At 60.2% G+C, this 114,421-nt stretch carries 107 protein-coding genes (1 of these 107 cut by a window edge); 34 read left to right on the top strand and 73 right to left on the bottom strand.

The genetic code is table 11. The annotated features are described in order from the left end of the window. On the top strand, positions 1-373 hold the 3' portion of the coding sequence (locus KW838_RS24860) for a LysR family transcriptional regulator (RefSeq protein ID WP_033047456.1). It extends 554 nt beyond the left edge of the window; the window shows 373 of its 927 coding nt (coding positions 555-927); its start codon lies off the left edge, out of view; it ends in the stop codon at positions 371-373. Here the strand turns inward: KW838_RS24860 and KW838_RS24855 are convergent. The 3 genes from KW838_RS24855 to KW838_RS24845 form a co-directional block, all read right to left on the bottom strand. Further along, the gene (locus KW838_RS24855; RefSeq protein ID WP_015093791.1) at positions 370-732 is read right to left on the bottom strand and encodes a diacylglycerol kinase; all 363 of its coding nucleotides are present in this window, start codon (positions 730-732) and stop codon (positions 370-372) included. The genes KW838_RS24860 and KW838_RS24855 overlap by 4 nt on opposite strands. 77 nt (positions 733-809) lie before the next feature. After that, a complete protein-coding gene (gene erdR, locus KW838_RS24850) occupies positions 810-1,460 on the bottom strand; it encodes a response regulator transcription factor ErdR (RefSeq protein WP_102699344.1) in 651 nt (216 codons plus the stop codon). Between the two features lie 218 nt (positions 1,461-1,678). Next, a complete protein-coding gene (locus KW838_RS24845; RefSeq protein WP_102699345.1) occupies positions 1,679-2,437 on the bottom strand; it encodes a tRNA-uridine aminocarboxypropyltransferase in 759 nt (252 codons plus the stop codon). Positions 2,438-2,625: 188 nt separating this feature from the next. Between KW838_RS24845 and KW838_RS24840 the strand changes: the two genes are divergently transcribed. Continuing rightward, positions 2,626-3,054 (top strand): PA3611 family quorum-sensing-regulated virulence factor, encoded by a 429-nt coding sequence (locus KW838_RS24840; protein WP_102699346.1) that lies wholly within the window; start codon positions 2,626-2,628, stop codon positions 3,052-3,054. On the opposite strand, the gene KW838_RS24835 is transcribed toward KW838_RS24840, so the two are convergent. Continuing rightward, the gene (locus KW838_RS24835) at positions 3,055-3,249 is read right to left on the bottom strand and encodes a hypothetical protein (protein WP_102699347.1); all 195 of its coding nucleotides are present in this window, start codon (positions 3,247-3,249) and stop codon (positions 3,055-3,057) included. Between the two features lie 480 nt (positions 3,250-3,729). On the opposite strand from KW838_RS24835, the gene KW838_RS24830 reads away from it, so the two are divergent. Continuing rightward, positions 3,730-4,848, top strand: coding sequence for a TIGR00730 family Rossman fold protein (locus KW838_RS24830; RefSeq protein ID WP_102699348.1), 1,119 nt, complete (start codon positions 3,730-3,732; stop codon positions 4,846-4,848). A 45-nt stretch (positions 4,849-4,893) separates the two neighbouring features. On the opposite strand, the gene recX is transcribed toward KW838_RS24830, so the two are convergent. From recX to KW838_RS24785, 9 genes are all read right to left on the bottom strand, one after another. Further along, entirely contained in the window at positions 4,894-5,361 is a 468-nt protein-coding gene (gene recX / locus KW838_RS24825) for a recombination regulator RecX (RefSeq protein WP_095965054.1), read from the bottom strand. A gap of 8 nt (positions 5,362-5,369) precedes the next feature. Continuing rightward, positions 5,370-6,428, bottom strand: coding sequence for a recombinase RecA (gene recA, locus KW838_RS24820; RefSeq protein WP_007971148.1), 1,059 nt, complete (start codon positions 6,426-6,428; stop codon positions 5,370-5,372). Positions 6,429-6,511: 83 nt separating this feature from the next. Next, positions 6,512-7,012, bottom strand: a complete 501-nt coding sequence (locus KW838_RS24815; RefSeq protein WP_007971146.1) for a CinA family protein — start codon at positions 7,010-7,012, stop codon at positions 6,512-6,514. Between the two features lie 78 nt (positions 7,013-7,090). Beyond that, entirely contained in the window at positions 7,091-7,630 is a 540-nt protein-coding gene (locus tag KW838_RS24810; protein ID WP_102699349.1) for a lysis system i-spanin subunit Rz, read from the bottom strand. Further along, on the bottom strand, positions 7,612-8,175 hold the full coding sequence (locus KW838_RS24805) for a glycoside hydrolase family 19 protein (RefSeq protein WP_218503837.1): 564 nt from the start codon (positions 8,173-8,175) through the stop codon (positions 7,612-7,614). Before KW838_RS24805 ends, KW838_RS24810 begins: the two co-directional genes overlap by 19 nt. Positions 8,176-8,198: 23 nt before the next feature. Beyond that, entirely contained in the window at positions 8,199-8,546 is a 348-nt protein-coding gene (locus KW838_RS24800) for a phage holin family protein (RefSeq protein WP_116583011.1), read from the bottom strand. Between the two features lie 123 nt (positions 8,547-8,669). Further along, complete coding sequence (locus KW838_RS24795) at positions 8,670-9,248, bottom strand: DUF642 domain-containing protein (protein WP_218503836.1); 579 nt, start codon at positions 9,246-9,248, stop codon at positions 8,670-8,672. Between the two features lie 10 nt (positions 9,249-9,258). After that, positions 9,259-9,447: a Com family DNA-binding transcriptional regulator gene (locus tag KW838_RS24790; protein ID WP_218503870.1), complete on the bottom strand. Its 189-nt coding sequence runs from the start codon at positions 9,445-9,447 to the stop codon at positions 9,259-9,261. A 407-nt stretch (positions 9,448-9,854) separates the two neighbouring features. After that, positions 9,855-10,589 (bottom strand): XRE family transcriptional regulator, encoded by a 735-nt coding sequence (locus tag KW838_RS24785; protein ID WP_102699411.1) that lies wholly within the window; start codon positions 10,587-10,589, stop codon positions 9,855-9,857. A 211-nt stretch (positions 10,590-10,800) separates the two neighbouring features. Here KW838_RS24785 and mutS point away from each other — a divergent pair, with 211 nt between their 5' ends. Next, on the top strand, positions 10,801-13,380 hold the full coding sequence (gene mutS, locus KW838_RS24780) for a DNA mismatch repair protein MutS (protein ID WP_218476639.1): 2,580 nt from the start codon (positions 10,801-10,803) through the stop codon (positions 13,378-13,380). A gap of 142 nt (positions 13,381-13,522) precedes the next feature. Then, complete coding sequence (gene fdxA, locus KW838_RS24775; protein WP_007970729.1) at positions 13,523-13,846, top strand: ferredoxin FdxA; 324 nt, start codon at positions 13,523-13,525, stop codon at positions 13,844-13,846. Between the two features lie 471 nt (positions 13,847-14,317). Here fdxA and rpoS read toward each other — a convergent pair whose 3' ends face one another. The 8 genes from rpoS to KW838_RS24735 form a co-directional block, all read right to left on the bottom strand. Then, positions 14,318-15,325, bottom strand: a complete 1,008-nt coding sequence (gene rpoS, locus KW838_RS24770) for an RNA polymerase sigma factor RpoS (RefSeq protein WP_007990225.1) — start codon at positions 15,323-15,325, stop codon at positions 14,318-14,320. Between the two features lie 104 nt (positions 15,326-15,429). Continuing rightward, positions 15,430-16,287, bottom strand: a complete 858-nt coding sequence (locus tag KW838_RS24765) for a peptidoglycan DD-metalloendopeptidase family protein (protein WP_218503835.1) — start codon at positions 16,285-16,287, stop codon at positions 15,430-15,432. Between the two features lie 211 nt (positions 16,288-16,498). Continuing rightward, on the bottom strand, positions 16,499-17,134 hold the full coding sequence (locus KW838_RS24760; protein WP_172435346.1) for a protein-L-isoaspartate(D-aspartate) O-methyltransferase: 636 nt from the start codon (positions 17,132-17,134) through the stop codon (positions 16,499-16,501). Positions 17,135-17,175: 41 nt separating this feature from the next. Then, positions 17,176-17,925, bottom strand: a complete 750-nt coding sequence (surE, locus tag KW838_RS24755; protein WP_102699366.1) for a 5'/3'-nucleotidase SurE — start codon at positions 17,923-17,925, stop codon at positions 17,176-17,178. Then, complete coding sequence (gene truD, locus KW838_RS24750) at positions 17,913-18,971, bottom strand: tRNA pseudouridine(13) synthase TruD (RefSeq protein ID WP_102699367.1); 1,059 nt, start codon at positions 18,969-18,971, stop codon at positions 17,913-17,915. The genes surE and truD overlap by 13 nt, the downstream gene beginning before the upstream one ends. Continuing rightward, positions 18,968-19,441, bottom strand: coding sequence for a 2-C-methyl-D-erythritol 2,4-cyclodiphosphate synthase (gene ispF, locus KW838_RS24745; RefSeq protein WP_007970721.1), 474 nt, complete (start codon positions 19,439-19,441; stop codon positions 18,968-18,970). The genes truD and ispF overlap by 4 nt, the downstream gene beginning before the upstream one ends. Before the next feature lie 43 nt (positions 19,442-19,484). After that, the gene (fghA, locus tag KW838_RS24740; RefSeq protein WP_218503834.1) at positions 19,485-20,330 is read right to left on the bottom strand and encodes an S-formylglutathione hydrolase; all 846 of its coding nucleotides are present in this window, start codon (positions 20,328-20,330) and stop codon (positions 19,485-19,487) included. An 8-nt stretch (positions 20,331-20,338) separates the two neighbouring features. Continuing rightward, positions 20,339-21,451, bottom strand: a complete 1,113-nt coding sequence (locus KW838_RS24735; RefSeq protein ID WP_218503833.1) for an S-(hydroxymethyl)glutathione dehydrogenase/class III alcohol dehydrogenase — start codon at positions 21,449-21,451, stop codon at positions 20,339-20,341. A 107-nt stretch (positions 21,452-21,558) separates the two neighbouring features. Here KW838_RS24735 and KW838_RS24730 point away from each other — a divergent pair, with 107 nt between their 5' ends. Next, on the top strand, positions 21,559-22,455 hold the full coding sequence (locus KW838_RS24730) for a LysR substrate-binding domain-containing protein (RefSeq protein ID WP_218503832.1): 897 nt from the start codon (positions 21,559-21,561) through the stop codon (positions 22,453-22,455). A 156-nt stretch (positions 22,456-22,611) separates the two neighbouring features. On the opposite strand, the gene ispD is transcribed toward KW838_RS24730, so the two are convergent. The 23 genes from ispD to rpsB all read right to left on the bottom strand — a co-directional run bounded on the left by ispD (position 22,612) and on the right by rpsB (position 48,728). Beyond that, entirely contained in the window at positions 22,612-23,319 is a 708-nt protein-coding gene (gene ispD, locus KW838_RS24725) for a 2-C-methyl-D-erythritol 4-phosphate cytidylyltransferase (protein ID WP_102699370.1), read from the bottom strand. Then, positions 23,316-23,594, bottom strand: coding sequence for a cell division protein FtsB (gene ftsB, locus KW838_RS24720; RefSeq protein WP_007970710.1), 279 nt, complete (start codon positions 23,592-23,594; stop codon positions 23,316-23,318). Before ftsB ends, ispD begins: the two co-directional genes overlap by 4 nt. Before the next feature lie 171 nt (positions 23,595-23,765). Then, on the bottom strand, positions 23,766-25,055 hold the full coding sequence (gene eno / locus KW838_RS24715) for a phosphopyruvate hydratase (protein WP_015093774.1): 1,290 nt from the start codon (positions 25,053-25,055) through the stop codon (positions 23,766-23,768). 156 nt (positions 25,056-25,211) lie between these two features. Further along, the gene (gene kdsA, locus KW838_RS24710) at positions 25,212-26,057 is read right to left on the bottom strand and encodes a 3-deoxy-8-phosphooctulonate synthase (RefSeq protein WP_015093773.1); all 846 of its coding nucleotides are present in this window, start codon (positions 26,055-26,057) and stop codon (positions 25,212-25,214) included. A 5-nt stretch (positions 26,058-26,062) separates the two neighbouring features. Further along, positions 26,063-27,694, bottom strand: coding sequence for a CTP synthase (locus KW838_RS24705; RefSeq protein ID WP_007996939.1), 1,632 nt, complete (start codon positions 27,692-27,694; stop codon positions 26,063-26,065). 274 nt (positions 27,695-27,968) lie between these two features. Next, positions 27,969-29,297: a tRNA lysidine(34) synthetase TilS gene (tilS, locus tag KW838_RS24700; RefSeq protein WP_218503831.1), complete on the bottom strand. Its 1,329-nt coding sequence runs from the start codon at positions 29,295-29,297 to the stop codon at positions 27,969-27,971. Between the two features lie 133 nt (positions 29,298-29,430). Then, positions 29,431-30,378 (bottom strand): acetyl-CoA carboxylase carboxyltransferase subunit alpha, encoded by a 948-nt coding sequence (locus KW838_RS24695; RefSeq protein ID WP_218503830.1) that lies wholly within the window; start codon positions 30,376-30,378, stop codon positions 29,431-29,433. A gap of 139 nt (positions 30,379-30,517) precedes the next feature. Further along, the gene (gene dnaE / locus KW838_RS24690; RefSeq protein WP_095965043.1) at positions 30,518-34,039 is read right to left on the bottom strand and encodes a DNA polymerase III subunit alpha; all 3,522 of its coding nucleotides are present in this window, start codon (positions 34,037-34,039) and stop codon (positions 30,518-30,520) included. A 77-nt stretch (positions 34,040-34,116) separates the two neighbouring features. After that, on the bottom strand, positions 34,117-34,743 hold the full coding sequence (gene rnhB / locus KW838_RS24685) for a ribonuclease HII (protein ID WP_007978371.1): 627 nt from the start codon (positions 34,741-34,743) through the stop codon (positions 34,117-34,119). An 11-nt stretch (positions 34,744-34,754) separates the two neighbouring features. Then, positions 34,755-35,885: a lipid-A-disaccharide synthase gene (gene lpxB / locus KW838_RS24680; protein WP_007978372.1), complete on the bottom strand. Its 1,131-nt coding sequence runs from the start codon at positions 35,883-35,885 to the stop codon at positions 34,755-34,757. Between the two features lie 2 nt (positions 35,886-35,887). Next, positions 35,888-36,664: an acyl-ACP--UDP-N-acetylglucosamine O-acyltransferase gene (gene lpxA, locus KW838_RS24675; protein WP_007978373.1), complete on the bottom strand. Its 777-nt coding sequence runs from the start codon at positions 36,662-36,664 to the stop codon at positions 35,888-35,890. Beyond that, positions 36,661-37,101, bottom strand: coding sequence for a 3-hydroxyacyl-ACP dehydratase FabZ (fabZ, locus tag KW838_RS24670; RefSeq protein ID WP_007978374.1), 441 nt, complete (start codon positions 37,099-37,101; stop codon positions 36,661-36,663). Before fabZ ends, lpxA begins: the two co-directional genes overlap by 4 nt. A 108-nt stretch (positions 37,102-37,209) precedes the next feature. Then, on the bottom strand, positions 37,210-38,265 hold the full coding sequence (lpxD, locus tag KW838_RS24665; protein WP_218503829.1) for a UDP-3-O-(3-hydroxymyristoyl)glucosamine N-acyltransferase: 1,056 nt from the start codon (positions 38,263-38,265) through the stop codon (positions 37,210-37,212). Positions 38,266-38,268: 3 nt separating this feature from the next. Then, the gene (locus tag KW838_RS24660; protein ID WP_015093768.1) at positions 38,269-38,772 is read right to left on the bottom strand and encodes an OmpH family outer membrane protein; all 504 of its coding nucleotides are present in this window, start codon (positions 38,770-38,772) and stop codon (positions 38,269-38,271) included. 42 nt (positions 38,773-38,814) lie between these two features. Continuing rightward, the gene (gene bamA / locus KW838_RS24655) at positions 38,815-41,190 is read right to left on the bottom strand and encodes an outer membrane protein assembly factor BamA (protein ID WP_015093767.1); all 2,376 of its coding nucleotides are present in this window, start codon (positions 41,188-41,190) and stop codon (positions 38,815-38,817) included. A gap of 72 nt (positions 41,191-41,262) precedes the next feature. Continuing rightward, positions 41,263-42,615, bottom strand: a complete 1,353-nt coding sequence (gene rseP / locus KW838_RS24650) for a sigma E protease regulator RseP (protein WP_102699377.1) — start codon at positions 42,613-42,615, stop codon at positions 41,263-41,265. A 53-nt stretch (positions 42,616-42,668) separates the two neighbouring features. After that, positions 42,669-43,859, bottom strand: a complete 1,191-nt coding sequence (gene ispC / locus KW838_RS24645; RefSeq protein ID WP_102699378.1) for a 1-deoxy-D-xylulose-5-phosphate reductoisomerase — start codon at positions 43,857-43,859, stop codon at positions 42,669-42,671. Next, positions 43,856-44,662 (bottom strand): phosphatidate cytidylyltransferase, encoded by an 807-nt coding sequence (locus tag KW838_RS24640; protein WP_218503828.1) that lies wholly within the window; start codon positions 44,660-44,662, stop codon positions 43,856-43,858. Before KW838_RS24640 ends, ispC begins: the two co-directional genes overlap by 4 nt. Further along, positions 44,662-45,417 (bottom strand): polyprenyl diphosphate synthase, encoded by a 756-nt coding sequence (gene uppS / locus KW838_RS24635; protein ID WP_102699380.1) that lies wholly within the window; start codon positions 45,415-45,417, stop codon positions 44,662-44,664. Before uppS ends, KW838_RS24640 begins: the two co-directional genes overlap by 1 nt. A gap of 13 nt (positions 45,418-45,430) precedes the next feature. Continuing rightward, the gene (gene frr / locus KW838_RS24630; RefSeq protein ID WP_007978385.1) at positions 45,431-45,988 is read right to left on the bottom strand and encodes a ribosome recycling factor; all 558 of its coding nucleotides are present in this window, start codon (positions 45,986-45,988) and stop codon (positions 45,431-45,433) included. Then, on the bottom strand, positions 45,985-46,728 hold the full coding sequence (gene pyrH, locus KW838_RS24625; RefSeq protein ID WP_003222124.1) for a UMP kinase: 744 nt from the start codon (positions 46,726-46,728) through the stop codon (positions 45,985-45,987). Before pyrH ends, frr begins: the two co-directional genes overlap by 4 nt. Before the next feature lie 209 nt (positions 46,729-46,937). Further along, positions 46,938-47,801, bottom strand: coding sequence for a translation elongation factor Ts (gene tsf / locus KW838_RS24620; RefSeq protein WP_095965037.1), 864 nt, complete (start codon positions 47,799-47,801; stop codon positions 46,938-46,940). Between the two features lie 189 nt (positions 47,802-47,990). After that, positions 47,991-48,728 carry a 30S ribosomal protein S2 gene (gene rpsB / locus KW838_RS24615; RefSeq protein WP_007978390.1) on the bottom strand — a complete coding sequence of 246 codons (738 nt, stop codon included), beginning with the start codon at positions 48,726-48,728 and terminating at the stop codon, positions 47,991-47,993. A 371-nt stretch (positions 48,729-49,099) separates the two neighbouring features. Between rpsB and map the strand changes: the two genes are divergently transcribed. The 3 genes from map to dapC all read left to right on the top strand — a co-directional run bounded on the left by map (position 49,100) and on the right by dapC (position 53,984). Beyond that, complete coding sequence (map, locus tag KW838_RS24610; RefSeq protein WP_102699381.1) at positions 49,100-49,882, top strand: type I methionyl aminopeptidase; 783 nt, start codon at positions 49,100-49,102, stop codon at positions 49,880-49,882. Positions 49,883-49,923: 41 nt separating this feature from the next. Further along, a complete protein-coding gene (locus KW838_RS24605; protein ID WP_218503827.1) occupies positions 49,924-52,626 on the top strand; it encodes a [protein-PII] uridylyltransferase in 2,703 nt (900 codons plus the stop codon). A gap of 158 nt (positions 52,627-52,784) precedes the next feature. Further along, positions 52,785-53,984: a succinyldiaminopimelate transaminase gene (gene dapC / locus KW838_RS24600; protein WP_102699383.1), complete on the top strand. Its 1,200-nt coding sequence runs from the start codon at positions 52,785-52,787 to the stop codon at positions 53,982-53,984. A 91-nt stretch (positions 53,985-54,075) separates the two neighbouring features. Here the strand turns inward: dapC and KW838_RS24595 are convergent, their stop codons facing one another. Then, the gene (locus KW838_RS24595) at positions 54,076-55,707 is read right to left on the bottom strand and encodes a Na+/H+ antiporter (RefSeq protein ID WP_218503826.1); all 1,632 of its coding nucleotides are present in this window, start codon (positions 55,705-55,707) and stop codon (positions 54,076-54,078) included. A 316-nt stretch (positions 55,708-56,023) separates the two neighbouring features. Between KW838_RS24595 and KW838_RS24590 the strand changes: the two genes are divergently transcribed. From KW838_RS24590 to KW838_RS24575, 4 genes are all read left to right on the top strand, one after another. Beyond that, complete coding sequence (locus KW838_RS24590) at positions 56,024-56,386, top strand: ArsC family reductase (protein WP_218503825.1); 363 nt, start codon at positions 56,024-56,026, stop codon at positions 56,384-56,386. A 32-nt stretch (positions 56,387-56,418) separates the two neighbouring features. Further along, positions 56,419-57,453, top strand: a complete 1,035-nt coding sequence (gene dapD, locus KW838_RS24585; RefSeq protein ID WP_015093756.1) for a 2,3,4,5-tetrahydropyridine-2,6-dicarboxylate N-succinyltransferase — start codon at positions 56,419-56,421, stop codon at positions 57,451-57,453. A 128-nt stretch (positions 57,454-57,581) separates the two neighbouring features. Next, a complete protein-coding gene (locus KW838_RS24580) occupies positions 57,582-58,787 on the top strand; it encodes an aminotransferase class V-fold PLP-dependent enzyme (RefSeq protein WP_218503824.1) in 1,206 nt (401 codons plus the stop codon). Next, complete coding sequence (locus tag KW838_RS24575; protein ID WP_218503823.1) at positions 58,784-59,188, top strand: SufE family protein; 405 nt, start codon at positions 58,784-58,786, stop codon at positions 59,186-59,188. Before KW838_RS24580 ends, KW838_RS24575 begins: the two co-directional genes overlap by 4 nt. A 118-nt stretch (positions 59,189-59,306) precedes the next feature. Here KW838_RS24575 and tcdA read toward each other — a convergent pair whose 3' ends face one another. Then, the gene (tcdA, locus tag KW838_RS24570; protein ID WP_218503822.1) at positions 59,307-60,125 is read right to left on the bottom strand and encodes a tRNA cyclic N6-threonylcarbamoyladenosine(37) synthase TcdA; all 819 of its coding nucleotides are present in this window, start codon (positions 60,123-60,125) and stop codon (positions 59,307-59,309) included. Between the two features lie 212 nt (positions 60,126-60,337). Here tcdA and KW838_RS24565 point away from each other — a divergent pair, with 212 nt between their 5' ends. The 4 genes from KW838_RS24565 (at position 60,338) to KW838_RS24550 (ending at position 65,587) form a co-directional block, all read left to right on the top strand. Continuing rightward, entirely contained in the window at positions 60,338-62,929 is a 2,592-nt protein-coding gene (locus KW838_RS24565) for a glycosyltransferase (protein ID WP_218503821.1), read from the top strand. A gap of 235 nt (positions 62,930-63,164) precedes the next feature. Next, entirely contained in the window at positions 63,165-64,316 is a 1,152-nt protein-coding gene (dapE, locus tag KW838_RS24560) for a succinyl-diaminopimelate desuccinylase (protein ID WP_218503820.1), read from the top strand. Beyond that, complete coding sequence (locus KW838_RS24555) at positions 64,316-65,125, top strand: putative RNA methyltransferase (protein ID WP_218503819.1); 810 nt, start codon at positions 64,316-64,318, stop codon at positions 65,123-65,125. Before dapE ends, KW838_RS24555 begins: the two co-directional genes overlap by 1 nt. Positions 65,126-65,209: 84 nt before the next feature. Next, positions 65,210-65,587 (top strand): hypothetical protein, encoded by a 378-nt coding sequence (locus KW838_RS24550; RefSeq protein ID WP_218503818.1) that lies wholly within the window; start codon positions 65,210-65,212, stop codon positions 65,585-65,587. A gap of 83 nt (positions 65,588-65,670) precedes the next feature. Here the strand turns inward: KW838_RS24550 and KW838_RS24545 are convergent, their stop codons facing one another. After that, complete coding sequence (locus KW838_RS24545; protein WP_007954750.1) at positions 65,671-65,880, bottom strand: cold shock domain-containing protein; 210 nt, start codon at positions 65,878-65,880, stop codon at positions 65,671-65,673. A gap of 236 nt (positions 65,881-66,116) precedes the next feature. Between KW838_RS24545 and plsB the strand changes: the two genes are divergently transcribed. The 4 genes from plsB (at position 66,117) to KW838_RS24525 (ending at position 70,340) form a co-directional block, all read left to right on the top strand. Continuing rightward, positions 66,117-68,609 carry a glycerol-3-phosphate 1-O-acyltransferase PlsB gene (gene plsB, locus KW838_RS24540; protein ID WP_218503817.1) on the top strand — a complete coding sequence of 831 codons (2,493 nt, stop codon included), beginning with the start codon at positions 66,117-66,119 and terminating at the stop codon, positions 68,607-68,609. 169 nt (positions 68,610-68,778) lie between these two features. Then, a complete protein-coding gene (locus KW838_RS24535; protein WP_218503816.1) occupies positions 68,779-69,123 on the top strand; it encodes a YbaY family lipoprotein in 345 nt (114 codons plus the stop codon). Between the two features lie 99 nt (positions 69,124-69,222). Further along, positions 69,223-69,621 carry a YbaY family lipoprotein gene (locus tag KW838_RS24530; protein ID WP_102699394.1) on the top strand — a complete coding sequence of 133 codons (399 nt, stop codon included), beginning with the start codon at positions 69,223-69,225 and terminating at the stop codon, positions 69,619-69,621. Between the two features lie 29 nt (positions 69,622-69,650). Next, positions 69,651-70,340 (top strand): DUF4197 domain-containing protein, encoded by a 690-nt coding sequence (locus KW838_RS24525; protein WP_102699395.1) that lies wholly within the window; start codon positions 69,651-69,653, stop codon positions 70,338-70,340. Positions 70,341-70,390: 50 nt separating this feature from the next. Here the strand turns inward: KW838_RS24525 and KW838_RS24520 are convergent, their stop codons facing one another. The 4 genes from KW838_RS24520 to KW838_RS24505 form a co-directional block, all read right to left on the bottom strand. Next, entirely contained in the window at positions 70,391-71,737 is a 1,347-nt protein-coding gene (locus KW838_RS24520; RefSeq protein ID WP_218503815.1) for a Fic family protein, read from the bottom strand. Between the two features lie 144 nt (positions 71,738-71,881). Beyond that, positions 71,882-72,163: a DUF6124 family protein gene (locus KW838_RS24515; protein WP_218503814.1), complete on the bottom strand. Its 282-nt coding sequence runs from the start codon at positions 72,161-72,163 to the stop codon at positions 71,882-71,884. 853 nt (positions 72,164-73,016) lie between these two features. Continuing rightward, positions 73,017-76,082, bottom strand: coding sequence for an efflux RND transporter permease subunit (locus KW838_RS24510; RefSeq protein WP_102699398.1), 3,066 nt, complete (start codon positions 76,080-76,082; stop codon positions 73,017-73,019). A gap of 6 nt (positions 76,083-76,088) precedes the next feature. Continuing rightward, complete coding sequence (locus tag KW838_RS24505; RefSeq protein ID WP_102699399.1) at positions 76,089-77,189, bottom strand: efflux RND transporter periplasmic adaptor subunit; 1,101 nt, start codon at positions 77,187-77,189, stop codon at positions 76,089-76,091. A 93-nt stretch (positions 77,190-77,282) separates the two neighbouring features. Here KW838_RS24505 and KW838_RS24500 point away from each other — a divergent pair, with 93 nt between their 5' ends. Continuing rightward, positions 77,283-77,921 (top strand): TetR/AcrR family transcriptional regulator, encoded by a 639-nt coding sequence (locus KW838_RS24500; RefSeq protein WP_102699400.1) that lies wholly within the window; start codon positions 77,283-77,285, stop codon positions 77,919-77,921. 138 nt (positions 77,922-78,059) lie between these two features. Here KW838_RS24500 and KW838_RS24495 read toward each other — a convergent pair whose 3' ends face one another. After that, positions 78,060-78,842: a class I SAM-dependent methyltransferase gene (locus KW838_RS24495; RefSeq protein WP_256358963.1), complete on the bottom strand. Its 783-nt coding sequence runs from the start codon at positions 78,840-78,842 to the stop codon at positions 78,060-78,062. A 93-nt stretch (positions 78,843-78,935) separates the two neighbouring features. Here KW838_RS24495 and KW838_RS24490 point away from each other — a divergent pair, with 93 nt between their 5' ends. Continuing rightward, positions 78,936-79,556 carry an energy transducer TonB gene (locus KW838_RS24490; RefSeq protein ID WP_102699401.1) on the top strand — a complete coding sequence of 207 codons (621 nt, stop codon included), beginning with the start codon at positions 78,936-78,938 and terminating at the stop codon, positions 79,554-79,556. 3 nt (positions 79,557-79,559) lie between these two features. Here the strand turns inward: KW838_RS24490 and KW838_RS24485 are convergent, their stop codons facing one another. From KW838_RS24485 to ppc, 6 genes are all read right to left on the bottom strand, one after another. Beyond that, positions 79,560-80,381: an isocitrate lyase/phosphoenolpyruvate mutase family protein gene (locus tag KW838_RS24485; RefSeq protein ID WP_218503813.1), complete on the bottom strand. Its 822-nt coding sequence runs from the start codon at positions 80,379-80,381 to the stop codon at positions 79,560-79,562. Positions 80,382-80,417: 36 nt separating this feature from the next. After that, complete coding sequence (locus KW838_RS24480) at positions 80,418-81,278, bottom strand: DUF72 domain-containing protein (protein ID WP_102699403.1); 861 nt, start codon at positions 81,276-81,278, stop codon at positions 80,418-80,420. Further along, positions 81,278-81,583 carry a hypothetical protein gene (locus KW838_RS24475; protein ID WP_218503812.1) on the bottom strand — a complete coding sequence of 102 codons (306 nt, stop codon included), beginning with the start codon at positions 81,581-81,583 and terminating at the stop codon, positions 81,278-81,280. The genes KW838_RS24480 and KW838_RS24475 overlap by 1 nt, the downstream gene beginning before the upstream one ends. Positions 81,584-81,800: 217 nt before the next feature. After that, a complete protein-coding gene (gene tsaB / locus KW838_RS24470) occupies positions 81,801-82,475 on the bottom strand; it encodes a tRNA (adenosine(37)-N6)-threonylcarbamoyltransferase complex dimerization subunit type 1 TsaB (RefSeq protein ID WP_218503811.1) in 675 nt (224 codons plus the stop codon). 94 nt (positions 82,476-82,569) lie between these two features. Next, complete coding sequence (gene adk / locus KW838_RS24465) at positions 82,570-83,217, bottom strand: adenylate kinase (RefSeq protein ID WP_218503810.1); 648 nt, start codon at positions 83,215-83,217, stop codon at positions 82,570-82,572. Positions 83,218-83,505: 288 nt separating this feature from the next. Then, on the bottom strand, positions 83,506-86,136 hold the full coding sequence (ppc, locus tag KW838_RS24460; RefSeq protein WP_218503809.1) for a phosphoenolpyruvate carboxylase: 2,631 nt from the start codon (positions 86,134-86,136) through the stop codon (positions 83,506-83,508). Positions 86,137-86,337: 201 nt separating this feature from the next. Here ppc and KW838_RS24455 point away from each other — a divergent pair, with 201 nt between their 5' ends. The 3 genes from KW838_RS24455 (at position 86,338) to KW838_RS24445 (ending at position 88,254) form a co-directional block, all read left to right on the top strand. Further along, positions 86,338-86,682 (top strand): pilin assembly protein, encoded by a 345-nt coding sequence (locus tag KW838_RS24455; RefSeq protein ID WP_102699406.1) that lies wholly within the window; start codon positions 86,338-86,340, stop codon positions 86,680-86,682. A gap of 315 nt (positions 86,683-86,997) precedes the next feature. Next, on the top strand, positions 86,998-87,411 hold the full coding sequence (locus KW838_RS24450; protein ID WP_218503808.1) for a DUF4398 domain-containing protein: 414 nt from the start codon (positions 86,998-87,000) through the stop codon (positions 87,409-87,411). A gap of 45 nt (positions 87,412-87,456) precedes the next feature. Beyond that, complete coding sequence (locus KW838_RS24445; protein WP_102699408.1) at positions 87,457-88,254, top strand: OmpA family protein; 798 nt, start codon at positions 87,457-87,459, stop codon at positions 88,252-88,254. Between the two features lie 140 nt (positions 88,255-88,394). On the opposite strand, the gene KW838_RS24440 is transcribed toward KW838_RS24445, so the two are convergent. From KW838_RS24440 to KW838_RS24370, 15 genes are all read right to left on the bottom strand, one after another. Beyond that, positions 88,395-88,724 (bottom strand): hypothetical protein, encoded by a 330-nt coding sequence (locus KW838_RS24440; protein WP_008051386.1) that lies wholly within the window; start codon positions 88,722-88,724, stop codon positions 88,395-88,397. Then, the gene (locus KW838_RS24435) at positions 88,721-89,635 is read right to left on the bottom strand and encodes an alpha/beta hydrolase (RefSeq protein WP_218503807.1); all 915 of its coding nucleotides are present in this window, start codon (positions 89,633-89,635) and stop codon (positions 88,721-88,723) included. Before KW838_RS24435 ends, KW838_RS24440 begins: the two co-directional genes overlap by 4 nt. A gap of 144 nt (positions 89,636-89,779) precedes the next feature. Beyond that, complete coding sequence (locus KW838_RS24430; RefSeq protein ID WP_007975033.1) at positions 89,780-91,057, bottom strand: flavohemoglobin expression-modulating QEGLA motif protein; 1,278 nt, start codon at positions 91,055-91,057, stop codon at positions 89,780-89,782. Between the two features lie 32 nt (positions 91,058-91,089). Further along, entirely contained in the window at positions 91,090-91,644 is a 555-nt protein-coding gene (locus KW838_RS24425) for a hypothetical protein (RefSeq protein ID WP_102699039.1), read from the bottom strand. 158 nt (positions 91,645-91,802) lie between these two features. Continuing rightward, complete coding sequence (locus KW838_RS24420; RefSeq protein WP_081500975.1) at positions 91,803-92,507, bottom strand: TetR/AcrR family transcriptional regulator; 705 nt, start codon at positions 92,505-92,507, stop codon at positions 91,803-91,805. A gap of 111 nt (positions 92,508-92,618) precedes the next feature. Further along, the gene (lysS, locus tag KW838_RS24415; RefSeq protein WP_033047908.1) at positions 92,619-94,121 is read right to left on the bottom strand and encodes a lysine--tRNA ligase; all 1,503 of its coding nucleotides are present in this window, start codon (positions 94,119-94,121) and stop codon (positions 92,619-92,621) included. Between the two features lie 95 nt (positions 94,122-94,216). Then, positions 94,217-95,312, bottom strand: a protein-coding gene (prfB, locus tag KW838_RS24410; protein WP_095965010.1) for a peptide chain release factor 2 whose coding sequence is annotated in 2 segments (ribosomal slippage) — positions 94,217-95,239 and positions 95,241-95,312 — 1,095 coding nt in all. Because the reading frame shifts where the segments join, the coding sequence is not laid out codon by codon here. A 207-nt stretch (positions 95,313-95,519) separates the two neighbouring features. Next, on the bottom strand, positions 95,520-96,521 hold the full coding sequence (locus KW838_RS24405; RefSeq protein WP_102699040.1) for a PleD family two-component system response regulator: 1,002 nt from the start codon (positions 96,519-96,521) through the stop codon (positions 95,520-95,522). Positions 96,522-96,569: 48 nt separating this feature from the next. Beyond that, positions 96,570-97,580: a chemotaxis response regulator protein-glutamate methylesterase gene (locus tag KW838_RS24400; protein ID WP_102699041.1), complete on the bottom strand. Its 1,011-nt coding sequence runs from the start codon at positions 97,578-97,580 to the stop codon at positions 96,570-96,572. Then, a complete protein-coding gene (locus KW838_RS24395; RefSeq protein ID WP_218503806.1) occupies positions 97,577-99,871 on the bottom strand; it encodes a hybrid sensor histidine kinase/response regulator in 2,295 nt (764 codons plus the stop codon). The genes KW838_RS24400 and KW838_RS24395 overlap by 4 nt, the downstream gene beginning before the upstream one ends. Beyond that, on the bottom strand, positions 99,868-100,548 hold the full coding sequence (locus KW838_RS24390) for a chemotaxis protein CheW (RefSeq protein WP_218503805.1): 681 nt from the start codon (positions 100,546-100,548) through the stop codon (positions 99,868-99,870). Before KW838_RS24390 ends, KW838_RS24395 begins: the two co-directional genes overlap by 4 nt. Then, positions 100,545-101,816, bottom strand: coding sequence for a protein-glutamate O-methyltransferase CheR (locus KW838_RS24385; protein WP_218503804.1), 1,272 nt, complete (start codon positions 101,814-101,816; stop codon positions 100,545-100,547). Before KW838_RS24385 ends, KW838_RS24390 begins: the two co-directional genes overlap by 4 nt. Continuing rightward, positions 101,813-102,349: a chemotaxis protein CheW gene (locus KW838_RS24380; protein ID WP_218503803.1), complete on the bottom strand. Its 537-nt coding sequence runs from the start codon at positions 102,347-102,349 to the stop codon at positions 101,813-101,815. The genes KW838_RS24385 and KW838_RS24380 overlap by 4 nt, the downstream gene beginning before the upstream one ends. Continuing rightward, positions 102,349-103,971 carry a methyl-accepting chemotaxis protein gene (locus KW838_RS24375; protein ID WP_218503802.1) on the bottom strand — a complete coding sequence of 541 codons (1,623 nt, stop codon included), beginning with the start codon at positions 103,969-103,971 and terminating at the stop codon, positions 102,349-102,351. Before KW838_RS24375 ends, KW838_RS24380 begins: the two co-directional genes overlap by 1 nt. 301 nt (positions 103,972-104,272) lie before the next feature. Then, positions 104,273-104,995 (bottom strand): tellurite resistance TerB family protein, encoded by a 723-nt coding sequence (locus tag KW838_RS24370; RefSeq protein ID WP_102699047.1) that lies wholly within the window; start codon positions 104,993-104,995, stop codon positions 104,273-104,275. Positions 104,996-105,086: 91 nt separating this feature from the next. On the opposite strand from KW838_RS24370, the gene KW838_RS24365 reads away from it, so the two are divergent. From KW838_RS24365 to KW838_RS24330, 8 genes are all read left to right on the top strand, one after another. Then, positions 105,087-105,647: a hypothetical protein gene (locus tag KW838_RS24365; protein WP_218503801.1), complete on the top strand. Its 561-nt coding sequence runs from the start codon at positions 105,087-105,089 to the stop codon at positions 105,645-105,647. 267 nt (positions 105,648-105,914) lie between these two features. Further along, positions 105,915-106,829, top strand: coding sequence for a LysR family transcriptional regulator (locus tag KW838_RS24360; RefSeq protein ID WP_007975056.1), 915 nt, complete (start codon positions 105,915-105,917; stop codon positions 106,827-106,829). A 102-nt stretch (positions 106,830-106,931) separates the two neighbouring features. Beyond that, a complete protein-coding gene (locus KW838_RS24355; RefSeq protein WP_081500976.1) occupies positions 106,932-108,419 on the top strand; it encodes a gamma-aminobutyraldehyde dehydrogenase in 1,488 nt (495 codons plus the stop codon). Between the two features lie 84 nt (positions 108,420-108,503). Continuing rightward, on the top strand, positions 108,504-109,655 hold the full coding sequence (gene ydcS, locus KW838_RS24350) for a putative ABC transporter substrate-binding protein YdcS (protein WP_102699049.1): 1,152 nt from the start codon (positions 108,504-108,506) through the stop codon (positions 109,653-109,655). Between the two features lie 216 nt (positions 109,656-109,871). Beyond that, positions 109,872-110,909 carry an ABC transporter ATP-binding protein gene (locus KW838_RS24345; protein ID WP_218503800.1) on the top strand — a complete coding sequence of 346 codons (1,038 nt, stop codon included), beginning with the start codon at positions 109,872-109,874 and terminating at the stop codon, positions 110,907-110,909. Between the two features lies 1 nt (position 110,910). Further along, the gene (locus tag KW838_RS24340) at positions 110,911-111,858 is read left to right on the top strand and encodes an ABC transporter permease (protein ID WP_015093713.1); all 948 of its coding nucleotides are present in this window, start codon (positions 110,911-110,913) and stop codon (positions 111,856-111,858) included. Next, on the top strand, positions 111,848-112,657 hold the full coding sequence (locus KW838_RS24335) for an ABC transporter permease (protein WP_102699051.1): 810 nt from the start codon (positions 111,848-111,850) through the stop codon (positions 112,655-112,657). The genes KW838_RS24340 and KW838_RS24335 overlap by 11 nt, the downstream gene beginning before the upstream one ends. Positions 112,658-112,817: 160 nt before the next feature. Then, entirely contained in the window at positions 112,818-114,242 is a 1,425-nt protein-coding gene (locus KW838_RS24330) for a gamma-aminobutyraldehyde dehydrogenase (RefSeq protein ID WP_218503799.1), read from the top strand. Positions 114,243-114,421: the final 179 nt, after the last annotated feature.

The following is a 114,421-nucleotide window of genomic DNA, read 5'->3' as shown; positions in this document are numbered from 1 at the left end:
GTTGAGCCACGAAGCGTGGATCTTGCGCGAGCAGGGTTCCGGCACACGGTTGACCTTCGATCAAGCCATGCGCCATCACCGTTCTTCCTTGAATATCCGTCTGGAGCTTGAGCACACCGAAGCGATCAAGCGCGCGGTGGAGTCAGGTTTGGGGATTGGCTGCATTTCCCGGCTGGCGTTGCGCGACGCATTCCGCCGCGGCAGCCTGGTGCCTGTCGAAACGCCGGATCTGGATCTGGCGCGACAGTTTTATTTCATCTGGCATAAACAGAAATATCAGACCTCGGCGATGCGCGAATTCCTCGACCTGTGCCGCGCCTTCACCGCCGGGGTTCAGCGCAGCGACGAGATCGTGCTGCCGACGATCGCTTAGAGCAGGATGACCGCCCACACCAGGGCAATCATGCTCAATGCCACGAACTGGGCGGCACTGCCCATGTCCTTGGCATTCTTGGATAGCGGGTGCCGTTCAAGGGAAATGCGGTCGATGGCCGCTTCCACCGCCGAATTGAGCAACTCGACGATCAACGCCAACAGGCAGACCGCGATCAGCAACGCCTGTTCGACCCGGCTGACATTCAGGAAGAACGACAAGGGAATCAGGATGACGTTGAGCAATACCAGTTGCCGAAAGGCGGCTTCGCCGGTGAAGGCTGCGCGCAGGCCGTCCAGCGAATAACCGGAGGCATTGAGGATTCGTTTCAGACCGGTCTGGCCTTTGAAAGGTGACATAGAGTGGGCAACTGACAAAAAAAGGAAGTGGGAAAGCTAGTTCAACCAAAGTCAAAAAAGCGTGAAGTAACCAACCTTTAATGGCTGGAAGTTGACTCAAGTTGTTGCAAGAGCAGCGCAGCCTGGGTCCGGGTCCGCACATTCAGTTTACGGAAAATCGCGGTCACGTGCGCCTTGATAGTCGCCTCGGAAACACTCAGCTCGTAGGCGATCTGCTTGTTCAGCAAGCCTTCGCAGACCATGGTCAGCACGCGGAACTGCTGCGGAGTCAGGCTGGCAAGGCCTTCGCTGGCCGCCTTGGCCTCTGCCGAAACGCTGACCGCTTCGAACGCCTGCGGTGGCCAGAACACATCGCCATCGAGGACCGCACGCACGGCTTTCTGGATCACACCCAAGTCGCTGGATTTGGGAATGAAGCCACTGGCGCCGAACTCACGGGACTTGACCATGATGGTCGGCTCTTCCTGGGCCGAGACCATGACCACCGGAATCTGCGGGTACTGACCGCGCAGCAGGACCAGCCCGGAAAAACCGTAGGCCCCCGGCATGTTCAGGTCCAGCAGTACCAGATCCCAGTCGGACTTTTCCGTCAGGCGGACTTCCAGTTCGGCAATGCTCGCTACCTCCACCAGACGGACATCCGGGCCAAGGCCCAGGGTCAACGCTTGATGCAAGGCACTACGAAACAGCGGATGGTCATCGGCAATCAGGATTTCGTATGTGGCCATTTTTCAAATGATCCTGTTTTTCATGAGACGCCCGATGCATTCGGACCTCGCCAAAGCACCTCAAGGCACAGCCATGGAGCTGCACTGACCAGGCAGTTTCAACGCAAGAAACGCCATTGCAAACGCTGGCCGCACCCTGATCGGCGCCAAGCATGCCCAGCGAAGCCGGGGTGGTCAAGCCGCATGCCCGGTACAGTTTATTGCAGTATGAGCGACAATCAGTCCACCAAAGGAGTGACCGACTGGACATAGGGCATCAACTCGGCATGCGCCGGGGTCGAAACGTTCATGTCCAACTGATGTTTGGCATCGAGGTAATGCTGGCTGAACACATCAAAGTAGGCATCCAGCGCCGAGGCTGCGTCGACATCGCCTGCAAGGTCGAGACACAGCGCCGCCACTTCCGCCGTACACAGATGCTCGCTGCGGGTCGAGCGGCGCAACCGGTAGCGCGAGAGTTTTTCGGGTAGCAGGCTGAGGATCGGCAATCGATCGAAATAGGGACTCTTGCGAAAGATCTTTCGCGCCTCGGTCCAGGTCGCGTCCAACAGAATAAACAACGGACGCTTCGTGCCATCGACATCCACGCTGTTTGTCACCCGCTCAGGCTCGACATATTCACCCGGAAACACCAGGTACGGCTGCCATTGCGGGTCGGACAACAGCGCCAGCAACTTCGGATCGACCTCCGTACGGGACCAGATGAAGGCGTGGTTGTCAGGGACCACGTCGGCGATCAGCCAACCGGTGTTGCTCGGCTTGAACACTTCCTTGTTGGTCATGATCAGGCACACGCCGGAACGGGTCGCGACCTGCGGACGCCATGCGCACAAGCAATGGCTCTCGATCACCCGGCAGTCACGGCAACGCGGCGCACGCCAGCCACGGGCCTGAATCGGCTTGATGCCCTCCTCCTCACGCTGATCGCGCAAGCGGGCTACGGCATTCAAGGCAAAGCGCGCGGGGGTAGGGCTCATAACGGGCAACGCCCACAGAGAAGGGAACTCGACACGAAACACACTCGACAGGGTAAAAAGTGCCAGCAGTTTACCAGACCGCCCGGCGCAAGCCTGTACCGTCCAGCCCGCCTCCCCTATAATTCGCCGCCACTGAACGCACAGTCACGTGACGGGTCAAAGCCCCATCACTGAACCAGGAGAGTTTCATGCTGCGCCTTATCGTTCCTACCGCGGCCGCGGCCATTTTGCTGGCGTCGTCCCTCAATGCCCAGGCTGCGTCCTTGAAAGACACGGAACTGAACAAAATGCTGCAAAACGTCGCCACCCAGAGCAGCGTCGGCACTCCTCGAGCGATCAACGAAGACATACTCGATCAAGGCTACACCGTTGAAGGCAAACAGCTGATCAACCACCTGAGCGTGCAGAGCAGCCACGCCGACAAGATGCGTGCAGACCCGAAGGCGGTGTACTTCCAGCTGGGCGCTTCTGTCTGCAGAAACGAAGGGTTTCGCAAGCTGATGGCCAAGGGCGCGATCATGCGTTACGACTTCACCGAGGTGAAGACCAACCGTCCGGTCGGCTCCGCCAGCTTCCAGGAATCGGATTGCCTGCAACCGGCCAAGAAGAAAAAGTAATCACCGGGAATTGGCGCGCCGCTGTTCATCTTCGGCGCGCAGTTCTGCCAGCAGCGCCTGCAAGTAATGCGAACGGCGTTCGCCGCCACGCAAACGGCGGCAGCACTCCTCTTCGAGGCTCAAATGATTGGCCTCGGCTGATGACTTCAACAATCGATACAGTTGCGTATCGACCTCCAGAATGACTCTGGCCATGGTTTCCCGCCTCCCTGCACTTCACTCATGTTTGAGCGATAAATCCTTGAACTGCATGTACCGTGCGTCCTGCCGTTGACGCAAAGTTGTCGTGTGGCACCTGTAACTTAGTAAATCAGAGTGCGGCACAGGCGACGCCTGTTCAGACGAGCGGTGAAACCACCTTGCAAATCGTCAATAAGCGGTTGCCAGCAAAGACGTTGTGGCGCAATGATCAATCAGCGCAAATCATTGTGAAGGTCTAGATTTCAGGTATCCACCTTCACTTTTTCAGGGCTGGAAAGGGGCTGGCCGTCGCTTGTCGTGTTGTGCGATTGTTTCTTTCATCCAAGGGAAAAACAGAACCTGTTTGGATGATCCGATGCCTTTCGGGTCAAGTAGATCGCCCAGGCATGGGCCTGGGCAGACAGCGACACATGAAGTGTCGTGGCACCGGCGTACGTTGTCGGGCCGAGGGTTCTGTGCAGAAGGAGAAGTTGAATGCCTTACCAACCGAATGACCTCCTGAGCCGTCATTTTGAAGAAAGCGGCCACGACCTCCTCAGCAAGGTCGAAGAACAACTCAAGCTGATTTCACCCAACAGCCCAAACATCCCGATCTACCGCGACATGATCCTGACCGTGCTGCGCATGGCCCAGGAAGACCACAACCGCTGGAATGCCAAAATCACCTTGCAAGCCCTGCGCGAACTGGAACAGGCCTTCCGCGTGCTCGAACAATTCAAGGGACGGCGCAAGGTCACTGTTTTCGGCTCGGCCCGTACCCCCATGGAACATCCGCTCTACAGGATGGCCCGGGAACTCGGCGCCGCTCTGGCGCGCTCGGAGATGATGGTCATTACCGGCGCCGGTGGCGGCATCATGGCCGCCGCCCACGAAGGAGCTGGCCTGACACACAGCCTGGGGTTCAACATCACCCTGCCCTTCGAGCAGCATGCCAACCCCACTGTCGACGGCACGACCAACCTGCTGCCCTTCCATTTCTTCTTCACCCGCAAGCTGTTCTTCGTCAAGGAAGCCGATGCCCTGGTGCTGTGCCCGGGCGGCTTTGGCACGCTGGATGAAGCCCTGGAAGTGCTGACGCTGATCCAGACCGGCAAGAGTCCATTGGTGCCCGTGGTGCTGCTCGATGCGCCGGGCGGTAAATTCTGGCAAGGCGCACTGGACTTCATTCACCAGCAACTGGAGGAAAACCATTACATCCTGCCCACTGACATGAAGCTGGTGAGACTGGTCTACAACGTCGAAGAAGCGGTAGAGCACATCAACCAGTTCTACAGCAACTTCCACTCCAGTCGCTGGCTCAAGCATCAGTTCCTGATTCGCATGAATCACTCACTCAACGACCAGGCACTCGAACATATGCAGGAGGCTTTCGCCGACCTGTGCCTGAGTGATCATTTCCATCAGCACACTTACAGCGGCGAGGAACACGACGAAGCCGAATTCAGCCATCTGGCGCGACTGGTCTTCAACTTCAACGCCCGCAATCATGGCCGCCTGCGCGAACTTGTGGACTACATCAACCTGCCGGAAAACTGGGCACAGTCGAAAACCCAGGCACAACAACGCACCCGGGAGCCGTCAAAGGTTACGTGAGGCATAAAAAAACGGCCCGCTATCGAAATAGCGGGCCGTTTCAGTTCAGTCGTCCATCCCTCGACCGCTGAACAGGCGGTTGATCATTTCCATGGAGTATCCCCGATACGCCAGGAATCGGCCTTGTTTGGCTCGCTCCCGGACATCTGCCGGCAATTGCCCGGAGAATTTACGTCGCCAGGTATCGGCCAACTGCTCCTGCCAGTCGATACCGCTCTCACGCAGGGCAAGTTCAATATCGGTGCGCTGCAGGCCGCGCTGGCTCAACTCTTCACGAATGCGTAAAGGGCCATAACCGGAACGGGCGCGGTAGGAAACAAAACTTTCGAGGTAACGGGTTTCAGACAACAACCCCTCTTCCGTCAACCGGTCGAGTGCTGTTTCGATCATTTCAGGGAGGGCGCCGCGCTGACGCAGTTTACGCGTCAGCTCGACTCGACCGTGCTCGCGTCGTGCGAGCAGGTCCATTGCGGTTCGCCGCACCGCGACGAGCGTATCGAGTACGGCGGTCATCGCTTCGATCAGATATCAGCGTCAACCAGGTCGTCTTCGGTCTCTTTGACCGCAGAAGCTTTGGCGTCTGCTACGGATGCCGGGGACAGGAGCTTGTCACGCAGTTGCTTCTCCAGCTTTGCCGCGACTTCCGGGTTGTCCGCCAGGAACTTGGCCGAGTTGGCCTTGCCCTGACCGATCTTGGTGCCTTCATAGGCATACCAGGCGCCGGACTTCTCGACGAAACCGTGCAGAACCCCCAGGTCGATCATCTCACCGTTGAGGTAGATGCCCTTACCGTAAAGAATCTGGAACTCGGCTTGACGGAACGGCGAAGCCACCTTGTTCTTCACGACCTTGACGCGGGTTTCGCTACCGACGACTTCATCACCTTCCTTCACCGCGCCGGTACGACGGATGTCCAGACGAACCGATGCGTAGAACTTCAGCGCGTTACCACCGGTGGTGGTTTCCGGGCTGCCGAACATCACACCGATTTTCATGCGGATCTGGTTGATGAAGATCACCAGGCAGTTGGCGTTCTTGATGTTACCGGTGATTTTACGCAGCGCCTGGGACATCAGGCGGGCTTGCAGGCCCACGTGCATGTCACCCATTTCGCCTTCGATTTCAGCCTTTGGCACCAGGGCGGCCACGGAGTCGACGATGATCACGTCAACCGCGTTGGAACGCACCAGCATGTCGGTGATTTCCAGGGCCTGCTCGCCGGTGTCCGGCTGGGAAACCAGCAGGTCGTCGACGTTGACACCCAGCTTGCCGGCGTACTCAGGGTCGAGGGCGTGTTCGGCGTCGACGAATGCGCAGGTCGCGCCGGCTTTTTGAGCCTGGGCGATCACCGACAAGGTCAGCGTGGTTTTACCGGAAGATTCAGGACCGTAGATTTCAACAATACGGCCTTTTGGCAGGCCGCCAATGCCGAGAGCGATGTCCAGACCCAGAGAGCCAGTGGAGATGGCCGGGATCGCCTGACGGTCCTGATCGCCCATACGCATTACGGCACCCTTGCCGAATTGACGTTCGATCTGACCCAGGGCCGCAGCCAAGGCTTTCTTCTTGTTGTCGTCCATTAAAGTCCTCACGTAATCAATAAGGCCTGACGGCCAACACCTGTATAAGTAGCCAGTATTATTCCACAGCGATTCCGGATCGCCTACCCCTGATTTGAGATTTCTGCCGCGGCATAGCGCAGCAGCCCCTCTAGCGCGGCCTTCACCGTTTGTCGGCGCACCTCGTCGCGGTCACCGGCGAAGTGTTGCAACTCGCTGAACACTCGCTCGCCCACGCCCCAGGCCAGCCAAACCGTCCCCACCGGCTTGCTCGGCGAACCGCCGTCCGGCCCGGCTACACCACTGACCGCCACGGAAAAATACGCGCGACTTTTCTCCTGCGCGCCCCTGGCCATCGCTTCGACCACTTCGCGACTGACCGCCCCCACCGTGGTGAACAACTCCACAGGAACATCCAGTTGCAGGTTCTTCTGCAGATTGGAATAGGTGACGTAACCGGCCTCGAACCACGCCGAGCTGCCCGGAATACGGGTGATCGCCTCGGCGATCCCGCCTCCGGTGCAGGACTCGGCCGTGGAAACGTGGGCATTGAGTATCTGCAATTGCCTGCCAAGGTCAGCGGCGAGCTGGGTAATTACTTTCACGGTCATCTCCTGATGGGCGGGATGGGTTAACCGTACACCAGCAGACCGCACTTGCAAGCGACAGGACCGATCAAAATGTTAGTGCGCAAGCGCTCTGACATAAGCCTGACAAGCCTGCAAGGCAATCAGTCCGCGGTCGCCGGCGTCGGTAATGGCGATAATTCGTTGAGCATGCGCCGGGTCAAGTCGGGCGCGTACGGCGCCATGATCCACGCCGCCGGGGCCGGAGGTGCCTGGCACTGCACGGTCGGGGGCAACATCGCCTGCATCGAGGAGGACTGACAGGCGCAGATCGGCAGTGGCAAGACGATCGCGCAGGCGATCCTGATCACGTTGAACATCGCTTAGCACTCGGTAATGTTTTTTTTCGCTGGTGGACAATTGCTGCTCCAGGGAGAGGCGCTTGTCCTGCTCCGCCTGCCTCTGGGTTTGAGCAACCAGGGTCAGTTGATTCAGCGTTTCATGGTGCAATCTGGCCTGTTCTTCCAGTCGCCCCGCATAGCGCCAATCCTGAATACGCCAGGCCAGCGCCGCCGAGCCGCCCACCAGCAGCATCATCAGCAAAACACCACTAACGGCCGTTTGGTAAGGCGCCGAAATCAAACCGAAGGCTGACATAACACTGCCCTCGCCCGCGCCCATAGCTGCAAGCGATCCTGCAGCCCATTCAAACCGCCGTTGATGCGGCGGGTGATGCTGTTGAACTGGTCGCGATCGGCCAATTCGTTCAGACCGTTTTGCGCCCAATACCACGCAGCGGATTCGGCAGCCCATTGCGGTTGCTCGAGCAGTTCAGGCGAGGCCAGCAGGCGATCGTCACCGAAGAGGCCGAGGCTGCATTGACGGTAGTTGTTGCGACCGGTGACCTGAATCAAACCGCGTCCGCGGTACTTCTGGCCGTCGAGGTCAGGTTCTGCGGTATTGCCCAGGCGTACAGCCAGGGCACCCGTATCGTACTGGCTCAGGTACTGATCGCTGCCCAACTCCCGCACGTACTGCAACTGCCCGGACTCATGACCGACTTGCGCGAGGAACGCAGCGATGCGCTTGGGTGTATTGATGCGGTGATTAGCCATGGCAATTTTGAGAGCGGAAATAAAAACGCCCGCTTGGGTGCGGGCGCCGGGCATGATTTTGAGAAGCTGCCGTTCAGTCAGCGACATGGTTTGACCTCTACTATTAATGATTATCTGTCGGAGCGGTTATCCTGCGGCGGTACATCGCCAACACCGATTCGCATGGCCGCCCAACGCTCATAAAGCCTGATGGCCACGTCGGCACCGGCCATCGCTGTCAGACATCCAAATGCACAGGCTGCCCAGATCGACATGCCAGCGGCGTACAACAGCATGATCGCCGAGACGCCGCAGATCATGCAGGCCCCGGAGCGCAGGGCCAGGCGCCGTAAGAGCGACCAGCCGCGGGCGCCTTCCTTGTCAGCGCGCCACATTTCGCCGGACACCCCGCCCAGCAAGGCGAGGACGATGACGAGCCAGATCGGAATGTCCAGCAACGCTTGATGCTCGTTTGTCATGTCACGCCTCCCGGGGTGATTGATGAATGCAGGGATTAAGCGAAGAGCGGCGCCCGGGACCCGGCGCCGCATGCAATCGCAACGTTGTCACCGCAGGTGCGGATGGAAAAACACCGCTGAAAATTACAGGGCCTCGACGACTACATTGTCGATGAAGGCGTAATTGCCATACGGGTTCTGCTCGTTAGAGAAGGCCAACGTCGTTTGAGGGGTGGTGGCGGTGAAATCGTAAGTGATGGTGCCCCATTCGATCGCAACACCTTGGGCAACCGGAGTATTGAAGCTGACGGTTTCCCCAGCCACCTTTACCTGAACAACACCCTCGCCAGCACGGCTGGCGTATCGCGAATTACCCGCACTGAAGGTCAATCGATACCTGGCCCCGACCACCGTGGCAAAGTTCTGCTGGATTCCCCCGCCATTGCGATAAACGTAATTCGCAAGGTCAACCATCGAAGTGCCGTCCGGACCTGTGGAACCGGCGATTGCAGCGGGCGTCAAGTACTCGACACCGGACAGAAATGTCGTCCAGCCAGTAATGAGGTTTGTTTGCGCTGTGGTATCAAGGACACAGGTAGTGCTGCAGCCAGGTTGTTCAAAGCTACCATTGACCAGGAGATTAGCCGCAACCGCACTACCTCCGGAACCAAGTAGCGCAGCGGTCAGCAAGAGCGGGGCAATGTGTTTTTTGATTTCGATCATGCGTGTTCACCTATTGAGAGGAATGATTGATCAAAGCTGTCGATACAGCTTCCGTGTCGCTCACAGGCGATCGCTCGAGGCTCAGGGCCTTCACATGATTCAATGTTCCGCATCGAGAACATTTGATCTGGAGTTCCGTGTAGTCGCCCGTCCGGGCAAGAAGTTTTTGGCAATGTCCACATCTGCAATCTCTCAACATCTGCTTTGCCTTTGAGTTTCTGTCGGGCCTTCGCGCCAGCCTTTCGGCGCAACCGGGGCGGTATGTGCCCACCTGGTTTTTTCCCGACCGCGGTCCCTGCCCGCCGGATAACTGCTTCTGGTGCTTTACGCTGCACACCCGGGTCAGTTGCCAACCCTCTGAACCGTTAAGGCCGGTTCATCGCTGCCTGTGTGGTGGAACTAAAGAGCTTCGTTTCGAGCTGCTTTGTCGAGCGGCTTGAGACAAAGAATATGCATGGATGCATATACAGTCAATGCACAAATGCATTTATTTATGCATTTGTTTTGCGTTAACGCATTAAAGCCCCAGTCACACAGGTCTTGACGAGCTTTTGGCAGGCGAAAAAAAACCCGCTCGTGAGCGGGTTCTATCGAGTAGAGCGGTTGCTAGCGGGCGTACATGCCCCACCAGAAGACATGACCGAGGATGACAATCTGCTCTTCCTGGATTTCCTGGAAGCTGTAGTCCTCGTCCGGATGTTCGTCGCGGTTGAAGCTGCGCAGGCGAATCCCGGTCGGCAGGCGATACAGCTGCTTCACCCGCAATTGGCCGTTGTGATTGATTGCATAAAGGTCGCCGTCAACGATATCGCCAATGCCGCACTTGCCAGCATTGACCCCGACCGTGGCGCCATCGCGCAGTACCGGCAGCATGCTGTTGCCCCGCACTGTCACGCACTTGGCCTGGTCGAACTGTACGCCGTTATGGCGCAGGCTACGTTTGCCGAAGCGCAGGCTAGAGCGCTCGCTTTCTTCGATGACGAATCTTCCCGATCCTGCGGCCAATTCAACCTCGCGAAGAAAGGGGACCGACACCTCGTCGTCATCGACAGGGGTATCGTCGTCCCACAGGCTTATATCCTTGAGTTCCGAATGCACAGGAGCGCGACCGGCATTGGCGGCGGGCACGACGTCCGCGCGACCCCGCAATTGGTCAGTGCTCACGGAGAAGTACTCGGCGATCTTCGAAATATGTTTATCCGAAGGATCGACGATCTTCCCGCTGAGAATGCGCGAGAGCGTGGATTGAGGCACGCCGGTACGACGGTGAAGCTCCGTGGGGGAGATCCCGTGCTGGTCGAGCAATGCTCTTAAGACAGTAGATACGTTGCGTTTGTGCATAACGCGCATAGTGCTGGTTATTTTCGCAGAAGACAAATGCCCAATTGCATGATCGATGCATAACCTGCTTTTTTGCATCGTAAAAGATGTCACCCGGCCGCGATGCCTGCGTCGGGCAGAGCGCCCATGGTAACCTTGCGCCCATCGCGGAAAAGCCCGGCCGTTGCCCCGCTTTTGCCCCACCTCTTTCAACGAGCTTCCTGACAATCCGATGAATAAAGCCGTCTCCGACCTGTCCTCCCACACCCCGATGATGCAGCAGTACTGGCGCCTGAAAAACCAGCACCCGGACCAGCTGATGTTCTACCGCATGGGCGACTTCTACGAGATCTTCTATGAAGACGCGAAGAAGGCCGCCAAGTTGCTGGACATCACCCTGACCGCCCGTGGGCAGTCGGCCGGGCAGGCGATTCCGATGTGCGGGATTCCTTACCACGCCGCCGAGGGTTACCTGGCGAAACTGGTGAAGCTTGGCGAGTCGGTGGTGATCTGCGAGCAGGTCGGTGACCCGGCCACCAGCAAAGGGCCCGTGGAGCGGCAGGTGGTGCGCATCATCACGCCGGGGACGGTGAGTGACGAGGCGCTGCTGGATGAGCGTCGGGACAACCTGATCGCTGCCGTTCTGGGTGATGAGCGTCTGTTCGGCCTGGCGGTGCTCGACATCACCAGTGGCAACTTCAGCGTGCTGGAAATCAAGGGCTGGGAAAACCTGCTGGCGGAGCTGGAGCGGGTCAACCCGGTGGAACTGCTGATCCCGGACGACTGGCCCAAGGATTTGCCGGCGGAAAAACGCCGTGGTGTGCGTCGTCGTGCGCCGTGGGATTTCGAGCGCGATTCGGCGCTCAAAAGCCTGTGCCAGCAATTCTCGACCCAGGACCTCAAAGGCTTTGGCTGCGAAAACCTGACCCTGGCCATCGGCGCCGCCGGTTGCCTGCTGGCCTACGCCAAGGAAACCCAGCGCACCGCCCTGCCCCATTTGCGCAGCTTGCGTCATGAACGCCTGGACGACACCGTGGTGCTCGATGGCGCCAGCCGTCGCAACTTGGAGCTCGACACCAACCTGGCCGGGGGCCGCGACAACACCCTGCAATCGGTGGTGGACCGTTGCCAGACCGCCATGGGCAGCCGCCTGCTGACCCGCTGGCTGAATCGCCCGTTACGCGATCTGACGGTGCTGTTGGCGCGTCAGACCTCGATCACGTGCCTGCTCGACGGTTACCGCTTCGAAAGACTGCAACCGCAGCTCAAGGAAATCGGCGACATCGAGCGGATTCTTGCGCGGATCGGCCTGCGCAATGCCCGCCCGCGCGACCTCGCCCGCTTGCGTGACGCCCTCGGCGCACTGCCCGAACTGCAAGTGGCGATGACAGAGCTCGAAGCCCCGCACCTGCAGCAACTCGCCAGCATCACCAGTACCTACCCGGAACTGGCGGCACTGCTGGAGAAGGCCATCATCGACAACCCGCCGGCGGTCATTCGGGACGGCGGCGTGCTGAAAACCGGCTACGACAGCGAACTCGACGAACTGCAGTCGCTCAGCGAAAACGCCGGACAATTCCTGATCGACCTCGAAGCACGGGAAAAGGCCCGCACCGGCCTGTCGCACCTGAAAGTCGGCTACAACCGCATTCACGGTTACTTCATCGAGTTGCCAAGCAAGCAGGCGGAGTCGGCACCGGCCGACTATATTCGCCGCCAGACGCTCAAAGGTGCCGAGCGTTTCATTACGCCGGAACTCAAGGCGTTCGAAGACAAGGCATTGTCAGCCAAGAGCCGCGCCCTGGCCCGCGAGAAGATGCTGTACGAAGCACTGCTCGAAGACCTGATCGCCCAGCTGCCACCCTTGCAGGACACCGCCGGTGCCTTGGCCGAACTGGACGTCTTGAGCAACCTGGCCGAGCGTGCACTGAACCTCGACCTGAACTGCCCGCGCTTCGTCAGCGAGCCGTGCATGCGCATCAGCCAGGGCCGCCATCCGGTGGTCGAGCAAGTGCTCACCACGCCGTTCGTGGCCAACGACCTGAGCCTGGACGACAACACCCGCATGCTGGTGATCACCGGCCCGAACATGGGCGGTAAATCCACCTACATGCGCCAGACCGCTCTGATTGTGCTGCTGGCGCATATCGGCAGCTTCGTGCCGGCGGCCAGTTGCGAATTGTCACTGGTCGACCGCATCTTCACCCGGATCGGTTCCAGCGATGACCTGGCCGGCGGGCGCTCGACCTTCATGGTGGAAATGAGCGAAACCGCGAACATTCTGCACAACGCCACCGAGCGCAGCCTGGTGTTGATGGACGAAGTCGGGCGCGGCACCAGCACCTTCGATGGCCTGTCGCTGGCCTGGGCGGCGGCCGAACGCCTGGCGCATCTGCGTGCCTACACGCTGTTCGCCACCCACTACTTCGAACTGACCGTCCTGCCGGAGGCCCAGCCGCTGGTGGCCAACGTGCACCTCAATGCCACCGAGCACAATGAACGCATCGTGTTCCTGCACCACGTGCTGCCCGGCCCGGCCAGCCAGAGTTATGGCCTGGCCGTGGCACAGCTGGCAGGCGTACCGACTGAAGTCATTACCCGCGCCCGCGAGCATTTGAGCCGCCTGGAAGACACCGCCCTGCCCCACGAGTCGCCAGCACCTGCCAAAGGTAAACCGGCGGCTCCACAGCAAAGCGATATGTTCGCCAGTCTGCCTCACCCGGTGCTGGATGACCTGGCCAAGCTCGATCTGGACGACATGACACCACGCCGTGCGCTCGAATTGCTCTATACACTAAAGACACGGATCTAACGCAGCGGCTTGCAAGCTGTTAGAATCTCGCGCGGTTTGGGATGCTGCTGGCTAATAGCCTGGCCAGCAGACTATCGCTCCCGAACCTGGCGACCCCTACGAGAAGGGGCGCAGCAAGCCGCGCCTGAGGAGAAAATTAGAAATGACCTTCGTCGTCACCGACAACTGCATCAAGTGCAAGTACACCGACTGCGTAGAAGTCTGTCCGGTGGACTGCTTTTACGAAGGCCCGAATTTCCTGGTGATTCACCCGGATGAGTGCATCGATTGCGCGCTGTGCGAACCTGAATGCCCTGCCGTGGCTATCTTCTCCGAAGATGAGGTTCCGGCCGGCATGGAGAACTTCATCGAGCTGAACGCTGAGTTGGCCGACATCTGGCCAAACATCACCGAACGCAAGGATCCAATGCCCGATTCCGCAGAATGGGATGGCAAGCCAGGCAAGATCGCAGACCTCGAACGCTGATTACCCCCGCGTTCGCGAAAAAGGCCCCACAAGGGCCTTTTTGCTTTTCTGCGGGCAAAAAAAGGGGCGGTTTGACCCGCCCACATTTTTTCCCTATTCCCTGTGTTCCCTTTCATCATCCTGATGAATCGCGTCCTGCGATTTCCCTACCCCTCATCCTTGAAGGACGTGTCTGTCCGTTGACACAACCTGAATACTAGAGCTTTTCACTCCCTGATCAATCGCCCCTTGGCGCGTAATCCAACTGTCACACGTCATTAATAATAAAAAATAGCCTTATAAATCAAAAAAATAAAAACGAAAGGCGTTCAACATGGACGATTGCCAGGGTGTAAAAATAACGAACACTTACGCAAGTGTAAGCCTGGGCTTACAGCACGAAACCGAAATCCCGAGGGGATCCGGTCTTCTGGCCTGGCAATAAAAAACCCCGAGCCAGTCGGGGTTTTTCATGCCATCGCAGTGAGTGCCTTATTGGAACAGCGACTCACTCGACAGACCATTTTTTTCCAGGATCTCGCGCAGTCGCTTCAAGCCTTCCACCTGAATCTGCCGGACCCGCTCACGGGTCAGGCCGATTTCCAGGCCGACGTCTTCAAGGGTGCTGCTTTCATGACCGCGCAGGCCGAAGCGGCGTACAACCACTTCGCGTTGCTTGTCGGTCAGTTCCGAGAGCCATTGATCGATGCTCTGGGACAGGTCGTCGTCCTGCAACAGTTCGCATGGATCGGTCGGGCGGTCGTCAGTCAGGGTGTCGAGCAGGGTTTTATCCGAATCCGGTCCCAGCGAGACGTCGACGGAGGAAACCCGCTCGTTAAGGCCGAGCATACGCTTGACCTCTCCCACCGGTTTTTCCAGCAGGTTGGCGATTTCTTCGGGTGAGGGTTCATGGTCGAGTTTTTGCGTCAGTTCCCGCGCAGCCCGCAGGTACACATTCAGCTCTTTGACCACATGGATCGGCAGCCGGATGGTCCGGGTCTGATTCATGATTGCGCGTTCGATGGTCTGGCGAATCCACCAGGTCGCGTAGGTCGAGAAGCGGAAGCCGCGTTCCGGATCGAACTTCTCCACCGCCCGGATCAAGCCGAGGTTGCCCTCTTCGATCAGGTCCAGTAGCGACAGCCCACGATTGACATAGCGTCGGGCGATTTTCACCACCAGTCGCAGGTTGCTTTCAATCATGCGCTTGCGCCCGGCCGGATCGCCACTTTGCGACAGGCGCGCAAAATGAACTTCTTCTTCGGGTGATAGCAGGGGAGAGAAACCAATTTCATTGAGATACAACTGCGTGGCATCGAGTGCCCGCGTGTAGTCAATGTACTTGTGTTGTTTCAACGATGCGGAGTGTTTGGATTTGGCACGAACGGAAGGTGGAGCCGCCCCTTCATCATTCGACATCGAATCCGTATCGATGCTGCTCTCCATCAGGAGAACCTCATCGTCGATGTCAAACTCCGGCACTTCTTTACTGAGAGCCATTGTTATAGTCCTTTGGTGAGTTCGACCTCAAGCTCAAGCGGCGCCTTTCTCCCTGGCAACGCTGGAGCCTGTCCCCTCTACGTGAGGAACAGGCTGGTAAGCGATCAACGACGTGGCAGGAATTGCAGCGGATCTACAGGTTTACCCTGGCGGCGAATCTCAAAATGCAGTTTCACCCGGTCTGTACCCGTTGACCCCATTTCGGCAATTGTCTGTCCGACCTTGACCTGCTGCCCCTCCCGAACCAACAGCCTGCGGTTATGTCCGTAGGCACTGACGTAGGTTTCACTGTGCTTGATGATCACTAATTCGCCGTAGCCCCTTAAGCCACTCCCGGCGTATACCACCGTCCCATCAGACGCAGCTAAAACAGGCTGTCCCAAATCTCCGGCGATATCAATTCCTTTATTCAAACTACCGTTTGAAGAGAATTTTCCAATCAGAATGCCATTAGATGGCCATCCCCAGCCGGTCGGGGCTGGTCCCGGAGGAGGCAACGGAGCGGGGGCAGGCTTGCTCGCGACGGACGGTACAACCGTCGTTGTGCTGGTGGTCGTACCGTTTGCCGAACGACGGATGACCGTGGTTTTACTCGACGACGAAGGTGTTGAACTGGACGAACTGACCACCGCCGTCGACGTTGAATCGTTACGACCATCAAAGCGAATCGTCTGACCCGGATGGATGGTGTAGGGCGCTGGAATATTGTTTCGGGCCGCAAGGGCCTTGTAGTCCCAGCCGTAACGGAAGGCAATGGAAAACAGGGTGTCCTTGGGACGCACCACGTATTGCCCGGTGGTCACGGCCGGACGCTGAGTCGCGGCATTGTTGCGATCCACGACACGAACATCACTGGATTTGTTGCTGGAACAACCGACCAGCAATGTGCTCAAGACAAGGCCAGTCACCAGGCGCTGAAAGCTCGTTTTACTCATACGCTGCGCAATGACTGTGAGACTCACCCGCCGCTCCCTCTGTGGTGGCTGAAAATGTGAAATACCGGAGTCCGGCATGAACTGTCGCAAGTATAACGGGCCGTGCACGCTTTACCTTTAATGTGGCGAATCGCTGTCGCGCACACGTTTGCTGCCTGAAGATGAATCCCGTTGAAGCAATCGCTGCCGCTGTAAGACAAAGGCAATCGAAGAGAATTCAGCGCGCCGAAACAAATGCTCAGGCCAATGGCCCATTGAGCAACGGCACGAAGCGCACAGCCCCCAGAACATGCCTGGAAAAACCTTGTTCCTCGCGGATGATCAGCATCAATTGCTGGACTTCGCCGGCCCCGACCGGGATCACCATTCGACCTCCGGGTGCCAACTGGTCAAGCAATGCCTGGGGCACGTCGGTCGCCACGGCGGTGACGATAATCCCGTTGTACGGCGCCAGTGCCGGCCAGCCTTCCCAACCATCGCCCCAGCGGAACACCACGTTGCGCAGGTTCAGTTCGACCAGACGCTCCTTTGCCCGATCCTGCAAAACCTTGATGCGCTCGACCGAGAACACACGCTCGACCAGTTGCGACAGCACAGCCGTCTGATAACCCGACCCGGTGCCGATTTCCAGCACCTTGTCGAGGGGACCGGCCTCCAGCAGCAGCTCGCTCATGCGCGCCACCATATAAGGCTGGGAGATGGTCTGGTTGTTGCCAATCGGCAGCGCGGTGTCTTCATAGGCACGGTGCGCCAGCGCTTCGTCGACGAACAGGTGGCGCGGGGTTCGGCGAATGACCTCCAGCACCCTGGCGTTGGAAATGCCTTCTTCGTACAGGCGCTGAATCAGCCGCTCCCGGGTTCGCTGGGAGGTCATGCCGATGCCGCGTCGCAGCATATCGTCTTGTTCGCGACCCATCAGCGCAGCCCCTCCAGCCAGCCGTCCAGACTTCTGAAGGCATCATTGAAGGTGCGATCCAGTTGCAGCGGCGTGATCGACACATAACCCTGCATCACTGCATGGAAATCGGTACCCGGTCCACCGTCCTCGGCATCCCCGGCCGCGGCGATCCAGTAACCGGACTTGCCCCGCGGATCTACCACCTTCATCGGTGCTGCGGCTCGGGCGCGATGCCCCAGGCGAGTCAACTGGATACCGCGGATACGGTCCAGCGGCAAATTGGGAATGTTCACATTCAGTACCGTTCGCGGTGGCAGATCCAGGTCAGCATGGGCTTCAACCAGTTTGCGCGCGAAATGGGCAGCTGTGGGAAGGTTCTCCACCTGGCGTGAGACCAGCGAAAAGGCAAACGAAGGGTGTTTCAGGAAACGCCCCTCAAGGGCCGCCGCCACCGTGCCGGAATACAGGACATCGTCCCCCAGGTTCGCGCCCAGGTTGATACCGGAAACCACCATGTCCGCTTCGCGCTCCAGCAGGCCGTTGAGGCCCAGGTGCACACAATCGGTTGGCGTGCCGTTGAGGCTGATAAAGCCGTTGGCCAGGGTTTGCGGGTGCAACGGACGATCGAGCGTCAGCGAACTGCTGGCGCCGCTCTTGTCCTGGTCCGGGGCGATAACCACGCACTCGGTGTAATCCGCCAGCGCAGCATAAAGCGCGGCGAGACCGGGTGCTGTTACCCCATCGTCGTTAGAAATCAGAATACGCATGGGCTGTCCGTCTGCCCCACCGGCACCAGATCAACAAGCTCTCGCACCAATACGGTGGCGAAGCATCCGGCCGGCAGGACGAATTCCAGTTGCAGAATGTCAGGTTCGGGATAATGCCACGTCAACCCGCCAATGGGCAGCCGCAGGATGCGACGTTCGTGGCTCATACCGGCGTTGATCAGCCAATCACGCAAATCCGCTTCGCGTGTGGCGATGGCCTGCTCCAGTTCATGGACAACCCCCGTGGCCGGCGAGTCACCTTCGCCCCACTGCGGACCGGTCGGGTGCAGATCGAGAATCGCCAGGCGCGGGTCGCTGCACTCGGCTTCGCCTGCCGGGAAAAAGCTGCGGCTGTCGGTGAACGCCAGCAGATCGCCCACCTGGGCACGCTGCCAGGTGCCGTCGGCGACACGTGCGGCCAATACCTGGTTGAACAGAAAACTGCGCGCCGTGGAGAGCAGCCGCGAGCGCACGTTGCGCTGCTCCGGCAAGGCCTTGCGCGCGGCCCAGGCACGAGCATCGACGACGTTGCCGCCGTCATGGCCGAAACGCTGGGCGCCGAAATAATTGGGGATGCCTTGTTTGGCGATCAGTTGCAGGCGCTCTTCAAGCGCTGGCTTGTCACCGGCGAATTGCGTCAGGCGCAAGGTGAAGCCGTTGGCCGAGTGCGCGCCACGTTGCAATTTGCGCTTGTGGCGGGCGGTCTTGAGGATCTTCAGCGTATCGTTTTCCGCGGCTGCCAGATCAGGATCGGCCTTGCCCGGCAGCTGCACGCTGAACCACTGGCGAGTCAACGCCTGACGGTCCTTGAGCCCGGCATAACTGACGGTACGCAACGGCACACCCGCAGCCTTGGCAATCCGTCGCGCCGCTTCTTCAGTATTCAGGCCGCGCTTTTCCACCCAGATCCACAGGTGTTCGCCTTCGCCACTGAGGGGAATGTCGAGGACTTCGTCGACCTGGAAATCTTCCGCGATCGCCTTCAGGACCGCCGTGCCGAGGGCCTCACCGTAAGCCCGCGGGCCGAGCAATTGCATTTCGTTCATGCGCGCAGCAACAAGGCAACAGAGTGCACGGCAATGCCTTCTTCGCGACCGACAAAGCCGAGCTTTTCGGTGGTGGTAGCTTTCACGTTCACTTGATCCAACTCTACTTGAAGATCCGCGGCAATCAGCGCGCGCATCGATTCGATATGCGGGGCCATTTTCGGCGCCTGGGCGACGATGGTGTTGTCGACGTTGCCGACTTTCCAGCCCTTGGCATGGACCAGCGCGACGACGTGACGCAACAGCGCACGGCTGTCGGCGCCCTTGAATTGCGGGTCGGTATCCGGGAAATGCTTGCCGATGTCGCCCAGCGCTGCGGCGCCGAGCAAGGCATCGCTCAAGGCGTGCAACAGGACGTCACCGTCAGAGTGGGCGAGCAGCCCGAAGCTGTGTGCAATGCGCACGCCGCCCAGAGTGATGAAATCGCCTTCAGCGAAACGGTGCACATCATAGCCGTGGCCAATACGCATAAAAAAACGCCCCGATTTTTGTCAGGGCGTGATTCTACCTGCATTAGCCAGCCAGAGCATGCGCGTGATGCCCCAAGTGCTCATCGATGAAACTGGCGATGAAGAAATAGCTGTGGTCATAGCCGGGCTGCAGGCGCAACGTCAGCGGATGACCGGCCAGTTTCGTCGCCTGTTGCAAGGCTTCAGGCTTGAGCTGGGTGGCGAGAAAATCGTCACGATCACCCTGATCGACCAGCAGCGGCAGCTTTTCATCGGCCTCGGCAATCAACGCGCAGGCATCCCATTCACGCCATTTCGACCGATCCTCTCCCAGATAGCGGGAGAAAGCTTTCTGCCCCCACGGACAATCCATCGGATTGTTGATGGGCGAGAACGCCGATACCGAACGATAACGCCCCGGGTTGCGCAAAGCACAGACCAGCGCGCCATGGCCGCCCATGGAATGTCCGCTGATGCCGCGTTTGTCCGACGCCGGGAAATGGGCTTCAACCAATGTCGGCAATTCCTGCACAACGTAGTCATGCATCCGATAGTGTCGCGACCAGGGTTCCTGCGTGGCATTCAGATAAAACCCGGCGCCGAGGCCAAAGTCCCAGGCCCCATCCGGATCGCCGGGCACATCAGGACCGCGAGGGCTGGTGTCCGGTGCGACGATGATCAGCCCCAATTCGGCGGCCATGCGCATGGCGCCGGCCTTCTGCATGAAGTTCTCGTCGGTGCAGGTCAGGCCGGACAACCAGTACAACACCGGCAGCTTGCCGCCCTGCTCCGCCTGCGGCGGCAAATAGACGGCGAACACCATGTCGCAGCCGAGCACTTGCGAGCGATGGCGATAGCGTTTGTGCCAGCCACCGAAGCTTTTCTGGCAGGAGATGTTTTCCAGGCTCATGACAGACCTCAGAAATGGATGACGGAGCGGATGCTTTTTCCTTCATGCATCAGGTCGAACGCCTTGTTGATATCTTCCAGGCCCATGGTGTGGGTGATGAAGGTATCCAGCGGAATCTCACCGGTCTCGGCCATTTCCACATAGCTTGGCAACTCTGTACGGCCACGCACACCGCCGAACGCCGAACCGCGCCAGACGCGGCCGGTGACCAGCTGGAACGGACGGGTGGAGATTTCCTGACCAGCACCGGCAACACCGATGATGACCGACTCGCCCCAACCCTTGTGGCAGCACTCCAGGGCCGCGCGCATCAGTTGCACGTTGCCGATGCACTCGAAGGAAAAGTCGACGCCGCCATCGGTCATGTCGACGATGACTTCCTGGATCGGACGATCGAAGTCCTTCGGGTTCACGCAATCGGTTGCACCCAGCTGCTTGGCGATTTCGAACTTCGCCGGGTTGATGTCGATGGCGATGATACGCGCAGCCTTGGCTTTGACCGCGCCAATCACAGCCGACAGACCGATGCCGCCGAGGCCGAAAATGGCCACGGTATCACCCGGTTTTACCTTGGCGGTGTTGAGCACGGCGCCGATACCGGTAGTGACACCGCAGCCCAGCAGGCAGACTTTTTCCAGTGGCGCTTCCTTGGCGATTTTCGCAACGGAAATCTCCGGAAGCACGGTGTACTCGGAGAAGGTCGAAGTACCCATGTAGTGGAAAATCGTTTCGCCCTTGTAGGAAAAACGCGAAGTGCCGTCCGGCATCAAGCCTTTGCCCTGGGTCGAACGAATCGCCTGGCAGAGGTTGGTCTTGCCCGACAGGCAGAATTTGCACTGGCGACATTCCGGGGTGTACAGCGGGATCACATGGTCGCCTACCGCCACGGAGGTCACACCCTCGCCGATGGCTTCAACGATCGCCCCGCCTTCGTGACCGAGGATCGACGGGAAGATGCCTTCCGGATCAGCGCCGGACAAGGTGTAGGCATCGGTATGGCAGACACCGGAGGCCACCACGCGCAGCAAGACTTCGCCGGCCTTGGGCATGGCGACATCGACTTCAACGATTTCGAGGGGTTTCTTGGCCTCGAAGGCAACGGCGGCGCGCGACTTGATCATGATGGCTCTCCAGTGAATAAAAACGAGACAGGGAGTGTAATACACGGCCCATCGATGAATAATCGACGCAAATGCAAAATATTATTGCCACACAGGGATAATCATCGATGTCCGAAAACCGCTGGGAAGGGATCGACGAGTTTGTCGCCGTTGCCGAGTGCAACCAGTTCACCGCTGCGGCGGAACGTCTGGGGGTTTCGTCCTCCCATATCAGTCGACAAATCGTACGCCTCGAAGAGCGCCTGCAAACCCGTTTGCTCTACCGCAGCACCCGCCGGGTCGCGCTGACCGAGGCCGGGCAAACGTTCCTGCAACATTGCCAACGCTTGCAGGACGGCCGCGAAGAGGCCCTGCGCGCGGTAGGCGACTTGACCAGCGAGCCCAAAGGCATGCTGCGCATGACGTGCGCCGTGGCTTACGGTGAACGCTTCATCGTGCCGCTGGTGACCCGTTTCATGGGGCTGTATCCGCAGCTGCGCATCGATATCGAATTGACCAACCGGCAACTCGACCTGGTACATGATGGTCTCGATCTGGCGATCCGCCTCGGGCGCTTGCAGGATTCACGGCTGGTTGCCACTCGCCTCGCGCCACGGCGCATGTTTCTCTGCGCATCACCCTCCTACCTTGAGCGCTACGGCCGACCGCACAGCCTGTCGGAACTCAGTCGCCACAACTGCCTTATCGGCAGTTCGGATCTCTGGCAACTGGAGCAGAACGGGCGGGAGTTTTCCCAGCGAGTCCAGGGAAATTGGCGCTGCAACAGTGGGCAAGCCGTACTGGACGCGGCGCTACAGGGCGTGGGGTTGTGTCAGTTGCCGGACTATTACGTGCTGGAGCATTTGAAGAGCGGCGCATTGATTTCGTTGCTGGAAGCGCATCAACCACCGAACACTGCGGTTTGGGCTCTTTATCCACAGCAGCGGCATTTGTCGCCGAAGGTGCGCAAGTTGGTGGATTTTTTGAAGGAGGGGTTGGCTGAAAGGCCGGAATACCGAAGCTAACTGGCGTGTCAACAAGATGCCGGTGCCCAGACTACTGCTATCGCGAGCAAGCTCGCTCCCACAGGGTTTGCTGGCGTTTACAAGATTTGTGTTCGACCCCGTCCACTGTGGGAGCGAGCTTGCTCGCGATTGGGGGCAGCACAAAACCAATGTCAATCAGTGACGATTGGCCCACCGCTGTCTCAACCACTCAAGATCTTCAGGACGCGTGACCTTGAGATTGTCAGACCGCCCTTCGATCAGGCGTGGTGCCGAACCGGCCCACTCCATGGCCGAAGCTTCGTCGGTAATAACGGCATCGGCCACCAGACTATCAGCCAACGCCCGATGCAATGCCCCAAGGCGAAACATCTGCGGCGTGTAGGCCTGCCAGATCACACTGCGATCCACGGTTTCGACGACGCGACCGTGCTTGTCGACCCGTTTGAGCGTATCCCGTGCCGGAACCGCCAGCAGTCCGCCGACAGGGTCGTCTGCCAGTTCAGCCAACAACTTGTCCAGGTCGTCACGACTGAGGTTCGGCCGCGCGGCATCGTGAACCAGTACCCAATCCTCATTATCAGCGCCCTGCGCATGCAGGTGCAGCAAGGCATTGAGCACCGATCCGGAACGTTCGGAACCGCCCTCGACCCGGACAATACGCGGGTCACTGGCACACGCCAGGTTCGGCCAATAAGGATCGTCGACAGCAAGACTGACCACCAGGCCTTTCAGGCAAGGGTGATCAAGGAAACAGCCGAGGCTGTGTTCGAGAATAGTGCGCCCGCCCAGTTGCAAGTATTGCTTGGGACGGTCCGCGGCCATACGGGCACCGACGCCCGCGGCAGGAATCACGGCCCAGAAGGCCGGTAACGTCTGGCTCATTGCGCCAACTGGTAAAGGGTTTCACCGTCCTTGACCATGCCCAACTCATGGCGAGCCCGTTCTTCAACGGTCTCCATGCCCTTTTTCAACTCACTGACTTCGGCGTCCATTACCCGATTGCGCTCCAGCAATGCCTGGTTCTCAGCTTGCTGATCCGCGATCTGCTGCGTCAACTCGGCCACTTGCGCCAGACTGCCGTTTCCCACCCACAGGCGGTACTGCAGGCCAGCCAGCAACAAAAGCAGAATGAGGAACAACCAATTGGGACTGCGCATCGAATATCAGGTATCCAGTGAAAAAAGACAGCCATGCCAAACGTGAAGCTTCTGATAGCACGAAGCCTGGAAGAACCAGGCTTGTGCTTATAAGCCATCAGATTAGTGGCAAAAACGTCGCTGTAGCGATTTTTCCGACACAATCCGGTGTCTTTTTTACCATGTACTGACTCAGCCGCGGAATTCGCCGCGACCGTTGTACTTGGCTTTGCCGTTCAACTGCTCTTCGATACGCAGCAGTTGGTTGTACTTGGAAACGCGGTCGGAACGGCACAGGGAGCCGGTCTTGATCTGGCCAGCCGAGGTGCCCACGGCCAGGTCGGCAATGGTCGAATCTTCGGTTTCGCCGGAGCGGTGCGAGATCACGGCGGTGTAGCCGGCAGCCTTGGCCATCTGGATGGCTTCCAGGGTTTCGGTCAGGGTGCCGATCTGGTTGAACTTGATCAGGATCGAGTTGGCGATCTTCTTGTCGATGCCTTCTTTCAGGATCTTGGTGTTGGTGACGAACAGGTCGTCGCCTACCAGCTGGGTCTTCTCGCCGATCTTGTCGGTGAGGATCTTCCAGCCAGCCCAGTCGGACTCGTCCAGGCCATCTTCGATGGAGATGATCGGGTAACGCTCGGTCAGGCCTTTGAGGTAGTCGGCGAAACCTTCGGCGGTGAACACCTGGCCTTCGCCGGACAGGTTGTACTTGCCGTCTTCGTAGAATTCGCTGGCCGCGCAGTCCAGGGCCAGGGTCACGTCGGTGCCCAGCTTGTAACCGGCGTTGGCCACGGCTTCGGAGATCACTTTCAAAGCGTCTTCGTTGGAAGCCAGGTTCGGCGCGAAACCACCTTCGTCACCGACGGCAGTGCTCAGGCCACGGGCCTTCAGCACGGCTTTGAGGTGGTGGAAAATCTCGGTGCCCATGCGCAGACCTTCCGAGAAAGACTTGGCGCCAACCGGCTGAACCATGAATTCCTGGATGTCGACGTTGTTATCGGCGTGCTCGCCGCCGTTGATGATGTTCATCATCGGAACCGGCATCGAGTAGACACCCGGGGTGCCGTTCAGGTTGGCGATGTGAGCGTACAGCGGCAGGTCCTGGTCCTGTGCGGCGGCCTTGGCGGCAGCCAGGGAAACGGCGAGGATCGCGTTGGCGCCCAGGGAACCTTTGTTTTCAGTACCGTCGAGCTTGATCATTGCCAGATCGAGCGCTTTCTGGTCGCTTGGGTCCATGCCTTTCAACAGGTCCTTGATCGGACCGTTGATGTTGGCTACGGCCTTCAGAACACCCTTGCCCAGGTAACGGCTCTTGTCGCCATCACGCAGCTCGAGCGCTTCACGCGAGCCAGTGGAAGCACCGGACGGCGCGCAGGCGCTGCCGATGATGCCGTTATCGAGAAGCACATCCGCTTCCACGGTGGGATTGCCACGGGAGTCGAGAACTTCACGACCTTTGATGTCGACGATTTTAGCCATTGTTGTAAACACTCCAAAGTTGACGAAAACGACGCAGCTGTAGGAAATCTTTGATCGTCGGCAAGTGAGGTGCAGCGGACAGTCTTGCAGACGACAAGGCTCAGGCCCGAGGGCCTGAGCGTTAAATCGTGCGGTACTTTACCGGAGAATTGAGGATTACGCGGTTTCTACCGTCGGAAAACTCTTCACCAGTTCGTCCAGGGCTTTGAGCTGGGCCAGGAATGGCTCCAGTTTGTCCAGGCGCAAGGCGCAAGGACCGTCACATTTGGCGTTGTCCGGATCCGGGTGGGCTTCCAGGAACAGGCCGGCCAGCGATTGGCTCATGCCGGCCTTCGCCAGGTCGGTGACCTGGGCGCGACGACCGCCGGCGGAATCGGAGCGACCGCCAGGCATTTGCAGCGCGTGGGTCACGTCGAAGAACACCGGGTATTCGAACTGCTTCATGATGCCGAAGCCGAGCATGTCGACGACCAGGTTGTTGTAGCCGAAGCTCGAACCACGCTCACAGAGAATCAACTGATCATTACCCGCTTCCACGCACTTGTTCAGGATGTGCTTCATTTCCTGAGGGGCGAGGAACTGGGCTTTCTTGATGTTGATCACGGCGCCCGTTTTGGCCATCGCGACCACGAGGTCGGTCTGGCGCGACAGGAAGGCCGGCAACTGGATGATGTCGCAGACTTCAGCGACGACCGCGGCCTGGTCAGGCTCGTGGACGTCGGTGATGATCGGCACGCCGAAGGCTTGCTTGATGTCCTGGAAGATGCGCATGCCTTCTTCCAGGCCAGGACCACGATAGGAGGTCACAGAAGACCGGTTGGCCTTGTCGAAACTGGCCTTGAACACGTAAGGGATACCGAGCTTTTCGGTGACCTTCACATACTCTTCGCAAACCTGCATGGCCATGTCACGGCTTTCCAGCACGTTCATGCCGCCGAACAGCACCATGGGTTTGTCGTTGGCAATCTCGATGTCGCCGACGCGGATGATCTTCTGTGCCATCGGGGTTACGCCTTCTTCTGGTGTTGAGCCAACGCTGCCTTGACGAAACCGCTGAACAGCGGATGACCGTCGCGTGGCGTCGAGGTGAACTCAGGGTGGAACTGGCAAGCGACGAACCATGGATGGTCCGGTGCTTCAACCACTTCAACCAGTGCGCCATCCCCGGAACGACCGGAGATTTTCAAACCGGCTTCCATGATTTGCGGCAGCAGGTTGTTGTTCACTTCGTAGCGATGACGGTGACGCTCGACGATCACGTCCTTGCCGTAGCAACCATGAACCAGGGAACCCGGCTCCAGCAGGCAATCCTGCGCGCCCAGGCGCATGGTGCCGCCCAGATCGGAAGCTTCGGTACGGATTTCGACCGCGCCGGTGGCATCTTCCCACTCGGTGATCAAGCCCACTACCGGGTGACCGCTTGCACGATCGAACTCGGTGGAGTTGGCGTCTTTCCAGCCCATCACGTTACGGGCGAACTCGATAACGGCCACTTGCATGCCCAGGCAGATACCCAGGTACGGAACCTTGTTTTCGCGAGCGTATTGAACGGCAGTGATCTTGCCTTCAACGCCACGCAGACCGAAGCCGCCCGGCACCAGGATCGCGTCGACGCCTTCGAGCAGCGCGGTGCCCTGGTTCTCGATGTCTTCGGAATCGATGTAGCGCAGGTTGACCTTGGTACGGTTGCTGATGCCGGCGTGACTCATCGCTTCGATCAGCGACTTGTAGGCGTCCAGCAGCTCCATGTACTTGCCGACCATGGCGATGGTGACTTCGTGCTCAGGGTTGAGCTTGGCGTCGACCACGGCTTCCCACTCGGACAGATCGGCACCGCCGCATTGCAGGCCGAAGCGCTCGACGACGAAATCGTCGAGGCCCTGGGAATGCAGGATGCCCGGGATCTTGTAGATGGTATCGGCGTCTTCCAGCGCGATCACCGCACGTTCTTCAACGTTGGTGAACTGCGCGATCTTGCGACGGGACGACACATCGATCGGGTGATCGGAGCGGCAGACCAGCACGTCTGGTTGCAGGCCGATGGAACGCAGTTCCTTGACCGAGTGCTGGGTTGGCTTGGTCTTGGTTTCACCGGCAGTGGCGATGTACGGCACCAGTGTCAGGTGCATCAGCATCGCGCGCTTGGCGCCGACTTCGAAACGCAGTTGGCGGATCGCCTCGAGGAACGGTTGCGACTCGATGTCACCCACGGTGCCACCGATCTCGACCATGGCCACGTCAGCGTCGCCGGCACCCTTGATGATGCGGCGCTTGATTTCGTCGGTGATGTGCGGGATCACCTGGATGGTTGCACCCAGGTAGTCACCACGGCGCTCTTTGCGCAGCACGTGTTCGTAGACACGGCCGGTGGTGAAGTTGTTGTTCTGGGTCATGGTCGTGCGGATGAACCGCTCGTAGTGGCCCAGGTCCAGGTCGGTCTCGGCGCCGTCGTGGGTGACGAACACTTCACCGTGCTGGAACGGGCTCATGGTGCCCGGGTCGACGTTGATGTACGGGTCCAGCTTCAGCATGGTGACCTTAAGTCCCCGCGCCTCCAGGATGGCCGCCAATGATGCCGATGCAATGCCTTTCCCCAATGAAGAAACAACACCGCCCGTGACGAATATGTAGCGCGTCATGAAAAACCCTAGAAGTCTGCGTTAAAGCGGTCCGAGCCGCCGGGGAAAGCGAAGGAAGGCCGAAGCCCCCGATCACCTGCATTAATCACAGTGCACCTTTCAAAAAAACCGCCGCGTTGGGACAGACCGGGAAATGAATCACCGGTTCGTTGCTCGCTACACATTTTTTGGAATCGCCCAGCAAAGACTGCTTGGTAATCGGCAACTCCTGCAATTCATGCGAATCCACAGAAGTTGTATCAAGAAGGGAGCGTAGTCTACCGGAAAGCCCCTTTCAGCTCAAACCTTGATCTTCGTTCAGTGGCTGCCAATGCAAATGCCAGTTACCGATCGCACCGCCATCGAGCCCGTTGAGGTTCGCTACCGCCAGCAATTGCCCGTCTTTGTAGAGCAGCGGCAATCTGCCGCGCACGAAGGACGGTACAGCGTTTTCATTGAGCAAACGTTTCAGATCCCGATGGCCACGACCTGGCAACGCCATGACCTCGCCCCCTTCACGATAGCGGATCTGTAAGGGGCCATCGGGGATTTGCCCGGTGAGCGACAGCGTGCCGTTGTCCGGGATTACCAGCGGTGAACGCGGGTCCTGCCACGTTCCGGCGACAGGCAGAGGGCGCAACCAGCGGCCCGACAGCCACCAGATCCGCCCGCCCGCCCGATGCAGCTCGCCATCGGCCAGCCGCCACACCGGGCAGGCATCGCCGCTGGCGTCGCGCAAATCCTCCCAACCCGACCAATGGTCAGTGTCCGGAAGACGGGTCAGCGGTTCGAGCCAATGACTCAGGGCATTGCGCTGCCGGGCAGCGGAGAGTTGCGCAATCGACGCCAGTTCAAGGGATCGCAAGCCCAGCCAGTCGAATTCACTGACGGAATTGGCCTCACGTAAATCCATTTCGGCCAGTTCTTCGAGCAACCCCTGTGCTTCAGCCAAATGCGCCGCGCTGCGAGCCATGGTCGCCACCGCTTGTGGCCAGCGCTGAACCAGCACGGGCAAGACTTGATGGCGCAGGTAGTTGCGCGAGAACTGCCGATCCTGGTTCGAGGGATCTTCGATCCAGCTCAAACCATGCGCACTGGCATAGCCCTCCAACTCAGTCCGCGTGACATCAAGCAGTGGCCGCAGCAGATGCCCCTTGCCCAACGAACGCTGACACGGCATCCCGGACAATCCGCGCACGCCCGCTCCGCGCAACAAACGAAACAGCAGGGTTTCCGCCTGATCGTCGCGGTGCTGGGCCGTCAGCAGCACGTCACCGGGCCCAGTCACTTCGGCGAACGTGTGATAACGCGCGTCTCTCGCCGCACGCTCCAGACTGGCACCGGGCTGCACCTGCACCCGAACGATCTGCAACGGGACGCCCAGCGCAGCGCACACAGAACGACAATGTTCCGGCCAAACATCGGCCACGGCTTGAAGACCGTGATGAACATGGATGGCGCTCAGCGCCGGCAGGGATTCGGTTGTTGCAAGATGCGCCAGCAGATGCAGCAGGACAGTGGAGTCCAGGCCGCCGGAGAAGGCGATGCGCCAGGTCGCAGCATTGCGCCACGGTTTCAGATTCAGCAAAAGCCTGGAAGGCAAATCAATCGCGGACTGACTCATATCTGCCTCTATGCACAAATCAAATGTGGGAGCGAGCTTGCTCGCGATAGCGGCCTAACATTCAACACATTCGTCGACTGTTACACCCTCATCGCGAGCAAGCTCGCTCCCACATGGGCACTGCGTGTTCGGCTTAGAGACCGTAGCTCATCAGACGATCGTAACGGCGCTTGAGCAGCGCGTCGTTGTCGAACTTCTTCAGCATCGCCAGTTGCGAGCTCAGCTCGGCGCGGATCGACGCAGCGGCAGTAGCCGGGTCACGGTGCGCGCCGCCCAATGGCTCGCCAATCACCTTGTCCACGATGCCCAGACCCTTGAGGCGCTCGGCGGTGATGCCCATCGCTTCTGCGGCATCCGGTGCCTTCTCGGCGGTTTTCCACAGAATCGAAGCGCAACCTTCCGGCGAAATCACCGCGTAGGTCGAGTATTGCAGCATGTTCAACTGGTCGCAGACACCGATTGCCAGTGCACCACCGGAACCACCCTCACCGATCACGGTGGCGATGATTGGGGTTTTCAGGCGCGCCATGACCCGCAGGTTCCAGGCAATCGCTTCGCTCTGGTTGCGCTCTTCAGCGTCGATGCCAGGGTAGGCGCCCGGGGTATCGATGAAGGTCAGGATCGGCATCTTGAAGCGTTCGGCCATTTCCATCAGGCGGCAAGCCTTGCGGTAGCCTTCCGGACGCGGCATGCCGAAGTTGCGGCGAACCTTCTCGCGCACTTCACGGCCCTTCTGGTGGCCGATGACCATGACCGGCTTGTCTTCCAGACGGGCGATGCCGCCAACGATGGCCGCGTCGTCGGAGAAGTGACGGTCACCGTGCAGTTCGTCGAACTCGGTGAAGATGTGTTCAATGTAGTCCAGGGTATACGGACGTTTCGGGTGACGCGCCAGGCGTGCGATCTGCCAGCTGGTCAGCTTGCCGAAAATGTCTTCGGTCAGCGTTTTGCTCTTGTCCTGCAGGCGGGAGATCTCATCGCCGATATTCAGCGAATTGTCATTACCGACCAAGCGCAACTCTTCGATCTTGGCTTGCAGGTCGGCGATCGGCTGTTCGAAATCTAGAAAATTCGGGTTCATAGGCGTCCGTCTTGGGTCGAGTCCCAAGGGATCTTGGGCCGGCCGGTTGTCTATTCGCGCCCTACCTTAAGGGACAGGCGCGTTGAGGTCGAGATTAAAAATTCAGGTCTGGGTCAGGGCAATCTGATAGCACTGACCGTCAACGGTATTGGAGGAAGACGTTGTCTCGCCCGAACTGGTCACGCAGGGCTTGAATCAACGCATCCGCCGGATCGATCCGCCAGCCCTCGCCGAACTGCAACAAGGCCTTCGCATCAGGGCTGGTGTAGTCCATGGTGATCGGGCACGCACCGCGGTGACGCTTCAATAGTTCGCCCAACCAGCGTAGCTGATCGCCCTTGAGATCCTTGGCATGCAACTTCAGGCGCAGGCTTTCGGCCAGGTTGGTGCGCGCATCCTCCATGCTCATCACCCGCTTGACCCGCAATTTCAGGCCACCGGAGAAGTCGTCATTGCTGACTTCGCCTTCGACCACCACCATCGCGTCGGTCTGCAACAGTGATTGCGCCGAATGGAACGCCTCGGAAAACAGCGAGGCCTCGATCCGTCCGGAGCGGTCGTCCAGGGTGATGAACCCCATCTTGTCGCCCTTTTTGTTCTTCATCACCCGCAAGGCGATGATCATCCCGGCAACGGTCTGGGTATCACGCGCCGGTTTCAGATCGATGATGCGCTGACGGGCGAAGCGACGGATTTCACCCTCGTACTCGTCAATCGGGTGACCGGTCAGGTACAGGCCGAGGGTATCTTTCTCGCCTTTGAGACGCTCCTTGAGGGTCAGTTCCTTGGCCTTGCGGTGATTGGCGTAGACGTCGGCGTCTTCTTCGACAAACAGACCGCCAAACAGGTCCGAGTGACCGCTGTCCTGGGTCCGCGCGGTCTGTTCGGCCGCCTTTATCGCTTCTTCCATGGCCGTCAGCAGTACCGCACGATTGCGGTCGATATTGGCCTGGTAGGCTTTCTGCTCATCGTGGAAGTACGGCCCGAGGCGATCCAGGGCACCGCTGCGGATCAAACCGTCGAGGGTGCGCTTGTTGATGCGCTTGAGGTCGACCCGGGCACAGAAATCGAACAGATCCTTGAACGGACCGGCCAGACGCGCTTCAGTGATGGCCTCGACCGGCCCCTCACCCACGCCCTTGATGGCCCCCAGGCCGTAGATGATCCGGCCTTCGTCGTTCACCGTGAACTTGAATTCGGAAGTGTTGACGTCCGGCGCATCGAGACGCAGCTTCATGGTCCGCACTTCTTCGATCAAGGTCACGACCTTGTCGGTGTTGTGCATATCCGCCGAGAGTACCGCGGCCATGAACGGCGCCGGGTAGTGCGCCTTCAGCCACGCGGTCTGGTACGACACCAGGCCATAAGCCGCGGAGTGCGACTTGTTGAAGCCGTAACCGGCGAATTTTTCTACCAGGTCAAAGATGTTGCCGGCGAGGTCGGCATCGATATTGTTGGTGGCGCAACCTTCAATGAAACCGCCCCGCTGCTTGGCCATTTCCTCGGGTTTTTTCTTACCCATGGCGCGACGCAGCATGTCCGCACCACCGAGGGTGTAGCCGGCCATGACCTGGGCAATCTGCATCACCTGTTCCTGATACAGGATGATGCCGTAGGTCGGTGCCAGTACGGGCTTGAGGCCTTCGTACTGATAGTCCGAGTGCGGATACGCCAGCTCGGCGCGACCGTGCTTGCGGTTGATGAAGTCGTCCACCATGCCCGATTGCAGCGGCCCCGGACGGAACAGGGCCACCAGTGCGATCAAGTCTTCCAGGCAGTCGGGCTTGAGCTTTTTGATCAGCTCCTTCATGCCCCGGGATTCAAGCTGGAACACCGCCGTGGTTTCGGCTTTTTGCAGCAAGGTGTAGGTCGGCTTGTCGTCCAGCGGGATGAACGCGATATCCAGCGGCGGCTCGTTGACCTTGGCGCGGTCGCGGTTGATGGTTTTCAGCGCCCAGTCGATGATCGTCAGGGTCCGCAAACCGAGGAAGTCGAACTTCACCAGACCAGCCGCTTCAACGTCGTCCTTGTCGAACTGGGTTACCAGGCCATCACCCGCCTCGTCGCAGTAGATCGGCGAGAAGTCGGTCAGCTTGGTTGGCGCGATAACCACACCACCAGCGTGCTTGCCGACGTTACGCACAACGCCTTCAAGCTTGCGGGCCATCTCCCAGATTTCCGCGGCTTCTTCATCGACCTTGATGAAGTCGCGCAGGATCTCTTCCTGCTCGTAGGCCTTTTCCAGGGTCATGCCGACTTCGAACGGGATCATCTTCGACAGACGGTCCGCCAGGCCATAGGACTTGCCCTGCACCCGCGCCACGTCGCGGACCACAGCCTTGGCCGCCATGGAACCGAAGGTGATGATCTGGCTTACCGCGTTGCGGCCGTACTTCTCGGCCACGTAGTCGATCACCCGATCGCGACCGTCCATGCAGAAGTCGACGTCGAAGTCGGGCATCGATACCCGTTCCGGATTGAGGAACCGTTCGAACAGCAGGTCATATTCCAGCGGGTCGAGGTCGGTGATCTTCTGCACATAGGCCACCAGCGATCCGGCACCCGACCCACGGCCGGGACCTACCGGCACGCCGTTGTTCTTGGCCCACTGGATAAAGTCCATCACGATCAGGAAGTAACCGGGGAAGCCCATCTGGATGATGATATCCAGCTCGAAATTCAGCCGGTCGACATAGACCTGACGCTTGGTTTCGTAGTCTTCGGTGGTGTCCTTGGGCAGCAGGACGGCAAGGCGCTCTTCCAGGCCATCGAAGGACACCTTGCGGAAGTACTCGTCGATGGTCATGCCATCAGGGATCGGGAAGTTGGGCAGGAAGTGCGTACCCAGCTTCACTTCGATGTTGCAACGCTTGGCGATCTCGACGGTGTTTTCCAGCGCTTCGGGAATGTCGCTGAACAGCTCGGCCATTTCCTCGGCGCTTTTAAGGTACTGCTGATCGCTGTAATTCTTCGAGCGCCGCGGATCGTCGAGGGCACGGCCCTCACCGATGCAGACGCGGGTTTCGTGGGCGGCGAAGTCTTCCTGCTTGATGAAACGCACGTCGTTGGTCGCCACCAGCGGCGCACCGAGCTTCTCGGCCAGGGCCACGGCGCCGTGCAACTGTTCTTCATCGTTAGGGCGATTGGTGCGCTGGATCTCCAGGTAGAAACGATCCGGAAACACGTCCATCCATTCGCGGGCCAGGGTTTCAGCTTCGGCGGGGTTGCCGCTGAGCATGGCCTGGCCGATCTCGCCTTCTTTGGCCGCCGACAACATGATCAAGCCGGCGCTGGCTTCAGCGACCCATTCGCGTTCGATGATGATTGCGCCATTGCGCTGCCCCTCGATAAAGCCGCGGGAAATCAGCTCGGTGAGGTTGCGATAGCCTTCGGCGTTCATCACCAGCAGGCTGATCCGGCTCAGCGGGTTGTCCGGATCCTTGTTCGACAGCCACAGGTCGGCGCCGCAGATCGGCTTGATCCCGGCACCCATGGCGTTTTTATAGAATTTGACCAGGGAACACATGTTGTTCTGGTCGGTGACCGCCACGGCAGGCATGTTCATGCCGACCAGGGTCTTGACCAGCGGCTTGATCCGCACCAGACCGTCGACCAGGGAGTATTCAGTGTGCAGGCGTAGGTGAACGAATGAAGCCGGCATAGTGATCCTGCGTTAAGTCATGAAAACAACAAGGCCCGGATTGTACCGGGCCTTGGTAAAAAAAATCAGCCTTGCGACTAACTCTCGATGAGACTTTCCCGCGCCTCGTAAGCCAGACGCACCGGAGCAAAGGAGCGCCGGTGAATCGGGGTCGGGCCGAGACGGGCGAGCGCTTCCAGATGAACGGGTGTCGGGTAGCCCTTGTGGCCACCGATGCCGTAGCCGGGGTAGATCAACTCGAACGCGGCCATTTCCCGATCGCGGCTGACCTTGGCCAGAATCGATGCGGCGGCGATGGCTGGAACCTTGCTATCGCCCTTCACCACTGCCTCGGAGCGCATCGGCAGTTTCGGGCAGCGGTTACCGTCGATCATCGCCAGCTTCGGCTGGATGTGCAGCCCGGCGACGGCGCGCTGCATGGCCAGCATGGTGGCGTGGAGGATGTTCAGTTCGTCGATTTCCTCGACTTCGGCGCGAGCGATGCACCAGCTCAGGGCTTTTTCGCAGATTTCGTCATAGAGCTTTTCGCGACGGGCTTCGGTGAGTTTCTTCGAGTCGTTCAGGCCGAGGATCGGGCGGTTCGGATCAAGAATCACCGCCGCTGTCACTACCGCGCCACAGAGCGGGCCACGACCGACTTCATCGACGCCGGCAACCAATTCTTCGACTTCAGCGACCAAGGTAAAGTCCAGCCCCATCTGCATGTTCGTTTTACTCATTCTACTTGGCCGATCAGCTTCAGCACTGCGTCCGCAGCCTGGTTGGAGGCATCCAGACGCAGGGTCCGGTGAATTTCATCAAAACCACGGGTCTGCTCTTCCCCACCCTCGATCAAGGGTGACAAGGTCTGGGCCAGCGCTTCGACCGTGGCATCGTCCTGCAACAACTCGGGCACCAACAGACGCTGAGCCAACAAATTCGGCAACGAAATATAGGGGCTTTTCACCATGCGCTTGAGTATCCAGAACGTCAGCGGCGCCAGGCGATAGGCGACCACCATCGGCCGCTTGTACAGCAATGCTTCAAGCGTCGCGGTACCGGAGGCAATCAACACCGCATCGCACGCTGCCAGGGCCAGATGCGACTGCCCATCGAGCAGGGTCAGTGGCAGATCGCGACCAGCCAACAGCTCTTCAAGCTGTGCGCGACGTTGCGCACTGGCGCAAGGCATGACAAACCGCACACCCGGGCGCAACGCCCGCAGGCGCTGCGCGGTATCGAGAAACAACGCACCTAGCCGGCCAACTTCACCGCCACGGCTGCCTGGCATCAACGCCACCAGCGGCCCGTCAGGCAAACCGAGCTCGGCCCGCGCAGCCGCGCGATCGGCTTCGAGTGGAATGGCATCGGCCAGGGTATGGCCGACGAACCGCACCGGCACGCCTTTCTCTTCATAAAATTTGGCTTCGAACGGGAACAGCGTGAGCATCAGGTCGCAGCCTTCGCGAATCTTCAGCACGCGTTTCTGCCGCCAGGCCCACACCGACGGACTGACGTAATGCACGGTCTTGATACCGGCCTGACGCAGTTTGAGTTCGATATTGAGGTTGAAGTCCGGCGCATCGATACCGATGAACACATCGGGCTTCGCGGCGATCAGGTCGGCGACCAGCTTCTTGCGCCGCGCCAGCAACTCGCGCAGCCGGCCCAGCACTTCCACCAGGCCCATGACGGACAGACGTTCCATCGGGAAATACGAGGTCAGGCCTTCAGCCTGCATCAATGGACCGCCAACACCTATGAATTCGACGGCCGGGTGACGAGCCTTGAGCGCACGCATGAGACCCGCGCCCAGAATGTCACCGGAAGCCTCTCCCGCTACCAGCGCAATACGCAGATTAGCCATGGTTAGCGGGTGATGCCGCGGGTCGAAGACTGGATGGAGTCACGGAACACCGCCACTTCCGGATACTGGGCGGACGGCTCTGCCAGTTCGGCGAGCGCCTGCTCCACGGTCAGGCCCTGGCGGTACACCACCTTGTAGGCACGACGCAGCGCGTGGATCGCATCTTCGCTGAACCCCCGACGGCGCATGCCCTCAAAGTTCATGCTGCGGGCTTCGGCGGGGTTGCCGAACACCGTGACGTACGCTGGAACATCCTTGCCGATCGCCGTGCCCATGCCGGAGAAGCTGTGGGCGCCAATGTGGCAATACTGGTGAACCAGGGTAAAACCGGAGAGGATCGCCCAGTCTTCCACATGCACATGGCCCGCCAGTGCGGTGTTGTTCACCAGGATGCAGTGGTTGCCAATCACGCTGTCGTGGCCGATGTGGGCATAGGCCATGATCAGGTTGTGATCGCCCAGGGTCGTTTCCGAACGATCCTGGATGGTGCCACGGTGGATCGTCACGCCTTCACGGATGACGTTGTGATCACCAATCACCAGGCGAGTTTCCTCGCCCTTGTACTTCAGGTCAGGCGTGTCCTCACCCACCGAGGAAAACTGGTAGATGCGATTGTGCTTGCCGATTCGGGTCGGGCCCTTGAGGATCACGTGCGGCCCGATGACTGTCCCCTCGCCGATTTCCACACCTGCGCCGACGATCGACCACGGGCCGACCTCGACGCCGTCAGCCAGAATGGCTGTCGGATCGATGATTGCACGAGGGTCAATCAAACTCATAGTTTGCGTTCCGCGCAGATGATTTCAGCGGAGCAGACCGGCTTGCCATCGACCGAAGCCTGGCATTCGAATTTCCAGATCTGACGCTTGCAGCTGATGAACTTGGCTTCAAGGATCAACTGATCGCCTGGCAGAACCGGCTGGCGGAAGCGCAGCTTGTCGGAACCGACGAAGTAATAGAGGGTGCCGTCGGCCGGTTTCACGTCGAGCATCTTGAAACCAAGGATCCCGGCAGCCTGAGCCATGGCTTCGATGATCAATACGCCCGGCATGATTGGATGCGCGGGGAAGTGGCCATTGAAGAACGGTTCGTTGATGCTGACATTCTTGTAGGCGCGAATGCGCTTGCCTTCAACATCCAGCTCCACTACCCGGTCCACCAGCAGGAACGGGTAACGGTGAGGCAGGTATTCGCGAATCTCGTTGATGTCCATCATTTCGGGGGGAAGCCTATGTAAAGATTGGGAGCGCGCGACTGACGCACGTTCCGCTAGCAAATCAAGGAGGCAGTCTAGCGGCTGTGCACACTTGATATGGAAATGGTATCAGCCATCTGATGAAGCATTACCGTCAGGGGTCACTTCCCCTACTTGCTTTTCCAGCTGTCGCAGGCGCCGCGCGATGTCATCGAGCTGACGGATGCGAGCCGCGCTTTTGCGCCATTCGGCTGCTGGCTGCATGGCCGTACCGGAAGAATAGGAACCCTTTTCGGTAATCGAGTGGGTCACCATGGTCATCCCGGTGATGAAAACGTTATCGCAAATTTCGATGTGCCCCACCAGCCCTACACCGCCAGCGAGCATGCAATGCTTGCCGATTTTGGTGCTGCCGGAAATCCCGACACAGGCCGCCATGGCGGTGTGATCACCGACCTGAACGTTGTGGGCGATCTGGATCTGGTTGTCGAGCTTCACACCATTACCGAGAATGGTATCGGCCAATGCGCCGCGATCGATAGCGGTATTCACGCCAATCTCGACATCATCACCGACCAGCACGCCACCGATCTGGGCAATTTTCTGCCAGACACCTTTCTCATTGGCAAAACCGAAGCCTTCGCCGCCGAGCACGGCACCTGACTGAATGACCACACGCTTGCCGATGCGCACGTCGTGGTACAGCGTGACCCGCGGGGCCAGCCAACCGCCTTCGCCGATTTCGCAACGGGCACCGATGAAGCAATGTGCACCGATGGTCACGCCGGCAGCAATACGTGCCGCGCTTTCGATCACCGCAAAGGCACCGATACTCGCAGCCGGGTCAACCACCGCGTCCTCGGCCACAACCGCTGTCGGGTGAATGCCGGCAGCCGCTTTCGGCTTTGGATCGAACAGGTGGGAAACACGCGCGTAGGCCAGATACGGATCAGGCACCACCAGTGCATTACCGGCAAAACCTTCGGTATCAGCAGCCTTCAGCAACAGTGCTGCGGCCCGGCTGTCCGCCAGGTACTTACGGTATTGAGGGTTTGCGAGAAAGCTCAACTGAGCTGGGCCAGCCTCCTGCAAGGTGGCTAGCCCAGTAATTTCTCTCTCCGGGTCGCCACGTAGCGTGGCGCCGAGGAACTCGGCCAATTGGCCGAGCTTAATGGTCACTGTCATGGATTACTTCAGCTGATTCATGCGCTCGATAACCTGGCGAGTGATGTCGTACTGAGGCTTGACATCAATCACTGCGCCACGCTCGAAGACCAGGTCAAAAGCACCTTTCTTGATGACTTCTTCCACAGCGCTGTCCAGTTTCGGCTTGAGCTGCTTCAGCATTTCACGGTCGGCAACGGCTTTGGCTTCGTTCAACTCCTTGGACTGGAACTGGAAGTCACGGGCCTTTTGCTTGAATTCAAGCTCCAGACGCTCGCGCTCGCCCTGCTGCATTTTGTCGCCACCGGCCATCAGGCGGTCCTGAATACCCTTGGCGCTGGTTTCCAGGGTCTTGAGCTTGGTCAACTGAGGACCGAACTTCTTCTCGGCATCCACGGCGTATTTCTTGGCCGCGTCGGACTCCAGCAGAGCCATCTGATAGTTCAGAACTGCAATTTTCATGTCGGCAAATGCCGGACCAGCGACCAGGACGCTGGCCAGGAGAACCAATTGAGTCAACTTACGCACGATGCACTCCTACAAAATTCATTGTTATCTTGGGTCAGACGCTTAGAACGTCTGGCCGAGGGAAAATTGGAACACTTGAGTCTCGGCGTCATCCGGTTTCTTGACCGGCATGGCCAATGCGAAACTCAAAGGACCCAGTGCAGTGACCCACGTCACACCTACACCAACAGAACTGGCCATATTGCTCAGGCTAATGTCGTTGCACTTGGTGTCGGACTTCGTGCCATCAGCGTTTGTGGTATCCGAGCACGACGAATCGAACACGTTACCCACATCCCAGAATACCGAGGTACGCAGGGAGCGTTGATCTTTGACGAACGGCAGCGGGAACAGAACCTCCACACCGCCCTGGATCAGGACGTTACCACCGAACGGCAGTGGATCCTGGTCCGGGTCGAACGCTGTACCAGGGTTCTTGCCGGTACTTGGCGTACTGCGAGGACCCAAGGTGCTGTCCTTGAAGCCGCGTACCGAGTTGAAACCACCAGCATAGTAGTTTTCATAGAATGGCAAGCCGTCGGTCGAACCGTAACCATCGCCATAACCCAGCTCGGTGTGCAGGCGCATGGTGTAGTTCTCGCTCAATGGCTGGAACAACTGGCCACGGTAGTCGAGCTTGAAGAACGACAGGTCGCTGCCTGGAATCGTGGATTCCAGCACCAGGCTCTGGGAGTGACCACGGGTAGCAAGCACGCCCTTGTTCAGGGTGGACTCGGACCAACCGGCCGAAGCCTTGAAGTTCAGGTACTTGTCGCCTTCCTTGTTAACGAAGTCGAAGATCTCGTCAACGGTGTAGACGCCGGTCTTGATTTCGTCTTGTTGCGCATTCAGGCCGAAGGTCAGACGCGAAGTCTCGCTGATTGGATAACCGACACTCACACCGGCACCCAGGCTGTCTACGGCGTAGCTGGCGACGTCAGTATCGAGGTCATCGTAGTCAGTCGTGCGGTAGAAGGCGTTGTAACCCAGGCTCACGCCGTCGGCGGTCCAGTAGGGGTCGACGAAACCGAAGTTATAGCGGGTCTGGTATTCGCTTTTGGTCAAGCCGACGCTGACCTTGTTACCGGTACCCAGGAAGTTGTTCTGGGTGATCGAACCACCGAGGATCAGGCCGGCACTCTGGGCGAAACCGACGCTGGCGGTAATCGAACCGGAGGCTTGCTCTTCAACGCTGTAGTTGACGTCCACCTGGTCATCGACACCCGGTACGGCCGGGGTTTCGACGTTGACTTCCTTGAAGAAGCCCAGGCGCTCCAGACGGGTCTTGGATTGATCGATCAGGTAGGTCGAAGCCCAGCCGCCTTCCATCTGACGCATTTCACGACGCAGCACTTCGTCTTCGGACTTGGTGTTGCCACGGAAGTTGATGCGGTTCACGTAGGCACGCTTGCCCGGATCGACCGCGAACAGGATGTCCACGGTGTGATCTTCATCGTGCGGTTGAGGCACGCCGTTGACGTTGGCGAAGGTGTAGCCTTCGTTACCCAGGCGACGGGTGATCAGCTCGGAGGTGGTGGTCATCAGCTTGCGCGAGAACACCTGGCCTTTCTGCACCAGCAACAGGGACTTGATCTGGTCTTCAGGGACTTTCAGATCACCGCTGAGCTTGACGTCACGAACAGTGTATTTTTCACCTTCGTTGACGTTGACGGTGATATAGACGTGTTTCTTGTCCGGCGTAATGGAAACCTGGGTCGAAGCGATATCCATGTTGATATAGCCACGGTCCAGGTAGTAGGAACGCAGACGCTCCAGGTCACCGGACAGTTTTTCACGGGCGTACTTGTCATCGTTCTTGAAGAACGACAACCAGTTGGTGGTCTTGAGTTCGAAAAGGTCGATCAGGTCTTCATCGGGGAAGACCGTGTTGCCCACCACGTTGATGTGCTGGATAGCCGCAACGGTACCTTCGTTGATGTTGACCTTCAGGCCAACGCGGTTACGCGGCTGCGGCACCACTTCGGTGTCGACGGTAGCCGAGTAGCGACCCTGGGCGACGTACTGGCGCTGCAGCTCGTTACGCACACCTTCAAGGGTGGCACGCTGGAAGATCTCGCCCTCGGCCAGACCGGATTGCTTGAGGCCTTTCATCAGGTCTTCGGTAGAGATCGCCTTGTTGCCTTCGATCTCGATACTGGCGACCGACGGGCGCTCGACTACCGTGATGACCAGGACGTTGCCATCGCGGCCCAGCTGGATATCTTGAAAGAAACCGGTTTTGAACAACGCACGAGTGGATTCCACCAGGCGACGATCATCCGCCTGTTCACCGACGTTCAACGGCAAAGCACCAAAGACGCTACCCGCGGAGACCCGCTGGAGGCCATTGACGCGAATATCAGAGATAGTGAAGGACTCGGCGTGAACTTCGGCGATCATCAATACGGTGAGAACCGCAGTTAGCAGCAGACGTTTCATGAAGTCCTTTCTTATTCCAACTGGCAATAAACAAACTGCCGCAAAATGCGGCAGATTCGCAATTCAGCGACGTTACAGACGACCCAGATCATTAACCAGAGCAAGCAACATCACTCCGATCACCAAACTGATGCCGATCTGTATCCCCCAACCTTGCACCCGATCCGACAAGGGACGACCACGCGCCCACTCGATCAGATAAAACAACAAATGCCCCCCATCCAGCACAGGAATGGGCAGCAAATTCAGAACCCCCAGGCTAATACTCAGATAAGCAAGGAAATTCAGGAAATCAGCAACACCCGACTGGGCCGAAGCGCCCGCCACTTTAGCAATGGTTATCGGTCCACTCAAGTTTTTTACCGAGAGCTCGCCGAACAACATTTTCTTCAGTGAATCGAGGGTCAGCACGCTCATGGTCCAGGTGCGCCGAGCCCCCTCGCCAATCGCTGCCAATGGTCCATAACTGACCTCGCGGATCATCTCCGGCGGCCAATCGACAGCCTTCACCCCTGCCCCCAGGTAGCCGCTGGGTGACTTGCTCTCGCCGCGAGCGGCAAGTGTCACCGGGACGTCGATTTGAGCACCGTCCCGCTCAACCCGAAGCATGATTTTGGTACCAGGATGCATACGGACGGTATCGACGACCTGTTGCCAGTCATCCAGCGTACGACCATCGAGCGCCAGCAACCGGTCACCGGTCTTCAGGCCGGCAGCCTGGGCCGGCCCCTTTGGATCGAGTTCGGCCAGAACAGGCGGCAATGCCGGGCGCCAAGGGCGAATCCCCAACGAATGAATGGGGTCGGGCTCGTCAGCCCCTTTGAGCCATTTATCCAGCGCAAGTTCACGTGGAGAGTCGGTCGTCGAGCCTTGCTCGCGAACCAATATCTGCAACGAGCCGCTTTCGCCCAGGCGGCGAACCAGTTGCAGATTCACCTCCGCCCAGCCGGAAGTCGCCTCACCATCGATGGCCACGATTTCCTGGCCGGGACTCAAACCCGCCTTGGCCGCGATGCTGCCGGACTCGACAGCCCCGATGACCGGACGCACCTGCTCGCTGCCGAGCATTGCCAATCCCCAGAAGAACACCAATGCCAGCAGGAAGTTGGCGATCGGCCCCGCCGCTACGATGGCAATGCGCTGACGAACGGATTTGCGATTGAAGGATTGACTGAGCTGATCGGGCGGCACTTCGCCTTCGCGCTCGTCGAGCATTTTCACGTAGCCGCCCAACGGGATGGCGGCAACGACAAATTCGGTGCCCTGCTTGTCGTGCCAGCGCAGCAAAGGCATGCCGAAGCCTACGGAGAAGCGCAGCACTTTGACCCCACAGCGACGCGCGACCCAGAAATGGCCGAACTCGTGGAAGGTAACCAGCACACCCAGAGCGACCAGGGTGCCGACAATCATATAGAGCGCGCTCATCTACTTTCTCCGCAATCCTATCCGCTGCTGCCTGGGTCGACTATCTGCAGCATTTACCGCCCGTGACGGCTCAACCATTGTCCGGCCAGCAATCGCGCTTTCGCGTCTGCCGTGAACACTGCCTCGAGATCATCCACTGCCACGACGGGCTCCAGACTCAGTACTTCCTCGATGATACTCGCGATTTCCGGGTAACGAACCCGCTCGTCGAGAAATGCCGCCACCGCCACTTCATTTGCCGCATTGAGCATGGCTGGCGCGCTATTACCCGCCTCGGCCGCCTGGCGAGCCAGGCGCAAACAAGGGAAACGCTCTTCATCGGGCGCCTGGAAGTCCAGCCGTGCAATGGCAAACAGATCCAGCGGCGCCACACCCGAGTCAATCCGCTCCGGCCAGGCCAGGGCATTGGCGATAGGCGTGCGCATGTCCGGATTACCCAACTGCGCCAGGACAGAACCATCGACGTAGTCGACGAGCGAATGAATCACGCTTTGCGGGTGAATCACTACCTCGACCTGGGATGGCTTGGCATCGAACAGCCAGCAGGCCTCGATCAGCTCAAGCCCCTTGTTCATCATACTGGCCGAGTCCACGGAGATCTTTCGCCCCATGGACCAATTCGGGTGAGCGCACGCCTGATCGGGAGAAACATGCGCCAGTTCAGCCAGTGGCGTCTGCCGGAACGGACCGCCGGAAGCCGTCAGCAAAATCCGGCGAACGCCGACCGCCTCGAGGCCACGGGCATAATCGTGCGGCATGCACTGGAAAATGGCGTTGTGCTCGCTATCGATCGGCAGCAATACCGAACCGCTCTTGCGCACCGCCTGCATGAACAGCGCGCCAGACATGACCAGCGCTTCTTTATTGGCCAGGAGGATCTTCTTGCCCGCCTCGACCGCCGCCAGCGTCGGGCGCAATCCCGCCGCACCGACGATGGCCGCCATGACCGTATCGACTTCCGGATCGGAAGCGACCTGACACAAACCTTCCTCACCCACCAGAACACGGGTTGGAAGACCCGCCGCGCGCAAATCATCCTGCAAGGTGCGGGCAGCCGCGACCTCGGGCACTACGGCAAATCGCGGGATATGGCGCACGCAGAGCGCCAGCAATTCACTCAAGCGAGTGAAGCCACTCAAGGCAAAGACCTGGTAACGATCAGGATGACGAGCGATGACGTCGAGCGTACTCAGGCCAATCGAACCGGTTGCCCCCAGAACGGTAATCTGTTGCGGGCGGCTCATGGGGCCGCCATCCACAACAGCACGGCGAACACCGGAATGGCCGCCGTCAGGCTGTCGATTCGATCCAGCACACCACCGTGACCCGGAAGCAGATTGCTGCTGTCCTTGATCCCCGACTGACGTTTGAACATGCTTTCAGTGAGGTCGCCCACCACCGAAATGAACACGATCAGCGCAGCACAGATCAGCCCTTTGAACAGCTGCGCCACCGTCCAGTCGCGCACCAGAGCAACGAGCGTGGTAATGACCAGGCTCAGCGCCAGACCACCGTACACGCCTTCCCAGCTTTTGCCCGGACTGACCTGCGGCGCGAGTTTACGCTTGCCGAAGGCACGACCGGAGAAGTAGGCACCGATATCGGCACCCCAGACCAGCACCATCACGGCCATGATCAGCCAGTTACCCAGCGGGTACTGCTTGATCTGCACCAGCCCCTGCCAGGCCGGCAGGAGAATCAACAGGCCGATCACCAGCCTGGTCGCCGCATTGGACCAATGCTCGCTCGAACGCGGATAAGTCAGCACCAGGTACGTCGCCACCGCCCACCACAGCACCGAAGCGCCCAATACCCAAGGCGCCAGCCCGGGCAGGATGCACATGACAAACAGCATCAAGGCGACCACAGCGGCAAAACCGACGCGGAACGCTTGACCGGCGAAACCCGCCAGACGCGCCCACTCCCATGCACCAAGGGTAACTACCAACCCGATGAACAGTGCAAAACCGGAACCTTCAAGCAGGAAAAACCCGCACAGGGCAATCGGCAGCAGGATCAGCGCGGTGATGATTCGTTGTTTAAGCATTAAACCCGGGCTCCAGCCTCGACCTGCTCGCTCGTTTTACCGAAGCGGCGCTGGCGGGAAGCGTAATCGGCCAGCGCATTGCGCATGGCATCGTGTTTGAAGTCCGGCCAGAACAGGTCGGAAAAATACAGCTCGGCATAGGCCAGCTGCCAGAGCAGGAAATTGCTGATGCGATGCTCGCCACCGGTACGGATACACAAGTCAGGCAACGGCAGATCACCTGTGGCCAGGCAGGTCTGCAGCAGATCAGGCGTAATGTCTTCCGGACGCAAATGTCCGGCCTGAACCTCTCGTGCCAGTCGTTGCGCCGCTTGCGCGATATCCCACTGACCGCCGTAATTGGCGGCGATCTGCAGGACAAAACGATTGGCGCCAGCCGTCATGGCCTCGGCTTCGCGCATGGCAGCCTGCAGCTCGGGATGAAAACGCGAGCGGTCACCAATGATGCGCAGGCTGATGTTGTTGTCGTTGAGGCGCTTGGCCTCACGACGCAGCGCCTTGAAGAACAGATCCATCAAGGCGCTGACCTCATCGGCCGGACGCTGCCAGTTCTCGCTGGAAAAGGCGAACAGGGTCAGCACCTCGACCTTGGCCTCGGCACAGACCTCAATGACCGCACGCACCGCATCCACGCCCGCTTTATGCCCGGCGACACCCGGCATAAAGCGTTTTTTCGCCCAGCGATTGTTACCATCCATGATGATCGCGACATGGCGCGGCACCGCGGACGGTGCAGTCTGCTTGGTCTTTTCCATGAAAACGCGACCCTTATACGGCCATCAGGTCTTTTTCTTTCTCCGCCAACTTAGCGTCGATTTCAGCTACGAACTTCTTGGTCAGATCGTCGATCTCGCCAGTGGCGCGACGCTCTTCGTCTTCGCTGATTTCCTTTTCCTTGACCAGATCCTTCAGCGAGCTGTTTGCATCGCGACGGATGTTGCGCACGGCAACACGGGCATCTTCCGCCACATCACGGGCCTGCTTGGTGAAACCGCGACGGGTTTCTTCGGTCAGGGCCGGCATGCTGATCAGCAGCAGCTCACCAAGGTTGGTCGGGTTCAGGTTCAGGCCTGCACTGCCGATTGCCTTGTCGACGGCGCCCAGCATGTTGCGCTCGAAGGCAACGACTTGCAGGGTACGGGCATCCTTGACAGTGATGTTGGCCACTTGCTTGATCGGGGTGTCGGAACCGTAGTACGGCACCATCACGCCTTCCAGGATGCTCGGGTGCGCTTGACCGGTACGAATGCGGCCGAAGTTGTGCGCCAGCGATTCCACGGACTTTTGCATGCGCTCTTTAGCGTCTTTCTTGATTTCGTTGATCATTGTTGGCCTTCCTCGATCAGGGTTCCTTCAGCGCCGCCATGCACGATGTTCAGCAGGGCGCCGGGCTTGTTCATGTTAAATACGCGTAGCGGCATCTTGTGGTCGCGGCACAGGCAAATGGCCGTCAGGTCCATCACACCCAGCTTGCGATCCAGCACTTCATCGTAAGTCAGATGATCGAACTTCTCGGCATGCGGGTCTTTGAACGGGTCAGCGGTGTAGACGCCGTCGACCTTGGTCGCCTTGAGCACGACATCGGCATCGATTTCGATTGCACGCAGGCAGGCAGCCGAATCCGTCGTAAAGAACGGGTTGCCGGTACCGGCCGCGAAAATCACCACGTCCTTGGAGTTCAAGTGGCGCATGGCCTTGCGGCGATCATAGTGATCAGTCACGCCAACCATGGAAATAGCGGACATCACGATGGCCGAGATGTTGGCGCGCTCAAGGGCGTCGCGCATGGCCAGGGCGTTCATCACAGTGGCCAGCATGCCCATGTGGTCACCAGTGACCCGATCCATGCCAGCCTTGCTCAGCGCTTCACCGCGGAACAGGTTGCCACCACCGATAACCAGACCGACCTGTACACCGATGCCGACCAGTTGGCCAACTTCCAATGCCATGCGATCCAGAACTTTCGGATCGATCCCGAACTCTTCCGAGCCCATCAGGGCCTCGCCGCTGAGCTTGAGTAGAATGCGTTTATAGCGAGCCTGATAACCACTGCCCTGCTGAGCCATTGCGAATCTCTCCTGCGGCGTATTTTAAAAATTCTTTGCGAGCTGTTTACAGCTGGCGTTCACTCTAGCTTGGCGCTGCTTCAGCGCCATCGGAACATGGCTTTGTAAGCCAGTTCCAAAAGGAAACCAATAAAAATTGGTGCCCCATCTGAAAAGAGGCTGCGCGCGTGAGCGGGCAGCCTCTTCTGGGCGACAGTTAAAAAACCGTCTTATTGCTTGGCGGCAGCCAGCTGGGCAGCAACTTCTTCTGCGAAGTTGTCCACTGGCTTCTCGATGCCTTCGCCTACCTTGAAGTAGGTGAAGGAAACGATTTCAGCGCCGGCTTTCTTGGCCAGGGCGCCTACGGTCACTTCCGGGTTCATGACGAAAGCTTGCTCGACCAGGCTGGCTTCAGCCAGGAACTTGGTGATACGACCAGCAATCATCTTCTCGACGATTTCAGCTGGCTTGCCTTTCATCTTGTCTTCGTTCAGGGTCAGGAAAACGCCCTTCTCGCGCTCGATGGCTTCTGGCGAAACCTGCGATGGCAGCAGGAACTCAGGGTTGCTTGCCGCCACGTGCATGGCGATCTCTTTGGCCAGCTGAACATCGCCGCCCTTGAGAACAACAGCAACACCGATCTTGTTACCGTGCAGGTAGGTGCCGACAACGTCGCCCTCTACGCGCACCAGGCGACGGATGTTGACGTTTTCGCCAACTTTGGCAACCAGTGCTTCACGAGCCGATTCCTGAGCGGCGATCAGCGGAGCTGCGTCGGTCAGTTTTTCGTCGAAGGCTTTCTCTACGCTGGCAGCAACGAAGTTCTTGAAGTCGTCTTGCAGGGCCAGGAAGTCGGTCTGCGAGTTGACTTCCAGCAGCACGGCTGCCTTGTCGTCAGCCTTGATGGCGATAGCGCCTTCAGCGGCAACGTTGCCGGCTTTCTTGGCAGCCTTGATGGCGCCCGAAGCACGCATATCATCAATGGCTTTCTCGATGTCGCCGCCAGCCTTGGTCAAGGCCTTTTTGCAGTCCATCATGCCTTCGCCAGTACGCTCGCGCAGTTCTTTGACCAACGCTGCAGTAATCTCTGCCATTTCAAAATCCTCTTGGATAGGTTTTCAACCATTCCACCCGATCGAACGGGCGATCAATTCTTCCCGAACCACCCTTGTTAGCTGCCGCACGTTACAGATAGAGCAGTGGGCGCCGACAAATGGTTTTCGAGGTGGCAAAAAGGGGGCCAAGCCCCCTTTTTGCTTACTGAGTCAACGCCAAGGCGTCAATTACTCAGCTGCTGCTACCGGAGCTTCTTCAACGAAAACTTCGGTGCCGCCGGCAACGTTGTTGCGGCCGCGGATCACAGCGTCAGCCATCGAACCCATGTACAGCTGGATAGCGCGGATTGCGTCATCGTTGCCTGGGATGATGTAGTCAACGCCTTCCGGGCTGCTGTTGGTATCGACTACGCCGATAACCGGGATACCCAGCTTGTTGGCTTCGGTGATCGCGATGCGCTCGTGATCAACGTCGATAACGAACAGAGCGTCTGGCAGACCGCCCATGTCCTTGATACCACCCAGGGAACGATCCAGCTTTTCCAGGTCACGAGTGCGCATCAGCGCTTCTTTCTTGGTCAGCTTGGCGAAAGTACCGTCTTCGGCTTGAACTTCAAGGTCACGCAGACGCTTGATGGAAGCACGGATGGTCTTGAAGTTGGTCAGCATGCCGCCCAACCAGCGGTGATCGACGTACGGCGAACCGCAACGTGCTGCTTCTTCAGCAACGATCTTGCCAGCGGAACGCTTGGTGCCGACGAACAGAATCTTGTTTTTGCCCTGGGCCAGACGCTCTACGAAAGTCAGAGCTTCGTTGAACATTGGCAGGGTTTTTTCAAGGTTGATGATGTGGATCTTGTTACGCGCGCCGAAAATGTACTTGCCCATTTTCGGGTTCCAGTAACGGGTCTGGTGACCGAAGTGCACACCGGCCTTCAGCATATCGCGCATGTTGACTTGGGACATGATAGTTCCTTAATAAGTCGGGTTTGGCCTCCACGTATCCCAATGACCAACCAGCAGCATCAGCTGAAGGCACCCAGGTCATCGTGTCGACACGTGTGTGGATTTAGGCTTTTCGGGACATCCCCGGAAAGCGGCGCATTTTATATCACAAGGCAGGGCAAAACGGAACCCGGATTCTGAAATCCTGGCAAGCACATTGCGCCATCCCTTGGAATCCTCCAAGAATGCACCATTCTATAGGGAGAAGCGATGCACACAGGCGCAGATTTGCGCTGATCGTCTGGTAGAATCGTATTTTTCAGGGCTGCGAAGACCCATCGCGCAATGCCCTTTCCGTTCAGAAAGCGCCGCCTGGCGCAGAGAGAGCCTGTATGACCGTCACCCTCAAAACGCCCGAGGATATCGCCAAAATGCGTATCGCCGGCAAACTGGCCGCCGATGTGCTGGAAATGATTGCCGAACATGTCAAGCCGGGCGTTACCACCGATCAACTGAACCAGATCTGCCACGACTACATCGTCAATGAGCAGAAAGCCATCCCTGCCCCGCTCAACTACAAGGGCTATCCAAAGTCGATCTGCACGTCGATCAACCATGTGGTCTGCCACGGCATCCCGAACGACAAGCCGCTGAAAGACGGCGATACCCTGAACATCGACGTCACCGTCATCAAGGACGGCTATCATGGCGACACCAGCCGCATGTTCCACGTCGGCAGCGTGCCGGTCTGGGCCGAGCGCCTGTCCCAGGTGACCCAGGAATGCATGTACAAGGCGATTGAAATCGTCAAGCCTGGCTGCCGCCTGGGCGACATCGGCGAAATCATCCAGAAGCACGCTGAAAAGAACGGATTCTCGGTGGTTCGCGAATTCTGCGGCCACGGTATCGGCAAGGTGTTCCACGAAGAGCCGCAGATCCTGCACTACGGCCGCGCTGGCACCGGCATGGAACTCAAGGCCGGCATGACCTTCACCATCGAGCCGATGATCAACCAGGGCCGTGCCGACACCAAGGTTCTGGGCGATGGCTGGACCGCGATCACCAAGGACCGCAAGCTCTCGGCACAGTGGGAACACACCCTGCTGGTGACCGAAACCGGTTACGAGATCTTCACCCTGCGCAGCGATGACACCATCCCTCGCGTTTCGGCCTGATCTCGCCAGCGTATCTCGCCTATAGAAAGGAAAGCCAATCGATGCCGCAGGTGGATCCCGAACTCTTCGACCGTGGCCAGTTCCAGGCTGAACTGGCCCTGAAGGCAAGCCCGATCGCGGCCTTCAAGAAGGCGATCCGTCAGGCCCGCGAGGTGCTCGACGCCCGCTTTCGCAATGGCCGGGACATTCGTCGACTGATCGAGGATCGCGCCTGGTTCGTCGACAACATCCTGCAAAAGGCCTGGGAGCAGTTCAGCTGGAGCGAGGACGCCGACATCGCGCTGGTCGCGGTCGGTGGCTACGGCCGCGGTGAATTGCACCCTTATTCCGACATCGATTTGCTGATCCTGCTGGACAGCGCGGACCACGAAGTTTTCCGCGATTCCATCGAGCGCTTTCTGACACTGTTGTGGGACATCGGCCTGGAGGTCGGTCAGAGCGTTCGCTCGGTCGACGAGTGCGCCGTCGAGGCCCGCGCCGACCTGACGGTCGTCACCAACCTGATGGAAAGCCGCACCATCGCCGGCCCCGAGCGTTTGCGCCAGCGCATGCTGGACGTCACCAGCACCGGGCACATGTGGCCGAGCAAGGACTTCTTCCTGGCCAAGCGTGCCGAACAAAAGGCCCGCCACCACAAGTACAACGACACCGAATACAACCTGGAACCCAACGTCAAGGGCTCGCCCGGCGGCCTGCGGGATATCCAGACGATTCTGTGGGTGGCCCGTCGCGAGTACGGCACCCTGAACCTGCGGGCACTGGCGGGCGAAGGCTTCCTGGTCGAAAGTGAAAACGCATTGCTCGCCTCCTCCCAGGAGTTCCTGTGGAAGGTTCGCTATGCCTTGCACATGCTCGCCGGTCGCGCCGAAGACCGCCTGCTGTTCGATCACCAGCGCACCATCGCCGGGCTGCTGGGCTTCAAAGGCGACGACGCCAAGCAAGCCATCGAAAACTTCATGCAGCAGTATTACCGGGTGGTGATGAGCATCGCCCAGCTCAGCGACCTGATCATCCAGCACTTCGAGGAAGTCATCCTCGCACCGGAAGACGAGGCACCACCGCAGCCGATCAACTCGCGCTTCCAGCTGCATGATGGCTATATCGAAGCACGCAACCACAACGTTTTCCGCCGCACGCCGTTCGCCATGCTGGAAATTTTCGTATTGATGGCCCAGCAGCCGGAAATCAAGGGCGTACGCGCAGACACCATTCGCATGCTGCGGGAAAACCGTCACCTGATCGACGACGACTTTCGCAACGATATTCGCAACACCAGCCTGTTTATCGAGCTGTTCAAGTGCAAGATCGGCATCCACCGCAACCTGCGACGAATGAACCGCTACGGCATCCTGGGTCGTTATCTGCCCGAATTCGGCTTTATCGTCGGGCAGATGCAGCATGACCTGTTCCACATCTATACGGTCGATGCCCATACCCTGAATCTGATCAAGCACCTGCGTAAGTTGCAGTACACCCAGGTGTCGGAAAAATTCCCGCTGGCCAGCAAGCTCATGGGCAAGCTGCCCAAACCCGAGTTGATCTACATGGCCGGCCTGTACCACGACATCGGCAAAGGCCGGCATGGCGACCACTCGGACATCGGCGCGGTCGACGCCGAGGCGTTTAGCCAGCGCCATCAGCTGCCAGTGTGGGACAGCCGCCTGATCGTGTGGCTGGTGCAAAACCATCTGGTGATGTCGACCACCGCCCAACGCAAGGACCTGTCCGACCCGCAGGTGATCCACGACTTCGCACAGATCGTCGGCGACGAAACCCGCCTTGACTACCTGTATGTACTGACCGTCGCCGACATCAACGCCACCAACCCGACGCTGTGGAATTCCTGGCGCGCCAGCCTGCTGCGCCAGCTCTACACCGAAACCAAGCGCGCCCTGCGTCGTGGCCTGGAGAATCCGGTGGATCGCGAAGAGCAGATCCGCCAGACCCAGAGCGCCGCCCTGGACATTCTGGTGCGCGGCGGCACCGACCCGGACGATGTCGAGCAGCTGTGGGCGCAGTTGGGTGATGACTATTTCCTGCGTCACACCGCCGGCGATGTGGCCTGGCACAGCGACGCGATCCTCCAGCAACCGGCCGATGGCGGCCCCCTGGTGCTGATCAAGGAGACCACCCAGCGCGAGTTCGAGGGCGGGACCCAGATCTTCATCTATGCCCCGGACCAGCACGACTTCTTCGCCGTGACCGTGGCCGCGATGGACCAGCTCAACCTGAACATCCATGACGCCCGGGTCATCACCTCCAGCAGCCAGTTCACCCTCGACACCTACATCGTGCTCGACACCGACGGCGACTCGATCGGCGATAACCCGGCACGGGTCAAACAGATCCGCGACGGCCTGACCGAGGCCCTGCGCAACCCGGACGACTACCCGACCATCATCCAGCGCCGGGTACCGCGCCAGCTCAAGCATTTCGCCTTTGCACCACAGGTGACGATCCACAACGACGCCCAGCGGCCGGTGACGGTGCTGGAACTCACGGCGCCCGACCGCCCGGGCCTGCTGGCGCGGATCGGCACGATTTTCCTGGAGTTCGATCTGTCGCTGCAAAACGCCAAGATCGCCACACTCGGCGAGCGCGTGGAAGACGTGTTCTTCATCACCGACGCCCACAATCAGCCGCTGTCCGACCCGCTGCTGTGCAGCCGGTTACAAGATGCAATCGTCGAACAGTTGAGCGTCAACCAGGAACCCGATATCAAACTGTCGCGCATCAGCATCTGACTTAACGACGGCCCGCCTTTTGTAGGAGCGAGCTTGCTCGCGATGAACTCAAATACACCGCGTTGTTCTGGGAAGAACGCGTTATCGTTGACGACCATCGCGAGCAAGCTCGCTCCTACAGGGATCAGCGCCGCTCCAACACCGAACGAGATTTATCGATGAACAACGCTCTGTCCCAGCTCCAGCCTTACCCGTTCGAAAAACTCCGCGCCCTGCTCGGCAGTGTCACGCCCAACCCGGACAAGCGCCCTATTGCGCTGTCCATTGGCGAGCCTAAACACCGTTCGCCAAGCTTCGTCGCCGAAGCGCTGGCCAGCAATCTCGATCAGATGGCCGTATACCCGACCACCCTCGGTATCCCGGCCCTGCGCGAAGCCATCGCCGCCTGGTGCGAACGTCGCTTCGATGTCCCCAAAGGCTGGATCGACCCGGCGCGCAACGTGCTGCCGGTCAACGGCACCCGCGAGGCACTGTTCGCCTTCACCCAGACCGTGGTCAACCGTGGTGATGACGCGCTGGTGGTCAGCCCGAACCCGTTCTACCAGATCTACGAAGGCGCGGCGTTCCTCGCCGGGGCCAAGCCGCATTACCTGCCGTGCCTGGACGAAAACGGTTTCAACCCGGATTTCGATGCCGTTTCGCCGGACATCTGGAAACGCTGCCAGATCCTGTTCCTGTGCTCGCCAGGCAACCCGACCGGCGCACTGATTCCGGTTGAAACCCTGAAAAAGCTGATCGCCCTGGCCGATGAACACGACTTCGTGATTGCCGCGGACGAGTGCTACAGCGAGCTCTACTTCGACGAACAAACGCCGCCTCCAGGCCTGCTCAGCGCCTGCGCAGAACTGGGCCGCAAGGACTTCAAGCGCTGCGTGGTGTTCCACAGCCTGTCCAAGCGTTCGAACCTGCCAGGCCTGCGTTCGGGTTTTGTCGCCGGTGACGCCGACATTCTCAAAGGCTTCCTGCTTTACCGCACCTACCACGGCTGCGCGATGCCGGTTCAAACCCAACTGGCCAGCGTTGCCGCGTGGAATGACGAAGTGCATGTGCGCGCCAACCGTGCGTTGTATCGCGAGAAGTTCGATGCGGTACTGGAAATCCTCAGCCCGGTGCTGGACGTACAGCGCCCGGATGGCAGTTTCTACCTGTGGCCGAATGTAGCCGGTGACGACGCAGCGTTCTGCCGCGACCTGTTCGAGCAGGAGCACGTGACCGTGGTGCCGGGCTCTTACCTGTCACGGGACGTCGATGGCGTCAATCCGGGCGCCGGGCGCGTGCGCATGGCGCTGGTTGCGCCGTTGGCGGAGTGTGTCGAGGCTGCCGAACGCATTCGCGACTTCATCCAGCGCCGCAAGTAAGTCTCTCTGTAGGAGCTGCCGCAGGCTGCGATCTTTTGACCTTGAAAATCAAAAGATCGCAGCCTGCGGCAGCTCCTACAAGGGTCAGCGGTTATTTCACCTGGCCCAGTTTCGCTTCACTCAGATCAAGCTCCCCCAGCACCTCACGCAACACGTCATCGCCGATCTGGTGCTGACGACTGAGGCTATACAACTCCAGGCGCTGCGCCCGCAGCGCCTTCAAGCGCAAGCGCCGCTCCAGCAAGTCCATCTGAAAGGCCAGGGCCTGGGCTTCGGCTGAATCGTTGAACACCTCCAACTGGTGCCGGTACTCGGACATGATCCGCGCCTTGAGTTCGGCGGCCAGCGCGGACTGGGCGGCGTCCTGCGGGTTGACCTCTTCTGTCTCAAGCGCATGAATGGCCGCTTCGGCGGTCTTGCGCCAGGCGTCGCGCACTTCGTTGCGGCGCTTGTCGTCCGGGCTGGCTTCGATGCCGCGCAACAACAGTGGCAGCGCGATGCAGGCCGCAATCAACGACAGCAGAATCACCCCGGCGGCGATGAATATCAGCAGATCGCGCTCGGGAAACGCACTGCCCCCCATGAGCATCGGCACCGACATCACACCCGCCAGCGTCACGGCCCCGCGCACGCCGCCGACGGTCAGCAACCAGCAGGAACGCGCGCTTGGCACCCGGGTTATCTCAGCCTTGCCACGCCAGCGCCGCACAAAAATGGACAGCCGCCAGATGCTTTGCACCCAGACGAACCGCAAAACCAGCAGCACCAGGAAAATCGCCACCACATCCAGCCCGCGATACAACAACGTCGGCCATAGTGAGGTTTCGTGACTGGCCACCGCCTTGATGATGTCCGGCAACTGCAGGCCCAACAGCAGGAAAATCAAGCCGTTGAAGGCGAACTCCAGCAATGACCAGACACTGCGATTGAGCAGGCGCGTGTTGGTCTGGCGCGGCAGCAGATCGAGCCAGCTCTGCATCATCCCCGCCGCCACCGCCGACAGGATGCCCGACACGCCCACCCGCTCGGCCAGCACGTACGCGGCGAACGGCAGTAGCAACATGAAGACTACGTGTGTGGCCGGGTCGTCCCAGCCGCGGGCGATCATCCACGAACGCAGGCGCCCGACCAGCCAGCTCAACGCCACACCGGTGGCTAGGCCACCGATCGCCACCAGCACGAAAGTGACACTGGCGTTGGCCAGCGAGAACACACCGGTCACCGCAGCCGCCAGGGCAAACTTGAATGTCACCAGACCCGAAGCGTCGTTCATCAACGCCTCGCCCTGCAGCATGTGCATCAACGGCGTCGGCAAGCGGTTCTGGGAGATCGCCGAAACCGCCACAGCGTCGGTCGGTGACAGCACCGCCGCCAGCGCAAACGCCACCGGCAACGGCACACCGGGCAGCAGCCAATGAATGAAATAGCCGGCGCCAACCACGGTAAACAACACCAGGCCCACCGCCAGGGTCAGGATCGGTCCGCGCAGGTGCCAGAATTCGCGCTTGGGCATGCGCCAACCGTCGGAGAACAGCAGCGGTGGCAGGAACAGAAACAGGAACAACTCGGGATCCAGGGCCACATGCAACCCCAGGGTCGGCCACGCAAGCAATGCCCCGGCGGCGATTTGCACCAGCGGCAACGGCAGCGGGATCACCCGTCCGATCAGGCGCGAAACGCCGACCAGCATCAACAGGATCAGGACGGTGTAGGCGGTTTGCATAAAGCGTGGTTCCCGGACAATCGACAGCATGGAAGTGCCATATTAGCTGCTTAGAATGCGTGGGGCCCTTGCACCAATGTCGCACGCCGGAATACCGCCCTCCTGTAGGAGCGAGCCCGCTCGCGATGGTCGTTAACGATTACGCCGGCTGCCTGATACCCCGCGGCGCTCTCGGGTTCATCGCGAGCAGGCTCGCTCCTACGAGGGATTTATGGCATGACACCAATACAAACCCGACCACAGCCGCCGCGAAACCGTCCGGCCATGGCATAATCCTCCACCTTTTATTTCCAGCACCTGCAAAGGGGGCAATTCCTTGACCGCTTCAAGCAAAACGTTGCACCTTTTCGGCATCAAAGCCTGCGACACCATGAAAAAAGCGCGCACCTGGCTCGATGAACACGCTGTCAGCTATGACTTTCATGATTACAAAGCGGTCGGTATCGACCGTGAACACCTGACCCAATGGTGCGGCGAGCACGGCTGGGAAGTGGTGTTGAACCGTGCAGGCACGACCTTTCGCAAGCTCGACGACGAACGCAAAGCCGATCTCGACCAGACGAAAGCCATCGAACTGATGCTCGCACAACCCTCGATGATCAAGCGCCCGGTGCTCGATCTCGGTGACCGAACCCTGATTGGCTTCAAGCCAGATATCTACGCGGCCGCGCTCAAGTAAGCAGCCCGTTCAATTTTGTTAGAGGTATTCACATGTCCACTACCCTGTTCAGCCTGGCCTTCGGCGTCGGCACTCAAAACCGTCAAGGCGCATGGCTGGAAGTGTTCTACGCCGCCCCGGTTCTCAAGCCATCGGCTGAAGTCGTCGCTGCTATCGCACCGATCCTGGGCTACACCGAAGGCAATCAGGCCATCGCATTCAGCACCGCCCAGGCCTCGCAACTGGCCGAAGCCCTCAAAGGCGTCGACGCTGCCCAGGCTGCCCTGCTGACCCGCCTGGCCGAGAGCCACAAGCCGCTGGTCGCCACCCTGCTGGCTGAAGACGCCCAGCTGTCGTCCACCCCGGAGGCGTACCTCAAGCTGCACCTGCTGAGCCATCGCCTGGTCAAGCCACACGGCCTGAACCTGGCCGGGATCTTCCCGCTGCTGCCGAACGTGGCCTGGACCAGCCAGGGCGCTGTCGACCTGAGCGAGCTGGCCGAACTGCAACTCGAAGCCCGCCTGCGCGGCGAGCTGCTGGAAGTGTTCTCGGTGGACAAATTCCCGAAAATGACCGACTACGTGGTTCCGGCCGGCGTGCGCATCGCTGACGCTGCGCGCCTGCGCCTGGGCGCTTACGTGGGCGAAGGCACCACCGTGATGCACGAAGGTTTCATCAACTTCAACGCCGGCACCGAAGGCCCGGGCATGATCGAAGGCCGCGTATCCGCTGGCGTATTCGTCGGCAAGGGTTCGGACCTGGGCGGCGGCTGCTCGACCATGGGCACCTTGTCGGGTGGCGGCAACATCGTGATCAAGGTCGGCGAAGGCTGCCTGATCGGCGCCAACGCCGGTATCGGTATCCCGTTGGGCGACCGCAACACCGTCGAGTCGGGCCTGTACGTGACCGCCGGTACCAAGGTCGCGCTGCTGGACGAGAACAATCAACTGGTCAAAGTGGTCAAGGCCCGTGAACTGGCCGGCCAACCGGACCTGCTGTTCCGTCGCAATTCGGAGACCGGCGCCGTGGAATGCAAAACCCACAAATCGGCCATCGAGTTGAACGAAGCGCTGCACGCTCACAACTAAGTGCCGCAGGCACCTGTGGGAGCGAGCTTGCTCGCGATGCTTTTTGGCAACCTTACGGACGCCATCGCGAGCAAGCTCGCTCCCACAAGGTCCGGTGTACATCCGCCCAAGTTCACAGGGCTGAACACATGATGATTCTCTCTCCCTGGCGCGCCGATTTTCCGGCCATCGCCGCCCTGCAGCGCCAAGGCCAGACCTATCTGGACAACGCCGCCACCACGCAAAAACCTCAAGCCCTGCTGGATGCCCTGGCGCACTACTACGCCAACGGCGCGGCCAACGTGCATCGGGCGCAACACTTGCCCGGCGCCCACGCCACCCAGGCGTTCGAGGACAGCCGTCGCAAAGCCGCGCAATGGCTCAATGCTGGCGATTGCGGGCAGATCATCTTTACCCACGGCGCGACGTCCGCGCTGAATCTCCTGGCCTATGGCCTGGAACCTCTTTTCAATCCGGGCGACGAAATTGTCATCAGCGCCCTGGAGCATCACGCCAACCTTTTGCCGTGGCAGCAACTGGCGCACCGTCGCGAGCTGAAGCTGGTGATCCTGCCGCTGGACGCCGATGGCGTGATCGACCTTGAAGCCGCCGCCGGTTTGATCGGCCCACGCACGCGTCTGCTGGCCGTCAGTCAACTGTCCAACGTGATTGGCGCGTGGCAGCCGCTGCCTCAATTGCTGGCACTGGCCAAGGGGCACAACGCCCTGACCGTGATCGACGGCGCCCAGGGTGTGGTCCATGGCCGCCACGACGTGCAAACATTAGGCTGCGATTTTTATGTATTCTCCAGCCACAAGCTCTACGGCCCCGATGGCCTGGGTGTGCTGTTCGGGCGCAATACCGCGCTGCAACAGCTGCGTCCCTGGCAGTTCGGCGGTGAAATGGTGCTCGATGCCAATTATCACGACGCACGCTTTCGCCCGGCCCCCCTGGGCTTCGAGGCCGGGACGCCGCCGATTGCCAGTGTGATAGGCCTGGGAGCGACCCTGGATTACCTCGCCGGGCTTGATCAGGACGCTGTGTCCGCCCATGAAACGGCGCTGCATGCCTGTTTGCTCAAGGGTCTTGAGGCACGTCACGGCATCCGCCTGCTGGGCAAGCCGCAAGTGGCACTGGCCAGTTTTACCGTCGAGGGTGTGCATAACGCCGACCTGGCGCATTTGCTGACTGAGCAAGGGATTGCGGTGCGCGCTGGCCATCACTGCGCCATGCCGTTGCTCAAACGCTTTGAACTGGCGGGGGCGATTCGGGTGTCGTTGGCGCTGTACAACGACTCCGAAGACCTGGAACGGTTTTTTGAAGCCCTGGATCAGGCGCTGGAGCTGCTGCGATGAACCTGCCTGCCGATGCCGTGACCGCACTCGATACCTTTGGCAAAGCCGCCGGCTGGGAACAACGCGCACGCCTGCTGATGCAATGGGGCGAGCGCCTGCCTGCCTTGAGCGACGCGCAAATGTGCGACGCCAACCGGGTGTACGGTTGTGAAAGCCAGGTGTGGCTGGTGGGCGAATTGCGCGATGGTCATTGGCAGTTCAGCGCCAACAGCGATGCACGGTTGATTCGCGGGTTGGTGGCATTGCTGCTGGCGCGGGTCAACGGCTTGTCGGCGGCCCAATTGCAGCAGGTGGATTTGCCGGACTGGTTCAATCAGTTGGGATTGGGGCGGCAATTGTCCCAGTCTCGTAGCAATGGCCTCAACGCCGTACTTCAGCGAATGAATGAGTTGGCCGGTTAATCGCCTTCGCGAGCAAGCCCGCTCCCACATTGGATTTCGGTCGTACACAAAAACTGTATTCACTGAACATCGAATGTGGGAGCGGGCTTGCTCGCGAAGAGGCCATCAGTAGCAACACTTAAATCTGAGGCTTGACCCGATCCGCCGGCCGCCGCACACCGGCCACAATCTTGTCCACAGCCTTGGTCGCCGCGACCATGCCGAAGGTCGCCGTCACCATCATCACCGCGCCAAACCCGCCGGCGCAGTCGAGCTTCACGCCATCACCGACAAAACTCTTCTGCAGGCAAATGCTGCCGTCCGGTTTCGGATAACGCAGCTGCTCGGTGGAAAACACGCACGGCACACTGTAATGGCGGGTCACGGTGCGTGAGAAGCCGTAGTCGCGGCGCAGCGTTGAGCGCACTTTCGACGCCAGTGGGTCGTTGAACGTGCGGTTCAGGTCGCAGACCTGAATCAAGGTCGGGTCGATCTGCCCGCCCGCACCGCCGGTGGTGATGATCTGGATCTTGCGACGCTTGCACCAGGCAATCAGCGCAGCCTTGGCGTTGACGCTGTCGATGCAGTCGATCACGCAGTCGATGTTCGCCGTGATGTACTCGGCCATGGTATCGCGGGTGACGAAGTCCGGCACCGCGTGCACCGTGCAGTGCGGGTTGATTCCGCGCAGACGCTCGGCCATCACCTCGACCTTGGGTTTGCCGACGGTACTGTCCAGCGCGTGCAACTGACGGTTGGCGTTGCTGACGCAGACGTCGTCCAGATCGAACAGCGAAATCTCGCCCACGCCACAACGGGCCATGGCTTCCGCCGCCCAGGAACCGACACCACCAACGCCGACAATCGCCACATGGGCTGCGCGCAGGCGCTCAAGGCCTTCGATGCCATACAAACGGGCAATGCCGGCAAAACGCGGATCTTCAGTACTCATGACCATTACCCCAAAAACCGGCGGGCATTATAAGACTTCGCAGCTACAAGATTTAAGTTTCAAGCAACAAATGTAAGAACTTATGTGAAAGCAGATTGCCCAACGTCAGGCATTTCCCTGTCCGATGTACGTTCAGTGAGCTGCCGGTGTAGGATGCGCGCCCCTTGGCGGCAGCCAACCGTTCCTTCGTTCCACAGCCTTTGGAACCTGAAATAACCATGTCATCGCGTAAATTTGGACTCAACCTGGTCGTGGTGCTCGCCATCGCGGCCTTGTTTACCGGCTTCTGGGCGCTGATCAACCGCCCCGTCACCGCCCCCAACTGGCCTGAGCAGATCTCCGGCTTCTCGTACTCGCCATTCCAGCAGGGCCAGTTCCCGCAGAAAGACCAGTACCCGACCGACGATCAAATGCGTCGCGACCTGGAGATCATGAGCAAGCTGACGGATAACATCCGCATCTACTCGGTCGATGGCACCCTGCAAGACATCCCGAAACTGGCGGAAGAGTTCGGCTTGCGGGTAACGCTGGGGATCTGGATCAGCCCGGACCAGGAACGCAACGAACGGGAAATTACCCGCGCCATCGAAATCGCCAACTCCTCGCGCAGCGTGGTTCGTGTGGTGGTCGGCAACGAAGCGATCTTCCGCAAGGAAATCACCGCCGCCGAACTGAGCGTGATGCTCGATCGCGTACGCGCCGCCGTGAAGGTGCCGGTGACCACGTCCGAGCAATGGCACGTCTGGGAAGAACACCCGGAACTGGCCAAGCATGTCGACCTGATCGCCGCGCACGTCCTGCCTTACTGGGAATTCATTCCAGTGGACAAGGCCCAGCAGTTCGTTCTGGATCGCGCCCGCGACCTGAAAAAGATGTTCCCGAAAAAACCGCTGCTGCTGTCCGAAGTGGGCTGGCCGAGCAACGGCCGCATGCGCGGTGGCGCCGATGCTTCGCCCGCAGACCAGGCGATCTACCTGCGAACCCTGGTCAACAAGCTCAATCGCCAGGGCTTCAACTACTTCGTGATCGAAGCCTTTGACCAGCCGTGGAAAGCCAGCGACGAAGGTTCCGTAGGCGCCTACTGGGGCGTGTTCAACGCCGCGCGCCAGCAGAAGTTCAACTTCGAAGGCCCGGTGGTGGCGATTCCGCAGTGGCGCGTACTGGCCGTTGGTTCGGTGGTATTGGCGCTGTTGTCGCTGACCCTGCTGATGATCGACGGCTCGGCCCTGCGCCAGCGTGGTCGCACCTTCCTGACCTTCATTGCGTTCCTCTGCGGTTCGGTGCTGGTGTGGATCGGTTACGACTACAGCCTGCAATACAGCACCTGGTTCAGCCTGACGGTGGGCTTCCTGCTCGCCCTCGGTGCGCTCGGGGTGTTTATCGTGTTGCTGACCGAGGCCCATGAACTGGCCGAAGCAGTGTGGGTACACAAGCGCCGGCGCGAGTTTTTGCCGGTGGAAGGCGACTCCAGCTACCGCCCGAAAGTGTCGATTCACGTGCCTTGCTACAACGAGCCGCCGGAGATGGTCAAACAGACCCTCAACGCTTTGGCCAACCTCGACTATCCGGATTTCGAAGTCCTGATCATCGACAACAACACCAAGGACCCGGCGGTCTGGGAACCGGTGCGCGACTACTGCGCAACTCTCGGCCCGCGCTTCAAGTTCTTCCACGTGGCACCGTTGGCCGGCTTCAAGGGTGGCGCGCTGAACTACCTGATTCCGCACACCGCCAAGGACGCCGAAGTGATTGCCGTGATCGACTCGGACTACTGCGTCGACCGCAACTGGCTCAAGCACATGGTGCCGCACTTCGCCGACCCGAAAATCGCCGTGGTGCAGTCGCCGCAAGACTACCGCGACCAGAACGAAAGCACCTTCAAGAAGCTCTGCTATGCGGAATACAAAGGCTTCTTCCATATCGGCATGGTCACCCGCAACGACCGCGACGCGATCATCCAGCACGGCACCATGACCATGACCCGCCGCTCGGTGCTCGAAGAGCTGGGCTGGGCCGACTGGTGCATCTGTGAAGACGCCGAGCTGGGCTTGCGCGTATTCGAGAAAGGCCTGTCGGCGGCGTACTACCACACCAGCTACGGCAAAGGCCTGATGCCCGATACCTTCATCGACTTCAAGAAACAGCGTTTCCGCTGGGCCTACGGAGCGATTCAGATCATCAAGCGCCACACCGCCAGCCTGTTGCGTGGCAAGGACACCGAGCTGACCCGCGGCCAGCGCTACCACTTCCTCGCAGGCTGGTTGCCATGGGTGGCGGACGGCATGAACATCTTCTTCACCGTCGGTGCGCTGTTGTGGTCGGCGGCAATGATCATCGTGCCGCAACGGGTCGATCCACCGCTGCTGATCTTCGCAATCCCGCCGTTGGCGCTGTTCGTGTTCAAGGTGGCCAAGATCATCTTCCTCTACCGTCGTGCGGTCGGGGTCAATTTGAAGGATGCCTTCTGCGCTGCGCTGGCCGGTCTGGCGTTGTCCCACACCATCGCCAAAGCGGTGCTGTACGGCTTCTTCACCAGCAGCATTCCGTTCTTCCGCACACCGAAAAACGCCGACAACCATGGTTTCTGGGTAGCGATTTCGGAAGCCCGGGAAGAGATGTTCATCATGCTGCTGTTGTGGAGCGCGGCGCTGGGGATTTATCTGGTCAACGGCATGCCGAGCAACGACATGCGCTTCTGGGTCACCATGCTGCTGGTGCAGTCGCTGCCGTATCTGGCGGCGCTGATCATGGCGTTCCTGTCGTCGCTGCCGAAACCGGCCGCCGAGCCTGAAACGGCACCTGTCGTCTAAATATCCGCAGATACACTAAACGGCGGCCAATGGTCGCCGTTTTGCTTTAAGATAACCGCCATTTTGCGGGGCTTGGCGGAGTACGGTTTGCCAACCGACCCAATACCTGTGGGAGCGAGCTTGCTCGCGATTACGGTGTAACAATCAATGTTTATGTTGACTGACACACCGCTATCGCGAGCAAGCTCGCTCCCACAGTAGCCCATGCCCAATTTCAAGTTTTCCGGAGTTTTCCATGACGGCCCACGCCGACCTTTCGCCGACCCTTCAACTCGCCATCGACCTGATCCGCCGTCCGTCCGTGACACCGATCGACGCCGATTGCCAGAAGCAGATGATGCAGCGCCTGGGCGATGCCGGTTTCACCCTGGAACCGATGCGCATCGAGGATGTGGATAACTTCTGGGCCACCCACGGCCAGGACGACGGTCCGGTGCTGTGCTTCGCCGGCCACACCGACGTGGTCCCGACCGGCCCGGTAACGGCCTGGCAGATCGAGCCGTTCAACGCGCTGATCGACGAACACGGCATGCTCTGCGGCCGTGGCGCCGCCGACATGAAAGGCAGTCTCGCCGCCATGACCGTCGCGTCCGAGCGTTTTGTCGCCGACTACCCGAATCACAAGGGCAAAGTCGCGTTCCTGATCACCAGCGATGAAGAAGGCCCGGCGCACCACGGCACCAAGGCAGTGGTAGAACGCCTCGCCGCGCGCAAGGAGCGCCTGGACTGGTGCATCGTCGGCGAACCGTCGAGCACCACCCTGGTGGGTGACGTGGTCAAGAACGGCCGTCGCGGCTCCCTCGGCGCCAAGCTGACCGTGCGCGGCGTGCAAGGTCACGTGGCTTACCCGCACCTGGCAAAGAACCCGATCCACCTCGCCGCTCCGGCGCTGGCAGAACTGGCCGCCGAGCATTGGGACCACGGCAACGATTTCTTCCCGCCGACCAGCTTCCAGATCTCCAACGTCAACTCCGGCACCGGTGCGACCAACGTGATCCCGGGTGACCTGGTGGCGGTGTTCAACTTCCGTTTCTCCACCGAGTCCACGGTCGAAGGCCTGCAAAAACGCGTCGCCGACATCCTCGACAAGCATGGCCTGGACTGGAACGTCGACTGGGCCTTGTCCGGCCTGCCGTTCCTCACCGAGCCAGGCGCGCTGCTGGACGCGGTGTCGTCGAGCATCAAGGACATCACCGGGCGCGACACCAAGGCGTCCACCAGCGGCGGTACCTCCGACGGGCGCTTCATCGCGACCATGGGCACGCAAGTGGTTGAGCTGGGCCCGGTCAACGCGACCATCCACCAGGTCAACGAGCGCGTGCTGGCAGCCGACCTCGATGTGCTGACCGAAATCTACTACCAGACCCTGATCAAGTTGCTCGCCTGATGCTTGCCTGCCCTATCTGCAGCGAACCGCTCAATGCGGTGGACAACGGTGTGGTCTGCCCCGCCGGGCACCGGTTCGACCGTGCGCGCCAGGGTTACCTGAACCTGCTGCCGGTGCAGCACAAGAACAGCCGCGACCCTGGGGATAACCAGGCAATGGTCGAAGCCCGCCGTGACTTCCTGAATGCCGGGCACTATGCGCCGGTGGCCAGGCGCCTGGCGGAGCTGGCCGCCAGCTATGCGCCGCAGCGCTGGCTGGACATCGGTTGTGGCGAGGGCTACTACACCGCGCAGATCGCCGAGGCGCTGCCAGAGGCCGAAGGTTATGCCCTGGACATCTCCCGCGAAGCGGTCAAACGCGCCTGCAAACGCAATCCGCAGCTCACCTGGTTGATCGCCAGCATGGCGCGGGTACCGTTGGCTTCCGGCAGTTGCCAGTTCCTCGCCAGCGTCTTCAGCCCGCTGGATTGGGAAGAAGCCAAACGCCTGCTCAGCGTCGGCGGCGGCCTGATGAAAGTCGGGCCGACCAGCGGCCACCTGATGGAATTGCGCGAGCGGCTGTACGATGAGGTCCGAGAGTACATCGACGACAAGCATCTTGACCTGGTGCCGGAAGGCATGGCGCTGGCGCACAGCGAAACCCTGGAATTCAAACTGACGCTCCACAGTGGTCAGGACCGGGCGAACCTGCTGGCCATGACGCCCCACGGCTGGCGCGCCAGTGCCGAACGCCGTACTGCCGTTATCGAGCAGGCCGAGCCGTTCGAGGTCACCGTGTCGATGCGCTACGATTATTTCGTTCTTCAATAACTTCAAACATTTTTGGTCTTGGGCAACGGCTCAAGGCCGGCTAAATCCGCGAATGGATTTTTCAGACCCGCAGTGAGGACATCCATGCGCCAGCCCGATATCGAGATTTACCTGAAAGACGCCGACGTCGATCACAAAGCCATTGCCGCCTGGCTCGGCGCGGCACTTGGGCCGTGTTCGGATTGGGTGCAGAAGGGCCAGACCTACAAGTGCAAGGCCGGCAACGTGCCGGTGACCTGGCTGCCAAAAGCGGTCGGCAAGTGGAACAGCCTGTACCTGGAAAGCGACCAGACCCCGTGGGACGACGACATCGCCTGCGCCCGCGCTGCATTTGCCGCGCTGAACGTCGAAGTGCGTTGCGCGCCGGGAACCTGGGTCGAGGAAGAAGGTGAAGAGACGGCGGACCGCTGGATTCGCATCAGCACCGACGGTGAAGAAGAGATCACCTGGAAGACCGCTTAAAGCAAAAAGATCGCAGCCTGCGGCAGCTCCTACAAGGTTATGGTGTAGGAGCTGCCGCAGGCTGCGATCTTTTGATCTTGAAATTACAGACCTACAACATCCTCAGCCTGCAACCCCTTCTGCCCTTCGACCACCGCATACTCAACTTGCTGGCCTTCGGTCAGTGAACGGTGCCCCTCGCCACGAATCGCGCGGTAGTGCACGAACACGTCCACCCCGTCCTCGCGCTGAATGAAGCCGTAGCCCTTGGCGTCGTTGAACCACTTCACGTTGCCGGTTTCGCGTGTTGCCATTTGTTCATACTCCCTTTTTATTATTGATCGGGCTTTTCGCAGGAAAGCCTCGGGAACGTCAGACTGCGCATACCGGTCCCATGAGGGCAACGGCGACAGAGCGCCGAGTATATGACAGACGCTGAAACTCTCAATAGCAGTTTACTTCGCCGCTTTTTTGCCGATTTTCGACGAATCCGGCACACTACGCAGCGCCCGAGCAAACGCTTGGTTTCATTCACTCATGCAGAAGCCGTATGACCCGTTCCCCGTTCCGCCGTCTTGTGTTTGGCACCCTGCGCCGACTGTTGTACCTCTGGGTTCGCTCGGAGACGATCAACCAGTCGTCGTTCACCCTCAACCTCGACCGCAGTCGTCCGGTGTTCTACGTCCTGCAAAACCCTTCGCTGACCGACCTTGCCGTGGTCGACACCGAATGCAGCAAGGCCGGCCTGCCGCGCCCGGTGCTGCCGGTATCGGTGGGCAACCTGCTGGAACCGGCCGCGTTCTTCTACCTGACGCCGGACCCGGACTGGCTCGGCCGCCAGGACAAGCGCGGCGCGCCGCCAACCTTGACCCGCCTGGTCAGCGCCCTGAGCCAGAACGCCGCCGAAGACGCGCAGATCATTCCGGTCAGCGTGTTCTGGGGCCAGTCGCCGGACAGCGAAAACAGCCCATGGAAACTCCTGTTCGCCGATAGCTGGGCGGTAACCGGGCGTCTGCGGCGCTTGCTGAGCATCATCGTGCTGGGGCGCAAGACCCGCGTGCAGTTCTCCGCACCGATCCACCTGCGCGAACTGATCGAGCACAACAAGGGCCACGAGCGCACCGTGCGCATGGCCCAGCGCATCCTGCGGGTGCACTTTCGCAACCTGAAGGCTGCGGTGATCGGCCCGGACATTTCCCACCGCCGCAACCTGGTCAAGGGCCTGCTGAACCAGCCGCAGGTCAGACAGGCGATCCTCGACGAAGCCGAACGCGAGAACATTTCACCGGAAAAAGCCAAGGCCCAGGCCCTGCGCTATGGCAACGAAATCGCCTCGGACTACACCTACACGGCCATCCGTTTTATGGAAGTGGTGCTGAGCTGGTTCTGGAACAAGATCTACGACGGCATCAAGGTCAACCACATCGAAGGCGTGCAGAAGGTCGCCCAGGGTCACGAAGTGATCTACGTACCCTGCCACCGCAGCCACATCGATTATCTGCTGCTGTCCTACCTGCTGTTCCGCAATGGCCTGACCCCGCCGCACATCGCCGCCGGGATCAACCTGAACATGCCGGTGATCGGCGGCCTGCTGCGTCGTGGCGGCGCGTTTTTCATGCGCCGGACGTTCAAGGGCAACCCGCTGTACACCTCGGTGTTCAACGAATACCTGCACACCCTGTTCACCAAGGGTTTCCCGGTGGAGTACTTCGTCGAGGGTGGCCGCTCGCGCACCGGGCGCATGCTGCAACCGAAAACCGGGATGCTGGCGATCACCCTGCGCAGCTTCCTGCGTTCGTCGCGCATGCCGATCGTGTTCGTGCCGGTGTACATCGGCTACGAGCGCGTACTGGAAGGCCGGACCTACCTCGGCGAATTGCGCGGTGCGGCCAAGAAGAAAGAATCGATCTTCGACATCTTCAAAGTCATCGGCGCACTCAAGCAGCGTTTCGGCCAGGTAGCGGTGAACTTCGGCGAGCCGATCAAACTGGCGGAATTCCTCGACAGCGAACAGCCGGACTGGCGCCAACAGGAACTCGGCCCGCAGTTCAGACCGGCCTGGCTCAACGAAACCACCAACCGCCTCGGCGAGAAGGTCGCCCAGCATCTGAACGAAGCGGCAGCGATCAACCCGGTCAACCTCGTTGCCCTGGCGCTGCTGTCCACCAGCCGCCTGGCCCTGGACGACCGCGCCATGGCACGGGTGCTCGACCTGTACCTGGCGTTGTTGCGCAAGGTACCGTACTCGCCGCACACCACCCTGCCGGACGGTGACGGCCGGGCGTTGATCGAGCACGTGAAGGACATGGACCTGCTGTCCGAGCAGAGCGATGCCCTGGGCAAGATTCTGTATCTGGATGAGCAGAACGCCGTCCTGATGACCTACTACCGCAATAACGTGCTGCACATCTTCGCCCTGCCGGCCCTGCTGGCGAGCTTCTTCCAGAGCGCCTCGCGCATGAGTCGCGAACAGATCCTGCGCTACACCCGCGCGCTGTACCCGTACCTGCAAGCGGAGCTGTTCATTCGCTGGTCGCCGGAGGAACTGGATGCGGTGATCGATCAATGGCTGGAGGCGTTCGTCGAGCAAGGCCTGCTGCGTTTCGAGAACGATGTGTACCTGCGCCCGGCGCCAAGCTCGCGGCATTTCGTGCTGCTGACGCTGCTGTCGAAAAGCATCGCCCAGACCCTGCAGCGCTTCTACATGACCGTGTCCCTGCTGCTCAACAGCGGCCAGAACAGCATCAGTGCCGAAGAACTGGAAGACCTGTGCACGGTCATGGCCCAGCGCCTGTCGATCCTGCATGGCCTGAACGCCCCGGAGTTCTTCGACAAGAGCCTGTTCCGCCACTTCATCCAGACCCTGCTCGACCTCGACGTGCTCAAGCGCGACGAAGCGGGCAAGCTCGGTTATCACGAACTGCTCGGCGAACTGGCCGAAGGCGCGGCCAAACGGGTGTTGCCGGCGGAGATCCGCTTGTCGATCCGGCAGGTGGCGTTGCATCGCAGTGAAGATGCGGCGGAGCTGGTCACGCCGCTCTGACTCACTCACATCTCTGCGCGGAAGTTTCATGGCTGAAGCAAGGATGCTTCTGACTCATGCCACTTCCTTTTCGCCCCGGCTCGCAGGAACTCGCCTACATAGCAAACGCTGCCTCGACCCTATGCTGGACGCTCGTCACTACCGACGATCAATTGATAAGGAAATCAATATGAACAACGAAACCGTAAAAACCATTAGTGGCAAAGTGAGTTACGCAGTAAAGATGGCGCTGCCGCGTAACTCGACTCTTCAGGTCCGCCTGCTGGATGTCAGCCTGCAAGACGTCCTTGCGAAGGAACTGGCCGCACAGATCACTGCCAACGCCGAAAAACCCGACGGGCTGAACTTCAACCTGACGTACAAGCTCGCTGATGTCTTGCCCGGCCATACCTATGCAATCAGCGCGAGCATCACCCACGAAGACCGTCTGATCTTCGCCACCACTCAACCACACCAGGTGGAACTGGGCGTCGATTATGTAAATGAGCAGGAAGTGTGGGTCAGCCTCGTCTGAGAACATCCCCGAGGCAAGTTGCGCGATATCCTCGGTAAAATCCGTTAAATTGTCGTTGGCGTCGGTCTTCTTCGGGCGCCAATGACAAGGATCCGCTTCATGAAAAAACTCTCTCTCCTCGGGCTTGCGGTTTTGCTCGGCGCCTGCCAGTCCATGCAACCTGCCCCGAAAGCCAGCCTCGACGGCGAAGTCTTTTACCTGCAACGCAGCGCCCTGCCGCCCACCGCTACCCTGAGCGTGAGCTTGCAGGACGTGTCTCTGGCCGACGCACCAGCCATTGTCCTCGACGAACAGAACGGCCCGGTCAAAGGCCAGGTGCCACTGCCGTTTCATCTGAGTTACGATCCGGCGCAGGTCAAACCAGGCCATCGTTACTCGGTCAGCGCGCGCATCGAAGTCGATGGAAAGCTGATGTTCATCACCACCGAAAACCATGCCGTGCGTCTTGATGGCAAGGACCCGCAACCGTTGAAAATCCGCGTCGACGCCGTTCGCTAATTCTCTCTTTTTTGAACAAGGAAGCTGCCATGCTCCGCCCTACCCTTCGTTTTGCCGGCCTGTGCGCAGGTTTGATGATCTGTGCCAACGCCCTGGCGCTGTCCCTCAGCGACCTGTCGCAGAAAGACGCCACCGGTGGGCTCAAGGACGCACTGACCCAAGGCGCGCAACTGGCCGTGAAACAGCTCGGCACCCCGGGCGGCTTCAGCAACAACCCGGAAGTAAAAATCGAACTGCCGGGCAAACTGGGCAAGGTCGCCAGCAAAATGAAACAGTTCGGCATGGGTGACCAGGTCGATGAATTGGAAGCCAGCATGAACAAGGCGGCCGAAACCGCCGTGACCCAGGCCCAGCCAATCCTCGTCGATGCCGTGAAGAAAATGACCGTGGAAGACGCCAAGGGCATCCTCAGCGGCGGCAACGACTCGGCCACCCAATACCTGAACAAGACCAGCCGCGAACAGATCCGCGCCAAGTTCCTGCCGATCGTCAAGCAAGCCACCGACAAGGTGGGCCTCGCCCAGCAGTACAACTCGTTCGCCGGGCAAGCGGCAACAATGGGCGTATTGGACGCGAAGAATGCCAACGTCGAAAACTACGTCACCGAGCAGGCGCTGAATGGCTTGTTCGAAATGATCGGCAAACAGGAAGAAACCATCCGCCAGAACCCGGCGGCTGCGGCGACCAGTTTGGCGAAGAAGGTATTCGGCACGCTCTAAGCCACAACATAAAACCCTGTGGGAGTGGGCCTGTTCGCTCCCACATTGGTTCAGGTCACGGAGGCAGGTCGTAGAAAAAACACCCACTCCTGTCCCATCTTCCGCTTCTCAAATAACTTCAACTCGACCAGCCCATTCAATGTGGCGGATGCCGTGTTGTAAGAGCACCCCAGGTTTTCCTTCACATTGACCGCAGTAAATTCCTTGGCCATTCCGCTCTTGGCCGCTTGAAACACGGCCCGCTGATTCTCCGTGAGTTGCTCGAGAAAACCACTTTCCCGCAACCATCGATCAAAGCACTCGGCATCAACCAGACTTTTCCGATACGCCTCGGTAAAACTGCCCACGGCACGCAGCACCACCGAACACTGGAAATCGATGAAATACGTCAGATCCAGATCATCCGCCTCGGTATCCAGGTATGAGCGCCCGTACCTCACCGGTGCATTGCGTAACAAGACGCTGATCGCGATGTAGCGGAACGCCGAGAAGTCATTCTTGAACATGAACCAGTAAAACAGCGCCCGCGCGACCCGACCGTTGCCGTCACGAAAAGGATGCTCATAACCCAGGGCAAAATGCAGAGCGATGCCTTTGATCAGAGGATGAAGGTAATCCGCTTGATGGAGGTTGTCATGGGAATGGTTGATCCATTGCGCCAGCGCCTGCAAACGCAACCCGATACCTGCTGCGGGCGGTGGCGTATGAACGGTGTTGCCCTCGCCATCCTGCACCACGACATCATCACGGCTTCTGAACACCCCCGGCGAATACTGCGGATCATCGATGCCCTCGACGCCAACGCGGTGCATCGCCGCGATCAACTCAACGCTCAGAGGCTCGTAGCGCTGCTCCCAGGCGAAGTTCATCATCTTGAAATTACCGATGACCATTCGCTCGTCCGGCGTACGCGGCAGGCGATGACGCTTGAGCATGTCCTTGGCCACACGTGTCGTGGTTGCCGCGCCTTCGAGCTGGCTGCTACTGATGGCTTCATCTTCGATCAGGTCATTGAGCAGATAGCTGAAGTGCGCACGCTCGCCGATCTGGCTGGTCATGTACTCCAGCACGGCCGTAGTGGTTTGCCGGTCTACCGCGGAAATAGCCTTTTGCGCCAGTGGCGTCAGCACGAATTGCAGCCACCGCACCGGATCACCCAATGGCAAAAGACTCGAATACTGCGCCGTCCGGGCTTTCTTGACCAAGGCCCAGCACAAACTGGAATCCAGACCCGGCGCCCAGCGATAGCGCAACGCATCGAATGGCAGATAACGCCCCTGATCGTCCAGGGGCTTGAGCAGAGCCAAGTAATCCGCGAGACGTTCCTTGTGAGGCGACTGCCCTAGCCGATCAAACACCGGGTCGGTCCGTCCCCGCAACTTGGGTGGGTTCTTCATACGCACTGTCTCAAACATTCACAAAACCGGGGTTTGAGTACAACACCTGGGCTCATGAGCCTCAATATCAGACGGGTCCGAGATAAATGTAGGAACAATGAGGGCCCGTTGATGGGTACGGGTTCAGCGGGCTTCTTCCTATTGCTATTGCTGCTGATCCAACTGATCGAGGACGCGATTCACTGATAGTTGCGCGAGGACGATCATCTGCTGAATGCCGAGTACCAGATTGCAGGTTGGGCCGTTCAGGATGGACGACAGTTCGGTTGCCATTACATTGGCTGAGGCGAGGGTTTCGTAGGCATGGACCAGCAAGGTTTCGGAATCGACGCCTGGGTGGATGGTGAAAATTGGGCAGGGGCGGTTTGAAGTTCTCGTTTGTTTCTCGGATTCAGAGGCAGAGTAATCAGGACTGTCTTTGATCATTGCGAAGCTCCCAAAGTAGGCGCCTAACGACTATTCGCGGGCTTGCAGTCCCGGTCGCTGAATTGGCAGCGACGGACAAAGGCTAGAGATCGTGCTTCTGACGGGCAAGCTGAAAGTCTTGTGGGAATGGTCTGAATGGTTGGCTTTGGCGGTAAACGTTGTTGACTGTTGGGCAGCCATCGCGAGCAAGCTCGCTCCCACAGTTGGGCCGGGGACACCTGAAAGAAATTGGTTGGCTGGCAGGCCGTCTTCGCGAGCAAGCCCGCTCCCACAATTTGACCGAGTACATCTGAAAGAAATTGGTCGGCTGTCAGGCCGCCTTCGCGAGCAAGCTCGCTCCCACAGTTGGGCCGGGGACACCTGAAAGAAATTGGTTGGCTGGCAGGCCGTCTTCGCGGGCAAGCCCGCTCCCACAATTTGACCGAGTACATCTGAAAGAAATTGGTCGGCTGTCAGGCCGCCTTCGCGAGCAGGCTCGCTCCCACAGAAGAGCAAAGGCAGATCGGCGTACACAGACGCATCTCACCACTCATCAGGCCGAGCGTTAGCTCGCCTGCAGCTTTTGATCTACCCGCCCCCTCGGAAGGCTGAGTGGAGGTGTTCATCCGGGGATGGGCGCGCAGCGCCGTTCGGCGCAGCCGAACTCATTGCATGTAGGTCGAAGCGAAGCCGACCGGAGGGCAATGCCCCCGGATGAATGCCGGAGCGAAGGAACCCCGAGCCTAAGCGAGGGGCCGTACGTTCGGGGCGAGCGTTTTTTTGGTTACTTTTTTTAGGCGCTTGTAAAAAAAGTGACTCGCCGTAAGGGCGAAACCGCCAGCCGCCGTTACCGAAGAAACGGATATACCCCCGATCAAACGGACTCCTTCCTGACCCGAAACCAAGCCGCATAAAGCGCAGGCAAAAACAGCAGTGTCAACGCCGTAGCAACGATCAACCCCCCCATGATCGCCACCGCCATCGGCCCAAAGAACACACTACGTGACAAAGGAATCATCGCCAAAACAGCAGCAAGTGCCGTCAACACAATCGGCCGAAACCGCCGCACCGTGGCCTCGATGATCGCCTGCCAAGGCTTCAACCCGGCAGCAATGTCCTGCTCGATCTGATCCACCAGAATCACCGAGTTACGCATGATCATCCCCGACAAGGCGATAGTCCCCAGCATCGCCACGAAACCGAACGGCTGGCGGAACACCAACAGAAACAGCGTCACCCCGATCAACCCCAGCGGCGCCGTGAGAAACACCATCGCCGTGCGTGAGAAACTGCGCAGTTGCAGCATCAGCAAGGTCAACACCACCACGATGAACAACGGTACGCCGGCCTTCACCGAGTTCTGTCCGCGCGCCGAGTCTTCAACGGTGCCCCCGACATCCAGCAAGTAGCCGTCAGGCAGTTCGGCGCGGATCGGATCGAGGGTCGGCATGATCTGCTGCACCAGTGTCGCTGGTTGCTGCTTGTCATAGATGTCAGCGCGAACCGTCACGTTGGGCAGGCGGTTGCGGTGCCAGATGATGCCCTCTTCAAAGCCGTACTCCAGGGTCGCAATCTGCGACAGCGCGACGCTGCGACCGTTATCGGTCGGCACCGCCAGGCTCGGCAGCAAGGACAGCTCGGTGCGTTCATGCAAGGTGCCGCGCAACAGGATCTCGATCAACTCGTTGTCTTCACGGTACTGGCTGACGCTGGAACCGGTGAGGGAGCTTTGCAGGAACTTCGACAGGTTCGCCGTGCTCACGCCCAGCGCCCGCGCGCGGTCCTGATCGATGTTCAGGTACACCACCTTGCTCGGTTCTTCCCAATCCAGGTGGACGTTGACCACATGCGGGTTCTCGCGAACCTTGGCCGCGACTTTGCGCGCCAGCGCCCGCACCTCCTCGATGTGCTCCCCGGTCACACGGAACTGTACCGGGTAACCAACCGGCGGACCGTTTTCCAGGCGCGTAACCCGCGAGCGCAGAGCGGGGAATTGCTCGTTGAGGGTTGAGATCAACCAGGTGCGCAGGGCTTCCCGCTCTTCAATGGTTTTCGCCAGGACGACAAACTGGGCAAAGCTCGCCGCCGGCAGTTGCTGATCCAGCGGCAGGTAGAAACGCGGCGAACCGGTGCCGACGTAGGCCACGTAGTTGTCGATCCCTGCCTTGTCCTTGAGCAGTGCTTCGAGGCGTTTGACCTCGTCGGCGGTATTGCTCAGCGAAGCACCTTCGGCCAGTTTCAGGTCGACCATCAACTCCAGGCGACCCGATGCCGGGAAGAACTGCTGCGGTACAAACTTGAACAGCACAATCGAGGCAATGAACAACAGCACAGTCGCGGCGATCACGGTTTTGCGCCAGCGCACACACCACTCCACCAGACGCCGGACGCGCTGGTAGAACGGCGTACCATAGGGATCGGGTTGGCCTGCACCGTGCTTGGCGGCGTGAATCTTCGCCAGGTCCGGCAGGAGTTTTTCCCCGAGATACGGCACGAAAACCACAGCGGCCACCCACGACGCCAACAGCGCGATGGTGACCACCTCGAAGATCGAACGGGTGTATTCGCCAGTACCCGATTGCGCCGTGGCAATCGGCAGGAAGCCGGCCGCGGTGATCAGCGTACCGGTGAGCATCGGGAACGCAGTGCTGGTCCAGGCGTAACTCGCGGCTTTGACGCGGTCGAAACCCTGCTCCATTTTGATCGCCATCATTTCCACGGCGATGATCGCGTCGTCCACCAGCAAGCCCAGCGCCAGTACCAACGCGCCGAGAGAAATCTTGTGCAGGCCGATGCCGAGGTAATACATGCTGGCAAACGTCATCGCCAGCACCAGCGGAATCGCCAGGGCCACCACCATGCCGGTGCGCACGCCGAGGGAGAAAAAGCTCACCAGCAACACGATGGCCAGCGCCTCGACCAGCACTTGCACGAACTCGCCAACCCCGGTTTTCACCGCCGCCGGCTGGTCGGAAACTTTGCGCAGCTCCATGCCGGCCGGGAGGTTTTTCTGGATGCGGGCGAATTCGACTTCCAGTGCCTTGCCCAATATCAGGATGTCACCGCCGTCCTTCATCGCCACCGCCAGGCCGATGGCATCCTGCGCCATGAAGCGCATGCGCGGCGCCGGTGGATCATTGAAACCACGCCGCACATCGGCCACATCGGAGATACGGAAGGTGCGATCACCGACGCGGATCGGGAAGTTCTTGATCTCCTCGACCGTCTGAAAATTCCCCGTGACCCGTAGCTGCAAGCGCTCGCTGCTGGTTTCGAAGAAGCCTGCCGTGGACACCGCGTTCTGCTCTTCAAGGGCTTGCTGGACAGCCGCCAGCGGCAAGCCGAGGGTGGCGAGCTTGACGTTGGAGAGTTCGATCCAGATTTTTTCGTCCTGCAACCCCAGCAGTTCGACCTTGCCCACATCCTTGACCCGTTGCAGCTGGATCTGGATGCGGTCGGCGTAATCCTTGAGCACGGCATAGTCGAAGCCCGCGCCGGTCAGGGCGTAGATGTTGCCGAACGTGGTACCAAATTCATCGTTGAAGAACGGCCCCTGAATCCCCGGCGGCAGGGTATGACGGATGTCGCTGATTTTCTTGCGCACCTGATACCAGAGCTCCGGGATCTCTGCCGAGTGCATGGAATCACGTGCAATAAAGGTGACCTGGGATTCCCCGGGCCGCGAGAACGAAACAATGCGCTCGTACTCGCCGGTTTCCATCAGCTTTTTTTCGATGCGTTCGGTGACCTGGCGCGAGACTTCCTCGGCGGTCGCGCCCGGCCAGTTGGTGCGAATCACCATGGCCTTGAAAGTGAACGGCGGGTCTTCACTCTGGCCGAGCTTGGTGTAGGAAAGTGCGCCGACGATGGCCAGCAACAGCATCAGGAACAGTACGATCTGGCGATTACGCAGCGCCCATTCGGAAAGGTTGAAGCGCATCGGGGCTTACTCCTTGTCCGCCAGATTGACCACGCGATTGGAGCGATCCACCGGACGCACCTGCTGCCCTTCGAGAAGCACATGGACACCGGCGGCCACGACCCAGTCGCTGGCGTTGAGCCCCTCGAGCACCGGTACGGTTTTTTCACCGAAGGCACCCACTCGCACCGGGGTTTTCTTCAAGGTGTTGTTGGCGCTGACGACCCAGACATAGGTCACGCCGTTTTCTGCGGTCAACGCCGACAGCGGAACGGACAAAGGCACCACGTCGGCGGCCTGCACGAACACCCGGGCGCTCTGGCCCAGCTCCACCGGCACCTTGCCGGAGGTGAAGGCGATGCGCGCCGCGAAGGTGCGGGACTTTGGATCAGCCGCCGGCGACAGCTCACGGATGCGCCCTTCGAAACGCTGGCCGGGCTGGGTCCAGAGCTCCACCGCCACCGGTTCACCGACCTTGAAGCGGCCGAAGTTCTGTTCCGGCAGGCTGATCAAGACTTCACGCTCGCCATCGGTCGCCAGTGTGAATACCGTTTGCCCCGCGGCCACGACTTGCCCGACTTCCACCAGACGCTTGGCCACGACGCCATCCTGCGGCGCACGCAGCACGGCGTAGCTGGCCTGGTTGTTGGAAACGTTGAATTCGGCCTTGATTTGCTTGAGGCGCGCTTCGCCGGAGCGGTAGAGGTTTTCGTGATTGTCGTACTGCGAACGGCTGACCAGCTGACGCTCCATCAGGGTTTTATAGCGATCACGCTCGGCACGCACCATGCTCAAATTGGCTTCAGCTGCAGCGACCTGGGCCCGGGTGGCCTCCAGTTGCAGGCGCACGTCCTGAGGGTCGAGCTCGGCCAAGGGTTGATCGGCCTTGACCCGCTGTCCTTCCTCGACCAGTCGTCGGCTGACTTTACCGCCGATGCGGAACGCCAAGTCCGGCTCATAACGCGCACGGACTTCACCTGGATAACTTTCCATGGCCTGTGCCGAAGGCTCTGGCTGAACCACCATGGCCGGGCGCACGCTGACTGGCGGCACTTCGTCGGAGCCACACGCAGACAATAAAACAGCCAGGGTGACTGGCAACGCGAGGGGCAAGGCATAGCGGAACATGGTGAAGGACCTTTCGCTAATGGTGCTTTGAATAATTATACTGAGCAGTATGTTATTAATAGCAAACTCACCAGTCCAGTAATAAAAGCGAATATGCCAAACAATCTTTCAGCACCCAATGGCCCAGGCAGACCCAAGGATCTGGTCAAGCGCAAGGCGATTCTCGACGCGGCGAAAGTGCTGTTTCTGAGTAAGGGTTATGCCAATACCAGCATGGATGCCGTCGCAGCCGAGGCCGGTGTGTCGAAGCTGACGGTCTACAGCCACTTCAACGACAAGGAGACGCTGTTCTCCGCCGCCGTGGTGGCCAAGTGCGAGGAGCAGTTGCCCCCGCTGTTCTTCGAATTGCCCGAAGGCGCGGCAGTGGAAACCGTGCTGCTGAACATCGCGCGCGGCTTTCATCAGCTGATCAACAGTGACGAATCAGTGAACCTGCATCGACTGATGATGACCTTGGGCAGCCAGGACCCGAAACTCGCGCAAATCTTCTTTGAGGCGGGCCCGGAGCGCATGCTGCATGGCATGGAACGCTTGCTGAGCCGGATCGACGAGAGTGGCGTGCTGAGCATCGACAAGCCGCACAACGCCGCCGAGCACTTCTTCTGCCTGCTCAAGGGCGCCGGAAATTTCCGCTTGCTGTATGGCTGCGGCGAGCCGCCGGTCGGTGAGGAGGCGGAGAGCCATGTGCGGGAAGTGGTGGGGTTGTTTATGCGGGCTTATCGGCCTGAGTGAGCCTGACAGCATTGCGTTGACAGTACCGACGCCTTCGCGGGCAAGCCCGCTCCCACAGGGTCCGAGGTGTACTCGAATTTTGAACCCGGCACAAAACCTGTGGGAGCGTGGCTTGCCCGCGATGAAGGCGACTCGGTCTTAAGGCTTCAAAGCCTTCTTCGGATAAATATCGTACCGGCTCGACTTGCCATCCAGCGCATGGCTCGGCTTCGGCCCGTCGATGCACGGCGCCTTGCGCGGGCGTTTGACCACCACCCGGTGGCTGGCCAGGGCCAGCGCCGCTTCGAGCAAGGCCGGCGCATCCGGGTCATCGCCCACCAGCGGCCGGAACAGGCGCATTTCCTTCTTCACCAGCGCGGTTTTCTCTCGGTGCGGGAACATCGGGTCCAGGTAGATCACCTGCGGCGGTTCGCCCTCCCAGTTGCGCATCAGCTCGATCGAGTTGCCCCTGAGCAGCCGCATGCGCGCCACGATCGGCGCCACGTCGAAGTCTTCCGCGCCACGGGCCAGGCCATCTTCCAGCAAGGCGCCGATCAGCGGCTGACGCTCGATCAGGCTCATCTCGCAACCAAGGCTGGCCAGCACGAACGCGTCCTTGCCCAGCCCTGCCGTGGCATCCAGTACCCGCGGGCGCACGCCCTGGGCGACGCCAACAGCCTTGGCGATCATCTGCCCGCTGCCGCCGCCGTACAGCCGGCGATGGGCCGCACCGCCCTCGACGAAGTCCACCCGCACCGGCCCCGGCGCATCCGGCCCCAGCTGTTGCAGCTGCAAGCCCATGTCACCCACCTGCAAGGCAAATTCGCCGTCCGCCACTTGCATCGGCAAGCCCAGGCGCTCGGCCCATTGCTCGGCTTGTGGCTCGAAAGCCGCGTCCAGCGCCTGGACATGGATGCGGCAGGCCGCGGGTTGATCAATCATCGGAAAACACGCTCAAAAAATTAATGATCGGCAAAAACTGCCGATAACAAAACTATCGAGCATTTTGCCAGAGCTGAGCGTCGACCGAGAGAAATGTCAGACATTCAACCCACAATCACAGGTTTTATATCGCCCTACGGCAATTACAACCTGCGAAACACCCAGGCACTGAGCGGTGTCAGTCACATCTGGCAGGATTTCTTTGCCCGTGCGCTGGCCGATCAGTCGGGTGATGTGCTGCCTGAATCACTGAATTTCCCACCGGTCGATCTCGAAAGCCCGGTCGAGCCGACCGTTGGCAGCGATCTGCTGGAACACATCGTTTCCCAGCGAGAGTGCGACGTCAAAGAGACCCAGGTCCGCCCGCCAGAGCCTCTGTTCCTGCCCATTGCCGAATTCGAAATGGACCTGGCCGACAAGCCATTCCCACCATTCCCGGCGGATGAAATCGTCGCCCAGCAAAAACAACAGGACTTCGACAGCGGCTGGGTTCGCCCGATCGTGCTCAACGCCGGTCAGCCACTGCCAGAAGGCGGCCCCGCCCCGCAACCACGTCCACTGCACCTGCCGATTGCCGAATTCGATCTGGATCTGCTCGACAAGCCGTTCCCGCCGTTCTCTCCGGAAGAATTGGTGGAACAGCAGAAACAACTCGATTTCGACAATGGTTGGGCGCGCCCGATCATCCTGCAAAACCTGCGCATCGCCGCCTGACCCTCAGCCTTTGAAGAACTGATTGGCCTTCTGGTACGGCATCGACCGCGAAGTGAAGCCGAACGTGCCTGATGTCTGGATTTCTTCGGCGGCGCGGAAGAATTCACCATAGGCCGCCAACGCCAGCGCCGAACCGACGCTGATGCGTTTGACGCCCATTTCAGCCAACTGCGCGACCGTCAGCTTCAAGCCGCCCGACATCAACACATTCACCGGTTTGGGCGCCACCGCGCGCACCACCGCCAGCACATCCTCGGCGCTGCGCAGACCGGGTGCGTAAAGCACATCGGCACCGGCCTCGGCGAATGCCTGCAAGCGGCGGATGGTGTCGGCCAGATCAGGATTGCCGTGCAGGAAGTTTTCGGCCCGGGCGGTCAATGTGAAGGGGAATGGCAAACTGCGAGCGGCAGCCACAGAGGCCTCGATGCGCGCCACCGCATGGTCGAAACAGTAGATCGGACCTTCTTCGCGGCCGGTGGCGTCTTCAATCGAACCCCCGACGGCTCCGGCCTCTGCCGCGCGCAAAATGCTTTTCGCGCAGTCGGCCGGGTTGTCGGCAAAACCGTTTTCCAGGTCCACGGCAATCGGCAGGTCAGTGGCGGCGAAAATCGCCTGAACGTTCATCAGGGTATCGTCGAGGCTCAAGCCGCCATCGGCACGGCCCTGGGAAAAGGCATAACCGGCACTGGTGGTCGCCAGCGCCTCGAAGCCGAGGCTGGCGAGCATCTTCGCGGAACCGGCATCCCACGGATTGGGAATCACAAAAGCGCCGGAGCGTTCGTGAAGGGCTTTGAACGCCTGGGCTCGAAGGGTTTGCGCATCCATGGGGCAGGCTCCTGAAAAGGGGGGAAAGAATCCGCCTCAGAGCAGGCCAAGTTGCTCGGCGGCGGGTTCTCTGTATAGCTCAGGCAGCGCCGGCAAGCCAGGCAGACGCAGCATCAGCCTGGCGTGAAAACGCTGCGCCAGTTTCGCGGCCAGCAGGTTGTCGGCGGTGTGCAGGAAGATATACGGCGTGCGCCCTTCTTCGATCCACAGCGCGATTTTCTCGACCCAGGGCTCCAGGAACGGATCGTTGGCCTCAAGCACCGGATGGCCGATAAAACGCACCTGCGGACACTGCGTGAACGCCGCCGGACGCGGAGGCACCCGGGGCTTCTTCGATTGGGCGTGAAGCACCGAAAGCTCGGTCGATGTGCAACTGAACAACGCACGGGGATCAAGACAGATGCGTTCAACACCGCGATCCAGCAGCAGACGATTGAGCATTCGCTCGCTGTCTCCCTTGGCGAAAAAATCGCCATGGCGCACTTCAACGGCCAGTGGGCGCTGCAGGGCATCGATAAATCCGGCCAGCTCGGGCAAGCGTTGGGGCGTGAAGTTTTTCGACAGCTGCAACCACAGTGGCGACACCCGATCACCCAACGGACTGAGCAATTGCAGGAAGGTTTCGGCGGCTGTCAGTTGTTCGCGCAGATCGCCACCGTGGCTGATCTCGCCGGGAAACTTGGCGGTAAAGCGAAAGTGCTGCGGCATGGTTTCGGCCCAACGCTGCACGGTGCTGGCAGCCGGGCTGGCGTAGAAGGTCGTGTTGCCTTCTACGGCATTGAAAACCTGGCAATAGAGATCAAGAAACTCGGCGGGTCTGGCGTGCGGCGGATACAGGTAATCGCGCCAGGCGTTCTCGCTCCAGGACGGGCAACCGAGGTAATACGGCAGCAACATCAGATGTACAGGTCGAGACCCAGCACATCCGCATCCCAATCGACGAAACCGGCGGTACTCAGGTAGCTGGCCAGCGCCGTCGCCACGCTCTTGCTCATGGCACGGTGGTAAATCATGTCTTGCTGACGGGCGGGAAGATTGCTCAGTTTTTGCGCAGAGGCTTTGGCGGCGCGGGCAGCCAGTTGCTCTTCAGTCGGGAATTCCAGCTCGCCTTCGATATCAATGGCGTCGTCTTCCACCACACGGTCTTTGCGTGGCTTGCGCTTGATGGGGTAGGACTGAGAGGAAACGCCGTCGATACGCATACGTGCATACTCGGAATCAGTGATGGCAGTTTAGTGGCGCAAACCCCACTTCGCAAACCGCCGAGTGATAACTAGAACACATAAAAGGCAAAAGGTTTAAAAGCTGGGGTTAGAAAATGACGATTGGTGGTGCCTGGAAAAGATCGCAGCCTGCGGCAGCTCCTACAGAAGATCGCATTCCCCTGTAGGAGCTGCCGCAGGCTGCGATCTTTTACGGTTAACGCGCCTTTGGTGTGGCCACTTTGTCACGCAGATAAACCGGCTGCGCCTCGTCGGCCACGATCGCCTCACCGCGTTCCCAGGCGAACCGCGCCAGGGTCAGCAAATCTTCAGCGTGAGGCAGCATGCCTGCGTCCTGGCCGCTCAGGCTGACCGCGATACGTTCGCCATACCCCCAACCAGTGCCGGCACCGAACCACTCGCCGCCGGCATCGGCCGGCAATGCCGCGGACTCCGGCGGCAGTACCGCTTCGGCGCCCACCAGGCGCATCTCCCCGGCCGTTTCGCGGTAGCACCCCCAATACACTTCGTCCATGCGCGCATCGATGGCCGCAGCGACCTGAGTGGCGCCGTGTTCGCGCAATGCACGTTGCGCCAGCACGGCCAGGTTCGACACCGGCAGCACCGGGCGATCCAGGGCAAACGCCAGGCCTTGCACCACGCCGATGGCGATGCGCACACCGGTGAAGGCTCCCGGGCCACGGCCGAACGCAATGGCATCGACTGCTTGCAGGGTGGTGCCAGCATCGGCCAGCAATTGCTTGATCATCGGCAACAGCTTCTGCGCGTGCAGGCGCGGGATCACCTCGTAATGGCTCGTGACCTTGCCGTCATGCAGCAAGGCAACGGAGCAAGCTTCAGTCGCGGTGTCCAGGGCCAGCAAGGTGCTCATCGATGTATCCGTAGCAAGAGGTCAGAAAAAGTGCGTCAGTATAAACAACTACGGCCCGCAAGCGGGCCGTGGAAGATGAAGCGATTCAGACTTTTCAGCTCAGGGCTTCAAGCACCTTGGCGGTGATCGCTTCAACCGAACCGACGCCTTCGATATGGCTGTACTGCGGCTTGCCATTGGCAGCCGACAGCTTCTGGTAGAAATCCACCAGCGGCTTGGTCTGGGAGTGGTAGACCGACAGGCGATGACGCACGGTTTCTTCGGTGTCGTCCTTGCGCTGTACCAGCTCTTCACCGGTGATGTCGTCCTTGCCGGCGATTTTCGGCGGGTTGTAGACGATGTGGTACACGCGGCCGCTGGCCTCGTGAACACGACGACCGGCGATACGCTGGACGATTTCTTCGTCTTCGACGGCGATTTCAACCACTGCGTCCAGCTCGATGCCGGCAGTCACCAGGGCTTCAGCCTGGGGAATGGTGCGCGGGAAGCCGTCGAACAGGAAACCGTTGGCGCAGTCGGACTGGGCGATGCGGTCCTTGACCAGTGCGATGATCAGGTCATCGGACACCAGGCCACCGGCATCCATGATGCTCTTGGCCTTGATGCCCAGCTCGGTGCCGGCCTTGACCGCTGCACGCAGCATGTCGCCGGTGGAGATTTGCGGAATACCGAATTTTTCGGTGATGAACTTAGCCTGAGTACCTTTACCGGCCCCGGGAGCTCCCAGCAGAATGACGCGCATCGATGTGCTCCTCAATTTTTTATATGGATAACGTCAGATTCGCCTCGTGGGGCCAATCTCAAAAAAAGGGTCGTGGCCGCCCAAACGGCCAAAGGCTGATCAAGATACACAGCAGGCTGCCCCCACACAAGACGCCAAAAGTCGGAGAAACCGCTGCCTCCTGCGACCATTGCGCACGGTTCCCCAAGTCGCAACCCCAACATTAACTGTCGCCTGACAGTACATTTCAACCCGTCCTGCGGCGGCATCCGCCTCACCTGCCGGATGCCTGTCCCCATGGCGAAAACCTTAGCCGGTGTTACGCAAACCGGCGGCAATCCCCGCAACAGACACCAGCAGGGCCTGTTCTACCGGGCTGCCCTGCGCCACGTCCTGCAAGCGTGAACGTGCCAGTAACTCGGCCTGCAATAGATGAAGCGGGTCGAGGTAAGTGTTGCGCAAGCGGATGAACTCAAGGGTCGCCGGGCTATGTGCCAGTAGCTGCGACTGCCCGGTCAGGCCGAGGACGATGGTGCACGCCTGCGACAATAAGTCGCGTAAATGCGCACCCAATGGCAACAGATTCGGCTCCACCAGACGCTCGTCATAGGACTGGGCAATGTCGGCATCGGCCTTGGCCAGGACCATCTCCAGCATATCGATGCGGGTGCGGAAGAACGGCCATTGCTCACGCATCTGCCCCAGCAGTTCGCCTTCACCACGCTCCAGTGCCTTGCTCAGGGCAGATTCCCAACCCAGCCAGGCTGGAAGCATCAGGCGTGTCTGGGTCCAGCCGAAGATCCACGGAATCGCCCGCAGGCTTTCGATCCCCCCGGCCCGGCGCTTGGCCGGGCGACTGCCCAGGGGCAAACGACCGAGTTCCTGTTCCGGCGTGGACTGGCGGAAATACTCCACGAACTGCGGATTCTCCCGCACCACGGCGCGGTAGGCGCTGACGCCGTCTGCGGCCAGTTCGTCCATCAAATGGCGCCACTCAGGCGTCGGTGGCGGCGGCGGCAGCAAGGTCGCCTCAAGCACGGCGGCCAGGTACAGGTTGAGGTTTTGCTCGGCGATGTCCGGCAGGCCGAATTTGAATCGAATCATTTCGCCCTGTTCGGTGGTGCGGAAGCGCCCTGCCACCGAACCCGGCGGCTGCGACAGGATCGCCGCATGGGCCGGGCCGCCGCCACGCCCCACGGTGCCGCCGCGGCCGTGGAACAGCAGCAGTTCCACTTGCTGTTCGCGGCAGATATCCACCAGTCGCTCCTGCGCCCGGTACTGCGCCCAGGCCGCCGCGGTGGTGCCGGCGTCCTTGGCCGAATCGGAATAGCCGATCATCACTTCCTGCGGCCCTTGCAGGCGCGAGCGATAGCCCGGTAAAAGCAGCAGCTTCTCGATCACCGGACCGGCGTTGTCGAGGTCGGCCAGGGTTTCAAACAGCGGCACCACGCGCATCGGCCGCAGCACGCCGGATTCCTTGAGCAACAATTGCACCGCCAGCACATCGGAAGCGGCACCGGCCATCGAGATCACATAGGAACCGAGGGACGCCCCCGGTGCAGCGGCGATTTCCCGGCAGGTCGCCAGCACCTCGGCGGTGTCGGCGGAGGGCTTGAAGTACGCCGGCAGCAACGGCCGGCGGTTGTTCAGTTCACGCATCAGGAAAGCGATGCGTTCTTCCTCGCTCCAGTCCTCGTAGCGTCCCAGGCCGAGGTAGTCGGTGATTTCGGTCATGGCCGCGCTGTGTCGCGACGAGTCCTGGCGCACATCCAGACGAACGAGGAACAGGCCGAAGGTCACCGCCCGGCGCAGGCAGTCGAGCAACGGTCCGTCGGCGATCACGCCCATGCCGCACTCGTGCAACGAGTGGTAGCACAGCTCCAGCGGGTCGAGCAGTTCGCGGTTGTTTTGCAGCACGTCGGCCGGTGCCGGCGTGGGCGTCGCCAACGAGGTGTGCGCCCAGTTGCGCGTCGCCCGCAGGCGTTCGCGCAGCTGTTTGAGCACGGCCCGGTAAGGTTCGGCACTGTCACCCGCCTTGACCTTCAATTCATCGCTGGCCTGCTGCATCGACAGTTCAGCCGCCAGGTGATCGACATCGCGCAGGTACAGATCAGCCGCCATCCAGCGCGCCAACAGTAAAACCTCTCGGGTAACTGCTGCCGTCACATTGGGGTTGCCGTCGCGGTCGCCGCCCATCCACGAGGCAAAGCGAATCGGCGCCGCCTCCAGTGGCAAGCGCAAGCCGGTAGCGGCGTGCAGGGCCTGATCGGCCTTGCGCAGGTAATTGGGAATGGCCTGCCACAGCGAATGCTCGATCACCGCGAAACCCCACTTGGCCTCATCCACCGGCGTCGGACGCGTGCGGCGGATTTCCTCGGTGTGCCAGGCTTCGGCAATCAGGCGCTGCAAGGTGGTTTTGATCTGCTCGCGCTCGGCACTGGTCAGGTCGCGGTGATCCTGAGCCGCCAGTTGCGCGGCGATAGCGTCGTACTTCTGGATCAGCGTGCGGCGCGCGACTTCGGTCGGGTGCGCGGTCAGCACCAGTTCAATCTCCAGTCGCCCCAATTGCCGGGCCAGTGCGTCGGCACCATGACCCTCGGCGCGCAGGCGAGCGAGCAATTCGGGCAATACCCGGGCTTCGAACGGTGCCGGCTGAGACTCCTCCCGACGGTGAATCAACTGGTATTGCTCGGCGATATTGGCCAGGTTGAGAAACTGGTTGAACGCCCGCGCTACCGGCAACAGCTCGTCTTCGGTCAACTGATTGAGGCTGGCGCTGAGCTCGGCGTCCATGGAGCCGCGCCGGTCAGCCTTGGCGCCCTTGCGGATCTGCTCGATCTTGTCGAGAAAGCCATCACCATATTGTTCACGAATGGTGTTGCCCAACAGCTCACCCAACAGGTGAACGTCCTCGCGCAAGCGTGCATCAATATCGGTCATCAGCAGGTCTCCAGCAAAAAATCCGGGCGGCTTGGAACCTAGAGAGTGCCGCCCCAGACAGGTTCTTACAAGCAAGACGACGAAGGGCCTTCAAACCTTGCCTGTTGAAGCTAGTCTGAAGATAAGCCGTACAACGGCTGTCGCCGGCCAACGCCGGACACTCACCCTGCCCGCCACGAGCGGTCGCGCCATGAGGTCACTATGAAAATTCGCGAGCTTGCCCACCACTGGGAAGAAAACGCCAAGGGTCGCCTGACCGACACCGGCTACTCGATTCATCTGGATGTGGAGTCTGCCGCACGGCTGGCCGCGCTCGTCGAGATGTACCCCAAGCGGCATCCCGAAGAACTGCTTGGCGACCTGATCGGCGCCGCGCTCGAAGAGCTGGAAAGAAGCTTCCCGTACGTGAAAGGCTCGACCGTGGTCGCCACCGACGAAGAAGGCGACCCGCTGTACGAAGACATCGGGCCGACTCCGCGTTTTCTGGCGCTGTCCCGCCGGCATCTGCACGACATGTCAGTGCCCGAGGACAAACAGAAACACTGATTCCTTGCCCGCACGCCTCCCTGTGTGGGAGCGAGCCTGCTCGCGATGATCGTTAACGAAACCGCGTGATGACTGAATAAACGCGGCGTAGTGAAGTCCATCGCGAGCAGGCTCGGTCCTGCAACTATGCGATTTTGAGCCCTGTCGATTCGGTCAAAGTTTTTTCGATAGCCGGCTAAATTCTCTGAACTTTCAAAAAAAGCCTCGGGTCAACCCAAGTAACCACGCCTGGGACGAGCGTTTCAAAACACCCCGCAATTGATGGCTTCAGCGCCCTGCCCAGGATGGATTCAATGCTTTTCAGGAGTTAGCCCAATGGAGTTGAAGACCATGAAAACCCGATCCGGCACATCCTCGTTCACTCATTCGCGCGGCCTCCAGCTGGCGGCGCTGGCCCTCGGCAGCAGCCTGATCCTGGCCGGTTGCGCCGGTAACCCGCCGACCGAGCAGTACGCGGTGACCCAATCGGCCGTCAACGACGCCGTGAGCGCCGGCGGCACCGAGTTCGCCGCGGTGGAAATGAAGTCGGCCCAGGACAAGCTCAAGCAAGCCGAAATCGCCATGCACGACAAAAAATATGACCAGGCCCGGACACTCGCCGAACAGGCCGAGTGGGACGCTCGTGTCGCCGAGCGCAAGGCCCAGGCGATGAAGGCTGAACAATCCGTGAAGGACGCGCAGAAAGGCGTTCAGGAATTGCGTCAGGAAAGCCAGCGCACCGTTCAGTAAACGGCGCGGCTCCACGCATTCCCACTCGACTAAAAGGACGAAATCATGAAACGCAATCAACTGATGATCCCTGCCCTGCTGGCTGTCACCGTGGCCCTGGCGGCCTGCTCCACGCCGCCCAACGCCAACCTCGAGCAGGCCCGCACCAACTACACCGGCCTGCAAGCCGACCCGCAGGCCAGCAAAGTCGCAGCCCTGGAAACCAAGGAGGCCAGCGATTATCTGGACAAGGCCGACCAGGCCTACAGGGACAAGGAAGACGCAGCCAAGGTTGACCAGCTTGCCTATCTGACCAACCAGCGGGTTGAAGTGGCCAAGCAGACCATTGCCCTGCGCACCGCCGAAGCCAATCTGAAAAACACCTCGGCACAACGGGCCGAGGCCCGCCTGGCAGGCCGCGATCAGCAGATCAAACAACTGAAGGACAGCCTCAACGCCAGGCAGACCGAGCGCGGGACGCTGGTGACCTTCGGGGATGTGCTGTTCGCCACGGACAAGGCCGAACTGAAATCCAACGGCCTGATGAACATCAACAAACTGGCGCAGTACCTCCAGGAAAACCCCGACCGCAAAGTGATTGTCGAGGGTTATACCGACAGCACCGGTACCGCATCGCACAACCAGTCGCTGTCGGAGCGTCGCGCGGATTCCGTGCGCGCGGCCCTGGTGAAGATGGGCGTCGACCCGGCGCGCATCGTTGCCCAGGGTTACGGCAAGGAGTATCCGGTGGCGGATAACTCAAGCACCTCGGGCCGGGCGATGAACCGTCGGGTGGAGGTGACCATTTCCAATGATAACCAGCCGGTGATGCCGCGTTCGGCGGTGAGTTCATACACCCAATAAACAACCACAACACAAACCAAATGTGGGAGCGGGCTTGCTCGCGAAGGCGGTGTATCAGTCAGCATTATTGCTGAAAGTTAAACCGCCTTCGCGAGCAAGCCCGCTCCCACATTGGATCTGTGTTGTGAGTTGGAACCGGGTTACTGCTCCAGCTTCTGCGGCGTCTCCTGCCCCATGCAACGCACGGCTTTTTTCTTGCTGTCGACCAGCACACCGGTCAGGCCTTTCTGTTCCATGTCAAACAGCACCAGCACGCCATCGATGCACTGCGCCACTTGCGCCGCCGGTTCCAGGGAGACTTTGTAGTCTTCGCCCGGAATCGTCTTGAGCATGGTGAATTCGTTGAGCAGCAACGCATCCTCGGGTTTGGCGAAGTGCAGGTAACCGTACCACCACAGGGCACCGACGGTGCCGAGGATGCTGCAGATACCGGTGATGATCAGCGGGATGGCGTTACGTTCTTCACTCATTGCGGACTCTCTGGTGGTTCATCTTCAGAATTCGGGGGTGCCGGGTAATTGGGGATCTCGCCCAGGCGGCGCAGGCCGTTGAAATGCTGCGGGTCATCGAGATAGCGCAGCATGACGGTACGCCAGACCGGGTCGGCGAACGTCTGCACGTGACCGCCACGGGTCAGTTGCAACACCCGCGGGGGCGGCGCAGCTTGATACAGTCGGATGCCGTTGGAAAGAGGCACAATCGGATCGTCGATGCTGTGGTAGATCAGTTTCGGCACATCTTTAAGCTGCGCCATGGAGTTGATCGCGCTGTCGCCGTCCGGCACCAGCCACGACAACGGCACCTGGAACGTCCAGAACACCCATGAATTACTCAGCGCATACCGACCGACACTGCGATAACTGGCGGGCACGCCGTCGAGGACAAATGCCTTCAGTTGTTTCTGCCGTTGCGGGTGCTGGACCAGGTAATGCACGGCCATCGAGCCACCGAGACTCTGGCCGAGCAGGATCAGCGGCTTGCCTTGAACCTCCGGCGCCTTGTCCAGCCAGGCGAACGCCGCATCGATGTCCTGGTAGATCGCCGGCAGGCTGGGTTCGCCTTCGGACAGGCCGTAACCGCGATAGTCCACAAGCAACACCTGGTAACCATTTTTCGGCAACCAGAAACTGCCGCCAAGGTGCATGGGCAGGTTTCCGCCATTGCCATGCAGGTGCAGCACCGTGCCCTTGACCTCAACCCCCTGCTTCACCGGCAGCCACCAGGCATTCAGCTTGAGGCCATCGGCGGTGTTCAGGGTGACGGTGCGGTATTCAAGCCCGGCCTTTTCAGGGGTGAACAACTGGCCGGGTTCCGGATAGAACAGCAGCGAGCTGCAACCGCTCAAGGTCAGGAGAAGGCAGAGGATGCCGAGGATTCTCATCCGTTGAAACCTCGCAAGTATTGAGCTGGAACACATCACCTGTGGGAGCGAGCTTGCTCGCGATGGCGGTGTATCAGACAGCAGAAGTGTTGAATGTGAGACCGCTATCGCGAGCAAGCTCGCTCCCACAGGGGAATTCATTGTTCACAGGATATTCGAGTAATCCGCCTCGATCCGGTCCAGGCTCAGGTGGTTGAGGAAGTTGGAGAAGCACATCCACGCCGACAACGCGTTCATGTCGCGGAACTGTTCCGGCAGGTACTTGGGCGGCACCACCAGGCCTTCGTCCACCAGCTGACGCAAGGTACGCATGTCTTCCAGGGTGGTCTTGCCGCAGAACAACAGCGGTATCTGCTCCAGCTTGCCTTTACGCACGGCCAGTTGAATGTAGTTGTAAATCATGATGAAGCCCTTGAGGTAGGACAAGTCTTTGGTAAATGGCAGACCTGTCGGCACCGAGCCGCGGAACACGCGGCTGGCGTTGCTGTAGCTCTCGGGCATCTCGAAACCTTGCTCACGGAAGAACTCGAACACCTGCAGGAAATCCGCGCCCTCCTCCACCATGTGTATCGCGCGGGTGCGGTTGGTCAGTTTGCGCAGACGGCTCGGGTAGGAGGCGAAGGTGATGATTTCCATCAGGATTGCCAGGCCTTCCTGGGTCACCGTCGACGAGGGCGGGCCTTTGGCGAGGAAGGTGCAAATCGGCTGGTTCAGGCCGTTGAGCGTGGTGCCGACGTGCACCAGCCCCTCGTGGACCTCCAGGGCGCGCACATCGCGCTGGTTGAACATCGCGTCGGAGCGGATCTTGATGTAGTCGGCGCCGGCCGCCGCATCGGCGACGATGCCGTCGGACTCGAACACCCGGATGGTTTCCTCGGCTTCGCCAAACACCTTGTTCAACCGGTGCTGCAACAAGTCGACCGCATCCTTGGCCGTCAGCGTCTTCGGCTCGTCCTTGAGGTCGCCACGGCCGTCGATGTTGTTCAGGTATTCGGACAGCATCATGCCCAGGTCGGACAGGGTCGGGTCGCCGGCATGGAATGCGTCGGACGCGGCGCCGTACAACTCCTGGGAAATCAGACCGAAATCCTCGGTGCCGCGCGCTTCGAGCATGCGCACCACCATGCGGTACTCCTTGCACATGCGCCGCATGATCTGGCCGACGGGGTTGAACTGGCCGAGCTGGCGGGTGATGTCGCGCTCGATGTTCTGGAACTCCAGCTTCACTTTGCTGGAGTCGAACGCCAGCGGCCGGTTGAGGTAGTAGTCGCGGTCCACCGCCGGCATTTCCTTGCCCTTGGCCTTGAGGAAGCCCTTGCGAATGTTGTCATCCCATTTGACCGCATCGAGTACGCGGATCGGCGTCTGTGCCAGCACGATGCGATCGGACAAAATGCGTATCGACTGTTGGTAATCGTCCACGCGAAACTCCTGTAGAAACCTGTGGGTGCTGCTTACTTGGCTTTGGCCTGGCGCTGATAGCGCACCGCTTCGACGAACACATCGGAATTGGCCGGGTCGTCGAGGTAGGCGGCGACTTGATCCATGTGGCTGTCGATCAATACGCCATCGCCATCGCGGGTCTGGAAGCTTTCACCGCTCAGGACTTTTTGCTTGATGGCCTGGTTGATCTGGTCGAGGTCGAGGTTGTAGACCACCAACTCATGTTTGTCGGTCAGTTCAAAACCGCCGAGGGTGAAATGCCCGCCGAACTGCGCCGGCACCTTCGCCGACAGGTACCAGCGGCTGCCATGACGCGACACCGTGAAAGGATAGGCCTCCCGCTCCCCGGGCCTGGCCCGGTAATAGCTGACGGCCTGATAGCGGTTGTCGCCGAGGCGGGTCAGTTCGAGGTTGAGCGCCTCGCCCCAGGCATTGGTGCTGGTCCATTTGCCGAGTAATCCTTTGGGCGCGGGGTCGCTTGCAGGCAGCGGTTCCTTGAAGGACACCAGACAGCCACTGAGCAGCAAGAACGACAAGGCGATCACAACGACACGCCAGGCTTTCATTCAATACTCCCTATGAATACACACCGCCCCAAGGTGGACACATTCCCCTGTGGGAGCGAGCTTGCTCGCGATGACGGTGTGTCAGACAACATTAATGTTGAATGGTAAACCGCTATCGCGAGCAAGCTCGCTCCCACAGGGGAAAGCACCAGCCTGGACTACTCCGACGCCAGCACCAGATGCATGTAGCGCGTCAGGATGCCGAGCATTTCCTCTTCGGCGGCAGGCTCGTCTACGTTGAGCAGGCCCTGATATTCCATCCGGCCGATAATTGCCGTCAACACCTTGGCATCCTGATGCGGCTCCCGCGAGCCCAGCACCTGGAACAACTGGCAAGAGCCCTGCAACAGGATTTGCTGATGCGAACGCACCAGCTCGGCCAGGCGCGGGTTGAGCAACGCTTCCTGGCGGAACGCCTGCTCGGCCATCAGGTGTTCGCGGCGATTGATCAGTTGCCGGTGAACGTAGTCGGTCATCAGCCGTGCGATATCGTCCGCCAGTTTCGAGCGCGCCTGCGGGCTGCCATCGCCACTGGCGATCATGTCGCGCAGCAGGCCCTCGTTGTTCACCCACAGCTTGCCCATGTAGGCGGCACTGCGTTCCACGTATTGGGCGAAGGTATCGGTGAGCAGGTCATCGATATCCTTGAAATAGTAAGTGGTCGCCGACAACGGCACCTGCGCCTCGGCGGCCACCGCACGGTGCCGTACGGCGCGCACGCCATCGCGCACGACAATGCGCATCGCGGCGTCGAGAATGTCCTGTCGACGCTGCTCACTGCCCTGTCGGCTGGCCTTGCGGCCCTGGTACTGAACACTTTCAGCGACCGCAGTGGCGATACCCGCTGCACCTTCTTGAGCCATTGCACGAATCACGACAGGTATTTCCTCTCAGATGAAACTAACAAGTTGATACGTTTGTACCAGACAGGCAATAAAAAACCGCCTGAAAAGGCGGTTTTTTAATTGAAACACTTACGCTTGCGGCCGCATGTGCGGGAACAGGATCACGTCGCGGATCGACGGGGAGTTGGTCAGCAGCATCACCAGACGGTCGATACCGATGCCTTCACCCGCCGTTGGCGGCATGCCGTACTCCAGCGCACGCACGAAGTCGGCGTCGTAGTGCATGGCTTCGTCGTCGCCGGCGTCCTTGTCGGCCACCTGGGCCATGAAACGCTCGGCCTGGTCTTCCGCGTCGTTCAGCTCGGAGTAGGCGTTGGCGATTTCACGACCACCGATGAACAGCTCGAATCGGTCGGTGACGTTCGGGTTGTCGTCGTTACGACGGGCCAGCGGCGACACTTCGAACGGGTACTGGGTAATGAAGTGCGGCTGTTCCAGCTTGTGCTCGACCAGCTCTTCGAAAATCATCACCTGCAGCTTGCCCAGGCCTTCGAAGCCCAGCACCTTGGCGCCGGCTTTCTTGGCGATGGCGCGAGCCTTGTCGATGTCGTTCAGGTCGTCAGCGGTCAGCTCGGGGTTGTACTTGAGGATCGAGTCGAACACCGACAGGCGCACGAACGGCTCGCCGAAGTGGAACACCTTGTCGCCGTACGGCACGTCGGTGCTGCCCAGAACCAGCTGCGCCAGTTCACGGAACAGTTCTTCGGTCAGGTCCATGTTGTCTTCGTAGTCGGCGTAGGCCTGGTAGAACTCCAACATGGTGAATTCAGGGTTGTGACGAGTCGAAACGCCTTCGTTACGGAAGTTGCGGTTGATCTCGAACACCTTCTCAAAGCCGCCGACAACCAGGCGCTTGAGGTACAACTCCGGCGCGATACGCAAGAACATTTCCATGTCCAGCGCGTTGTGGTGGGTTTCGAACGGCTTGGCTGCCGCGCCGCCCGGAATGGTCTGCAACATCGGCGTTTCCACTTCCAGGAAGTCACGCTTCATCAGGAAGCTGCGGATGTGGGCGATGACTTGCGAACGCACGCGGAAGGTCTGGCGCACGTCCTCGTTGACGATCAGGTCAACGTAGCGCTGGCGGTAGCGCTGTTCGGTGTCGGTCAGGCCGTGGTGCTTGTCCGGCAGCGGGCGCAGGGATTTGGTCAGCAGGCGCACGTTGGTCATTTCAACGTACAGGTCACCCTTGCCGGAACGGGCCAGGGTGCCTTCGGCAGCAATGATGTCGCCCATGTCCCAGGTTTTCACCGCGGCCAGGGTTTCTTCAGACAGGGTCTTGCGGTTGACGTAGACCTGGATACGACCGGTCATGTCCTGGATCACCATGAACGAGCCACGGTTGAGCATGATACGACCGGCAACCTTGACCGGGATCGCAGCCTCTGCCAGCTCTTCCTTGGTCTTGTCCGCGTACTGTTTCTGCAGTGCATCGCAGTAGTTTTCGCGGCGGAAGTCGTTGGGGAAGGCATTGCCCTTGGCGCGCTCGGCAGCAAGCTTTTCCTTGCGCAGGGCGATCAGGGAGTTTTCTTCCTGTTGCAGGGCTTGCGGGTCGAGTTCTAGGTCGCTCATGTCTTTAAATATTCCATCTGGTTCGTTTTCCCCGGCCTGCGGCCGGGGATCGCCGGCAAGCCGGCTCCTACAGGGGATCGCGGTGTGTCAGAAACTTACAGCCCGGACTTCAGGCTCGCTTCCAGGTATTCGTCGATGTCGCCATCGAGCACCTTGTCACAGTCGCTGCGTTCGATGTTGGTGCGCAGATCCTTGATCCGCGAGGCATCGAGCACGTACGAACGGATCTGATGACCCCAGCCGATATCGGACTTGGTGTCTTCCAGCGCCTGGGACGCCGCGTTGCGCTTCTGCATTTCCTGCTCGTACAACTTGGCCCGCAGCATTTTCATGGCGGTGTCCTTGTTGGCGTGCTGGGAACGTTCGTTCTGGCAGCTGACCACGGTGTTGGTCGGTACGTGGGTGATACGTACGGCCGAGTCGGTGGTGTTTACGTGCTGACCACCGGCACCCGAGGAACGATAGGTGTCGATCCGCAAGTCTGCCGGGTTGATTTCGATTTCCACCTTGTCATCGATCTCGGGCGAGACGAACACCGCGGAGAACGAGGTGTGGCGACGGTTGCCGGAGTCGAACGGGCTCTTGCGCACCAGGCGGTGCACGCCGATCTCGGTGCGCAACCAGCCAAACGCGTATTCGCCCTTGATGTGCACGGTCGCGCCCTTGATCCCGGCGACTTCACCGGCGGACAATTCCATGATGGTCGCGTCGAAACCGCGTTTGTCGGCCCAGCGCAGGTACATGCGCAGCAGAATGTTGGCCCAGTCCTGGGCTTCGGTGCCGCCGGAACCGGCCTGGATGTCCAGGTAGGCGTTGTTCGGGTCCATCTCGTGGCTGAACATGCGACGGAATTCCAGCTTGGCCAGACTTTCCTCGAGACGGGCCAGCTCGGCGACGACATCGTCCACTGCGCCTTCGTCGTTTTCTTCGACAGCCATGTCCAGCAGGTCGCGGCAATCGGCCAGACCGGTGTTCAGTTCGTCCAGGGTATCGACGATTTGCGCCAGCGCAGCGCGCTCACGGCCCAACTCCTGGGCGTATTCAGGTTTGTTCCAGACACTCGGATCTTCAAGCTCGCGATTGACTTCGGTCAGACGCTCATGCTTTTGATCGTAGTCAAAGATACCCCCGAATAGTTTCGGAGCGCTCGGACAGGTCCTTGATGGTGTTCAGGATCGGGTTGATTTCCATGACGGGCAGCACTCGTTGGCGAACTTTTGAAAGCCGGCGAGTATACCGGGAAACAGCCGAAAACGGCAGTCCGCTTGGCCGAAATGCCAAGTCCCTGTAGGAGCGAGCTTGCTCGCGAGAAACGCTCAGGCACCGCGTTTATTCAGATAGCCATCGTCATCGTTAACGATCATCGCGAGCAGGCTCGCTCCTACAGGGGCGTGGTGTTCAACCGATCCCTACCTGATTGCGCCCGTTGTTCTTCGCCGAATACAGCCCCTTGTCCGCCGCCAGGATCAGGTCGCGGCAGTTGCTGCCCGCTTTCGGGGTGATGGTCGACAGGCCGATGCTGATGGTCAGGCTCGACCCTTCGGCCGGCGAGTTATGCGGGATCTTCAGGGCTGCCACGGTCTGGCGCAGCTTCTCGGCGACAAGCCGCGCGCCGCCCTGGGAGGTGTTGGGCAGCACCAGGGCAAACTCTTCGCCACCGTAGCGGGCCGGCAGGTCCGAAGGCCGGGCACTGGCTTCCTTGATCGCCGTGGCGACCTTGCGCAGGGCTTCATCGCCTTCCAGGTGGCCGAAGCTGTCGTTGTAGGCCTTGAAGTAGTCGACATCGATCATCAGCAACGACAACTGGCTCTGCTCACGCAGCGAACGGCGCCACTCCAGCTCCATGTATTCATCGAAGTGCCGACGGTTCGACAACCCGGTCAGGCCATCGGAGTTCATCAGGCGTTGCAGGACCAGGTTGGTGTCGAGCAGTTGCTGCTGGCTGACCCGCAATGCGCGGTAGGCCGCATCCCGTTGCAGCAGGGTCATGTAGGACCGCGAGTGATAGCGGATGCGCGCGACCAGTTCGATGGTGTCCGGCAGCTTGACCAGGTAATCGTTGGCCCCGGCCGCGAACGCCGCGCTCTTGATCAGCGGATCTTCCTTGGTCGACAGGACGATGATCGGAATGTCCCTGGTCGCCGGGTGATTGCGGTATTCGCGCACCAGGCTCAGGCCGTCAAGGCCGGGCATGACCAGATCCTGCAGGATGACCGTCGGCTTGATGCGCACCGCGTGGGCGATGGCCTGGTGTGGATCGGCGCAAAAGTGGAAATCGATGTTCTCTTCGTTCGCCAGGCCCCGGCGCACGGCTTCGCCGATCATGGCCTGATCGTCCACCAGCAACACCATGGCGGCGTTTTCATCGGTCTTGAAGTCGTCGAGCTGTAATTCATTCATGTGCGGTCACCTGAGTACTACTTGAGCCAGGAATGAGGAAAAAGGTGCTCATTTGGCGAAAATCTCCAGCAATCGTGGCGCTATCTTGTCCAGCGGGCGAATCTCCACGGCAGCGTCGATAGCTGCGGCCGCCTTCGGCATGCCGTACACCGCACTGCTGCCCTGGTCTTGTGCGATGGTCAGGTAGCCCTGTTGGCGCATGAGTTTAAGCCCCTGGGCGCCATCACGCCCCATGCCGGTGAGTAAAACCCCCACGGCGTCACCGTTCCAGTAACTGGCCACGCTCTCGAAGAACACATCGATGGAGGGCCGGTAGATTTCGTTGACCGGTTCGGCGGTGTAGGCCAGCGTGCCGTTTTTCAGCAAGCGAATATGGTGATTGGTGCCGGCCAGCAGTACCGTGCCGCTTTGCGGCGGCTCGCCTTCCTCGGCCAGGCGCACGTTGAGGCCGCTGGCACTGCCGAGCCATTCAGCCATGCCGGCGGCAAACACCTGGTCAACGTGCTGCACCAGCACGATGGCCGGCGAGAAATCACGCGGCAGGCCCTTGAGCAAGACTTCCAGCGCTGCCGGCCCACCGGCGGATGAGCCAATGGCGATCAGGCTCTGGCGTGAGCCCGAGCTGCGCAACGGTGCCGGCGCCGGGCGCGGGCGGTTGCCCTTGTCACCTATCAGCCAGCCGATGTTCATGATCTTGCGCAACAACGGCGCAGCCGCTTCCTGGGGATTGCCGGCGCCGACGGTCGGGGTGTCGACCACGTCCAGCGCACCGTGGCCCATGGCCTCGAACACCCGGTGCACGTTCTGCTGGCGATCCACGGTGACGATGACAATGGCGCACGGGGTCTCGGCCATGATCCGCCGCGTGGCCTCGACGCCATCCATCACCGGCATGATCAGGTCCATCAGGATCAGGTCCGGCGTGTCCTGCGCGCACAGGCGCACTGCTTCGGCGCCATTGCCGGCGACCCAGACCACCTCGTGTGTCGGCTCGAATGCCAGGGCGCGGCGCAGGGCCTCCACCGCCATGGGCATGTCGTTGACGATTGCAATCCTCATGCACGCGCTCCTCCAATGAGCTCGACCACTGCATCGAGCAAGGCATCGTCATGAAAACTGGCCTTGGCTAGATAATAGTCGGCCCCGGCATCCAGTCCACGGCGCCGGTCCTCCTCACGATCCTTGTAGGACACCACCATCACCGGCAGCGATTGCAGGCGATTGTCCCGACGCAGCAACGTAACCAGTTCGATGCCGTCCATGCGCGGCATATCAATGTCGGTGATCAGCAGATCGAAATCCTCCGAACGCAACGCGTTCCAGCCGTCCATGCCGTCTACCGCAACCGCCACGTCGTATCCGCGATTGAGCAACAGCTTGCGCTGCAACTCTCGCACGGTCAGGGAATCGTCCACCACCAGAATTCGTTTGCGGGCCGCCTCGACCACCTGATTGCTGTGGCGGGCGATGCGTTCCAGGCGCCCGGTGTTGAGCAGTTTTTCCACAGACCGCAGCATGTCTTCGACGTCGACGATCAGCACCACCGAGCCGTCGTCGAGCAGGGCCCCGGCGGAAATGTCCTGCACCTTGCCCAGACGCTCATCCAGTGGCAGCACCACCAATGTCCGCTCCCCGATAAACCGCTCCACGGCCACGCCGTAGATCGCATCGCGCTCGCGAATCACCACGACTTTCAGGGTTTGCCCGCTGTTCTGGCTGGCCGGGCGATGCAGCAACTGGCTGGCCGCCACCAGCCCGACATGCCGGCCTTCGTACCAGAAATGCTGGCGACCTTCGACCTGCACGATATCCGCCGGCTCCAGATCACACATGCGCTCAATGTGCGCCAACGGAAAGGCATAGGCCTCGTCGCCGACTTCCACCACCAGGCTGCGCACCACCGACAGGGTCAACGGCACTTCAAGATGGAAACGACTGCCCTCGCCCGCCGTCTGCTCCAGCACCACCGCACCGCGCAACTGCCGGACCATGTGCTGCACCGCATCCAGGCCGACGCCACGACCGGACACCTCGGTGACCCTGTCGCGCAGGCTGAAACCAGGCAGGAACAGGAACGTCAGCAGCTCTTCTTCGCTCAACTGCGCGGCGGTTTGCGCGGGGGACAAATTTCGTTCAACGATACTGCGACGGACTTTTTCCAGATCCACGCCGTTACCGTCATCGCTCAATTCAAGCACCAGCAAACCGGCCTGATGAGACGCGCGCAGGCGAATCAGACCTTCCGCCGGCTTGCCGGCCAGCAGGCGTTGTTCCGGGAGTTCGATGCCGTGGTCGACCGCGTTGCGCAACAGGTGGGTCAGCGGCGCTTCGAGCCTTTCCAGCACGTCGCGATCGACCTGGGTCTTCTCGCCTTCAATTTCCAGTCGCACCTGTTTACCCAGATCGCGACCCAGATCACGGACCATGCGCACCTGCCCGGTCAACACATCGGCAAACGGCCGCATGCGACAGGCCAGCGCCGTGTCGTACAACACCTGTGCCCGCTGGCTGGCATGCCAGGCGAACTCATCGAGTTCGGCGTTCTTTTCCATGAGCAATTGCTGGGATTGCGCCAGTAAGCGCCGCGCATCCTCAAGGGCTTCCTGGGCTTCCAGGCTCAAGGCGTGATCCTTGAGGTGAACGTTGAGATTCTCCAGCGCTCGCAGGCTGTTGCTCTGCATGCGCTTGAGTCGCTGCATGGTCGCCAGGTGCGGTTTGAGGCGCTGGGTTTCCACCAGGGATTTGCTCGACAGATCGAGCAGGCTGTTCAGGCGCTCGGCGGTGACGCGCAACACTCGTTCGCCGTTTTCGGTGGTGCGTTTGGTCTTGCGCGGGGCTGGCGCCGGAGACGGTTCGACGACAGGCGCCGGCGGCTCGACCTCGGGCGCAGGTGCTTCGAGCATGAGCTCGGAAATAATCCGTTCGGCCATGACCGGTTCGGCAGGCGCAACCAGCGGCGCTGTCGGATCCAGCAAGCGTGCCATCAAGGTTACGTAGGCCTCGATGTCCGCGACCTCCGGGTTGTTGTCCGGCGTGGCGATGCGCATCAGCAGATCGGTGCCTTGCAGCAACGCATCGATGTGTTCGGGGCGCAGCAACAGGCGCCCTTCCTGGGCACTGACCAGGCAATCTTCCATAACGTGGGCAACGCTGACCCCGGCATCGACGCCCACGATCCGCGCCGCCCCCTTGAGCGAGTGCGCCGCACGCATGCACGATTCAAGCTGATCGGCCAGGGTCGGATCGCGCTCAAGCGCCAGCAGGCCGGCACTCAAGACCTGGGTCTGGGCTTCGGCCTCCAGGCTGAACAGCTCCAGCAAAGAGGCGTCGCGCATTTGCTCGGGGGTCATGTGAGGCTCCGGGTCACGGCGGACAACAGCTGTTCTTCATCCAGCCAACGCAGGCTGCGACCTTTGAATTGCAACACGCCACGGGTGTATTTGGCGCTGGCCTGAGCCCCCGAGCGCGATGCGCTATCGAGGATATGCTCGTCGATGGCGTGAATCCCGTCGACTTCGTCCACCGGCACCACCACCGGCCCGCCGTGGGCCGCGATGATCAGCATGCGCGGCATGACCCGCGCACCCGGTGCCACATTGCCGGTGCCGTCGAGCCCGAGCAGTTCCACCAGCGACAGGCAGGCGACCAGCGCGCCGCGCACATTCGCCACGCCGAGCAAGGCCCGGGAGCGCTGGTGCGGCAAAGAGTGAATCGCCTGCAACGGTGACACTTCCACCAGGCTGCGCGTGGCCAGGCCCAACCACTCTTCACCCAGACGGAACATCAACAACGAGCGGGTTTTCACCTCGCTCTCGAGCGCGACGGACACTGGCCCGCGCTCTTGCTGCTGCAAGGCATAACGATCGAGAAGACGCGTCGCAGCGGCCGAATACACCGCACAATTGCGGCAATGAATATGTTCGGCCAGCAACGGGCAGGACTTGTCGCCGTGGATACCGATGCGGTTCCAGCAATCGTCGATGGCCTGGGCATCCCGGGTGACGCTGAAGGTGTCGGAGGCGATCATCGTTTACGCTCACTGTCGGCGGCGCGTGCGCTGCGGGCGGCACGCTCCTGCAATCGTCTGGCCCCCGCCGCGTCACCCTGGGCCTGCAGCAAAGCGGCCAGGTGCATCAACGCTTCGGGATGTTGCGGTTCGAGGTACAACGCCTTGCGATAAAAGCCCTGGGCTTCCAGGACGTTTCCCGCGACATCACTGAGCAGGCCCAGCCAATAGAACACCTGGGCTACCGGTTCATGACTGCGCAAATAGCTTTCACACGCAGCCTTTGCCTCGGCGCTTTTGCCCTCGTTGGCCAGCCCGGCGATGTTCGCCAGCAGCACGGCCGTATCGGTGCCAGAGATTTTCGGCACGGGCGCCAGTGGCACGACACTGGCGAACGGACGACTGCGCACCGGCGCAACAGGTCGATTGCGCAGCGGTTGCGGCACAGGCAAGGGGGTTGGAACGAATGCCGGCAAGGATTCAGGCTCCGCAGTCCCTTGTCGACTGAAGGCGAAGGACTGCGCGATACCGATCGAGCGCATCCCCAAACGCCCCAGCAGGCTGCCTTCGGCCGGGCCGATAAACAGCACGCCGTCGTCATGGGTCAGGCGCTTGAGCACTTCAAAGACTTGCTTCTGGGTCGGCTGGTCGAAATAGATCAGCAGGTTGCGACAAAACACGAAGTCGAATGGCGGTTCACCGGCCAGCAAGGCCGGGTCCAGCAGATTGCCGACCTGCAAGCGCACCTGTTCCTGCACGCGCGGGTCCAGGCGATAGCCGTCGCCTTCGGCGATGAAATGGCGGTCGCGAAACGCAATGTCGTCGCCCCGAAAGGAGTTCTTGCCGTACAAGGCTCGCCTGGCTTTATCCACCGACAACGGGCTGACGTCCATGCCGTCGACCTTGAACTGGTGCGGCTTGAGTCCGGCATCGAGCAACGCCATGGCGATTGAATACGGTTCTTCACCGGTGGAACACGGCAGGCTGAGAATCCGCAGGGCGCGCAGGTTGTTGATTTCAGCCAGACGCTTGCTCGCCAGTTTCGCCAGGGTGGCGAAGGATTCCGGATACCGGAAGAACCAGGTTTCCGGAACGATCACCGCTTCGATCAATGCCTGTTGCTCGTCCCGTGAGCCCTGCAAGGTGCGCCAATACTCATCGGCCGAGGCTGCTTGCGCAGCCACGCTGCGCTGGCGCACCGCCCGCTCGATGATGGCCGGCCCCACCGAGGTCACGTCGAGTCCGATACGCTCCTTGAGGAAGTCGAAAAAACGCTGGTCGCTGCTCATGGCCGCACCTCCAGCAGCGCCAGATCCATTGGCGGCGAAGGAAACAACAAGGCGCGTACCTGATCGCTCAGCAGATCACTGACCCGTACCCACTGCAGCAAGCCTTGCTCGTCCTTGCGCACCGGCCCCAGGTAAGGCGCCTGGCGATTGTCCAGGCCGTAGGGCTGAAAATCCGCCGGATCACAGCGCAAGGTGTCGGTCGCCTGTTCCAGAATCAGCCCGAGCAGTTGTGTCTCGCCGGTTTCATCCGGGCGGTAGTTGACCAACACCAGCCGGGTGCTGGTACGGGCCTGTGCCGGCGCGCCAAACGTCAGTGCACTCAAGTCGATCACCGGCACCACGGCGCCCCGATAGGCGAACACCCCGGCGACCCAGGCGGGGGCCTGGGCAATGGGCTTCAAGGGCAGGCGCGGCAGCACTTCAGCCACTTCGACAGCCTTCAAGGCATAGCGCTCGCTGCCGATGCGAAACACCAGAAACAATGCATGCAGCGCCTGCTTCACGGCAGAGCGCTTGGCCGTGATTTCGCTCATCAGACTTTGAATCGCGAAACGCCGCTGCGCAGCCCGACGGCCACCTGGCTCAGTTCATCGATGGCGAAACTGGCCTGGCGCAGAGACTCGACTGTCTGGCTGCTGGCATCACCCAACTGCACCAGCGCATGGTTGATCTGCTCGGCACCGGTAGCCTGGGCCTGCATCCCTTCGTTGACCATCAGCACCCGCGGCGCCAGCGCCTGGACCTGATGGATGATCTGCGACAATTGCTCGCCGACCTGCTGCACCTCGGACATGCCGCGACGCACTTCCTCGGAGAATTTGTCCATGCCCATGACCCCGGCCGATACCGCCGACTGGATCTCGCGCACCATTTGCTCGATGTCGTAGGTGGCCACCGCCGTCTGGTCCGCCAGGCGCCGTACTTCGGTGGCGACCACGGCAAAACCGCGCCCGTACTCACCGGCCTTCTCGGCCTCGATGGCGGCGTTGAGCGACAACAGGTTGGTCTGGTCGGCCACCTTGACGATGGTCACCACCACCTGATTGATGTTGCCGGCCTTCTCGTTGAGGATCGCCAGCTTGGCATTGACCAGATCGGCCGCGCCCATCACCGAGTGCATGGTTTCCTCCATGCGCGCCAGCCCCTGTTGCCCCGAGCCGGCGGCCACGGAAGCCTGATCGGCGGCGGTGGAGACCTCGGTCATGGTGCGCACCAGGTCCCGGGAGGTGGCGGCGATTTCACGGGAGGTCGCGCCGATTTCCGTGGTGGTGGCGGCGGTTTCCGTGGCAGTGGCTTGTTGCTGCTTGGAGGTGGCGGCGATCTCGGTGACCGACGTGGTCACCTGCACCGATGAACGCTGTGCCTGGGACACCAGCGAGGTGAGCTCGGTCATCATGTCGTTGAAACCGGTCTCTACCGCGCCGAATTCGTCCTTGCGCTCCAGATTCAGGCGGCTGCTGAGGTCACCGGTGCGCATGATTTCGAGGATGCTCACGATGCGGTTCATCGGCGCCATGATGGCGCGCATCAATAGCAAACCGCACAGGCCGGCAGCCAGGACGGCCACCAGAAGGGAAATGCCCATGATGATTTTTGCCGTCAGCACCGCATCGTCGATGGCCGCGATGTCAGTGTCGGCCACCGCTTTGTTTTCGCGGATGATGTCGTTGAGCTTCATGCGCCCCGCGGTCCACGCCGGAGTCAATTGCTCGTTGAACAGGCGAATGGCTTCGGCGCTCTGATTGCGCTTGTGCAAGTCGAGCACGGTCGCCAGGACCTGATTGTAGTCGCCATGAAGTTTTTCGAAGGCGGCGTACTCGACCTTGTCCTCATCGGTGGCGATGGTGCCGCGATAGCTCTGCATATGCTCTTGCAGACGCGCCTCAAAGGTCTTGAAGTTCTCCGCCTGCTCGGCGCTGAACCCCTCCCCCTCCTTGAAGCCAAGAGTTTCCTGGGTCCGCAGGTAGCTGTCGACCCAGGCGCTGCGCACCATCGAACTGTAATACAGGCCCGGTAGCGCATCCTCACGAACGCTGGCTTCGCTGCTTTCGATCTTCAGAAGCCGCGAATACGAGACGACCACCATCAGCAGCATGATGGCGATAATTACCGCAAAGCTCGCCAAAATGCGTTGGCGTAACGTCCAGTTCTTCACAGTCAATCCTCGGGCCTGATTCGAAATGCGGGGAGTATAGCCGAGGGTGGTGTTTCATTTATAAGACGGATGCAACCCACTTCTCATCCCGTTGAAAAAAGGCGGGATGGGCTCTGGGTGGGACTGTCCGCCATTTGAGGGAATGGGTGTTAGGGGTGATTGGGTAGAATCGGGCGATGGATCGGCCATTGGGGATGCGGCGTGGCTGAAAACGCCTTCGCGAGCAGGCTCGCTCCCACAGTGGATCTGTGTTCGCCGAACATTGTGGGAGCGAGCCTGCTCGCGAAGGCGGGCGGAAGGTTTACAGGGAAGCCTGGCGAACCTGCTTCTCCAGTTCAGCCTTCAACCCCGGCTCCAGCTTGAGTTGCCGCGCCAACTCATCCAGGTAGGACTTCTCCATGAAGTTCTCCTCGTCGACCATCATCACACTCGCGATGTACATCTCGGCGGCGGTTTCCGGCGTGCGCGCGGCACGGGCGACGTCGGCGGGGTCCAGCGGCTTGTTGAGTTCGGCGTGCAGCCAGTGTTGCAGCTCCTGGTCATTGTCGAGCTTGATGAACTCGCCCTCGATCAATGCGCGCTCACGCTCGTCGACATGCCCGTCAGCCTTGGCCGCGGCCACCAGCGCCTTGAGAATCGCCTGGCTGTGCTGCTCGACTTGCGCGGCAGGCAAGCGGTCGAGGGTTTGCGGTTCCGTTTCTGGCGCAGTGCCCTGCTGGGCCTGCCAGTTGCCGTAGGCCTTGTAGGCCAGCACGCCCAACGCGGCGAGGCCGCCATAGACCGCAACCTTGCCGCCGACCTTGCGGGCCTTCTTGCTGCCGAGCAGCAAGCCCATCGCACCTGCCGCCAATGCCCCGCCGCTTGCGCCGGAGAGCAAACTGCCGAGGCTGCCCGAGCCGCCGTTACCACCGAGCAATCCACCCGGAGCGCCTGCGGACGACTTGCTCTGCGCCCCGCCCGCCTTGTTCTGCAACATGTCCTGGCCGGACTTGAGGAGTTGATCGAGCAATCCACGGGTGTTCATTTTTTGCCTCCACTAAAAGGTTTATCCGAACCTTGAGGCCACCAGCCTAGTTCGAAAGTGCCCGATGATTCCTGGGGAGGAGTAATTCCAGATGTTGCTGCTAGTTGGCTTAAATACACCACAAACAAGCCAGCGCTTGAGCAACATAACAAAACGATATAACAAACTGTCATTTATAACAGTATCGAGACCGGGAATTTCTGTTTACTTTCCTGTTGCCGCAACAACTAACACTCAAGAGAACAAAACCATGTCCAAGTCAGCTGAAGATATTGTAAGTGAGTCCTTTAGGAATGATGAAAAATCTCCATTAAATGGGCATATAACGGTAACAATTGACAACCAGCCTTATGAATTCAAAAACATTGAATACATAACAGGATCCGACTTCAATGGCTTAATCGGCTCACTGGACACAGAAGCCGCAGTGATAACTTTCACATCTATTGTCCAAAACGGAACCTATCTACTGACCTATCCATTTGATATTATTCATGCTAACTACTGGCAAGTCGTCATAGGATCTGAAAGGTATGTAGCAAAGACCGGCACACTACATATCCAAAAAACCGCTTATGCCACTTATTTCGGAAAGGCTGTTTTTGAAGCAAACGGCGAAAAAGTAACCATTGATTTCGATGTTAAACCTTAATTCCATCCTTTCTGCCATCGACCCTCCTACTTGCATTTGAGGGTCACCTCTCCAGAGCGCGCCAGACAACAGACTCCTGACAAGCTCCACCGTTGCAGATCAGGGGCAGATCAGGCGCTGGTCAAGGTCACCCGGTAATTCCCCGAGCTGGCTGGATTATTCACAGCACCTGGCAAGGCGTACTTGCGAGTGCCCAAGCCTACCCCTCAGAAAAAAAGATATACACTCCAACAAATCGATAAAAACAGCCCACCGGGTGCTTCCCCCATGATGACCTTGCGTCAGATCCGCCATTTCATCGCTGTGGCCGAGACCGGTTCGATCTCCGCCGCCGCGCAAACTGCGTTCATTTCCCAGTCGACCCTGACCCTGGCCATCCAGCAACTGGAGGAGGAAATCGGCGTCAGCCTGTTCAGCCGCCACGCCAAGGGCATGACCCTGACCCACCAGGGTCATCAATTCCTGCGCCAGGCACACTTGATCCTGGCCACCGTGGATAACGCCAAGCGCAGCCTGCAACAGAGCACCGACCAGGTCGCCGGGCAATTGATCGTCGGCGTGACCAGCCTGGTGGCCGGTTATTACCTGGCGGATTTGCTCACCCGTTTCCAGCGCGCCTACCCCAACGTGGAAATCCGCGTGATGGAAGACGAGCGCCCGTACATCGAGCATTTGCTGGTCAGCGGCGAAATCGATGTCGGCGTGCTGATCCTCTCCAACCTCGAAGACCGTCACGCCTTGCAGACCGAAGTGCTGACCCACTCGCCGCACCGGCTATGGCTGCCGGCCCAGCATCCATTGCTGGAACACGACAGCATCAACCTCGCCGATGTGGCCCGCGAGCCATTGATTCAACTGAACGTCGATGAAATGGACCGCAATGCCCAGCGCATGTGGTCCGCCGCCTCGCTGCAACCGCGCATCACCCTGCGCACGGCCTCCACCGAAGCAGTGCGAAGCCTGGTGGCCGCCGGCCTGGGCGTGTCGATCCAGCCCGACATGACCTATCGCCCGTGGTCGCTTGAGGGCGACATCATCGAAGCGCGGCCGATTGCCGACCTCAGCCAGACCCTGGATGTCGGCCTCGCCTGGCGTCGCGGCACGGCGCGGCCGGCGCTGGTGGACCCGTTCCTGACGGTCGCCCGCGAACAACCCCATGGCGGGCGCAAGCCATCTATTTAATCGAACGCCACCTTCAGTATTTAGTATTTGTTGTCCTCGGGCCCGCGAACTAGTCTTGTTACATCTATATAAGACGGCCGGGTCCCAACCACTGGGAACACCATGGCCACACAAGAAAAGAGAACCCGAAAAATGGCCGGCGCGCAGACCCCGTTGTTCACCGCATTGTTGATCGATGGTGAATTAGTCGCCGGTCAAGGCTGTGTCGAGCCGATTCTCAACCCGGCCACCGGCGAAATCATCACGCAAATCGCCGAAGCCAGCACCGAGCAAGTCGAAGCCGCGATCCTCGCCGCCCACCGCGCCTTTGCCGGTTGGTCACGGACCACGCCACAGCAACGTTCGAACCTGTTGCTGGACATCGCCAACGCCATCGAAAAAAACGCCGACCTGCTGGCCCGCCTCGAGTCCATGAACTGCGGCAAGCCGTTGCACTTGGCCCGTCAGGATGACCTGAGTGCCACGGTCGATGTGTTCCGCTTCTTCGCCGGCGCCGTACGTTGCCAGACCGGCCAGCTCAGCGGCGAATACCTGCCGGGCTACACCAGCATGGTGCGCCGCGATCCTATCGGGGTGGTGGCGTCGATTGCGCCGTGGAACTACCCGATCATGATGGCCGCGTGGAAAATCGCCCCGGCCCTCGCCGCCGGCAACACCCTGGTGTTCAAGCCGTCGGAACACACGCCGCTGTCGATCCTGGCCCTGGCCCCCGCGCTGGCCGAGATCCTGCCACGGGGTGTGATCAATATCGTTTGCGGGGGTGGCGAAGGTGTCGGCAGCCACCTGGTGAGTCACCCTAAAGTGCGCATGGTGTCGCTGACCGGCGATATCGTCACCGGGCAAAAAATCCTCCAGGCCGCTTCGAAAACCCTCAAACGTACCCACCTGGAACTCGGCGGCAAGGCTCCGGTGATCGTCTGCAACGATGCCGACATTCAGGCCGTGGTCGAAGGTGTGCGCACTTATGGCTACTACAATGCCGGCCAGGATTGCACCGCCGCTTGCCGCATTTATGCCCAGGCCGGGATTCACGACCGTCTGGTGGCCGAGCTCGGCGCGGCCGTCAGCAGCCTGCGCTTCGCCGGCAAACGCGACGCCGACAACGAAATCGGCCCGCTGATCAGCACCCGCCAGCGCGACCGCGTGGCCAGTTTTGTCGAACGCGCCCTCGGCCAGCCGCACATAGAGCGGGTGACCGGTGCGGCCGTGCATTCCGGCGCCGGCTTCTATTACCAGCCGACCCTGCTGGCCGGCTGCAAGCAAAGCGATGAGATCGTCCAGCGCGAAGTGTTCGGACCGGTGGTCACCGTGACCCGTTTCGATGAACTGGAACAAGCGGTGGACTGGGCCAACGATTCGGAATACGGCCTGGCGTCGTCGGTCTGGACCCAGAACCTCGACAAGGCCATGCAGGTCGCGGCGCGCCTGCAGTACGGCTGCACCTGGATCAACAGCCATTTCATGCTGGTCAGCGAAATGCCCCATGGCGGCCTGAAGCGTTCGGGCTACGGCAAGGACCTGTCCAGCGATTCGCTTCAGGACTACAGCGTGGTGCGGCACATCATGGCCCGCCATGGCGAGCATCTCTGACTACGCTAATAACAAGCCACCAACGGCATGCTTCACCACGTTCAAAACACTGCCCCGACCATAATTAAAGAAGAGGGAATTCCCATGTTCGTGCACAAGACCGCACTGCTCAGTGCAATCACCACCGCGCTGCTGGCCAGTGCCAGCATCCAGGCCGCCGAGCCGCTCAAAGCTGTCGGGGCTGGCGAGGGCCAACTGGATATTGTGGCCTGGCCTGGCTACATCGAACGTGGCGAGAGCGACAAGGCCTACGACTGGGTGACCGGTTTCGAGAAGGAAACCGGCTGCAAGGTCAACGTCAAGACCGCGGCCACTTCCGATGAAATGGTCAGCCTGATGGCCAAGGGTGGTTACGATCTGGTGACGGCGTCGGGCGACGCCTCCCTGCGCCTCATCGTCGGCAAGCGTGTGCAGCCGATCAACACCGCGTTGATCCCGAACTGGAAAAACCTCGACCCGCGCCTCAAGGATGCACCCTGGTACGTGGTCAACAAGCAGACCTACGGCACCCCGTATCAGTGGGGCCCGAACGTGCTGATGTACAACACCAACGTGTTCAAGACCGCGCCGACCACCTGGGGCGTGCTGTTCAATGCCGAAAACCTGCCGGACGGCAAGCCGAACAAGGGCCGCGTGCAAGCCTATGACGGCCCGATCTACATCGCGGACGCGGCGCTGTACCTGAAGACTGCCAAACCGGAACTGGGCATCCAGAGCCCGTACGAACTGACCGAAGCCCAATACAAGGCCGTGCTCGACCTGCTGCGCGCCCAGCAGCCGTTGATCCACCGCTACTGGCACGACACCACCGTGCAAATGAGTGACTTCAAGAACGAAGGCGTGGTCGCCTCCGGCGCGTGGCCGTATCAGGTCAACGGCCTGATGAACGAGAAACAGCCAATCGCCTCGACCATCCCGAAAGAAGGCGCCACCGGTTGGGCCGACACCACCATGATGCATACCGAGGCCAAGCACCCGAACTGCGCCTACAAGTGGATGGACTGGTCGCTGCAACCGAAAGTCCAGGGCGACGTAGCGGCGTGGTTCGGCTCGTTGCCAGCAGTCCCTGCGGCGTGCAAGGAGAGCGAACTGCTCGGCGCCGAAGGCTGCAAGACCAACGGTTTCGACCAGTTCGACAAGATCGCCTTCTGGAAAACCCCGCAGGCTGAAGGCGGCAAGTTCGTGCCGTACAGCCGCTGGACCCAGGACTACATCGCGATCATGGGCGGTAGATAACCCACCCTCCCCTGTGGGAGCGAGCTTGCTCGCGATGAGGGCATTCCAGTCAATATTGTTACTGACTGACACTCCGCCATCGCGAGCAAGCTCGCTCCCACAGTTGATCACCGTCGTTGCCGCTACCGCGCTCGGCCGACAGATAAAAGTTTTTGTTTTTTCAGAAGTCCAGGCAGGGCCGCTGCGACGGCCTTCGCCTTTTTGGAGCACCGCACCATGACGCTTGCAGTCCAGTTCACCAACGTTTCCCGTCAATTCGGCGAAGTGAAAGCCGTAGACCGGGTTTCCATCGACATCCAGGACGGCGAGTTCTTCTCCATGCTGGGGCCTTCCGGCTCGGGCAAGACCACCTGTTTGCGCCTGATCGCCGGTTTTGAACAACCGAGCGCAGGCTCCATCCGCATTCATGGCGAAGAGGCCGCCGGCCTGCCGCCGTACCAGCGCGACGTGAACACCGTGTTCCAGGATTACGCGCTGTTCCCGCACATGAACGTTCGCGACAACGTCGCCTACGGTTTGAAAGTCAAAGGCGTGGGCAAGGCCGAACGCCTGAAGCGCGCCGAAGAAGCGCTCGATATGGTCGCCCTCGGCGGCTACGGCGACCGCAAGCCGGTACAGCTCTCCGGTGGTCAGCGCCAGCGTGTGGCCCTGGCCCGCGCCCTGGTCAACCGTCCTCGCGTACTATTGCTCGACGAACCACTCGGTGCACTCGACCTGAAACTGCGCGAGCAAATGCAGAGCGAGCTGAAAAAACTGCAGCGCCAGCTCGGCATCACCTTCATCTTCGTCACCCACGACCAGACCGAAGCACTGTCGATGTCCGACCGCGTGGCGGTGTTCAACAAGGGCCGCATCGAACAAGTCGACAGCCCGCGCAACCTGTACATGAAACCGGCCACCACCTTCGTCGCCGAATTCGTCGGCACCTCCAACGTGATCCGCGGTGATCTGGCCAGGCAAATCAGTGGCAATCCGCAGCCGTTCTCGATTCGTCCGGAACACGTGCGTTTCGCCGAAGGCCCGCTGGCCAGCCACGAAATCGAAGTCAGCGGTTTGCTCCACGATATCCAGTACCAGGGCAGCGCCACCCGCTATGAATTGAAACTGGAAAACGGCCAGACCCTGAACATCAGCCAGGCCAACAACCAGTGGCTGGACACCAGCGCACAACACCAGACCGGTCAGCGCATCAGCGCACGTTGGGCGCGTGAAGCCATGATCCCGTTGCACGACACCGTTGCAGGCGGGGTGTGAGATGAACACCGTAGCTATCCCCCAATCGCCGGCCAGCGGCTCGCTGCTGCGCAGGTTTTCCAATCTGCTGTATCGCCGGCCGAATTTTTACCTGTCGCTCCTGCTGGTACCGCCGCTGCTGTGGTTCGGCGCGATCTACCTGGGCTCGTTGCTGGTTCTGCTGTGGCAAGGTTTCTACACCTTCGATGACTTCACCATGGCGGTCACCCCCGACCTGACCCTGGCGAACTTCACCGCGCTGTTCCAGCCGTCGAACTTCGACATCATCCTGCGCACCCTGGGCATGGCGATTGCCGTGTCGATTGCCAGCGCCATCGTCGCGTTCCCGATTGCCTACTACATGGCGCGCTACACCACGGGCAAGACCAAGGCGTTTTTCTACATCGCGGTGATGATGCCGATGTGGGCCAGTTACATCGTCAAGGCCTACGCCTGGACCTTGCTGCTGGCCAAGGGCGGCGTGGCGCAGTGGTTTGTGCAGCACCTGGGGCTGGAACCGGTCCTGCAATTCGTACTGGGCATTCCCGGTGTCGGCGGCAGCACCTTGTCGACCTCGCACCTGGGGCGCTTCATGGTGTTCGTTTACATCTGGCTGCCGTTCATGATCCTGCCGATCCAGGCTTCGCTGGAACGCCTGCCGCCCTCGCTGCTGCAAGCCTCCGCCGACCTCGGGGCCAAGCCGCGCCAGACCTTCATGCAAGTGATCCTGCCGCTGTCGATCCCGGGCATTGCCGCCGGTTCGATCTTCACCTTCTCGCTGACCCTGGGCGACTTCATCGTGCCGCAACTGGTCGGCCCGCCCGGCTACTTCGTCGGCAGCATGGTCTACGCCCAGCAGGGCGCGATCGGCAACATGCCAATGGCTGCCGCGTTCACCCTGGTGCCGATCGTGCTGATCGCCATCTACCTGTCCATTGTCAAACGTCTGGGGGCCTTCGATGCACTCTGAAAAAGCCTCATTAGGCCTGCGCATTGCCGCCTGGGGCGGGTTGGTGTTCCTGCACTTCCCGATCCTGATCATCTTCCTGTACGCCTTCAACACCGAAGACGCGGCGTTCAGCTTTCCGCCCAAGGGCTTCACCCTGAAGTGGATCGGCGTGGCGTTCTCACGGCCGGACGTGCTCGAAGCCATCAAGCTGTCGTTGCAGATCGCCTCGATTGCCACGCTGATCGCCATGGTCCTTGGCACGCTGGCGTCCGCTGCGTTGTACCGTCGGGACTTCTTCGGCAAGCAAGGCATCTCGCTGATGCTGATCCTGCCGATCGCCTTGCCGGGGATCATCACCGGGATCGCATTGCTGGCAACCTTCAAGACGCTGGGCATCGAGCCGGGGATGTTCACCATCATCGTCGGCCACGCGACCTTCTGTGTGGTGATCGTCTACAACAACGTCATCGCCCGCTTGCGCCGTACCTCCCACAGTTTGATCGAAGCCTCCATGGACCTCGGCGCCGACGGCTGGCAGACCTTCCGCTACATCATCCTGCCGAACCTCGGCTCGGCCTTGCTGGCCGGCGGCATGCTGGCGTTTGCCCTGTCGTTCGACGAGATCATCGTCACCACCTTCACCGCCGGTCATGAACGCACCCTGCCGCTGTGGCTGCTCAACCAGCTCAGCCGCCCACGGGACGTGCCGGTGACCAACGTCGTGGCGATGCTGGTGATGATCGTGACCATGCTGCCGATCCTCGGCGCCTATTACCTGACCCGTGGCGGCGAAAGCGTTGCGGGCAGTGGCGGGAAATAAACTCAAAATAGACACCACTACCCCCTGTGGGAGCGAGCTTGCTCGCGATGAGGCCATTACATTCAGCATGGATGGTGGCTGACACACCGCCATCGCGAGCAAGCTCGCTCCCACAGGGACTGGTTTCAAAACAAGATCTGCATTGATGAGGACAAATGTCATGCAAACCAAACTATTGATCAACGGCCAACTGCAAGACGGCGAAGGCCCCGCCCAACCGGTGTTCAACCCCGCGCTGGGTCGTGTGCTGGTGGAAATCAACGAAGCCAGCGAAGCCCAGGTCGATGCCGCCGTGCGTGCCGCCGACGCCGCCTTCGCCAGCTGGTCGCAGACCCCGCCGAAAGAACGTTCGCTGCTGCTGCTCAAACTCGCCGATGCCATCGAGGCCCACGGCGAAGAGCTGGCCAAACTGGAATCGGACAACTGCGGCAAGCCTTACAGCGCCGCGCTGAACGACGAGATCCCGGCGATTGCCGACGTGTTCCGCTTCTTCGCCGGCGCCAGCCGCTGTATGAGCGGTTCGGCCGGTGGCGAATACCTGCCGGGCCACACTTCGATGATCCGCCGCGACCCGGTGGGCGTGATCGCCTCCATCGCGCCGTGGAACTACCCGCTGATGATGGTCGCCTGGAAAATCGCCCCGGCCCTGGCCGCCGGCAACACCGTGGTGCTCAAGCCGTCGGAACAGACGCCGCTGACCGCCCTGCGCCTGGCCGAACTGGCGTCGGACATCTTCCCGGCCGGCGTGCTCAACCTGGTGTTCGGCCGTGGTCCTAGCGTCGGCAGCCCGCTGGTCACCCACCCGAAAGTGCGCATGGTGTCGCTGACCGGTTCGATCGCCACCGGTTCGAACATCATTTCCAGCACCGCCGACAGCGTCAAACGCATGCACATGGAACTGGGCGGCAAGGCCCCGGTGATCATCTTCGACGACGCCGACATCGACGCCGCTGTCGAAGGCATCCGCACCTTCGGTTTCTACAATGCCGGCCAGGACTGCACCGCCGCCTGCCGCATCTACGCGCAGGAAGGCATCTACGAGAAGTTCGTCGAGAAACTCGGCGCCGCCGTCAGCAGCATCAAGTACGGCTTGCAGGACGATCCGTCGACCGAACTCGGCCCGCTGATCACCGCGCAACACCGCGACCGCGTGGCCGGTTTCGTCGAACGCGCCATCGCCCAACCGCACATTCGCCTGATCACTGGCGGTAAAGCGGTGGACGGCAATGGCTTCTTCTTCGAACCAACGGTGCTCGCCGATGCCCAGCAGGATGACGAAATCGTCCGTCGCGAAGTGTTCGGGCCGGTGGTGTCGGTGACCAGATTCAGCGATGAAGCGCAGGTGCTGGGTTGGGCCAACGACTCGGACTACGGCCTGGCCTCCTCCGTGTGGACCGCCGATGTCGGCCGCGCCCATCGGATGTCGGCGCGCTTGCAGTACGGCTGCACCTGGGTGAATACGCACTTCATGCTGGTCAGCGAAATGCCCCACGGCGGGCAGAAGTTGTCCGGATATGGCAAGGACATGTCCATGTATGGGTTAGAGGATTACACCGTTGTGCGGCATGTGATGTTCAAGCATTAACGGCGAAAAGATCGCAGCCTTCGGCAGCTCCTACAGGGTGTACGGCGCTCTTTGTAGGAGCTGCCGTGTAGTGGTCGAACATTTTTGGACCATGATGTAGGAGCATCGACTTAAGGACGCATCATGGGATATCGGGTTGTTACATCTGAGGAAAAAGCGGAAGCCATCCGCTTGGTAGT

The organism is Pseudomonas sp. PDM27 (assembly GCF_019219205.1).
Classification (GTDB): Bacteria; Pseudomonadota; Gammaproteobacteria; order Pseudomonadales; family Pseudomonadaceae; genus Aquipseudomonas; species Aquipseudomonas laurylsulfatiphila.
The sequence above is the reverse complement of the archived record's forward strand: the minus strand, read 5'-3'. Positions and strand labels throughout refer to the sequence as shown.

What these genes read in the sequence shown, in the direction of transcription:
- dapE (WP_218503820.1), top strand. Translation starts at nt 63,165, where the DNA reads ATGACGGCCCACGCCGACCTTTCGCCGACCCTTCAACTCGCCATCGAC.
- KW838_RS24495 (WP_256358963.1), bottom strand. Translation starts at nt 78,842, where the DNA reads ATGATTGATCAACCCGCGGCCTGCCGCATCCATGTCCAGGCGCTGGAC.
- KW838_RS24440 (WP_008051386.1), bottom strand. Translation starts at nt 88,724, where the DNA reads ATGAGTGAAGAACGTAACGCCATCCCGCTGATCATCACCGGTATCTGC.
- eno (WP_015093774.1), bottom strand. Translation starts at nt 25,055, where the DNA reads ATGGCTAAAATCGTCGACATCAAAGGTCGTGAAGTTCTCGACTCCCGT.
- KW838_RS24580 (WP_218503824.1), top strand. Translation starts at nt 57,582, where the DNA reads ATGATGATTCTCTCTCCCTGGCGCGCCGATTTTCCGGCCATCGCCGCC.
- KW838_RS24640 (WP_218503828.1), bottom strand. Translation starts at nt 44,662, where the DNA reads ATGCTTAAACAACGAATCATCACCGCGCTGATCCTGCTGCCGATTGCC.
- dapD (WP_015093756.1), top strand. Translation starts at nt 56,419, where the DNA reads ATGTCCACTACCCTGTTCAGCCTGGCCTTCGGCGTCGGCACTCAAAAC.
- KW838_RS24485 (WP_218503813.1), bottom strand. Translation starts at nt 80,381, where the DNA reads ATGGATGCGCAAACCCTTCGAGCCCAGGCGTTCAAAGCCCTTCACGAA.
- KW838_RS24760 (WP_172435346.1), bottom strand. Translation starts at nt 17,134, where the DNA reads ATGACCTCCCAGCGAACCCGGGAGCGGCTGATTCAGCGCCTGTACGAA.
- recA (WP_007971148.1), bottom strand. Translation starts at nt 6,428, where the DNA reads ATGGACGACAACAAGAAGAAAGCCTTGGCTGCGGCCCTGGGTCAGATC.
- rpsB (WP_007978390.1), bottom strand. Translation starts at nt 48,728, where the DNA reads ATGTCCCAAGTCAACATGCGCGATATGCTGAAGGCCGGTGTGCACTTC.
- KW838_RS24840 (WP_102699346.1), top strand. Translation starts at nt 2,626, where the DNA reads ATGCTGCGCCTTATCGTTCCTACCGCGGCCGCGGCCATTTTGCTGGCG.
- KW838_RS24475 (WP_218503812.1), bottom strand. Translation starts at nt 81,583, where the DNA reads ATGCGTATCGACGGCGTTTCCTCTCAGTCCTACCCCATCAAGCGCAAG.
- fghA (WP_218503834.1), bottom strand. Translation starts at nt 20,330, where the DNA reads ATGAGCCTGGAAAACATCTCCTGCCAGAAAAGCTTCGGTGGCTGGCAC.
- KW838_RS24830 (WP_102699348.1), top strand. Translation starts at nt 3,730, where the DNA reads ATGCCTTACCAACCGAATGACCTCCTGAGCCGTCATTTTGAAGAAAGC.
- KW838_RS24365 (WP_218503801.1), top strand. Translation starts at nt 105,087, where the DNA reads ATGTTGCTGCTAGTTGGCTTAAATACACCACAAACAAGCCAGCGCTTG.
- KW838_RS24445 (WP_102699408.1), top strand. Translation starts at nt 87,457, where the DNA reads ATGAAACGCAATCAACTGATGATCCCTGCCCTGCTGGCTGTCACCGTG.
- frr (WP_007978385.1), bottom strand. Translation starts at nt 45,988, where the DNA reads ATGATCAACGAAATCAAGAAAGACGCTAAAGAGCGCATGCAAAAGTCC.
- KW838_RS24515 (WP_218503814.1), bottom strand. Translation starts at nt 72,163, where the DNA reads ATGATCAAAGACAGTCCTGATTACTCTGCCTCTGAATCCGAGAAACAA.
- KW838_RS24810 (WP_102699349.1), bottom strand. Translation starts at nt 7,630, where the DNA reads ATGTCAGCCTTCGGTTTGATTTCGGCGCCTTACCAAACGGCCGTTAGT.
- KW838_RS24395 (WP_218503806.1), bottom strand. Translation starts at nt 99,871, where the DNA reads ATGACCCCCGAGCAAATGCGCGACGCCTCTTTGCTGGAGCTGTTCAGC.
- KW838_RS24855 (WP_015093791.1), bottom strand. Translation starts at nt 732, where the DNA reads ATGTCACCTTTCAAAGGCCAGACCGGTCTGAAACGAATCCTCAATGCC.
- KW838_RS24735 (WP_218503833.1), bottom strand. Translation starts at nt 21,451, where the DNA reads ATGATCAAGTCGCGCGCCGCCGTTGCCTTCGAGGCCAAGAAACCCCTC.
- plsB (WP_218503817.1), top strand. Translation starts at nt 66,117, where the DNA reads ATGACCCGTTCCCCGTTCCGCCGTCTTGTGTTTGGCACCCTGCGCCGA.
- KW838_RS24385 (WP_218503804.1), bottom strand. Translation starts at nt 101,816, where the DNA reads ATGAGCAGCGACCAGCGTTTTTTCGACTTCCTCAAGGAGCGTATCGGA.
- ppc (WP_218503809.1), bottom strand. Translation starts at nt 86,136, where the DNA reads ATGACCGATATTGATGCACGCTTGCGCGAGGACGTTCACCTGTTGGGT.
- fdxA (WP_007970729.1), top strand. Translation starts at nt 13,523, where the DNA reads ATGACCTTCGTCGTCACCGACAACTGCATCAAGTGCAAGTACACCGAC.
- KW838_RS24695 (WP_218503830.1), bottom strand. Translation starts at nt 30,378, where the DNA reads ATGAACCCGAATTTTCTAGATTTCGAACAGCCGATCGCCGACCTGCAA.
- adk (WP_218503810.1), bottom strand. Translation starts at nt 83,217, where the DNA reads ATGCGCGTCATTCTGCTGGGAGCTCCCGGGGCCGGTAAAGGTACTCAG.
- tsf (WP_095965037.1), bottom strand. Translation starts at nt 47,801, where the DNA reads ATGGCAGAGATTACTGCAGCGTTGGTCAAAGAACTGCGCGAGCGTACT.
- KW838_RS24390 (WP_218503805.1), bottom strand. Translation starts at nt 100,548, where the DNA reads ATGATCGCCTCCGACACCTTCAGCGTCACCCGGGATGCCCAGGCCATC.
- KW838_RS24505 (WP_102699399.1), bottom strand. Translation starts at nt 77,189, where the DNA reads ATGTTCCGCTATGCCTTGCCCCTCGCGTTGCCAGTCACCCTGGCTGTT.
- KW838_RS24380 (WP_218503803.1), bottom strand. Translation starts at nt 102,349, where the DNA reads ATGAGCGAAATCACGGCCAAGCGCTCTGCCGTGAAGCAGGCGCTGCAT.
- ispF (WP_007970721.1), bottom strand. Translation starts at nt 19,441, where the DNA reads ATGCGTATTGGCCACGGCTATGATGTGCACCGTTTCGCTGAAGGCGAT.
- KW838_RS24450 (WP_218503808.1), top strand. Translation starts at nt 86,998, where the DNA reads ATGGAGTTGAAGACCATGAAAACCCGATCCGGCACATCCTCGTTCACT.
- KW838_RS24705 (WP_007996939.1), bottom strand. Translation starts at nt 27,694, where the DNA reads ATGACGCGCTACATATTCGTCACGGGCGGTGTTGTTTCTTCATTGGGG.
- KW838_RS24455 (WP_102699406.1), top strand. Translation starts at nt 86,338, where the DNA reads ATGAAAATTCGCGAGCTTGCCCACCACTGGGAAGAAAACGCCAAGGGT.
- KW838_RS24400 (WP_102699041.1), bottom strand. Translation starts at nt 97,580, where the DNA reads ATGAGGATTGCAATCGTCAACGACATGCCCATGGCGGTGGAGGCCCTG.
- KW838_RS24520 (WP_218503815.1), bottom strand. Translation starts at nt 71,737, where the DNA reads ATGAAGAACCCACCCAAGTTGCGGGGACGGACCGACCCGGTGTTTGAT.
- KW838_RS24360 (WP_007975056.1), top strand. Translation starts at nt 105,915, where the DNA reads ATGATGACCTTGCGTCAGATCCGCCATTTCATCGCTGTGGCCGAGACC.
- KW838_RS24420 (WP_081500975.1), bottom strand. Translation starts at nt 92,507, where the DNA reads ATGGCTCAAGAAGGTGCAGCGGGTATCGCCACTGCGGTCGCTGAAAGT.
- recX (WP_095965054.1), bottom strand. Translation starts at nt 5,361, where the DNA reads ATGACCGCCGTACTCGATACGCTCGTCGCGGTGCGGCGAACCGCAATG.
- KW838_RS24575 (WP_218503823.1), top strand. Translation starts at nt 58,784, where the DNA reads ATGAACCTGCCTGCCGATGCCGTGACCGCACTCGATACCTTTGGCAAA.
- KW838_RS24535 (WP_218503816.1), top strand. Translation starts at nt 68,779, where the DNA reads ATGAACAACGAAACCGTAAAAACCATTAGTGGCAAAGTGAGTTACGCA.
- KW838_RS24525 (WP_102699395.1), top strand. Translation starts at nt 69,651, where the DNA reads ATGCTCCGCCCTACCCTTCGTTTTGCCGGCCTGTGCGCAGGTTTGATG.
- KW838_RS24510 (WP_102699398.1), bottom strand. Translation starts at nt 76,082, where the DNA reads ATGCGCTTCAACCTTTCCGAATGGGCGCTGCGTAATCGCCAGATCGTA.
- KW838_RS24565 (WP_218503821.1), top strand. Translation starts at nt 60,338, where the DNA reads ATGTCATCGCGTAAATTTGGACTCAACCTGGTCGTGGTGCTCGCCATC.
- KW838_RS24425 (WP_102699039.1), bottom strand. Translation starts at nt 91,644, where the DNA reads ATGAAAGCCTGGCGTGTCGTTGTGATCGCCTTGTCGTTCTTGCTGCTC.
- dapC (WP_102699383.1), top strand. Translation starts at nt 52,785, where the DNA reads ATGAACAACGCTCTGTCCCAGCTCCAGCCTTACCCGTTCGAAAAACTC.
- tilS (WP_218503831.1), bottom strand. Translation starts at nt 29,297, where the DNA reads ATGAGTCAGTCCGCGATTGATTTGCCTTCCAGGCTTTTGCTGAATCTG.
- map (WP_102699381.1), top strand. Translation starts at nt 49,100, where the DNA reads ATGACCGTCACCCTCAAAACGCCCGAGGATATCGCCAAAATGCGTATC.
- KW838_RS24845 (WP_102699345.1), bottom strand. Translation starts at nt 2,437, where the DNA reads ATGAGCCCTACCCCCGCGCGCTTTGCCTTGAATGCCGTAGCCCGCTTG.
- KW838_RS24490 (WP_102699401.1), top strand. Translation starts at nt 78,936, where the DNA reads ATGTCAGACATTCAACCCACAATCACAGGTTTTATATCGCCCTACGGC.
- KW838_RS24370 (WP_102699047.1), bottom strand. Translation starts at nt 104,995, where the DNA reads ATGAACACCCGTGGATTGCTCGATCAACTCCTCAAGTCCGGCCAGGAC.
- rseP (WP_102699377.1), bottom strand. Translation starts at nt 42,615, where the DNA reads ATGAGCGCGCTCTATATGATTGTCGGCACCCTGGTCGCTCTGGGTGTG.
- KW838_RS24530 (WP_102699394.1), top strand. Translation starts at nt 69,223, where the DNA reads ATGAAAAAACTCTCTCTCCTCGGGCTTGCGGTTTTGCTCGGCGCCTGC.
- KW838_RS24595 (WP_218503826.1), bottom strand. Translation starts at nt 55,707, where the DNA reads ATGCAAACCGCCTACACCGTCCTGATCCTGTTGATGCTGGTCGGCGTT.
- lpxB (WP_007978372.1), bottom strand. Translation starts at nt 35,885, where the DNA reads ATGGCTAATCTGCGTATTGCGCTGGTAGCGGGAGAGGCTTCCGGTGAC.
- ydcS (WP_102699049.1), top strand. Translation starts at nt 108,504, where the DNA reads ATGTTCGTGCACAAGACCGCACTGCTCAGTGCAATCACCACCGCGCTG.
- bamA (WP_015093767.1), bottom strand. Translation starts at nt 41,190, where the DNA reads ATGAAACGTCTGCTGCTAACTGCGGTTCTCACCGTATTGATGATCGCC.
- KW838_RS24480 (WP_102699403.1), bottom strand. Translation starts at nt 81,278, where the DNA reads ATGTTGCTGCCGTATTACCTCGGTTGCCCGTCCTGGAGCGAGAACGCC.
- KW838_RS24330 (WP_218503799.1), top strand. Translation starts at nt 112,818, where the DNA reads ATGCAAACCAAACTATTGATCAACGGCCAACTGCAAGACGGCGAAGGC.
- KW838_RS24800 (WP_116583011.1), bottom strand. Translation starts at nt 8,546, where the DNA reads ATGACAAACGAGCATCAAGCGTTGCTGGACATTCCGATCTGGCTCGTC.
- KW838_RS24340 (WP_015093713.1), top strand. Translation starts at nt 110,911, where the DNA reads ATGAACACCGTAGCTATCCCCCAATCGCCGGCCAGCGGCTCGCTGCTG.
- ftsB (WP_007970710.1), bottom strand. Translation starts at nt 23,594, where the DNA reads ATGCGCAGTCCCAATTGGTTGTTCCTCATTCTGCTTTTGTTGCTGGCT.
- mutS (WP_218476639.1), top strand. Translation starts at nt 10,801, where the DNA reads ATGAATAAAGCCGTCTCCGACCTGTCCTCCCACACCCCGATGATGCAG.
- KW838_RS24355 (WP_081500976.1), top strand. Translation starts at nt 106,932, where the DNA reads ATGGCCACACAAGAAAAGAGAACCCGAAAAATGGCCGGCGCGCAGACC.
- erdR (WP_102699344.1), bottom strand. Translation starts at nt 1,460, where the DNA reads ATGGCCACATACGAAATCCTGATTGCCGATGACCATCCGCTGTTTCGT.
- KW838_RS24730 (WP_218503832.1), top strand. Translation starts at nt 21,559, where the DNA reads ATGTCCGAAAACCGCTGGGAAGGGATCGACGAGTTTGTCGCCGTTGCC.
- KW838_RS24790 (WP_218503870.1), bottom strand. Translation starts at nt 9,447, where the DNA reads ATGTTGAGAGATTGCAGATGTGGACATTGCCAAAAACTTCTTGCCCGG.
- KW838_RS24545 (WP_007954750.1), bottom strand. Translation starts at nt 65,880, where the DNA reads ATGGCAACACGCGAAACCGGCAACGTGAAGTGGTTCAACGACGCCAAG.
- KW838_RS24435 (WP_218503807.1), bottom strand. Translation starts at nt 89,635, where the DNA reads ATGAGAATCCTCGGCATCCTCTGCCTTCTCCTGACCTTGAGCGGTTGC.
- uppS (WP_102699380.1), bottom strand. Translation starts at nt 45,417, where the DNA reads ATGGAAAAGACCAAGCAGACTGCACCGTCCGCGGTGCCGCGCCATGTC.
- KW838_RS24795 (WP_218503836.1), bottom strand. Translation starts at nt 9,248, where the DNA reads ATGATCGAAATCAAAAAACACATTGCCCCGCTCTTGCTGACCGCTGCG.
- tsaB (WP_218503811.1), bottom strand. Translation starts at nt 82,475, where the DNA reads ATGAGCACCTTGCTGGCCCTGGACACCGCGACTGAAGCTTGCTCCGTT.
- KW838_RS24605 (WP_218503827.1), top strand. Translation starts at nt 49,924, where the DNA reads ATGCCGCAGGTGGATCCCGAACTCTTCGACCGTGGCCAGTTCCAGGCT.
- KW838_RS24805 (WP_218503837.1), bottom strand. Translation starts at nt 8,175, where the DNA reads ATGTCGCTGACTGAACGGCAGCTTCTCAAAATCATGCCCGGCGCCCGC.
- KW838_RS24345 (WP_218503800.1), top strand. Translation starts at nt 109,872, where the DNA reads ATGACGCTTGCAGTCCAGTTCACCAACGTTTCCCGTCAATTCGGCGAA.
- KW838_RS24555 (WP_218503819.1), top strand. Translation starts at nt 64,316, where the DNA reads ATGCTTGCCTGCCCTATCTGCAGCGAACCGCTCAATGCGGTGGACAAC.
- KW838_RS24405 (WP_102699040.1), bottom strand. Translation starts at nt 96,521, where the DNA reads ATGAATGAATTACAGCTCGACGACTTCAAGACCGATGAAAACGCCGCC.
- KW838_RS24550 (WP_218503818.1), top strand. Translation starts at nt 65,210, where the DNA reads ATGCGCCAGCCCGATATCGAGATTTACCTGAAAGACGCCGACGTCGAT.
- KW838_RS24335 (WP_102699051.1), top strand. Translation starts at nt 111,848, where the DNA reads ATGCACTCTGAAAAAGCCTCATTAGGCCTGCGCATTGCCGCCTGGGGC.
- dnaE (WP_095965043.1), bottom strand. Translation starts at nt 34,039, where the DNA reads ATGCCGGCTTCATTCGTTCACCTACGCCTGCACACTGAATACTCCCTG.
- KW838_RS24835 (WP_102699347.1), bottom strand. Translation starts at nt 3,249, where the DNA reads ATGGCCAGAGTCATTCTGGAGGTCGATACGCAACTGTATCGATTGTTG.
- ispD (WP_102699370.1), bottom strand. Translation starts at nt 23,319, where the DNA reads ATGAGCCAGACGTTACCGGCCTTCTGGGCCGTGATTCCTGCCGCGGGC.
- kdsA (WP_015093773.1), bottom strand. Translation starts at nt 26,057, where the DNA reads ATGGCACAGAAGATCATCCGCGTCGGCGACATCGAGATTGCCAACGAC.
- lpxA (WP_007978373.1), bottom strand. Translation starts at nt 36,664, where the DNA reads ATGAGTTTGATTGACCCTCGTGCAATCATCGATCCGACAGCCATTCTG.
- lpxD (WP_218503829.1), bottom strand. Translation starts at nt 38,265, where the DNA reads ATGACAGTGACCATTAAGCTCGGCCAATTGGCCGAGTTCCTCGGCGCC.
- rpoS (WP_007990225.1), bottom strand. Translation starts at nt 15,325, where the DNA reads ATGGCTCTCAGTAAAGAAGTGCCGGAGTTTGACATCGACGATGAGGTT.
- truD (WP_102699367.1), bottom strand. Translation starts at nt 18,971, where the DNA reads ATGAACGAAATGCAATTGCTCGGCCCGCGGGCTTACGGTGAGGCCCTC.
- surE (WP_102699366.1), bottom strand. Translation starts at nt 17,925, where the DNA reads ATGCGTATTCTGATTTCTAACGACGATGGGGTAACAGCACCCGGTCTC.
- fabZ (WP_007978374.1), bottom strand. Translation starts at nt 37,101, where the DNA reads ATGATGGACATCAACGAGATTCGCGAATACCTGCCTCACCGTTACCCG.
- KW838_RS24785 (WP_102699411.1), bottom strand. Translation starts at nt 10,589, where the DNA reads ATGCACAAACGCAACGTATCTACTGTCTTAAGAGCATTGCTCGACCAG.
- ispC (WP_102699378.1), bottom strand. Translation starts at nt 43,859, where the DNA reads ATGAGCCGCCCGCAACAGATTACCGTTCTGGGGGCAACCGGTTCGATT.
- tcdA (WP_218503822.1), bottom strand. Translation starts at nt 60,125, where the DNA reads ATGGTCATGAGTACTGAAGATCCGCGTTTTGCCGGCATTGCCCGTTTG.
- rnhB (WP_007978371.1), bottom strand. Translation starts at nt 34,743, where the DNA reads ATGCAGATGGGGCTGGACTTTACCTTGGTCGCTGAAGTCGAAGAATTG.
- lysS (WP_033047908.1), bottom strand. Translation starts at nt 94,121, where the DNA reads ATGAGCGACCTAGAACTCGACCCGCAAGCCCTGCAACAGGAAGAAAAC.
- KW838_RS24500 (WP_102699400.1), top strand. Translation starts at nt 77,283, where the DNA reads ATGCCAAACAATCTTTCAGCACCCAATGGCCCAGGCAGACCCAAGGAT.
- pyrH (WP_003222124.1), bottom strand. Translation starts at nt 46,728, where the DNA reads ATGGCTCAGCAGGGCAGTGGTTATCAGGCTCGCTATAAACGCATTCTA.